Raw genomic sequence first — 115,343 nt, forward strand, 5'->3', positions numbered from 1 at the left:
TGTCGTCGGTCCTCGACGCTCCGCGTCGACTCCCTCCTCCGCCTTGCAGCTGCACGCACCACGCCCCGCTCGGGTCGGCCGAAAGGCGCAGTTCCGCTCAGCCGACCTGATCCAAACGACAGGCCCTAGGACCCGTTGCCTCACACCGGCAGCAGGCGGGCGATGATCGCGCCGAGCTGCCGGGCCGTACGGCACTCGTGCATCTCGGCGAGGCCGGCGTAGGCGGGCGCGGCCGAGTCGCCGGTGCCCCACTGGGAGCGCGGCTCGGGGTTCAGCCAGTGGACGCGGCGGGCCCGCGCGGCGATCCGGCCCAGGGCGGGGAGGTTCGGGTCGGCCATGTTCGTGCGGGCGTCGCCGAGCACGAACACCGTCGTGCGGGGGCCGACCGCGTCGCCGTGACGCTGCTCGAACTCGCCCAGTGCCATGCCGTAGTCGCTGCTGCCGTGCCACCCCGTGAGGGTCGCCTCGGCGCGGATGCGGGCGCCCAGGCCCTCCGGGTCGGCCGTGCCGTGGCCGAGGAGGCCGGTGACCTCGTCGACCCGGTTGACGAAGGCGAACACCCGCACCTTGCTGAACTCGTCGTGCAGGGCCTGCACCAGCAGCATCGTGAAGTCGGAGAAACCCGCCACCGAGCCCGAGACGTCGCACAGCAGGACCAGTTCGGGCCGCGCGGGACGGCGCCGGCGCAGCACCGGCCGCACGGGGACGCCGCCGGTGGACAGCGAGCCGCGCAGGGTGCGGCGCAGGTCCACGGTGCCGCGGGCGGCCCGGCGGCGGCGCGCGGCGAGCCGGGTGGCCAGCTTGCGCGCGAGCGGCTGGACGGTCCGGCGCAGTTCGGCGAGCTGGTCGCGGCCGGCGAAGAGGAAGTCCACCCGGTCCGCGGTCGGCGCGACGGCCCGCCGGGCGATCTCGTCCCGGCCGCGCCGCTCGGCGACCCGCCGCCGCGCCTCGGCCGCCACCATCCGGCGGAACTCCTCGATGCGGCGCCGGATCTCGTCGTCCAGCAGCCGGTCGGCGAACCCCGTGCCGCCGTCGCGTCCGCGCACGTCGGCCCGTACCCGGGCGAGCAGGGTCTGGGGCCGCAGCCGGTCGAGGGTCTGGTACGACGACCAGCCGTCCGAGCCCGGCGCGGCGCCGTAGCCGCCGAGGCTGCCGACCGCCTCCGCGGCCAGCGCGGCGAGCAGGGTGCGGTCACCGTCGGCCAGCGCGGCCGCGAGCCGCTCGCGCAGCTCCTCGCGGCCGGACGGCTCGCGGCCGGACGGCTCGCCGTCGGCGGGGTCCGGGACGGGTTGCTCCGTGCCCGCGCCGTCGGTGCGCCGCGGGAAGTACAGGTCGAAGACCGGGTCGAACACGGCCCGCTGGCCGCTGCCGTGCAGCAGGGTCGCGGCCAGCCCCTCGCGCAGCCGCTCCCGGTCCGCGAGCCCGAGGGCCTCTACGGCGAGGGCCGCGTCGACGCTCTCGCCGGTGCCGATGCGCACGCCGTGCGCGCGCAGCGCCCCGACCAGGCCGGTCAGCCGCTCGGTGACACCGGCCGGGGCGCTCACAGGGCGTCCAGGTCCAGCTTGGCGGCCGCCTTGAGGATGTCGTCCTGGTGCTTGAGGATCACGCCCAGGCTGTCCCGTACGACCCTCTCGTCCAGGGTGTCGGCGCCCAGCGCCAGCAGCGTGCGCGCCCAGTCGACGGTCTCCGCGACCGACGGCGCCTTGCGCAGGTCCATCGCGCGCAGCGCCCCGATCACCCGTACCACCGACTCGGCCAGGGCCGCGTCGAGGCCCGGCACCTTCAGCCGGACGATCCGCCGCTCCAGCTCCTCGTCCGGGAATCCGATGTGCAGGAACAGGCAGCGGCGGCGCAACGCCTCGGACAGCTCCCGGCCCGCGTTGGAGGTGAGGACGACGAAGGGGCGCCGGGTCGCGGTGACCGTGCCCAGCTCCGGCACCGTGACCTGGAAGTCGCTGAGCACCTCCAGCAGCAGCCCCTCCATCTCGACGTCGGCCTTGTCGGTCTCGTCGATCAGCAGCACCGTGGGCTCGTCGCCGCGGATGGCGGTGAGCAGGGGGCGGGGGAGCAGGAACTCCTCGCTGAAGATGTCGGTGCGGGTGTCGTCCCAGTTCTCGTTCCGGCCGGCGGTGATGCGCAGCAGCTGCTTGGCGTGGTTCCACTCGTACAGCGCGCGCGACTCGTCGACGCCCTCGTAGCACTGCAGCCGTACCAGCCGGGCGTCGGCGACCTGGGCGACGGCCTTGGCCAGTTCGGTCTTGCCCACTCCGGCCGGGCCCTCGACCAGCAGCGGTTTGCCGAGCCGGTCGGCCAGGAAGACGGTCGTGGCGACGGCGGGGGAGGCGAGGTAGCCGGTCGCGGCGAGGCGGGCGGAGACGTCGTCGACGGACGTGAACAACGGATGCCTCCGGGAAGGTCGGCGGTCGGCTCGGACGGCACCGCCCGGCAGCGCCTATCTAAGCGCTTGTTCATCAGCTCTGTCACGTGGGTGTCCGGTGACCGCCCGCGCGCGGGCCCGCCGTCACTCGGCGCTCAGCAGCGCGACCTCCAGCGTGCGCGGGCCGCCTCGACCGCCTCCAGCAGCCGGCGCGGCCGCTCGCCCAGGCCCAGGGCGCGCAGCCCGTGGCAGGTCGGATGGTAGGTGACCCGGTGCGGGTAGTACGCCCCGACGTCCGTCACGCCCAGGTGCTCCAGGCCGTGCACGCCGCCGGGGCGGTGGTCCCGGACGACCTCGCGATGCGGCTGTGCTGAACTGGGACGCGACCGTCCCTACGTCGCGGGAGACCCGTTGAGTCCCAGCTACCGCCAGCCCGGCGTCGTCCTCACCGACCACCACGTCACCGTGCCCCTGGACCACGCCGACCCCGGCGGCGAGAGCATCGAGCTGTACGCCCGGGAGGCCGTCGCGAGCGCCAGGGCCGGCCAGGACCTGCCGTGGCTGGTGTACCTCCAGGGCGGCCCCGGCTTCGGGGCGAACCGTTTCATCGGCCGTCAGGCCTGGCTCGACCGGGCGCTGGACGACTACCGCGTGCTGCTCCTCGACCAGCGCGGCACCGGCCGCTCCACCCCGGCCAACCGCCAGACGCTCCCGCTGCGCGGCGGCCCCGCCGAGCAGGCCGAATACCTCAGCCGCTTCCGCGCCGACTCCATCGTCCGCGACTGCGAGATCGTCCGCCGTCAGGTCGCCGGCGGCGCCCCCTGGACCGTCCTCGGCCAGAGCTTCGGCGGCTTCTGCGCGGTCACCTATCTGTCCCTCGCTCCGGAGGGCCTGAGCGCGGCCGTGATCACGGGCGGCCTGCCCTCCCTCGACGCCCACGCCGACGACGTGTACCGGGCCGCCTATCCGCGCGTCGAACGCAAGGTCGCCGCGCACTACGCCCGCTATCCGCAGGACGTGGAGCGGGCCCGCCGCATCGCCGACCACCTGCTCACCCACGACGTCGTCCTGCCCGGCGGCCACCGGCTGACGGTCGAGGCCTTCCAGTCCCTCGGCCTGATGCTCGGCTCCGGCGACGGCAGCCACCGCCTCCACCACCTGCTGGAGGACGCCTTCGTACCCACCCCGGCGGGCCCGAGCCTGTCCGACGCCTTCCAGGAGGAGGTGCGGGGCCTGCTGTCCTACGCCGCCCACCCGCTGTACGCCCTGGTGCACGAGTCGGTCTACGCCCAGGACGCCCGCCCCACCGACTGGTCCGCCGAACGCGTCCGCGCCGAGTTCCCGCAGTTCGACGCGGCGAAGGCGCTGGAGGGCGACGGTCCGGTGCTGTTCACCGGCGAGACGATCCACCCCTGGATGTTCGAGACCGACCCCGCCCTGCGCCCGCTGCGCGAGACCGCCGGCCTGCTCGCCGCGCGCACCGACTGGGGCCCGCTGTACGACCCCGCCCGCCTCGCCTCCAACGAGGTCCCGGTCGCCGCCGCCGTCTACCACGACGACATGTACGTCGACACCGCCCACTCCCTGCGCACCGCCCGCGCCGTCCGCGGTCTGCGCACCTGGGTCACCGACGAGTTCGAGCACGACGGCCTGCGCGCGGGGGCGCCCCGGGTCCTGGACCGGCTGCTGGCCCTGGTCCGCGACGAGGCCTGAACCGGGGCGGCACCGGGCGGGAGCGGCGAGCGGTACCGCCGCCGGACCCGGCGAGCGCCCAGCTAGGGTGCGGTCATGACCGAGTCGACGATCCCTCAGCTCCAGCCCCTGCCCGACGACTGGCAGCGCGCCCTGGCCGTCGTGGCGCACCCGGACGACCTGGAGTACGGGTGCGCGGCGGCCGTCGCCGCCTGGACGGACGCCGGCCGTGACGTCCGGTACGTGCTGGCGACCCGCGGCGAGGCGGGCATCGACACCCTCGACCCCGCCCGCTGCGGGCCGCTGCGCGAACAGGAGCAGCGCGCCGGGGCCGCCGCCGTGGGCGTCTCCTCGGTGGAGTTCCTGGACCACCGCGACGGCGTGATCGAGTACGGCCCCGCCCTGCGCCGCGACATCGCCGCCGCGATCCGCCGCCACCGCCCGGAACTGGTCATCACCCTCAACCACCGGGACACCTGGGGCGGCACCCACTGGAACACCCCCGACCACGTCGCCGTGGGCCGGGCCACCCTGGACGCCGCGTCGGACGCGGGCAACCGGTGGATCTTCCCCGAACTCGCCGAGCGGGGAGCCGAGCCCTGGAACGGCGTCCGCTGGGTGGCGGTGGCCGGCTCGAGCAGCCCCACCCACGCGGTCGACGCCCGGCCCGGCCTGGAACGGGCGGTGCGCTCCCTGCTCGCCCACCGCACCTACATCGAGGCGCTGACCGACGAGGACCCGCGGACGTACGCCCGCGACCTCCTCACGGCCGGCGCCACCGCCGCCGGTGAACGCTTCGGCGGGACACCGGCGGTGGCGTTCGAGCTGTTCCCCAGGTGACCGTCCGGCCGCCGGGGCGGTGAGAGGCGCGAACGGGGGCGGTGGGCAGGTCGGTAGGGTGGCCGCATGCCTGATCAGCCAACCGGCGGGAGCGAGTTGCGCGGCGACTGCGCCGCCTGCTTCGGACTCTGCTGCGTCGCCCTGCCCTTCGCCGCCTCGGCCGACTTCGCGCTCGACAAGCCGGCCGGCCGGCCCTGCCCCAACCTCCGCGGCGACCACCGCTGCGGCATCCACACCGCGCTGCGGGACAAGGGCTTCGGCGGCTGCACGGTCTACGACTGCTTCGGCGCCGGGCAGAAGGTCTCCCAGGTCACCTTCGGCGGCCGGGACTGGCGTACCGGTCCGGCGGAGCACGCCTGCCGGATGTTCGACGTCTTCCCCGTCGTCCGCCACCTCCACGAACTGCTGTGGTACGTCACCGCGGCGCTCGCCCTGCCCGCCGCCCGCCCCGTCCACGCCGAGCTGCGCGGGGCACGCGAGGAGACCGAGCGGCTGACCCGGCTGACCCCGGCGGAACTCCTCGCGCTGGACGTCGCCGCCCACCGCCGGGAGGTCGACGTGCTGCTGCTGCGCGCCAGCGAACTGGCCCGCGCGGCCCATGGCGGCAGCGGCAGGAAGAAGAACCGCCGGGGCGCCGACCTGGTCGGGGCCCGTCTGCGGGGAGCCGATCTGCGCGGTGCCACGCTGCGCGGCGCCTGTCTCATCGCCGCCGACCTCACCGGCGCCGACCTGCGCGGCGCGGACCTGATCGGCGCCGACCTGCGCGACGCCGACCTCGGCGACGCGGACCTCACGGGCGCGTTCTTCCTCACCCAGCCGCAGCTCGAGGCGGCCCGGGGCAGCGCGGGCACCCGGCTGCCGGGGTCACTCGCCCGCCCCGTGCACTGGGCAGCGCGCGGCTGAGGCGGTCCCCGGTGCCTCACCGGCCGTCCCGGCGACGGTGGCGCCCGGGGCGCGGGCGGCACCGGCCGGCGCGGGGCGCCGCTCCAGCCACAGCCGCAGCCCTTCCGGCATCACCGTCAGCCGCTCGGTCACCCGCAGCCGGTAGTCCGGGTCGGCCCGCAGGCCGTAGCGGCGCAGCAGCAGGCCGAGCACCAGGGCGGCCTCGTGCAGCGCGAACTGGCGGCCGATGCAGGCCCGGGCGCCGGTTCCCCACGGCTTGAAGGTGTGCGGGGGACGGGCCCGTACCGCCTTGGCGTCGAACCGGTCCGGGTCGAACCGCTCGGCGTCCGCGCCCCACACCGCGGGGTCGCGGTGCAGCATCGGCGTCAGCACCAGCGCCCACGCGCCCCGGCGCATCGGGTGCTCCCCGGCCAGCACCGTGTCCTGCCGGGCCTCGCGGGCGAAGGCCGGCGCGGTGGGCCACAGCCGCAGCGACTCGTCCAGCACCCGGCGCACGTACCGCAACTTGGCGACCTGCTCGTATCCGGGCACCGGCGTGTCACCCCAGACGCGGTCCACCTCCTCGCGGGCGCGGGCGGCGATCTCCGGGTGCCGGGAGAGGTAGTGCAGCGCGAAGGACAGGGCGCCGGAGGTGGTCTCGTGGCCCGCGACCAGGAAGGTGATCACCTGCCGGCGCACGTTCTGCGGGGACAGCCGCTCGCCGGTCTCCGGGTGCGCCGTCCGAAGCATCCGGTCCAGCAGGTCCCCGTTCCCCTCCCCGCTCCCTCGGCCGTCGCGGCGCCGTTCGGCGACCAGGGCGTCGACCGTGCGGTTGAGGTGGGCGATGTCCGCCGCGTTGCGCCGCGCGGCCTTGCGCAGCAGCAGCGGGGCCAGCGGTGACGGCACGCTGTTGAGCCGCTGCGCGTAGGTGAGGGTGCCGACCATCGCGGTGACGAAGGGGTGCGGCCGGGCGCGCTCGAAGGAACCGAAGTCGTGCCCGAAGCCGGTGCGGGCGATCGTCTCCAGGGTCAGCTTCGTCATGTCGCCGGGCACGTCCACGCTGCGGCCGGCGGCCAGCTGACGGTCCCAGTGGTCGGTCAGCCGCCCGGCCACCGCCACCATCATGGCGTGGTAGCCCTCCATGGCCTCGCGGCTGAAGCCGGGTGCCAGGACGTCGTGCGCCAGCTGCCAGTTGGGTTCGTGGTTGTAGGCGGTGAACAGGCCGTCCCCGGCGACCGGGCGGAGGTTGGCCACGCCGAGCCCCACGTGCTTGGCGAACCGGGACTCGTCCGCGAGGTCGGCGACCTCACGGGCGCCCCACACGAACACGAACTCGTTGCCGAACGCCCTGCGCCGGAAGATCGGGCCCAGCCGGGCCGCGATGCGCATCGAGTCCTGGACCGGGGTCGCGCGGTCGACGCCCAGGACGTCGCCGAGCAGGGGCAGCCGGTGCGGCGGGTGCGGGATGCGGTGCAGTTCGGGCCAGCCGTGCTCCGCGCCGCGGAACCCCTTCGGCGTCCCCTTCCCCGCCGCGCTCACGGCCGCCGGTCCCGTCGCGGCCTGCGCCGTCGCGGCTCCCGGTCCCGTCTGCGCCGTCCCCGTCGCCGTCGTCTCCGCCATGACGCGATCTCCCTTGATCCAGCGGACCGTTGAATCCGTGACGCGAGCGTGTTGTACGTGAGTTCAATAGCGGGTTCCAGTCTGATCCGGCGGGTGAAGGCACGTCAAGTACAGTGCGGGCATGTCCGCGAACGAGGGTGCGCGCACACGCCGCCGGCTCAGCACCGGGGAGCGTCGCGAGCAGCTGCTCGCGGTGGGGGCGCAGCTGTTCTCGGAGGGCGCCTACGACGACGTCTGGGTGGAGCGGGTGGCGGAGATCGCCGGGGTCTCCCGCGGGCTGCTGTACCACTACTTCCCGACCAAGCGGGACTTCTTCGCCGCGGTCGTGGAGCGGGAGAGCGAGCGGATGCTGCGGATGACCGCCGGTGTCCCCGGCGTCCCGGCGCGCGAACAGCTGCACGCCGGGCTGGACGCCTACCTCGGCTACGTCGAGACGCACGCCCACGGCTACCGCGCCTTCCACCGCGCGGACGCGGCCGGCGACCAGTCCGTGCGCCGGGTCTACCAGCGGGCCCTCGCCGCGCAGGAGCGGCAGATCCTCACGGCGCTCGCCGCCGACCCCGAGTTCGGGCCCCTCGCCGGGGAGCGACCCGATCTGAAGCTGGCGGTGCGCGGCTGGCTGGCCTTCACCACGGCCGTGTGCCTGGAGTGGCTGCGCGGCTCGGAGCTGACCCGCGAGCAGGTGCGCGACCTGTGCGCCCGCGCCTTCCTGGGCGTCCTCGCGCCCTGATCAGCCGCCGCTCTCGTGGTCGCCTCCGGCCTGGGCGCGGTTGGCGTGCGCGGCGATCTCCGATAGGTTAGGCAAGCCTTACCTAAGGAGGTCTTCGGATGGGTGAGAGGCAGGACCGGGACGTGGTGCCCGGCGCGGCGGAGCACGCCCGGTCGGTGCTCGCCACCGCGTGGTCGTGCACGGTGACCTCGGACGGCGGCCGGGAGGAGTTCGTGGGCGCGCACACCGTGGAGGACGACGGCCGGGTGCTGCTGCGCACGCCGGGCCACGGCGACGAGGGCGGCGCCCTGTCCACGGCGGCCCTCTGTGCGCCGCGCGGCGAACCCTGCGCGGTGCTGGAGTTCGCCGACGTCGCGCCGGTCCCGGTGCGCGACCGGGTCCGCGCCCGGCTCTGGCTGGCGGGCTGGTTCACACCGGTCGGCGGCCACCTCGCCTTCCGGGCCACCCGGGTCGTGCTGCGGCAGCCCTCCGGTGCCGTCGTCGTCGGCCTCGAGGAGTTCGCCGCCGCCCGGCCCGACCCGCTGGCCGCCGCCGAGGCCCGGCTGCTGACCCACCTCGCCGACGCCCACCCGGACGCGGTCGAACGGCTCACCCGCCTGGTCGCGCCGGAGAGCCTGCACGCCGCGACCCGGGTCCGGCCGCTCGCCGTGGACCGGCACGGACTCACCCTGCGCATCGAACGCACCCGCGCCCACGGTGACGTACGCCTGCCCTTCCATTCGCCCGCCGCCGACGTCGCGCAGCTCACCGAGCGCGTCCACGCGCTGCTGGCGCGGGCGAGCGCGGCCGGCTGCCCGCGGGCGCTACAGCGGCAGCGCGCAGACGGCGACCGGTGAGGCGAACGGCTCGCCCGCGAGCCGCAGTCCGCCGTCGGCGCCGACCCGGAAGACGCTGACCGTGCCGGAGCGCTGGTTGGCCGCGAACAGCAGCCGGCCGTCCGGGGAGAAGGCGATCTGCCGCGGGAAGTCCCCGGCCACCGGCACGGTGCCGAGCAGCCGCAGGCGCGCCCCGGACGCCTCGACGGCGTATCTCGCCAGGCTGTTGTGGCCGCGGTTGGCCAGATAGGCGTGACGGCCGTCCGCGCCGACCAGGAGCTGCGCCGGGTAGTTGGTGCCTCCGGTACTGCCGGTCGGCTGCGGCTCGCCGATCGTGAGGCGTCCGGAGGCGGGGTCGTAGGCGCAGACCGTCACCGTGTCGTCCACCTCGTTGGCCAGGTAGGCGTGGCGGCCGTCCGGGTGGAAGGTCAGGTGCCGGGGCCCCGCGCCCGGCCTGGTGCGGGCTCGCGCGACTTCCTCGAGCGTGCCCCTCGCCTCGTCGAGGCGGTAGCTGTAGACGGTGTCGGTCCCCAGGTCGACGGCGAGCACATGCCCGCCGTCCGGGGCGGTGACGACCTGGTGCGCGTGCGGACCCTGCTGGCCGGGGCCGGGCGGCGGATCGGTGTGCGTGACCAGGTCGGTGCGCTCCCCGAGGGCGCCCGAGGCGTCGACCGGATGCACGGCGACGCTGCCGGAGCCGTAGTTGGCGCTCAGCAGCCAGCGCCCGCCCGGGTGCACCGACAGATGGCAGGGCGCCGCGCCGCCGGTGGCCCGGGTGCCCAGCACCCGCCGGTCCCGCAGGCGGACGGCGGTCACCCCGCCGTCCGGGCGCTCGTCCACCGCGTACAGCGTGCGGCCGTCGGGATGGACCGCCAGGTACGACGGGTCGGGCACCCCGGTGAGCGTGCCGGAACCGGTGATCCGGCCCGTGGCCGGGTCGTACGCCGCGAGGCCGATGCCGGTGCCGCCGCCGTCGGCGGAGGTGTACGTGCCGAGGTACAGCGGCCGCCGACCGGCCGGCTTCCCGGACGGTACGGCGGCGGAGGGTGCGGGAGCGGTGCGCCCGCCGGTCGCGGGGCGGCTCGCGCCGGTGTCCGCCGGCGGGGGAGCCGCCGGTGCCGGACCGGCCACCACGGCCGCCGCGCCCGCCACCGCGCCGAGGAGGCGCCGCCTGCTCCAGCCGCCCTGCATCCCCCGCGCCTCCTCGCCCATGCCGCCCCTCACGTCGTCGCTCGCCCCGGTCGGAGACAGCCAGACAGCCACCTTCGCGCGGACCGGCCGCCCGGCGCAAGAAGGGCAACGCGTGTTGCGCATGCTGCAACGGGGGCGAGCGCTCCGGAGCGGTGTCCCATGCACGCGCCGGGCGCCGCCGGGTCGGCTACCGCCGTCCGCCCCGCGCCCGGTGGGCTGCCCACGCCCGGCGGGCTACCACTCGCCGTCCTCCACCGGCCGGCCCGGCGCGTCCTTCAGCGGCGTGACCTGCCCGGCGGACGGCGCCTGCCAGGGGTCCAGGTCGTCGCCGAGCCAGTCGCCGACCGGTTTCACCGCCTCCAGGGTGTCCGGGGGAGCCAGGACCGCACCGTCCTGGTCGTAGTAGTCGTACCAGGGCAGCCCCGCGCGGGTGTACGCCGCCCGGTCCACCGGCGACGGCGGAGGGGCCTCACCGGTGATGCGGCGCCACTCCGGAGGCGTCACCAGGTGCACGAAGACCCGCCCGGCGGGCCGCTCGGCCCAGTCGGCCGGGGCCCGGTCGTCGCGGTACACCTCCTGCCGCATGGAGCCGCCGACCCCGAGGCCCATGGCGGCCGGGGGCCGCCGGCCGGCCGGCCCCGCCGCTGCCGGGGCGGCCCCCAGCATCGCCGGCGGCGCGGCCGCGGGCGGCGGGGCCGCGCCGGGCGCGGCGGCCGCCATGGGCATCGGCGCGCCGTAACCGCCGGCCGGTCCGGCCGCCCGCGTCCGCTCCCGCACCAGCCGCTCCCGCTCCGCGCGCCGCCAGCCGGCGAGGACGTCGTCGCGCAGCGGGAACGACTGGAGCTGGACGCCGCCCCAGACCTCCTCGCCCGTGACCTGCCCCTCCACCGTCGCGCCCAGCCCGAGCGGTACGGCGACGAACTGGCGGACCGTCCCCGGACCCGCGTTGATTCCGTCCAGCCACGGCTGCCGCGGCAGGACCAGGTAATTCTGCGGATCACGGCCCAGCCGGTCGCTCCACGGCCTGCCGGACACCGCGCACACCTTGCCCACGCCCACCTGGAGCGCGGCCGGTTCCGTGGTGCCGGCGAAACTCAGCCACATGGCCTCGCGCAGATAGACCGGGAGCATCACGCCGCCGCGTCTGCGCCACTCCTCGGGGACGGTGTCGGCGTAGTCGGCCACCCGGCGCACCGGGAACTCGCCGAGCCCTGGCGGCAGCGGGTGCGTGCCCGTCTCGGGCAGCCGCAGCGTGCGCACGAAGCGCACCGCCACCCCGCCGGGCAGGCGCAGTGCGTTCCCGTCGATCCGAACGGCCGTGCCGGTCATCGGCGTGCTCCCTTCCGCCGCAGGACCGCGCCCCCGGCTTGCCTCACCTCTGCACCTGAGAACGCCCACGGGCCCCGTCGCGGTTCCGCCGCAGCCGGTCCGGAACGCCCACCCGCTCCCGCAGCCGGGACAGCCGCGGCAGCTTCGCCCGCTGCTCCTGCGACACGCGGTCCAGTTCCTCCAGCAGCCGCCGGGTGCGGTGCTCGGTGTCGAGTTCGTCGAGGATCCGGTCCAGCTCGGTCAGGACCGCGCCGAGCAGCTGCCAGTGCCGGGCGCCCCGGCGGACCTCCTCCTCCAGCAGCTCGGCGAGCTTGTCGCGGGTCCCGGCCGCGGCGTGCAGCTCCGCGGACAGGCGCGCCTCCGCCGACTCGGCGCTGGTGCTCAGATCGGTGGTGACCAGCACCGCGAAGCTGACCACCGCGTCGGCGATCTCGGACATCAGCTGCTCCACCGCCGCGCCGCTGTCCGCCTGGAACAGCGGCTCCGGTCCGCGGGCCTTCGCCAGGTCGGTGACGGAACGGGCCAGCACGCGCAGGACGACGGTGCAGATCTCCAGCGTGTCCAGGCCGGTGCGCAGCACCACCCGGTGCAGCAGGCCCTCGCGCACGCGGGGGTTGAGCCGCAGGCTGTCCTCGGCCTGCCGCAGGGCCGCGTCGACCTCGACGATGTCGTGGTCCAGCCGCCGCGCCTCGTGCAGCCGTTCGGCGGCCAGCTCCCAGGGGATGCGGCCGGACGCCTCCTCACCCATCCGCAGCATCAGCTGCCGCACCCGGCGCGCCAGCCCCTCGATCGACTCCCCGGCCTTGTCCACCCACACCGGGGGCGGGAGCAGCAGGTTGCAGGCCATGCCGACGACCGCGCCGATGAGCGTCTCCACCACCCGGGCCCAGGCCGTGTTGCCGACGGTGGTGACGCCGAGGACCAGCATGGCGCTGATCGCCACCTCGGGCACGTACTCGTCGACGCGCACCAGCCGGCCCACCACCAGCGCGGCCACGATGAGCAGCGCGAGACTCCACCAGGTCAGCCCCACGAGCAGGCTGAACGCGATGGCGACGAGCACGCCGGTGACCACCGCGTTGACCCGGCGGATGCCGTTGGTGAGCGTGGCGTACAGGGTGACCTGGACGACCAGCAGGGCGGTGAGGGGCGCCGTCAGGGGCGCGGGTTCGGGGCTCAGGCGCAGGGCGATCACATAGGCGACCGTCGCCGCGGCGGCCGACCGCAGTGTCTGTACGACCACCGGGTCCCTGCGGCGCCTGAGGAGTGCCTGGAGTTCCGTTGTCCACTTCCGTACGTCGTGCATCCCTTGGCCTGTTCCCCGTCCTCGCGCGCGCCGAACGTGCCCGGCCGAGGACAGCTGCCGCGCCGAACAGGCGAAACGGGCCGCGCACGCGCGGGAGGCGGTCCGGAGTGGCCGCGCGGGCCGTCGCGTGCGAGGCCGGAGACCGTCGCGTCCCCTGGTGGGAACCGATGAGAATCGGCCATCGCCCGGCGGCGGTGCCCGGTCCTGGCGGGCCGCTCAGGCGTGGAGCTTGTCCAGGAACGCGGTCAGGTTGCCCGTCATCCGGGTGATCTGCTCCTCCAGCGTCAGGCTCTCCTCGAACCTGCTCCCGGACTCGGGCGTCCTGCGGCCGCGCACGTACAGCGAGCAGGCGAGGTCGGTGCACATGTACAGGCCGACCGAGTTGCCCTCGCGGCCGGCCGGTCCCGCCTTGCGGGCCGTCATCAGGGACACGCCGCCCCCGCGGTGCGTGGTCAGGCAGAGCGAGCACATGCTGCGGTGCAGGAATCCGCGCTGGGCGGACGGGAAGCGCAGCGCGACGCCGACCGGCCGGCCCGCGCGCTCGGCGACGAGATAGCTGCGGTCGGGCGCCCCGGGGTCGCGCCAGCCCAGGAAGTCGAGGTCGTCCCAGGGGCGTTCGCCGAGGTCACGTGGGACGGCCAGCCGCTTGGCCTCGCCCTTGGAACAGTTGACGAACGAGTCGCGGATGTCCTGCTCGGTGAGTGACCTCATGACGTGGAGCCCTTCGGGTTCGGGTCGGGTGCGGCTTCGCAACCTAGGAGGCCTAGGTTGGGGCCTAGCGTAGATAGCCAGAATACGAGAGGCCACCGAGTTTCCGGGCCGGCGTTCCGGCGGGCCGGCGCGCCGGGGGTTCCGTAGGCTGTACGCGCAGTGCCCGGCCGGCGCCGGCGATCCGGCCGCCGGGCGGTGACGGGGAGGGGTGGGGGTGCGGGGTGCGGATGCGGTCGTCCCGGCGCGTTGTGCCGCAGCGGCGCGGATTCCGTTCCCTTGCTTAGCTCACAGCGTGAACTAAGGGTTGGGATAATGTCGCGCCCGCGCTGCCCGAAGGGGTATGTTGCAGGTCGGGGGCAGGGTTCGAAGGGAGCCACATGGCGGGGCGGAACGGGCGCACGGTACGCGACCTCAGGCGAGGCAACCGCACGGCCGTGCTGCAACGGCTGTACTTCGACGGCCCGCTCAGCCGGTTCGAACTGGGGCCGGCCACCGGTCTGAGTTCCGGTTCGGTGAGCAACGTGGTCGCGGACCTCATCGCCGACGGGCTGGTGGAGGAGGCGGGCAGCGTCGACTCCGACGGCGGCCGCCCGCGCACCCTGCTGCGGGTCGACCCGCACAGCGGGCACATGATCGGCGTCGACGTCGGCGAGACCCGCGTCCGGGTCGAGCTGTTCGACCTCACCCTCACCGAGCTGGCCCGCGCCGAGCGCCCGCTGGAACAGCAGCGCTACGACGTCGACGTCATCGTCGGGCACATCCGCGACGGCGTCGCCGAGGTCCTGGACGCCGCCCGCATCCCGCCCGAGCGGCTGATCGGTGTCGGTGTCGGCGTCCCCGGCATCGTCGAGTACACCGCCGAGCAGGGCGCCGTGGTGCACGGGCAGACCATCGGCTGGGAGGCCGTCCCGCTGGAGGCGCTGCTGCGCTCCACCTCCTGGCTGCCCGACACCGTCCCGTACTTCATCGACAACGGCGCCAAGACCCTCGGCCAGGCCGAGATGTGGTTCGGCGCGGGGCGCGGCGCCCGCAACGCGGTCGTGGTGCTGTTCGGCTCCGGTGTCGGCGCCTGCCTGGTCACGCCCGAGGTGGACCACGGCCGCGCCGTCGAGTGGGGCCATCTGACGGTACGGGTGCGCGGGCGGCGCTGCCGGTGCGGCGCCCTGGGCTGCCTGGAGGCCTACGCGGGAGCCGAGTCCCTGCTCGCCCGCTGGCAGGAGGAGGGCGGCCGGCCGCCGGAGGGCACCGACGAGGAGACCGCGCTCACCGCCATGCTCGCCGCCGCCTACCCGCCCGAGGGGACCGCCGCCGACCCGATCGCGCTCGCCGTGCTGGAGGAGACCGCCGAGTACCTGGGCGCCGGGCTGTCCGATCTGATCAACCTCTTCCAGCCCGAGCGCATCCTGATCGGCGGCTGGGCCGGACTCCAGCTCGGCTCCCGCTTCCTGCCCGCCGTGCGCCGCCACGCCACCACCTACGCGCTGCGCCATCCGGCCGAGAAGGTCACCATCGACCTGGGCCGGCTCGGCCCCGACGCGGTCACGGTCGGTGCGGCGATCCTGCCGCTCGCCGACTTCTTCACCCGCGGCGGCCGCCGGGCCGAACCGGCCGTCGAGGACCGGCTGCCGGCCTGGCGGGCCGCGCTGGAGGAGCGGGCACCGCGCTGACGCGGACCGGCCAGCCGGCGCGCGGCGGCCCGGTCCGCGTTTCGCCGGGCGGTCCGCGCGGTACTCGCGCCCCCGCACACATTCACGTGAGGGGAGAGACGCCGTGGCCGGACAGGACCAGCGACAGGGCGGACAGGCCGGACAGGACGAGGCCCCGATACCCCGGGACATGCCGGACCAGCAGGCCGGACCCGGTGAGGACCCCTGGGACGTCGTCCCGGGCCACCCCGTCGGCGAGAAGGCCGGAAAGCCGGCCGGTGAGGACGGCCGGGCGCCGGACGGGTCGGCGTCGGACGACGTGCCGGACACCGACGAGGCCGGGACGGGCCGGCGGGGCGCGGACGAGGAGACGGTCGACCCGGAACCGGCCCCGCAGGAGCCCACCGGCTGAGTGATCAGCGGCCGAGCGGTCCGCCCGCGCAGGCCGACGGCAGGCGCCCCGAGCGGTGCATACCCCCGCGGTCTCATGACCGGGGGCGTGCACCGCTCGGGGCGTTAGGGCGTCCGGGCGCCCTCGGTCAGCCGACCTTGCGCCCCCGCAGCGGCTCCGTGGCCGCCCCGCCGCCCTCCTTCAACCCCGTGAGGAACTCCTGCACCACCTCGGTGGCGGTGTACCGGGGCTGCCAGCCCAGCTCGGTGCGGGCCCGCGAGCTGTCCATCAGGGGCAGCCGCAGCACCGCGTCGAACAGGTGCGGGGAGGCCGGGAGCAGGTGCAGGCCCCAGGCGGCGGCGATCGCCGACCGGGCCGCCGTGCGCGGCAGCCGCACCGGGCGGGTGCCGAGCAGCTCGCCCAGCACCCGGGCGTCCAGCGGCGGATCGGCCGCCAGGTTGAAGGCGCCCCGCACGTCCGTCCGCAGCGCGAGCCGGTAGGCCTCGGCGGCGTCGTCCGTGTGCAGCGCCTGGAGCCGCAGCCCGGGGATGTCCGGCAGGAAGGGCAGCAGGTCCGGGCGGGCCAGCGGGCCCGGCAGGAACCGGCCGCCGAAGATGCGCCGCTGCTCGCTCGCCGACTCCCACTTGAACAGGAACGCCGGACGCATCCGCACCACCCGTACGTCCGGGTGGTCGCGCTCGAAGGTGTCCAGGGTGCGCTCCAGGTAGGCCTTTTCGCGGCAGTAGGCGGCGTCCGGCCAGCCGTGCGTCGGCCAGGACTCGTCCACCGGGCGGTCCTTCGGCCCGGGGGAGTACGCGCCCACCGACGAGGCGTGCACCAGCACCGGCACCCGGGCCGCGGCCACCGCCTCGAACACCCGGATGCTGCCCAGCACGTTGGTGCGCCAGGTCGTCACCGGATCGTGCGTCGGCTGGAACGCCCAGGCCAGGTGCACCACGGCGTCGGCGCCCTCGAACCGTTCCGCCAGGGGAGCGCGCTCGTCCGCGAGGTCGATCGCGGACCACTCCGTCTTCTCCGGTGACCACTCGGGCGTCCGGCGGGCCAGTCCGCGCACCGACTTGATCTCCGGGTCCTCGGACAGGAGACGCACCACGCTCGTACCGACGTTGCCGGTGGCGCCCGTCACGACGACCCTGCTGCCCGCTGTGCTGCTCACGTCCGGCTCCTCTCGGGGAGGGAGGTCTGGGCCGGGCGCCCGGGTACCCGCCGCGCCGCACGGGCACACACCCGCGCGGATCGCACCGGACAGGGGAAAGCCCCGGCCGCGACGGGGGAATCGCGGCCGGGGCGGCCTGAGCGTGGGTGTGCATGGCGGTCGCCTCGCGGCGGAACGCTCCACAGGGCTTCAGCCGAACGATCGTCCCTGTGGGCAGAAGGTGAGGCCCGGGGACACTGTCCCATCCACACCCACGGTTGGTTCAACGGGCAACCACCCTCCGGTGTTCCGGCGCGGAGCCCCGTCCGGCGTGACGTGCGTCACCCCGGGTGAGGCTCAGGCCAGCGGGCTCTCCGCGAGCGAGGCGTACAGGTCGGCGGGGTCGTCGTAGATCGCCTCGGCCCCGGCCTTCTCCAGGTCGGCGCGCGGGATGCCGCCGCACAGCAGCCCCACACAGCGCACCCCCGCCCTGCTGCCCGCGGTCATGTCCCACACGGTGTCGCCCACGAACACCGCCCGGGACGCGGGCACCCCGGCCAGCTCCAGCGCCTGCTGCACCGGCTCCGGGTGCGGCTTGCCCTGCTCCACGTCGTCGGCGCTGGCGGTGCCGGAGATGGCCTCGTCGGCGTCGATCGCGCGGCGCAGCGCGTCCAGCTCGCTGCCGCTCGCGGAGGTGGCCAGCACCACCGCCCAGCCGTCCTCGTGCAGCCGCCGCAGCAGCTCACCGGCCCGGGGCAGCGCGGGCAGCCGGTCGAAGTACTGGCCGTAGAGCGCCTTGTGGGCGTCGCTCAGCGCGGCGTCCTGGTCCGTGTCGCGGTCCTCGCCCAGCAGCCGGGCGATCAGGTCGGTGGAGCCGAGCCCCACGGCCCGGTGGACGGCGTGCATGGGCACCTGGTGCCCCGCCTGCCGGAAGGCCTCCCACCACGTCGTGACGTGCAGGTGATTGGTGTCGACGAGGGTTCCGTCGACGTCGAAGACGGCGGCGCGGTCCATCCGGGGGTCCTTTCTCTCGGCAGCGCTCGGGTACCACGTCAGGAGGCCGCCACGCGTGCCGGTGTCCGGCCCTGCCGGGTCCACGCCAGCAACTCGTCCGCCGACCACGTCGTCACCACCCGGTCGGCCGGCACCCCGCACTCCTGCGCCCGGGCGCAGCCGAGGATCTGCCAGTCGAGCTGGCCGGGCGCGTGGGCGTCGGTGTCGACGGCGAACAGCACCCCCGCCTCGACGGCCCGCCGCAGCAGCCGCCGCGGCGGGTCGAGCCGCTCGGGACGGCTGTTGATCTCGACGGCCGTACCCGACTCGGCGCAGGCCGCGAACACCTCGTCGGCGTCGAACTGCGACTCCGGCCGGCCCCGCCCGGTCACCAGCCGGCCCGTGCAGTGCCCCAGCACGTCGGCGTGCGGATCGCGGACGGCCGCCACCATCCGGCGGGTCATCGCACCGGCGTCCATCCGCAGCTTGGAGTGCACGGAGACGACCACGACGTCGAGCCGCTCCAGCAGCTCCGGCTCCTGGTCCAGCGAGCCGTCGTCGAGGATGTCGCACTCGATGCCGGTGAGCAGCCGGAACGGCGCCCACCGGGCGTTCAGCTCCGCCACCACCGCCAGCTGCTCGCGCAGCCGCTCGGGGGACAGCCCGCGGGCCACGGTCAGCCGGGGGGAGTGATCGGTCAGCACGGTCCACTCGTGGCCGAGCGCCGCGGCCGCGCGCCCCATCTCCTCGATCGGGCTGCCGCCGTCGGACCAGTCGGAGTGCGTGTGGCAGTCCCCGCGCAGCCGCGCCCGCAGCTCCTCGCCGCCCACGCCCAGCGGTGTCCCGGCCCCGTCCTCCAGCTTGGTGAGGTAGCCCGGCACCGTGCCCGCCAGGGCCTCGCGCACCACCTGGGCCGTCTTCGGCCCGACGCCCCTGAGCGACTCCAGCGTCCCGTCGGCCGCCCGCTCGGCCACCTCACCGGCCGGCAGCGCGGCCAGCACCCGGGCGGCGGTGCGGAAGGCCTTGACCCGGTAGGTGGGCGCGAGCGAGCGTTCCAGCAGGAAGGCGATCCGCTCCAGGGCCGCCACCGGGTCCATGGTCACCTCCGCCTGCGCCGCCGCCGTGTCCCCTCCAGGGTTCCCCAGGTCCGCCCCGCCCGCACGCGCCGCCCCCGCACCCCCGCCCGCCACCTGCCCGTGCGCGGCCCCGGCCGGTTTGCCCGCCCGGCCGCCGGGTACTGCGGTGTCCCGTCCACGTGCCCCGTCCGTGAGGAGGCCCCGCATGTCCGCTTCCGCCGAGCGCCCGAGGGTGGCCGTGATCACCGGAGCCGACTCCGGTATCGGCCGCGCCACCGCCGTCCGCCTGGCCCAGGAGGGCCTGGACATCGGGATCACCTGGCACACCGACCAGGAGGGCGCCGAGCGCACCGCCCAGGAGGTCCGCGCCGCCGGCCGCCGGGCCGCGCTCGCCCGGCTCGACCTCACCCGGCTGCCCGAGGCCGCGGACACCGTCGACGACCTGTGCGCCGAACTCGGCCGGATCGACGTCCTGGTCAACAACGCCGGCACGGGCACCAGCACGCCCTTCCTCGACCTCGGTCTGGAGGACGTGCGCCGCGTCCTGGACGTGGACCTCGTCGGCCCCTTCCTGTGCGGCCAGCGGGCGGCGCGGCGCATGATCAGCCAGGGCGACGGCGGCCGGATCGTCAACGTCACCTCCGTCCACGAGCACCAGCCCCGGGTCGGCGCGGCGCCGTACTGCGCGGCCAAGGGCGGACTGGGCCTGCTCACCCAGGTCATGGCGCTGGAACTCGCCGAGCACGGCATCACCGTCAACGCGGTCGCGCCCGGCGAGATCGCCACGCCCATGACCGGCCAGGAGGACACGGACGTGCACACCGAGCGGCGTCCCGGCGTCCCGCTCGGCCGGCCGGGGGACGCCCGCGAGGTCGCCGCCGTCATCGCCTTCCTGGCCGGACCCGACGCCTCCTACGTCACCGGCGCCTCCTGGAGCGTCGACGGCGGCATGCTCCGCATGGGTCCGATGGCGGGCTCCCACCTGACCGGCGACGACTGGCGCCGGCCGTGAGCCGTGCCGTCCGGCCGCGCACCAGCTCGTGCGACCGCCCCGGCCACCGGCGCATCCGCCGCGGCCGGGGCTTCCGGTACCTCGACGGGGCCGAGCAGGACAGGGCCAGGCACGAGCGGCACTTCCCGCCCGCCCGCCACGCAGGGAGCCGTCGAGACGGCCGTGCTCCGGCTCCTCGACGGCTCCCGCTGACGAGCCGGTGACCCGGCTCGCGTTCTACGCTTTAGGACATGACGGAAGTTTCAGCTCCCTACATCTCCCATCCGCGCATCCTGGTGCTCGGCGTGATGCGCGGGCGGCCCGGCGTGGCACCGTTCCGCATCGTGGAGATCGACGGTCAGGTGGTCGGTGAGGCCCGCGCCGTCACCGACGTGCTGGAGGCCGCCGCGGCCTACGGGATCACGGTCCACGACCTGGACGACCCGGACGTGGTCCGCTGGGTCGGCGGCGACAAGTTCACCTGGTCGCCGCACTAGCGATCCGCGGAGGGGGAAGGGCTAGCCGACCGTCCACTTCTGGTTGGCGCCGCCCGTGCAGGTCCAGATCTGCAGCCGGGTGCCGTTGGCCGAGTTGTTCCCGGTCACGTCGAGGCACTTGTTCGCCTGGGGATTGACGATGTCGTGCGCCGCGGAGACCGCCCACTTCTGGGCGGCCGCGCCCGTGCAGTCCCACAGCTGGACGGGCGTGCCGTCCGCCGTACCGCCGCCCGAGACGTCGAGGCACTTGCCGAGCGCCCGGATCGTGCCGTCCGAACCGACCGTCCACGACTGCGCCCCGGTGCCGTTGCAGTCGTAGAGCTGGACCGGGGTGCCGTTGGCCGGGTTGGCGCCGGCCACGTCCACGCACTTGCCCGCCAGGCCCCGGATCGGGACGCCGGCCGCGCTGTTGCTCGTGGTCACCGAGACCGAGTCCACCACCAGCTGCTGCGGGAAGGCCGTGGAGGCGTCCGGGTCGCCCGGCCAGTAGCCGCCGACCGCCAGGTTCAGGATGAGGAAGAACGGCTTGTTGAACACCCACGTCTTGCCGCCCAGGTCGGCGGGGGTGCGCCGCTCGTAGACGGTGCCGTCCACCGACCAGCTGATCGAGTCGGGCGCCCAGTCGACGGCGAAGGTGTGGAAGGCGTCGGCGAAGACCTGCCCGTTCGGCAGCGTGTAGCCGGCGCCTATGCCGGCCGAGCCGGAGTACCCGGGGCCGTGGATGGTGCCGTGCACGGCCGAGGGCTCGAAGCCGACGTTCTCCATGACGTCGATCTCACCGGAGTTGGGCCAGCCGACCTGCCCGATGTCGGTGCCGAGCATCCAGAACGCCGGCCACATGCCCTGTCCGCGCGGGATCTTCATCCGGGCCTCGACATGGCCGTACTGGGCGGCGAACTTCCCCGAGGTGTTCAGCCGGGCCGAGGTGTACTGGCAGGTTCCGTACCAGCACTGGTAGTTGGCCGGGTTCTCCTTGCGGGCCGTGATCACCAGGTGGCCCTGGCCGTCCAGGGCCGCGTTGCGGTTGCCCGCCGTGTAGTACTGCCGCTCGTGGTTGTTCACGTTGTCGCCGGTCTCCGTCTGCCACTTCGAGGAGTCGGGCGCCGAGCCGGCTGCCCCGTCGAAGGTGTCGGAGAAGGTGGCGGCGGCCGCCACCGCGGGAGCGGCGGCGGCCGCCGGAGCGGCCGTCTGCGCGTGGGCCTGGCCGACGGCGGCCGAGCCGACGAGCGCGGCGGACAGCGCCGCGAACAGACATCTGCGGAGCAGGCGTGGGGAGGCCATGACTCTCCGTTTCGCACCCGAGTGGGTGGTGGGGGGATCCGATGACCTTGATTTAAGAGTTGAGTTAAGGGCGCGTCAATACTTTGGTACGGACCTGTTGCGCGGAGATCACTCCGCGGGCGCGGTCCGCACCCGGCGGTGCACCCCCCGCCCGAGCCGCCGCCCCAGCAGCAGCCAACCCAGCAGTGCCCCAGTGGTGTTGAGGATGACGTCGTCGATGTCGAAGGCCCGCCCGGTGACCAGCGCGCCCTGTGCCAGCTCCACCATCAGCATCACGAGCGCGGTGAGCAGCAGCACCTGGAACACGCCCCGGGCGCGCGGCGCGAGCACGGGCACCAGCACGCCGAAGGGAACCCCCAGCAGCACGTTGCCGCCGATCTGCTTGACCGTCTCGCGGAACGTGCCGTGCTCGAAGTAGGCGTGCAGCGAACGCCCGGGGTGCAGGTTGCTGTGCGTCAGGGCCACCGACGCGGGGGAGGGCTGGAGCGTGAGCCGGGCCAGGACGACGGCGAACGCCACCATGAACACGAACGCCACCAGCATCGCCATGAGCCGGAGGGGGAGCGGCAGCGCGTGCCGCTCGGTCACCGGCCGGGCCTCCCGCACGGGCTCGCGCTCGCGGGGTGGATCGGCCGGCTCCTGCCTGCGCTGCGTACGCAGCGCGGCGGGAAGGCGCAGGGCGGTACGGGCCATCCGGTCCTCCAGTCTCCGACATGCCGGTGTCGTCAGCCGCTTACCCGCCAACCCGTCGGAGATGCCGACGCCGCTCGGCCCGTACGGGAGCCGTGCGGCGTCGGGGGCGGTGTCGCGTCAGGACCCGAAGGAGACGCGCACCGTCGTGAAGCCGAGGGAGTGCAGCAGACCCTCGAGCATCTCCCGGGTGTTGCTCTCGGCCCGGCCGGTCAGACCGCTGTCCTTGGCGGCGTCCCCGATGTGCCGGACGGCCAGCTTCTGCACCGCCTGCTCGCTGTTGGGGTTGCCGGAGAAGACGTCGCCGAGCCGGTCGAGCAGTCCGCGCTGCTTGGAGACGGCGTAGGAGTGGTCGGCGTCCAGGGCCGGGGTGCCGAGGCGGGCGTGCGGCAGCCGGAGCGTGGCGGACGTACGGTCGTCGTTGACCGTGACGTCCCGGTCGCCGACCCGGCCGAGGTCGACGTAGGCCTCGACGGTGCCCGCGCCGACGTACAGGGTGCGGGTGCCGCGGATGGCGTCGGGCAGGAATCTGGTGTCCTTCTCCAGGTCCACGACGACCTGGAAGTTGCCGGACGCGGCGTCGTATCGGCTCATGTCCTGGATGGACTTCAGCAGTGCCGGTCCGGTGCGGTCCTGGGTCTCGGTGCCGAACAGGTCCTTGATGCCCGGCAGTACGGCCAGCCGGATGCCGGCGAACAGCACGACGAGCACCAGGACCAGGGCGCTCACCGCCTTGGCCCATCCGGGCATCCGTCTCGGCGCGGGCTTCGGGGAAGTCGTCATCGTGGCGGTTCTCCTTCCTCCTGACCGGATGCCCGCCGAAGCCCCGGCCAGACCGGCGGGGCCGCGGGAAGGCGCCGGGGCGCCGTGCGCGGGAAGGAGGCGTGGGTCAGGTGGCCGTGCCGGAGGCGGTCTCGGGCTGCTCCAGGGCCGCGTCCAGCGTCGGGCGCGGCGGCAGCAGCCGGGACAGGCCGGTGACCCGCAGGACGCGCAGGGTCAGCGGGTGGACGCAGACCAGGTGCAGCTGTCCGGCGCGTTCCAGGACCCGGGAGCGGGCCCGGTACAGCAGGCGCAGCCCCGAGCAGTCGAAGAACTCGACCTGCCGCAGGTCGATGACCACGCGGGCCCCTGGCCGGCCGGTGACGCGGTCCAGGTAGGGGGCGATCTCCGTGGCGGCCGCGATGTCGATCTCGCCGCGTAACTCGAGCACGGTGTGTCCGCGGTCCCGGTGGACGCGCAGGTGCCGGCTGAGCGGCACGGGTTCCGCGGGGGACTCCCGCCGTGGTCCCTGGTGCACGACGGCCCCACCTCCCACCCGCGCCGGACTGCGCCCCCACACTGCAAGTTACCCTCGACGGAAGGAATTTGAGCATGTTCGATTGACATATGTCTGCGACTTCGGGGCGTGTCGTCCTGTGGCGTGCGCGACAGCCCGCCGCACCACCGGACAGGAGCACGGGCCGGTCGGCCCGGCCCGTGCTCGTCACCCGCGTCGGTGCTCGGCCCGCTCAGTCGGCCAGCAGCACCAGCTTTCCGGTGGTCCGCCCGGTGTCGCCCGCCTTGTGCGCCTCGGCGGCGTCGGCCAGCGGGAAGGTCCCCGCGATGGTGGCCCGCAGCCGGCCCGACCTGGCCAGTTCCGCCACCGACCGCATCCCGGCCCGGTCGGCGTCGACCAGCATCCGTACCGCCCGGACGCCCAGCCGCTCGGCCTCCTCGTAGAACTCGGCGGTGCCGACCGGCAGGATCGACACCACGATCCCGCCCGGGCGCAGCACGCGCAGCGAGGCGACGGAGGTGTCGCCGCCGAGGGTGTCGAGCACCACGTCGACGTCCCGGACCGTCTCGGTGACGTCGGTGGACCGGTAGTCGACCGCCTCGTCCACGCCGATCTCCCGCAGGAAGTCGTGCTTGCCCGCGCTGGCCGTACCGATCACGTACGCGCCGTGCGCCTTGGCGATCTGCACGGCCACGTGGCCGACGCCGCCGGCCGCGGCGTGGATCAGCACCCGCTGGCCGGCCCGCAGTCCGGCCGTCTCGATCAGCGCCTGCCAGGCGGTCAGCGACACCAGCGGCAGCGCGCCCGCCTGGGTGTGGTCGATCTCCGCGGGCTTGTGGACCAGGGCGCGGACCGGGGCGATCACGTACTCGGCGTGCGAGCCGTGGCCGAAGGGGTAGGGCAGCATGCCGAAGACCTCGTCTCCGGGCGCGAACGTGGCCACGCCGATCCCGGTCTCCTCCACCACGCCGGAGACGTCCCAGCCCAGGACGAAGGGCGGCTCGCCCAGGAAGCCGCCGCTGTCCCGGTGCTTCCAGTCGGTCGGGTTGACCCCGGCGGCCCGCACCCGGACCAGTACCTCGTTGGGGCGCGGCGCGGGCCGCTCCAGCTCCACTTCCTTCAGCACCTCGGGACCGCCGAGGACGTCCTGGCTGATGGCACGCATCGTTTTCACATCGCTCATGGTCACTCAGCCTGCCCGGGTCCGCGCGCCCGGGAAATGGCATGATTGCCAACATCCGATACGATCGTGCCATGCGTGGCACACAGAGAACCGAACGGGTCGCCGTCCTCGCCCTCGACGGCGCCTACCCCTTCGAGCTGGGCATCCCCAGCCGGATCCTCGGCGCCGCCGACGGTCATTACGAGGTGCTGACCTGCACGGTCGACGGCCGCCCGGTGCGCACCAGCGCGGACTTCACGGTCACCACCGACCACGGTCCCGAGATCCTGGAGACGGCCGACACCGTGGTGGTCACCTCCATGGCGACCGAGTACGTCCCCACCGAGCTGTCGGACGAGGTCGCCGCCGCGCTCGGCCGCATCCGTCCGGACGCCCGGATCGTCTCCATCTGCACCGCCGCGTTCGTCCTCGCCGCCGCCGGGCTCCTCGACGGCCGCCGGGCCACCACGCACTGGCAGGTCGCCGACGTCTTCCGGCGCCGCTACCCCCGGGTGGAGCTGGACCCGGACGTGCTCTTCGTCGCCGACGGCCGCATCCTCACCTCGGCCGGAGCCGCCTCCGGCGTCGACGTCTGCCTGCACATCGTGCGCACCGACCACGGCAGCGCCCTCGCCAACACGGTCGCCCGCCGCTGCGTCGTACCCCCCTTCCGGGACGGCGGGCAGGCCCAGTACATCGAGCAGCCGGTGCCGGTGGCCGGGGCCGCGGGCACGGCCGCCACCCGGCTGTGGGCGCTGGACCACCTCGACGAGCCGCTCACCCTCTCCGACCTGGCCGCACACGCCCGGATGAGCCTGCGCACCTTCGCCCGCCGCTTCCACGACGAGGTGGGCCTCAGCCCCGGCCGCTGGCTGATCCAGCAGCGCGTCGCCCGCGCCCGCCACCTGCTGGAGGCCAGCGACCTGCCCGTGGACCGGATCGCCGCCCAGGTCGGCTTCGCCACCGGCGCCTCGCTGCGCCAGCACCTGCACGCCGCGATCGGCGTCTCCCCGCAGGCCTACCGGCGCACCTTCCAGACGGCCCGCTGACGCATCCGGCCCGCCGGCCCACATGGCCCGCCGAACACCGAACGTTCCACGCGGTCCCCGCGTCCAAGGGACGTGAACGGCACCGGGGCACAGGGGGCAGGCATGCGCGCGGGACTCGCGGCGGTGGTGGTACTGGCGGCCATGACGGCGGTGGCCTGCGACGACGGCTCCGGGGTGCGGGTGGTGTCCGGCGGTACACCCCCGCCCACCACCTACCGCGGCCCGCTGTACGTGGCGACGGGGACGCCCGACGAGTCGGCCCCCGGGTCGCTGCGCCGCGCCGCGGGCGCCGCGGGCCGGGCGCTGGAGTGCGACGGCGAACTGTACGACGGCAGCGGCCCCGACGGATGGAGCCGGGCGGAGGCGGGGGACACCCCCGAGGAGGGCCTGGACCTCTACTTCGACGTGTTCCAGCCGGAACAGCCCGGCCACGGCTACCGCGTGGAGCGCGCCACGGCGAACCGGGTGCTGTACTCCTTCGACGTGGGCGGCCGCACCAAGGTCGCGGTCGTGGTCGCCAAGGACCAGCCGGACCGCCCCGGTTGGGGCCCGGAGACCAGCGCCTCCTGCGATCCGGCCGAACTCCCCGCGAGCTGGACCGCGTCACGGGGCTGGGAGATCTGGACGGACCGCGACGGCAGGCGGGTCCCGGTCTCGAAGCTCACCTCCTCTCCCGGCGCCGAGCACTGCGGCTGGCAGTCGGCGCACTTCCTCGACCTGGACGGCCGGCACTACGCCCGCGACCCCGAAGGCGTGCTCGACGACAGCCTGACGGCCCCGTACTACGGTGACGCCCGGCTGCCCGCCGACGCCCGCGACACCGGATTCCACTACCGCGACCGGCGGTTGTGGGTGACCGGTGACCCGGCGCGGGTGTACGTCCGCACGCCGGACGGGGTGGAGGCCTGGCCCCGCCTGCGGGACGGCGTCGGCTGCGCCTGAGCCCGGCGCCCGACCGGGCGTGTGGGCGTACGGGTGCGGCCTCAGGACGAAGTTCCATGCGAACAAAGGGATTTGTCGACCTGAAGGGTGACGGCGGAGCGTGACCCACCCCTCACCGCCGAGGGGTGGGCGAGGTTGATCCTCCCGGCCGCGAAACCGATAAGCTCCCCTCCGTCACCGCGAGTTGACGGGCCCCGAGGGTCCGTCCCGCGGTGCGTCCTTGCGAGGGCGGCCTGTGCACACCCCCCATTGTTCGTTGTGTTGCTTCGAAGGATGCAGATGGAACTCGCCACTCCGCCACCGGCGGCGCGGGCCCCTGTCGCCTGGTACAGCTGGTGGCTGATGCCGCTGGCCTTAGGAGGCGGGACGGTCGCCGCGACGTTCATGAGCGCGGACCGAATAGCCGTGGCCGTGGCCGGAACCGCGGCCACCGCGGCCGGCGGCGTCTGCGTACGCCTGCTGCTGCGCACCCGGAGCCGGCTGCACCGGGCCGAAGGCGCCTTCCGGACCACCCAGGCCGAGCACTCCCAGCAGTGGCAGCAGCACGTCGCCGCGCTGGAGCGCACGTTCTCCGCCGAGCGCGCCGCCCTGGAGACCCGGCTGGCCGAGCAGGGCGCCGCCTACGAGGCGCGGCTGGAGGAGCAGACGGCGGCCTACGACACCCAGCTCGCCGACCACGCCCGGACCTACGAGGAGCGCCTCGCCGGTCAGGCCGAGTCCTACGAGACCCAGCTCGCCGAGCGTGCCCGCGGGTGGCAGGAGCGGGCCGAGCGCGAGCGTGCGGCGGTCGCCCGCCTCGCCGGTGAACGCCTCCCCGAGGCACTGCGGCGGCTGCGCGCCGGTGACGCCGTCGACGACCTGCTGCCCACCGCCGAGCAGGACGCGGGGCTCGACCCCGCTCTCCGGGCCGACCTGCGGCGCATCCTGCGGACCTCGCTGATCGGCGTCGAGGAGGAGTTCAACCGCTCCACCTCCGCCGAACAGGCCGTCATCAGCATCGGCAACCGCATCCACGTGCTGACCAGCAAGCTGCGCGGCCGGCTGCACGAGATGCAGGGCGAACACGGACGCCTGCCGGCCGTGGCCCGCGGCCTGATGGAACTCGACCAGGAGATCGGCCCCGCCGACTGCCTCGCCGCCAGCATCGGCGTACTGGGCGGCTCGGACCGGCCCGGACGCCAGTGGCAGGAGCCGCAGCGCCTGCTGAGCGTGGTGCGCGGCGGCATCGGCCGCATCAAGGACTTCCACCGCGTCGAGGTGCGCCACCTGCCCGAACTCGGCGTCGACGGCGGCCTGGTGGACCACCTCACGCTGATCTTCGCCCACCTCCTCGACAACGCGGCCCGCTACTCGCCGCCGAGTGAACCGGTGCTCGTCTCCGGCAAGGAGGTGCCCAACGGCGTCGGCATCGAGATCCAGGACTCCGGCAAGGGGCTGAGCGAGGAGAAGAAGCGCGAGGCGGAGCAGTCCCTCGCCGGCACCGCGGCCGGACCCGGCCTCGGCGGCATCTCGGAGGACGCCAACCTCGGCCTCCGCGTCGTCGGCGCCCTCGCCCGCCGCTACGGCATCCGCGTCACCTTCGCGGACTCGCCCTGGCTCGGCACCTCGGTGGTGGTCGTGGTCCCGCACAAGTACTTCAGTCCGCTGCCCGCGGCCCCCGCCCCCGCCACGGCCCCCACCGCGGAGCCGGCGGCGCACCCCGCCGCCGAGGGCGCACCCGCGGCCGTCGCCGCCCCGGCCGGACAGCACGCCGCGGCCGGTGCCGAGGAGAGCGTGGACACCACCCCCGGCGGCCTGCCCCGGCGCCGCAGCAGGCACCGCGAGCCGGAGCGCGACGCGCACCCCGCCCGCACCCGGACCGCCGCCTTCGCCGCGGTCCCGCCGGAGGAGTCCTTCACCGGCCTCGCCGCCTTCGCGACGGCCGGCCGCGAGGAGCCGGCCGCCCCGCGGACGCCCTCCGCGGCCCCCGGGGCACCCGGCCCCGGCCCCACCGGTCGCGACGGCGCGACCCCCGCCGACGCCGGCCCCGCGACGGGACGCGGGCCGGCCGAGTACCGCACTGAAGAGAGCGACTGGTCCACATGACGCAACAGGGAACCGACGTGAGCTGGGCGCTCCGCGATCTGGTGGAGAGCATCCCGGAGATCCGCTTCGCCCTCGTGGCCTCCAGCGACGGCAAGGCCATCACCTCCTTCGGCGCCGAGGACCCCGACGACGTGGACCGCTTCGCGGCCGTGGTGGCCGGCCTCCAGGCCCTCGCCCAGCCGGTCGCCGAGCAGTTCCCCACGTACGCGGGACAGCTGCGGCTGGCGATGATCGAGGTCGACGGCGGCCATCTGTTCGTCGTCCGGGCGGGCGTCGAGACGTATCTCGGCGTCCTCGCCCGCGAGGGACTCGACCAGGGCCTGCTGGGCCATCAGATGCGGGACCTGTCCCGCCGGATGGGCGAACTTCTCGGCACCTCGCCGCGCCTGGAGGAGCACTCTGGATGAGTGCTCCCCGCCGGCCCGCGGACCCGTCCGGTCTGGAGCGCTACTACGTCCTCACGGGTGGCCGCAGCCGACCGGGCGGGTCCGCGTCGAGCCTCGACGTGGCGACCCTCGTCGTCTCCCGCGCCGCACCCGCACCGGGCATGCAGTACGAGCACGAGGAGATCGTCCGGCGCTGCCGCGAACCGCTGTCGGTGGCCGAACTCGGCGCCCACCTCGGACTGCCCTTCAACATTCTCGCGGTGCTGCTGGCGGATCTGCTGGACGCAGGCCGTATCGAAGCCCGTGACCCGATCCCGGCGCACGACGCCGGCCGCGGGCCCGACCTCGCGCTCCTTCAGGAGGTACTCAGTGGACTTGAAAGGCTTTGACCATCCCGGCCGGCCCGCCGAGGGGGGCATCCGCTCGGTCAAGGTGATGATCGCCGGGGGCTTCGGCACCGGCAAGACCACCATGGTCCGCTCCGTCAGCGACATCAAGCCGCTCACCACCGAGGAGACCCTGACCCAGGCGACGGCCGGCGTCGACCACCTCGTCGGGGTCGCCGACAAGGCCGAGACCACCGTCAGCCTGGACTTCGGCAAGATCGGCCTCAACGACACCCTGACGCTGTACCTGTTCGGCACCCCGGGCCAGGAGCGGTTCTGGTTCCTGTGGAACGGGCTGTTCAAGGGGGCGCTGGGGGCGGTCGTCCTGGTCGACACCCGGCGCCTGGCCTCCAGCTTCCGGGCGATCGAGGAGATGGAGCGGCAGAACGTGCCGTTCGTCATCGCCCTGAACGTCTTCCCCGACTCGCGGGAGCACCCCGTCGAGGAGATCCGGGACGCCCTCGACATCCCCGCCTCCATCCCGGTCGTCGCCTGTGACGCCCGCGACCGGGCCTCCAGCCGTGATGTCCTCGTCGCGCTCGTCCGCCACCTTCAGGAACGCTCCGCCGTCGCTCTGGAGTCCCGATGAACGCGCCCGGCCCCCAGGCTTCCGGCGGCTGCCCGGTGGCGCACGGCGCCGGGACCACCCGGCTGTACGGCCCGGAGGCCCGAACCGGGCCGCACGCCATCTACGCGCGGCTGCGCGGGGAGCACGGCGCCGTCGCCCCCGTCCTGCTGGAGGGTGACATCCCGGCCTGGCTGGTGCTCGGCTACCGGGAGAACCGGCGGGTGCTCGACAACCCGCTCCAGTTCAGCCGTGACTCGCGGATCTGGCGGGACTGGAAGGAGGGCCGGGTTCCCGACACCTCACCGCTGATCCAGATGCTGGGCTGGCGCCCCGACTGCGTCTCCCAGGACGGCGAACCGCACCGCAGACTGCGCGGCGCCGTCACCGACAACCTCCAGAAGGTGGCCGGCCGGGGCATCCGCCGCCATGTCACGCACTACGCCGGCAAGCTGATCGGCGCCTTCGCCGACACCGGCCGCGCCGACCTGGTGAGGGACTTCGCCGACCAACTGCCGATGCTGGCCCTCACCCGGGTGTTCGGCCTCACCGAGAGCGAGGGACGCACCCTCGCCGAGTCCAGCATCCAGCTGCTCAAGGGCGGCGCGGACGCCTACGCGCACAACGAGAAGATCGTCTCCGTCCTCGCCGGGCTCGCCGCCCGCAAGCGCGCCGAGCCGGGCTCCGACTTCGCCACCGGGCTCATCGAGCACCCCGCGGACCTGGACGAGGACGAACTGGTCCAGCACCTGCGCCTGGTGCTGATCGTCGCCCACACCATGACCAGCAACCTGCTGGCCCGGGCGCTCCAGCTGATCCTCACCGACGGCTCCCGGCGCTCCGGCCTGGTCAGCGGCCAGCTGAACATCTCCGCGGTGGCGGAGCAGGTCATGTGGGACACCCCGCCGCTCACCGTGCTGCCGGGCCGGTTCGCGACCTCCGACCTGGACCTGGCCGGCTGCCCGGTCAAGGAGGGCGATCTGCTGGTCCTCGGCCTCGCGGCCGGCAACACCGACCCGCAGATCCGCCCGGACACCGGGGCCTCGGTCGCCGGCAACCAGTCCCACCTGGCGTTCAGCGCGGGCCCGCACGAGTGCCCGGGGCAGAACCTCGGCCAGGCCATCATCGAGACGGCCGTCGACGTCCTGCTGCACCGGCTGCCCGGCCTGCGCCTGGCGGTGGACCCGGGTGACCTCACCTCCACCGCCTCCACGTGGGAGTCCCGGCTGGACAGCCTGCCGGTGGAGTTCGCCGTCTGAGACCGGCCGGCCCGCGGGGCCGGCCGTCCACCGGGGCGGCCGGCCCCGCGGCCGCCGCCCCGTCACACCGCGAGCAGGTCGTCCACCGATCCCCGCCCGGCCAGCTCGGCGGCGGCCGCCGGGCCCTCCTTGGCCGCCGCGTACCGGCCGGAGGTCAGCGCCCACTCGTAGTTGCCGTTGATCCAGTGCTGGACGGCCTCGACGCCCATCCGCACCCGCTCCCGCCCGTCCTCGTCCAGGCCCAGCTCGTCGCACATCCGCCCGACCCGGCCCTGAAGCTCCAGGTACTCCGTGAGGCGGGCGGTGGTCATCCGGTACGCCTCGTCGGCGGCGTCCTGCCAGGTCCCGCCCCGCTCCCGGTGGAGCACGGCTATCAGGTTGTGCCCGTCGCCCCGGCGCCGCTCGCGCTCGAAGGAGTGGATGTCGTTCATGAACCCGATGGTGTCGGCGGCCAGGTCCCGCATCCGCTCCATCAGCGGGTGCGCCTGCACCTGCGCGGGCACCTCGAAGCGGCGGCTGCGCTCACCGGCGTCGATGCTGTGGTGGATGCCGACGGTACGGCGGCGGAAGGCCGTGTACTCCGCGAGGCTCAGCGTTCCGGCCAGCCCTTGGGCCGCCAGATCGACCTCCTCGCAGTGCGCGACCAGGAATCGGCCCCAGGACGCCGCGAACCGTGTCTGCCAGGTCAGGGACATGCCATCCGAGAGGTGCTGCCAGACCTCCGTCCAGGCGAGCGTGATCGGGCACACCACCCGGGGACGGCTGCCGGCCGGACGCAGCGGCGTCACGATCAGCTCCCGCGCCACCTCCGCTATCCGGTCGGCGCGGTCGGGCCGGCCGGTGTCGAACTGGTCGTCGAAGAGGAAGGCGAGGGAGAACCAGTTCATCAGGACGGTCATGTCCTCGGGCGAGGCGTGCGGGTAGGTGCGCGCGGCCGCCTGCGGCAGGTCCCACGACCGGTACTCCTCGAACCCGGCCTCGCTGCGCACCAGGCCCATGTCCCAGATCCAGCGCAGGTGCCGGGAGCGCGCGTACTCCAGGTGCGGGCTGACGGGAGTGTCGAAGGGCAGGTCGAACCGGACGTCCTGAGGCATGTGCTTCCTTTCGGGAGACGGCACGCAGAGTCCCCCCGCCCTGCGGACGAGCGACCGTACGGGCCGCCCGGACACGCGAACTGCCCCTCGGCGCCGATCAGTTGAACCGAGAAGCGGTACGAGGCTGCCCAGAGCGTAAATGATCTACACCGTGACACCACCGTGACGTCTGTTACTGCCCGAGCCTCCTGAGTCGCGTACACTCCGGCGCCCTCCGCACGGCGGGGAGCCGGCGCGCGGGAGAGGCGGCGTACCGGGGAAGCGGGCGGTGGCCGACTGAATCCGGCGGTCGCGGATATCCGCAGGGGGAGGACCCACACCCAGGACCCACACCCCAGGACACGCAGGCATCCCCGGAGGCGACATGGCAGTGGTCAAGGCGGGCATCGTGGTGCTCGACTGCGCGGAACCCGAGAAACTCGCCGAGTTCTACAAGGAGTTCCTGGAAGGTGAACTGACGGCCGCCTCCGCCAACCTGGTGGAGGTCCGCGGCGCCGACGGCATCCGGCTCGGCTTCCGCCGGGACGTCAACGCCGTTCCGCCCAGCTGGCCCCGCCCGGAGAACTCCCTCCAGGCCCACCTGGACTTCCTGGTCGATGACCTGGACGCGGCGGAGCGCCGGGTGGTGGGGCTCGGCGGACGGGCGCTGGAGACGAAGGACGCGAGCGGCCAGTACGAGGAACGCGGGTACGCCGACCCCGCCGGCCACTCCTTCACCCTGCGCCTCGTCCCCTCCACGGCCCCGAAGCAGGGCTAGGGCCTGTCGTTCGGATCATGTCGGCGTCGCGCGAAAGGCGCAGTTCCGCTCAGCCGACCTGATCCGAACGACGGGCCCTGGGCAGACAGGGGAGCCCCTGCTCACACCTGCTGACAACGCCGTCCGGGCCGGCACGTTCGTGCCGGCCCGGACGGTGTCCCGCGCTCGCCCCGGTCAGTCGCGGCCGCCCTTGTCGGCGGCCGGCCAGACGCCCGTCGACCGTTCGATGGCCTTGGCGCCGGTGCGGTCCACGGCGCTGCGCACCACCGCGAAGATGGCGCCCTGGACCGCCGCGGCCAGCAGGACCTCTCCCCAGCCGCGGTCCGGGTCCAGCGCGTCGGGCGCGTCCTCCTCGTGGCGGATCGCCATCCACGCCTTGCGGAAGGCCATCCCGGCCAGCGCACCGCCCGCCCAGCTGAGCACGAAGCCGACCGGCTTGTAGGCCAGGGGGAGGGTCTTCTTCTTGTTCTTCGCCACGCGTCTCTCCTTCGTGATGGCGTCCTCGTCAGGACGCCGGGTCTGCCGGGGCCGGGACCGTCTCGCCCGCCGGCACCGGGCCGGGCGGGGTGCCCTCACCGAACGGCCGCCCGCCCAGCTCCGCCCGGTGGTGCGGGCTCAGCCAGCCGGCGAGGTCCGGGCCCAGCGGCACGATGCCGGTGGGGTTGATGCCGTTGTGGACCTGGTAGTAGTGCCGCTTGATGTGGTCGAAGTCGACGGTGTCGCCGAACCCCGGTGTCTGGAACAGGTCCCTGGCGTACGCCCACAGCACCCGGTTCTCGGCCAGTTTCCAGCGGTTGCACTTGAAGTGGCCGTGGTAGACGGCGTCGAACCGGACCAGGGTGGTGAACAGCCTGATGTCCGCCTCCGTGATCGTGTCCCCGACGAGGTACCGCTGCCCCGTCAGCCGCTCGGCAAGCAGCTCCAGCCGCCGGAAGACGGCCGTGCAGGCCTCCTCGTACTCCCGCTGGTGGGTGGCGAAGCCCGCCCGGTACACGCCGTTGTTGACGTCCTCGTAGACGCCCGCCATCACCTCGTCGATCTCGTCCCGCAGCGCCGCCGGATACAGGTCGGGCGCCCCCTCGCGGTGCAGCGCGCCCCACTCGGTGGCGAGGTCGAGCGTGAGGCGCTGGTAGTCGTTGGTGACCAGCCGCCCGCTCGGTACGTCGACGACGGCGGGCACGCTCACACCACCCGGGTAGCCGCTCTCCCGCTTGTCGTAGGCCTCGCTCAGGAAGCGGATGCCGAGCACCGGGTCGAGGCCGTCCGGGTCCAGTGTGAACCGCCAGCTGCGGTCGTCCTGGACCGGGTCGGTGACCGCCATCGGCAGGGCCTCCTCCAGGCCCAGCAGCCGGCGCGAGATCACCGCCCGGCTCGCCCAGGGGCAGGCGCGGCTGACCACCAGCCGGTAGCGCCCGGCGGCGACCGGCCAGCCGTCGCGGCCGTCGGCCGTGATCCGGTCCGCGAAGTGACTCGTGGACCGCTTGAACGGCTTGTGCCCGTATCCGCGGTTGCCGTCGCCGCTCATGTGTCCTCCTTGCCGGATGTGCCGGGGCAGTGCTCCCGGTGACCGCGTTCCCCGATTTCCGCCGTCGGCACTGCGTGATCCGTCCCCCGCCGGGCAGTCGGCGAAGCGTGGACGGAACCGTCCGCAGCGGAGTGCCGAGGGAGGGGCTGGGACGGTGGACACGAGTCGCACGCGAACGCGCGGGCACGACGCCGAGGACACGGAGCACACCGGGAACACCGGGGACGCCGGGAGCAACGGGAGCGCCGGGGACAGTGAGCGCACGGAGCACGCCGGGCAGACCGGGGACTCCGGGCAGACCGAGGGCTCCGGGCAGACCGAGGATGCCGGGGCGGCCGACGACGGCGGCGCCGGCGAGGACGACCGCAAGACGAAGGTCACCGTGCTGGTGGCGCTCGCCGCCAATCTGGTGATCGCCGTCGCCAAGGCCGTCGGCGGCGTCGTGGCGGGCTCGCCCGCCCTGCTGTCGGAGGCCGCGCACTCGGTCGCCGACAGCCTGAACGAGGTGTTCCTGCTGGCCGCGCTGCGCCGCAGCCGGCGCCCCGCCGACGCCCGGCACCCCTTCGGCTACGGCAAGGAGCGGTTCTTCTGGTCGCTGCTCGCGGCCGTCGGCATCTTCGTCATGGGCGGCTGCTTCTCCTTCTACCAGGGCTACGAGGCCCTGCGCAGCGGCGCGGAGGAGGAGATCAGCGGCTATGTCGTGGGCCTGGTCGTGCTCGGTGTCGCCCTGGTCGCCGAGGGTGCCTCCCTGTACCGGGCGGTGCACCAGGTACGCGCGCAGGGCGGCAGCCTGGGCGATCTGCGCGACCCGGCGCTGCGGACCGTCGTCGCGGAGGACGGCACGGCGGTTCTCGGCGTCACCCTGGCCATCATCGGCATGGCCCTGCACATGGTCACCGGCCAGGTCGTGTGGGAGGCCTCCGCCTCGCTGGCGATCGGCGCCCTGCTCGTGTACGTCGCCTACCGGCTGGGCAGTGACGCCCGTGACCAGCTCATCGGCGAGGCCGCCGACCCGGAGCTGAGCGGCCGCATCCGGTCGCTGCTGCGGGCGCAGCCGGAGATCGACAGCGTGGAGGCGCTGTTCACCATGAAGATGGGCCTGGACTCCACACTGGTGGCCGCCCGGATCGACTTGGTGCCGGGGCTCGACAGCGAGCGGGTGGAAGAGGTCTCCGTGCGCATCAAGCACTCGATCACCCGGACCGTTCCGGAGGCCGACCAGATCTTCCTCGACGTCACGGACCGCCCCGCGGGCGAGGCACGCAAGGACCCCGCCGCGACGGGGGAACGCGGCGGGGCCTGACGCACCGGTGCCCGGCCGGGAATCGGTTCATGCGTCCGTACCGCAGATTTATCTGAAACGGACCGCTTCCCGGCCGGAAATCAGCTCCCGTCCACCGGCTCCAGGACGAACACCGGGATCTCCCGGGACGTCTTCTCCTGGTATTCGGCGTACGGTGGGAAGGCGGCCACCGCCCGGTCCCACCACACGGTCTTCTCCTCGCCGGTGACCTCACGGGCCCTCATGTCCCGCTTGACCGGCCCGTCCTGCAGTTCGACGTGCGGATCGGCCTTCACATTGTGGTACCAGACCGGATGACTGGGCGCGCCGCCCAGGGAGGCGACGGCGGCGTAGGTGCCGTCGTGCTCCACCCGCATCAGCGGAGTCTTGCGGATCTTGCCGCTGCGGGCGCCCCGGGTGGTCAGCACGATCACCGGCAGCCCGGTGTCCTGGAGCGTCGTTCCCTCGGTCCCGCCCGAACTCTCGTACAACTCCACCTGGTCGCGCACCCACTGGGTGGGGCTGGGCTCGTACTCGCCCTCAAGAGGCATGGGCTTCGTCCTCCTCGCTCTCGCGGATCGTCCTGTCGGGTCGTGCAACGCGGGCGGTCGCCCGGATCATCCGTACCACCCCACGCACCTAGGCCAACTCGCGACCGTCACCGGTCTGGCCGAACTTCGTGTCGCCATATAGATGCCTGGGGCATCTAATGGGGATCGGCACGACGCACTTCTTCGTCTGCGAGGTCTCCCATGACGGCACCGACGGAACACCCGGCACGCACGGAACCCACCGCACCCACGGCACGCACGGAACGCACGGATCAGGAACCGACGGAAGCGGCGGAGCCGCCGGACGGCTCCGGCGCGGTGCGGCCGGCCGAACCCGTCCCGTTCCCCCAGGACCGCACCTGCCCCTACCACCCGGCTCCCGGCTACCAGCCGCTGCGCGACGGCCGGCCCCTGGCCCGCGTCACCCTGTTCGACGGCCGCCCCGTCTGGCTGGTCACCGGGCACGCCGCCGCCCGCGCCCTGCTCTGCGACCCCCGCCTCTCCAGCGACCGCGGCCGTCCGGGCTTCCCCGCCCTCACCCCCCGCTTCGCGGCCGCCCGCGGCCGCCGGCCCGCACTGGTCGGCGTCGACGACCCCGAGCACCGCGTCCAGCGGCGGATGCTGGTCCCCTCGTTCACCCTCCGGCGCGCCGCCGAACTGCGCCCCGCCGTCCAGCGGATCGTCGACGGCCTGCTGGACGCCATGATCGCGCAGGGGCCGCCCGCCGACCTGGTCACCGCCTTCGCGCTGCCCGTGCCCTCGATGGTGATCTGCGGCCTGCTCGGCGTGCCGTACAGCGACCACGAGTTCTTCGAGGCGCAGTCCCGCCGGCTGCTGCGCGGCCCGGCCGCCGCCGACAGCCTGGACGCCCGGGCGCGGCTGGAGGCCTATCTGGGTGACCTCGTCGACCGCAAGAGCGCGCGGCCGGAGCCCGGCGACGGCATCCTGGACCAGCTCGTCCACAGCCGGCTGCGCGAGGGCGCCCTTGACCGGGCCGAAGTCGTCTCGCTGGCCCTCATCCTGCTCGTCGCCGGACACGAGACCACCGCCAACATGATCTCGCTGGGCACCTACACCCTGCTCCAGCACCCCGCCCGCCTCGCCGAGCTGCGCGCCGACCCCGCGCTGCTGCCCGACGCGGCCGAGGAGCTGATGCGCACGCTGTCGATCGTCGACGGGCTGCTGCGGATCGCCCTGGAGGACATCGAGGTGGCCGGCGTCCTGATCCGGGCCGGTGACGGGGTGGCGTTCGCCACGTCGGTCATCAACCGCGACGCGTCCGTCTACACCGACCCCGACACGCTGGACTGGCACCGGCCCGCCCGGCACCACGTGGCGTTCGGCTTCGGCATCCACCAGTGCCTGGGCCAGAACCTGGCCCGCGCCGAACTGGAGATCGCCCTGGGCACCCTCCTGCGGCGGCTGCCCGGGCTGCGCCTGGCCGCGCCGGCGCGGGAGATCCCCTGGAAACCCGGCGACACGATCCAGGGGATGCTGGAACTCCCCGTGACCTGGTAAGAGGCTCCTGCCATGCGTATCGACATCGACAAGGACACCTGCATCGGCGCGGGCCAGTGCGCCCTGGCCGCCCCGGACGTCTTCACCCAGGACGACGACGGCTACAGCACGCTCCTGCCCGGCCCGGAGGACGGCGACCGGGGCCCCATGGTCCGGGAGGCGGCCCGCGCCTGCCCGGTGAGCGCCATCACCGTCACGGACACCGCCGGCTGACCCCGGCGCGCTCCCGGCTCGGGCGACCCCTCACCCGCCCGAGCCGGGTTTCCCCGAACGGCCCCGCCCCGCGCGCACGCCGCTGAGTAAGGTGCCCGGATGACCGAAGCCGCCGGGAAGCCCTTCCTCTACGTCGTCGTCTGCGCCGCCGGGATCGCCGCGGACGTCGGGACGCTGATCACCGCCGCGCAGCGGCGCGGCTGGGAGGTCGGGGTGATCGCCACGCCGGTCGCGACCGGCGGCTTCCTCGACACGGACGCCGTCCGGGCGCAGACCGGCCGCCCCGTGCGCACCGCCTGGCGCACCCCGGCCGACCCCCGCCCCTTCCCGCCGCCGGACGCCGTGGTGGTGGCCCCCGCCACCTTCAACACCGTGAACAAGTGGGCCGCCGGCATCGCCGACACCCTCGCCCTCGGCACCCTGTGCGAGGCCGCGGGCCTCGGCGTCCCGATCGCCGTCCTGCCCTGCGTCGCGGACGCGCTGGCCGCCCACCCCGCCTACCGGGAGAGCCTGGCCCGGCTCGGCGGCATGGGCGTCCGCTTCGGCGAGCCGTACTCGGGGGCGCCCGGCGCTGACGGCGGGCGCCCGGACTTCGGCTGGAGCCGCGCGCTGGACCTGCTCGGGCCCGGCCGGTCCGGCACCGGCACCGCGACCGCGCCGGGCACCGGGCACCGTACGGACCCGCCGCCGTCGTAGGCTCCCGGGTGGTAACCGACCCGAAGGGGGAGCAGCGACGATGCAGTACGTGAAGCTCGGTTCGACCGGCCTGGACGTCTCGCGGATCTGTCTGGGCTGCATGACCTACGGCCTGCCCGACCGCGGTGCCCACGAGTGGACCCTCGACGAGGAGACCTCACGCCCGCTGATCCGGCAGGCGCTGGAGGCGGGCATCAACTTCTTCGACACCGCCAACGTCTACTCCGACGGCACCAGCGAGGAGATCGTCGGCAGGGCGCTGCGGGACTTCGCCGACCGCGACGAGGTCGTGCTGGCCACCAAGGTGCACGGCCGGATGCGGCCCGGCCCCAACGGCGGCGGACTGTCCCGCAAGGCGATCATGACCGAGATCGACCACAGCCTGCGCCGCCTCGGCACCGACCATGTCGACCTCTACCAGATCCACCGCTACGACCACGCCACCCCCGTCGAGGAGACGATGGAGGCGCTGCACGACCTGGTCAAGGCGGGCAAGGTCCGCTACATCGGGGCCAGTTCGATGTACGCCTGGGAGTTCTCCAAGGCCCAGTACACGGCCGAGCTGCACGGCTGGACGAAGTTCGTCTCCATGCAGAACCACTACAACCTGCTCTACCGCGAGGAGGAACGGGAGATGCTGCCGCTCTGCGCGGACCAGGGCGTCGCCGTACTGCCGTGGAGCCCGCTGGCCCGCGGCCGCCTCACCCGCGACTGGGGCACCGTGACCGAACGCAGCGCCAACGACGGTTTCGGCGGCCGCCTCTACCTGGACAGCGACCGCTCGATCGTCGAGGCCGTCACCCGGATCGCGGACCGCCGGGGCGTCCCGCGCGCGCAGGTCGCCCTCGCCTGGCTGCTGCGGCAGGACACCGTGGCCGCCCCCATCGTGGGAGCCGCCAGGCCCGGGCACATCGAGGACGCCGTGGCCGCCGTGGAACTCCAGCTGTCCGACGAGGAGGCCGAGGAACTCCAGCAGCCGTACACCCCGCGTGCCGTCAGCGGTCACTGAGGTATTCCACAAGCCGCGGAAAGGAACGGCTTATCAGGCACGGCGTCGACAGGAAGCCGCCGCCGACAGCTCATTGACAACTCGTTGAACAAGCCGGGTGGCCAGGACTTACGCACATTCCCGCGTTCTCTTGTTCCGCCCTCCCGGCCTGTGCCAAGGTGTGCGCTGTCGGCGTGCGGACCATTCATTCCTCCGCGGTATGCGCCCGTCTTGGAGGAATGCAGTCGTGAATGACGCAGGCCTGTCGAATTCCCCGGTTCCCGGCCGGCCGTACGGCGTCACCGACGAGCAGCTGAGCGCCGAACTCAGAAAGTGGACGGGATCGGCGCCCGCGCTGCACACCGTCGGTGAACTCCTCGACCGGCACTGGGAAGCGGCCTTCGCCTACGCCCGGCTGTGCACCGACGGACCGCGCGCCGCCGGCATGCTGACCACCGCCGCCTTCACCCGCCTGTTCGGCGAGTCGCTGCGCCAGGCCGGGCCGACCGCGGCCTGGCGGCCCCATCTGCTGGTCACCGTACGGCGGATCGCCGCCGAGTGGGACGGCGACGGGCGCCGCGAACTGCTCCACCCAGACCTGCGCCCGGACACCGCCGGCCCGGCGGAGCGGGTGGCGGCCCGGCTGCTGCCGCCGGCCGGCCGGCGCACGCTCTCCCGGGCCTTCCAGCGGCTGCCGCAGTCGGCCCGGGCCGTGCTGTGGCACACCGAGGTGGAGGCCGAGCCCCTCGCGGTGCCCGCCGGACTGCTCGGCCTGGACGAGGAGGGCGCCCGGGTCGAACTGCGGCGCGCCCGGGAGCGGTTGCGCGAGGAGTGCCTCCAGGTCCACCGGGAACTCGCCACCGACGACGAGTGCCGGCGCTATCTGCGGCTGCTGGACGTCACCTACCGGCGCGGCGGCGTCGACATCGACCCCGACCTCGGCCGCCACCTCTCCGGCTGCCGGCACTGCCGCCCCACCGCCGACCAGCTCGCCCAGTTCGACGCCGGGCTCGGCCTCGCGCTCGCCGAGGCGGTGCTCGGCTGGGGCGCCGGCGCCTACCTGGAGTCCCGGGCCCTGCCGCGGACCGAGGAGCCCCCGGCGCCGGACGCGGTCCCGGCCCCCGCCACGGCCGGCGCACCCTCCGGCGGCGAATCCTTCACCGCCGCCGTCCCCACCGCCGCCGATCCGACCGCACCGGCCCGGGAGCGCGGCGCGCCCCGCCCGGCGGGCACCGGACCCGCCGGCCCGGCCGGCTCCCGCCGCGCCGCCCGCCGAGCGGTGCGCCGGGTCCGCCGCCGCAACCTGGTCCTCGGCGCGGCCGCCGTCAGCGGGCTGGTAGTGCTGCCGCTGATCCTGTGGTCCGTGCTCGGCTCCGGCGACGACACCGCCCCCACCGCCGGCAAGCATCCCGCCGGGTCCGCCACACCGACCCCGGCCCCCTCCTGGGCGGGCCGCGGCCGCACCTCCCAGGGCACCCTGCGCGGGCGCCTGCACAACCTCGCGTCCGGGCTCTGCCTGGGCGTCGCCGGCAAGAAGGCGGTCAAGGGCGCGGAGACGGAACTCGCCACCTGCTCCGCCGCGGCGAGCGCGCAGTGGGTCTACGAGACCGACGGACTGCTGCGCAACGCCTCCGCCCCCAGCCTGTGCCTGGACTCCCACCTCGGCTACTCGGTCCGCCTCGCCCCCTGCTCCGGCGCCGGCCGGGCGGCCGCGCGCTCCATCCGCTACGACTTCACCCTCCAGGGCGCCCTCGTACCCCGCTGGAACCAGGACCTGGCCCTCGTCCCGGCCGCCACCGACGGCTCCGGCGCCCTGGTGGTCAAGACCCGCGCCGACAGCCCGGCCCAGCGCTGGACCGTCGACACCGCCCAGCCCGACCTCGCCATGCAGCTGGTCGACTGGGCCGACAGCAGCACCCCGCCACCGACGGCCCCGTCGGCCCCGGCCGGCCCTGCTGCCACCAGGACCCCGGTCCCGGCAGCCACCCCGACGGCGACCGCCCCGGCCACCCCTGCGGCCCCGTCCACCACCGCGAGCCCCGACTTCTGCGACGCCTACCCCGCCTTCTGCGACGGGGACGGCGGGGTAGGCGGACACGGCTCCGGAGGCGGCGGAGGCTCCGGTGGCGGTCACCGGCGCGGGCGCTGAGGAGCGGCGCCGATCCCCGGGCGCGGCAGGTCAGTGGTGGTGCGGCGGGGGAGGGATGGTGCCGAGATCCGGGGCCGGTTCCGGCCACACCAGCAGCACCGGGCACGGTGCGTGGTCGACGACGAACCGCGCGGCCGGGCCCAGGCTGTGCGGGCCCAGCCGGCTGCGGTCGCCGTCCCGGGCCACCACCAGCAGCCCGGCCCCCTCGGCGGCCGCGACGACCTCGCGCTCCACGCGTCCGCCGCGCTCCTCCCGGACGCACGGCCGGCCCAGCCGCCCGGCCGCCGCGTCGAGCAGTTCGGCCGCCGAGGTGCCGCCGAGGTCGGCCAGCCGGTCACCGGGGTCCCGACCGCGCGGGCCGCGGCCCAGCAGCCCGGCGAACGCGCCGTGCGCCACCCCGGGCACGTCCGGCCCGCTCACGTGCAGCAGCACCACCTCGTCCGCGTGGGACGCGTGCGTGTCCACGGCGTCCACACAGGCGGGCCAGGTGCCCTCGACGAGCCAGGCGATCACCCGCATACCGGTCGGCCTCCTCCACGCTCACTCACAACCTGCCACACCGCTCGGCCCCGCACCCGCCACCTCGCACATCGGCCGGCACCGGGGCCGTCAGGTCACAGGACCCGCAACGACCCCCACAGCGCCACCACCGCCACGGCCAGCGCCGGAGGCACGGTCAGCAGCCCCAGCCGGCTGAACTCGCCGAGGTCCACGTCGTGCTCGTGCTGGTGCACGATCCGCCGCCACAGCAGGGTGGCCAGCGACCCGGCATAGGTGAGGTTCGGGCCGATGTTCACCCCCAGCAGCACCGCCAGCACCGCCCCCGGACCGGCGGGCGCGGCCAGCGGGAGCAGCACCAGCACCGCCGGCAGATTGTTGATCACGTTGGCCAGGACGGCGGCCAGCGCGGCGACGCCCAGCAGCGCGGCGAGCCCCTCGCCGCCGGGCAGCAGCCGGCCGAGCGCGCCGGCGAGACCGTTGTCGACGACCGCGCGCACCACGATGCCCAGCGCCAGGACGAAGGCCAGGAACGACGGTGCCGCCGCCCGCACCACGGTGCCCACGCCCGCCTGCCGCCGCACCAGCGCCCGCCCGGCCAGCACCAGCGCCCCCGCCGCAGCGGCCCACGCCGGATCGACGCCGAACGCCGACGCCACCACGAACCCCGCGAGCGTGCAGCCGACCGTCACCAGCGCGAACAGCGGCAGCCGCGGTGCCTCGCCGCCGTCCCCGGCCGACGGTGCCGCCGCCGCCAGGTCCCGCGCGAAGAAGCGCCGGAACACCACGTACTCGGCGCCGATCGCCACCAGCCAGGGCAGGGCCATCAGCGCGGCGAACCGGGTGAAGCTCAGCCCGCTCGCCGCGAACGCCAGCAGGTTGGTCAGATTGGACACCGGCAGCAGCAGCGACGCCGTGTTCGACAGATGGGTGCAGGCGTACACGTGCGGCTTGGGCCGGACGCCCGTGCGCGCGGCGGTCGCGAACACGACCGGCGTCAGCAGCACGACCGTCGCGTCCAGGCTGAGCACGGCGGTGATCGCCGAGGCCAGCACGAACACCGCCGTCAGCAGCCGCACCGGACGGCCCCGCGCCCAGCGGGCCGTCCAGGCCCCGCAGGCCTGGAACAGCCCCTCGACGTCGCAGAAGTGCGCGAGGACCAGCACCGCCGCCAGGAAGCCGACCACCGGCCCCAGCCGCTCCGCCTCGGCCCTGGCGTGGTCCAGCGAGATGGCGCCGGTGGCGATCACGATGCCCGCGGCGGGCACGGCCAGCACCGCCTCCGGCCATCCGTGGGGCCGTACGACGGCCCAGGCCAGCACGGCGGCGAGCAGCAGGACGGACAGGGTCTCGGCGAGCGGGGTGTTCAGGGCCGGTACCTCCGGAACAGACGATCATGTACGGCCCGCCCATGAAAACAGACGCCGCTGCGGGGCCGCCACACACGTCTGCCCCGCTTTCAGCCTCCGGTGCCGGCGGCGAAGACGGTCAGCGAGACGGTGGAGGAGTTGCCGGACACCGGCACCTTCCCGGCCTTCCACGTCACCTTCAGGTGGTCCCGCTCGTCCGGCGGGGTGATCAGCAGCGCGGCCGGGGTGGCCGTCGCGGCGCCGCTGACCTCCGGGTTGGAGAAGGTCAGCCCCGCCCAGGCGCTGCCGCCCGGGTGCAGCGTGACCGTCACCGGGCTGCCCGGGGAGCGCCGGGGGTCCGGGCCCAGCTGGGCACCGGAGGCGCTGACGAAGGCGGCACCCGGATAGCCGCGCAGGGTGCAGACCCGGCCGGAGCGGTTGGTGAGCACCAGCGGGAAGTTCTCCTGGCCGGCGCCCGGGTTGTTGCGGCCCACCGAGGCGGTCAGCTCCGAGGTGTGGCACCGGGTGGCGGCGGTGCGCGCGGTGGCCGCGCCCGAGGCGGTGGAACCGCTCGCCTCCGGGACGCGGGACGAGCGCGTCGCGGCCGGGCTCGAGGCGGTGCCCGGTCCGGTCGCGGTGACGGAGGCGGCCGTGCTGTCGGTGGCGGGGGCGGCCGTGCCGGACACCGCCTGGGGGGTGGTGGTGTCGCTGCCGTCGCCGCAGGCGGTCAGCAGGCCCACTACGGCGACCGTGCCCGCGAGCAGGGCGCCGCGCCGCAGGGACGGGGATGTGTGCGCCATGGTTCTCCACACTCCTGGATATCGGGCGCCCGGTCGGCGCCGTCGTCACACTGGGATGCGCGGACCGCCGGAAAAGTTCGCCGGACCGTGCGGACCGTTCACGTCGACTGCCGCTCAGGTGACCCGGAGTGACCGGAGTATGCCGTCCGTGGCGTCGCCGCTGCCGTGCTGGCGCACCTGCACGTACAGCTGGGGCTGCGCGGTGCCGTCCGCCGGGGTCAGCGCGGTCTCCGTGATCGTGCCGCCGGGGCAGCCGCGCCAGGTACGCACCCGACCCTGCCAGGCCGCGCCGGTGAACGGGCGGCTGCCGGCGTAACGGCACCCGGTGTGGGTGAGGGCGTTCACCCGGGCGGTGGTGTCCCCCTGCTCGCTCAGGCCGATGAACACGCCATTCACCGCGGCCGTCAGGTCCGGCCAGCGTGCCAGGTCGTCGGCGGCCTCGAGGCCCGGCTGCCGACCGCCCCGCAGCCCCAGGACGCGCGGGTCCCACCCCGAGGCGCGCACCCGGCGCCCCCAGCCGGCGGGCACCTCGGCGTTGATCCGCCCGCTGGAATCCGCCACCCGCACCGCGTGCCCGCCCGGCCCGGGACCCCGCTGCTGCGCCAGCGTCACGGCCGCCGCCGCGGCGCCGGCGGCCAGGACCGCGCCCAGGAGCACGCCGAGGCGACGGCCCCGCCGGCGCCCCGGCCCACGGGACCCGGCCGTCGTGGCCACCGTCTCCGCCGAGGAGGACGTCCCGGAGGCCCCGGACGGCGTGGGTGGCACGGGCGCCGCGGCCAGCCGTTCCAGTTCCGCCGCCAGGGCCTGCGCTCCCGGCCAGCGGTGCTCCCGGTCCGGGGCCAGCGCGCGCAGCACGGCCCGGGCCACCTCCTCGCCCACGTCGGGCCGCAGCCGTCCGGGCGGGACGATCCTCCCCGGCGGACCCGGCACCGTGCCGGTGAGCAGCTCGTAGCCGACCGCGCCCAGGCTGTACACGTCCGCGCGCACGTCGACGCCCGCACCCGGCACCGCCTGCTCCGGGGCCTGGTACCCGGCCGAGCCCGCGGCCACCGTGAGTCCCGAGGCCTGCGCCAGCGCCTTGGCGAGACCGAGGTCGGCCAGCAGCAGCCGGCGGGTGCCGTCGGGTGCGGTGCGCAGCAGGACGTTGCCCGGCTTGATGTCCCGGTGCACGATGCCCGCCTCGTGCAGCGCCGCCGCGCCCCGGGCGGCCAGCGCCGTCAGCCGCAGCGCCTCGGGCACCGGCAGCGGGCCGGCGGCCGACAGGTCGGCGAGGGTGCCGGCGTCGGCGTACTCCATCACGAAGTACGGCCTGCCGTCGGTGAGTTCACCGATGTCGTAGACCTGCACCACCCGGCTCGACCCGGCCCGGCGCAACAGCCGTGCCTCGGCCAGGAACCGCTCCCGCACATCGAGGCGGTGCGCCCAGTTCTCGGCGAGGATCTTCACCGCCACCGGGGCGTCGAGGTCGTCGTCACGGGCCAGCCACACCGTGCCGAAGGCGCCGCTGCCCAGGCGCCGTTGGAGGCGGTAGCGCCCGACCTGCTCCGGGGAGTGCATACGACTATCATGCCGGGTGCGGACCGACGCCGAAGGAGGCACCCGTGCCGGACGCGGCGCTCACCGAGGACCTCGCCCGGCGGGCCGCCGGCGGCGACCGGGCCGCGCTGGACCGGCTGCTCGCGGAGGTCCGGCCCGAGGTCGTCAGGCGCTGCGCACGCTTCCTGCCCTGCCGGGAGGACGCGGAGGAGGCCGCCCAGGACGTGCTGCTCCAACTCGCCCGCAAGATCACCACGTTCGAGGGCCGCAGCCGCTTCGGCACCTGGCTGTACACGGTCGTCGCCAACTGCGCGCGGCAGAAGTACCGGGAGCTGAAGCGCCGCGCCGCCGAACAGCCCGCCGCCCTCGGCTCGGCCGCGGAGACGGAGTACGCGCAGTACGCCGACCCGCGCACCACCAGTGTCATCGCCGGCTCCCGCGTCGACCTGCTGGAGGCGCTCGACCGGCTGGAGCGCGAACACCCGCACCTGGTCGCCCCGCTGGTCTACCGCGACATCTGCCAGCTGGAGTACGCGGAGGCCGCCGAGCGGGCCGGCATCCCGCTCGGCACCCTGAAGTCCCGGCTGCACGAGGCCCGCAGACAGGTCCGCCCCTGGCTCAGCGTTTCCTGAGCGCCGCGTTCACGCCCCGGCCCCGCCTGGCGGACCGCCGTTCACGTGTCGGTCTCGAAGAGCGCCATCTCCGCCCAGATCGTCTTGCCCGCCGCGGTGTGCCTGCTGCCCCAGCGCTGGGTGAGCTGGGCGACCAGCAGCAGCCCGCGGCCGCCCTCGTCCCACGTCTTGGCGCGGCGCAGGTGCGGGGCGGTGTGGCTGGTGTCGGAGACCTCGCAGATCAGCGTGGCCGCGTCGTGGATCAGCCGCAGCCGGATCGGGTGGGCGCCGTACCGGATGGCGTTGGTGACCAGCTCGCTCACCACCAGCTCCGCGGTGAACCCGGCCTCGCTCAGCGACCAGGTGTCCAGCTGGTCCACGACCTGCTTGCGGATCGGCGCGACCAGGGAGGGGTCGGCGGGGATGTCCCAGGTCGCCACCCGGGAGGCGGGCAGCCCCTGGGTGCGGGCGAGCAGCAGCGCCACGTCGTCGTCGGCGCCGCCCTCGGGGAACACGGTGCGCAGGACGCGGTCGCAGGTCTCGTCGAGGGAGCCGGTGTGCGCGCCGAGCGCCTCGGACAGCAGCCGCCGGCCGGCGTCGCCGCCTTGCTGCGGGGACTCCACGAGACCGTCGGTGTACAGCGCCAGCACGGTCCCCTCCGGCAGGGCGACCTCGGTGGACTCGAACGGCAGGCCGCCCACGCCCAGCGGGGGACCGGCGGGCAGGTCGAGCACCTGCGGCTCACCGCCGGGCGGCAGCAGCACCGGCGGCGGATGCCCGGCGCGGGCCAGGGTGCAGCGCCGCGACACCGGGTCGTAGACGGCGTACAGACAGGTCGCGCCCGTCTCCACGGGGCCGGCGTCGCCACCCGACTCCTCCGACAGGTGCACCACCAGGTCGTCGAGGTGGGTGAGCAGCTCGTCCGGGGCCAGGTCGATGTCGGCGAGGGTGCGTACGGCGGTGCGCAGCCGGCCCATGGTCGCGGAGGCCTGGACGCCCTGTCCGACGACGTCCCCGACGACCATCGCGACCCGCATCCCGGACAGCGGGATCACGTCGAACCAGTCCCCGCCCACCCCCGCCGCCGGCAGATGGCGGGAGGAGACCTCCAGGGCGGCCGTGCGCGGCAGCCGCCGGGGCAGCAGACTGCGCTGGAGGGCGAGGGCGGTCTCCCGTTCGCGTGTGTAGCGGCGGGCGTTGTCGAGGCAGACGGCGGCGCGGGCGGTGACCTCCTCGGCGAGCCGTACGTCGTCCGGGGTGAAGGGGGCGGGCCGCCGGTGCCGGACGAACAGCGCGACCCCGAGGGTCAGGCCGCGGGCCCGGACCGGCACCGCCAGCACGGAGTGGGCGCCGACCTGCCGCATCCGCGCGTCGTACCCGCCGTCCGGCTCCGGTCCCCGCCCGTCGTGCGTGCCGCCCCGCTCCGGCCGCTGCCGCGGACCGCCGGCCGGGACGGACGCGGTGACCGTGCGGCCCGTGAGCAGTGCCTCGGCCTGGGGGGCGGTGGCCGGACAGGTGTAGGCGCGGCCGGGCTCGGTCGCCGCCTCCGGTGTGCCGGCCAGCACCGACCGGTGCGCGGCGCGGCGCAGGACGACCGGTGCCGTGACCCGCTCCGGGGGATCACCGCCGGGCTCCCGCGCGTCCAGCAGGTCGACGCCGGCGAAGTCGGCCAGCGCGGCCACGCACACGTCGGCCAGTTCCTGCGCCGTCCGGGTGACGTCGAGGGTGCTGCCGATGCGCACGCTCGCCTCGTCGAGCAGCCGCCACCGTGCCCGGGCCCCGTCCACCGGGCCGCCGCCGCCAGCGGCGCCGTCCGGGGCCGGACCGACCCGACCGGTGGCTTCGCGACCGGTGGCTTCGCCGGCGGGGGCGTCGCCGGCGGGGGCGTCGGGCGCGGGGGTGTCGTCCGCGGTCACGCACACGCCGCGCACCCGGCCGGCGGCGTCGGTGACCGGCGCCAGCCGGACCGGCCGGGCGGGCGCCCGTTCCCCGCCGGCCCGCGGGAGCGCCTCGCTGTCCAGCGGCCGGCCCGAGGCCAGCACCCGCAGCATGTCCTGTTCCAGGTGCTCGCCGTGCGGGCGGCCGGCGATCTCCGCCATCCGCAGGCCCCGGGCGTGTTCCTCGGGCAGGCCGAGCACTTCGGCCATCGCGTCGTTCATCCGCCGCAGCCGCAGCCGCTCGTCGTACACGGCGACCGCGCACCGGGACTGGGCGAGTGCGGCGGCGACCAGCCAGTCGTCGGGGGAGGGCGGGCCGCCGCCCTCCAGGGGGCTCACCACGAGCCAGTCGCCGGGCCGGCCGTCACGCGGCGGCCGGCGGTGGGCGAGCAGCCACACCGGGACCGTACGGCCGTCCCGGTGGCGCAGTTCCACCGTGCCGTCCCAGCGCGTACCGGGCGGCGGCCGGTGGCCGTTCCCGGCCAGCAGCACTGCCGCCGGGCGGCCCACGACGGCGTCGGCCGGGTGGCCGAGCAGGCGCCGCGCGCCCTCGTTCCACTCGACCAGATTGCCCTCGTCGTCGATGACAGCCCGGGCCGTCGCCGCATCGTCGAACGGATAGACCCGGCTCATCGTCGCCACTCCCCGCGCACACACAGCGTGAACACGTGACATCACTTCCGTCCCAGCCTAGTGCGTCCCGGGCCTCCGCGAACGCCGGGCCCGCCGACGGGACCGGCCGGGACGGTCGTGGCGCCCGGTACCGGGGCCCGGAACGGCGGGGCCGATGCGGAGTGCGCGGCTCCGGGTGGGCCGGGCGGGCTTTTCCGGCTGATCCTGTCCGGACCGTTGACGAGATGTCACGGCTCCCACACCATGGCGGGCGTCCGCGTTTGGGAGCGCTCCCATCGCGCGTTCATCCCGCCCCGGCCTCTTCCCAGGAGCCTGACGTGAAACGACGTAGAACCGCCCTGCTCGCCGTGACGGCCCTGCTGACGGCGGCGTTCACCACGCTGCACGCCGGCCCGGCCGGCGCAGACGAGGCCGAGCAGGTGAAGAACGGCACCTTCGACAGCACCGCCGACCCGTGGTGGACCAGCAACGTCACCGCGGGCCTGTCCGGCGGGCAGCTGTGCTCCGACGTGCCGGGCGGCACCACCAACCGCTGGGACTCCGCCGTCGGGCAGAACGACATCGCCCTGGTCAAGGGCGAGTCGTACCGGTTCTCCTTCAAGGCCTCCGGCGACCCCGGCGACCACGTGGTGCGGGCCGTCGTCGGGCTCCAGGTGGCGCCGTACGACACCTGGTACGAGATCAGCCCGCAGCTGGGCGCCGACGGCGACAGCTACTCGTACACCTTCACCTCGCCCGTCGACACCACGCAGGCCCAGGTCGCCTTCCAGGCGGGCGGCAGCGCCGACGCCTGGCGCCTGTGCCTGGACGACGTGTCCCTGCTCGGCGGGGTCCCGCCGGAGGTGTACAAGCCCGACACCGGGCCCCGGGTCCGGGTCAACCAGGTCGGCTACCTGCCCGCCGGGCCGAAGAACGCCACGCTCGTCACCGACGCCACCACCCGGCTGCCCTGGCAGCTGCGCCGGGCCGACGGCAGCACCGCCGCGCACGGCTGGACCGTGCCGCGCGGCACCGACGTGTCCTCCGGGCAGAACGTCCACTCGATCGACTTCGGCGGCTACCGGGGCAAGGGCACCGGCTACACGCTCGTCGCCGACGGCGAGACCAGCCGGCCCTTCGACATCGGTGCCGGGGCGTACGAGCAACTGCGGCTGGACTCCCTGAAGTACTACTACACGCAGCGCAGCGGCATCCCGGTCCGCGACGATCTCCGCCCCGGCTACGGCAGGCCCGCCGGGCACGTGGGCGCCGCACCCAACCAGGGCGACACCGACGTGCCGTGCGTGCCGGGCGGCTGCGACTACACGCTGGACGTCTCCGGCGGCTGGTACGACGCCGGCGACCACGGCAAGTACGTCGTCAACGGCGGCATCTCCACCTGGGAACTGCTCAGCACCTACGAGCGCTCCCGGCTGGCCCGCACCGGCGAGCCCGCCCGGCTCGGCGACGGCACCCTCGCCCTCCCCGAGAGCGGCAACAAGGTGCCCGACGTGCTGGACGAGGCCCGCTGGGAACTGGAGTTCCTGCTGAAGATGCAGGTGCCGGACGGGCAGCCGCTCGCCGGGATGGCCCACGCCAAGGTGCACGACGCCCAGTGGACCGGGCTGCCGCTGCTGCCCAGCGACGACCCGCAGAAGCGCGAACTGCACGCCCCGACCACCCAGGCCACGCTGAACCTGGCCGCGACGGCTGCTCAGGCCGCCCGCCTGTACCGCCCCTACGACCGCGCGTTCGCGGCGAAGGCGCTCACCGCCGCCCGCAAGGCCTACGCGGCCGCCCTCGCGCACCCCGCGGTGTACCCCGACCCGGCCGACGGCACCGGCGGCGGCGCCTACCCGGACGACGACGCGACCGACGAGTTCTACTGGGCGGCGGCCGAGCTGTACCTGACCACCGGTGAGCAGCGCTTCGCCGACCAGGTGCTCGCCTCCCCGGTGCACACGGCCGACATCTTCGCCGCCACCGGCTTCGACTGGGGCCGCACCGCCGCCGCGGGCCGCCTCGACCTCGCCACCGTGCCCAGCCGCCTTCCCGGCGGGGACAAGGTCCGCCGCTCGGTGGTGCGGGCCGCCGACACCTACCTGGCGACCGCGACGGCACAGCCGTACGGCATGCCCTACGCCCCCGCCGGCAACTCCTACGACTGGGGCTCCAACGCCCAGATCCTCAACAACGCGCACGTCATGGCCACCGCCTACGACCTCACCGGCGCGGCCAAGTACCGCGACGGGGCGGTGCAGAGCATGGACTACGTCCTGGGCCGCAACGCGCTGAACGTCTCGTACGTCACCGGCTACGGCGAGGTCGCCTCCCACAACGAGCACAGCCGGTGGTACGCGCACGAACTCGACCCGGCGCTGCCCAACCCGCCGAAGGGCACCCTGGCCGGCGGCGCCAACTCCTCCATCCAGGACCCGTACGCGCAGAGCAAGCTCACCGGCTGCACCGGCCAGTTCTGCTACATCGACGACATCCAGTCCTGGTCGACCAACGAGACGGCCGTCAACTGGAACGCGGCGCTCGCCTGGATGGCGTCCTTCGTGGCGGACCAGGGCTGAGCGCCCCGCGTCCGCCCGCGCCGGGAGGGGAGGCGCGCGGGGCGCACGGCCGGGTACTCCCCGGCCGTGCGCCCCTCGGCGGGGCGGGCGGTGCCAGCCGAGCACCGGCGACAGCGCGCCCTCCTGGGTGAGCAGCGTTGCGGTCGTCACGGGGACGAGTCTGCCGTCCGGCGCCCCGCGTGACCGGCGGGAACCGGACATCGCGTCCCACCGGGGAGGTACCGTGGCATGTGCCGGTTGACCTGTGGGTATGTACGGTGAAGTACCCGCGCGCTACCGTAGGGGCATGCCTGCTCTCAACGTGGAGTTCAGCGATCGCGAGCTTGAGGACCTGCGGCAGATCGCCAAGGAGCGCGGTACGTCCATGAAGGCGCTCGTGCGCGAGGCGGCCGCCGCGGACATCGCCCGGCACCGGGCCCTGCAGGAGGGCGCGCGGGAGTTCCGCCGCTTCTTCGCCGCCCACGCCGAGGAGTTCGCCGCCGCCTTCCCCGAGGACGAGCCGCCCGCCAAGGGCCGGGCCGCCTGACCGATGCCGGACGTCATCCACATCGACGTGCCCTGGCTGCTCCAGCGCCACGAGGAGGTCCTGCCGGACCAGCCCGCGGTCGACGACTTCTCGGCGCTGGTCGCCGCCGTCGCCCGGCACCGCGTGGACCCGCCCCGGCTCGGGGTGGACTCCGATCCGGCGTGGCGGGCCGCCGCCCTGCTGCACACCCTCGCCCTGCTCCGGCCGCTGCCCTCGGCCAACGCCCGCTTCGCCTGCGCGACCGCGGTGGCGTACATGTTCGTCAGCGGAGCCGGCGTCGACCCGCCCTACGGCGCCCTCGTCGATCTCGCCCGGGACCTGATCGCCGGCCGGACGGACGTCTACGGCGCGGCCGACCGGCTCCGTTCCTGGCAGATCTGACTCCGTCCCGGCCGGGGGGAAGGCGCCTCGCGGGGGGCCGCCGGCCGAGGGCGGGAGGAACGGGGCCGGCGGCCGGTCGCGCGCGGGAGAGCCGCCGTCCCGCGCGGGGCCCGGGAACGGGCCGGTCCCCAGTGCACCGCTCGGGTGCCCGCACCGGGAGCGTGCGCGGCCGGCCGGTGCGTGCGCGGCGTTCACACGGGGCGCACGGCACGCGGACGGCCCTCGCCCGGGACGGCCGTCGCCCGGGACGGCCGGCGGGAGGTGTCTTCCGGCCGCCTTGTTGCGTGTGTGGAAGGTGTGCAAAGGTGAGCCACCCGTGCGGGGGCGACGAGCGGGTCCCGGCCGGGAGCCGGGGAACCGAAGGGCGGCCCGGCGCGCCGTCGGCCGACCGCCGCCGGCGTGTCACCGGACGCCACGCACCCCGCGCGCGTCACCAGCACACGCGCGTCACCAGCACCACACGCCGAAGGAATCCGCTCCGTGCCCACCCCCCACCCCCCTCGTACCCCCTACGCGCCACCCGGCGCCGGCCTCACCGAACCCGACGCGTCCCTCGCCGCACCGCTGCGGGCCGGCTCGGACGACGAAGCCTCCCGGTCCGCCGCGCAGTTGATGGCCCGCCACTGGCAGCCGGTGCACGACTACGCCGTCATCTGCCTGGCCGCGTCCGGCCCGGTGGCGCACATGGTCACCGCCGCCGCCTTCCACCAGGTCCTCGGCCGGCTCGCACTCGGTGAACCGGCCGAGGCGCTGCGGCCCCGGCTGCTGCTCGCCGTCCGGGACACGGTCCGGCTGTGGGCCGCCGACGACCGGATGACCGAGGCCCTGCCCGACCTCGCCAAGCCCGCCGGGGGCCGTGGCATGCGCGCGGCCAAGTCCCTGACGCCGGAGAGCCGCAGGCTCGCCGAGCGGTCGTTCCAGGGCCTGCCCCTGTTCGCCCAGTGCCTGCTGTGGCACACCGAGGTCGAGGGGGAGCCCCTCGACGTCCCGGCCGCACTGCTCGGCATGGACGCGGCCACCGCGGCGGCCGTGCTCGAACAGTCCCGGGAGAAGTTCCGCGAGGGCTGCCTGCACGCCCACCGCGACCTCGCGCCCACGCCCGACTGCCGCCACCACAACCGCCTGCTCGACGTGCCGATCCGGCGTGGCGGCGCGCTGCTGCCGGACGTCCGGCAGCACCTGGCGCACTGCGCGCACTGCCGGCACGCCGCCGAGCAGCTCGGCCACTTCGAAACCGGTCCCGGTGCCCTGATCGCCGAGGCCGTGCTCGGCTGGGGAGCCCGCCGCTATCTCGACTCGCGCCCCGGCCGCACCCGGCAGGGGGCCGCCCGCACCCGGAGCGCCGGCCGGCGCTCCGGCGGGCGGCGGCGCGGGGGAGGGCGGCCCGGGCTGCTGGCCCGCCTCCCGGGGGCGCTGCCCGCGCGGCGCGCCCCCGGAACCCCCCGGCCGTGGCCGGCGGTGTCCTCGCGGACGCTGCTCACCGGCGCGGGCCTCGCCTCGGCCGGACTGCTCGTGACCGTCCTCGCGGTGGGCGCCGGGCCGGACGGCGGCGACGGCTCCGGCCCGGCGCCCAGCGGCAGCGCCGTGCCCGGCACCGGCACCCAGTCCGCGCCCGGCACGGCGGGTCTGCCCGCCGCCACCCGGCCGACCCAGCTGCGCAACGCCGCCACCGGGCTGTGCCTGGACGTCGACGGCCGGCCGGCCGCCGGCGCGGGCACCGTGCTCGCGGTGTGCACCGTGACGGCGACCCAGCGCTGGACGTACGAGAGCGACGGGCTGCTGCGCAGCGCGGCGGACACCGCCCTGTGCCTGGACTCGCGGGCGGACGCCGGGGTGGTGATCCTCGGCGGCTGCGCGGACGCGCGGGCCCCGCGCGCCGACGACGTGCGCTACGACCTCACCGTTAGGGGCGAGTTGCTGCCCCGCTGGGACGCGACCCTCGCGCTCGCCGCGGCCGGTGCGGGTCCCGGCGCCGACCTCGTCGTCAAGGTACGCGACCGCTCCGCGGGCCAGCGCTGGCTCACCGACCCCACGCAGGCCGGTGCCGGTTCCCCGCCGGCCGCCGGCGGCGGCGCTCCCTCCGCCCGGTCGGCCCGGCTCTCCGGGCGCACGGCCGGCTGACGGACCGTCACCGGCGCCCGGAGAGCTGACGAATCGTCACCAGTCCGCTCCCGCTGGCTCCTCCGCCAGGTCCGCCGCCGTCACCGTGGCCGGTGTGCGGTGGCCGGACAGGGCGAGGGTGAGGTCGAACTCCGCGAGCAGGCAGCGGATGACGTGCTCGACGCCCGCGCGGCCGTCGAGCCCGAGACCGTAGACGTACGGGCGTCCCACCAGCACCGCCTGCGCGCCGAGGGCGAGGGCCTTGAAGACGTCGTCTCCGGTGCGCACCCCGCTGTCGAACAGCACGGCGAGGCGGTCGCCGACGGCCCGCGCTATCCCGGGCAGGGCGTCGGCGGCGGCGACCGAACCGGCCACCTGGCGGCCGCCGTGGTTGGAGACCACCACCCCGTCCATCCCGGCCTCGGCGGCGAGCCGGGCGTCGTCGGGGTGCAGGACGCCCTTGAGGACGATCGGCCCGTCCCAGTGCTCCCGCAGGAACGCCAGGTCCGGCCAGGTGTGCCCGGCGTCCCCGAACAGGCCGAGGAAGTGCAGCACGGCCGCGTTCGGGTCCTCGTGCACCGGCTTGGCCAGGCCCGCCCGGAAGGCCGGGTCGCTGAAGTAGTTGGCGGTTCCGACGCCGTGCAGGAACGGCAGGTAGGCCTGGTCGAGGTCGCGCGGCCGCCAGGCCAGCAGCGGGGTGTCCAGCGTGACGACCAGCACGGTGAAGCCGGCCTCCTTCGCCCGCGCCAGGAAGGAGCGGGTCACCTCCCGGTCCCTGCCCCAGTACAGCTGGAACCAGCGCTCGGCGTCCCCCATCACCTCCGCCACCTGCTCCATCGGCGTGCTGGAGGCGGAGGACAGGACGAACGGCACTCCGTGCGCGGCCGCGGCCAGGGCGGCGGCCGACTCCGCCTCCGGATGCATGATCGACAGCACACCCACCGGTGCCAGCGCCAGCGGCGCAGGCAGCGAGCGGCCCAGCACCTCCACCGACAGGTCGCGCTCCCGCACGTCCCGCAGCATGCGCGGGACGATCCGGCGCCGCCGGAGCGCGGCCCGGTTGGCGTCCGCCGTGCTGCCGTCACCGGCGCTGCCCGCCACGTAGCCCACCGGGCCGGGCCCGAGCCGGTGGGCGGCCAGCTCCTCCAGCCGCGTCAGATCGGTGGGCAGCCGGGGCACCGCGCCCGACATGCCGTTCAGGTAGATCTCGTACTGGAAGTCCGCCCAGTGCCTGGCCATCCGTCCCGCCTCTCGTCACGGCTCTCGAGCGTGCCGACCCTACGCGCGGGCGGCCGCGGACCGTCCACCGGGCGGCCGGACGGAGGGATCGGGGCGATCAAGGGGGGCCGTTTCATGAACACGAGCCGTCACGGAGGAGTCGCGCGGCGTCAGAACCTGAATGTTTCAGGACTATTAACAAAGCGGTGTGATTCAGCCATCTGGCCGCATCCGGTGAGGGAGAACCGCTCTGTTCCGGGGTTTGCACGGAGAAACTCCGTGACTTCACGCCACTGATTCAACACGCAATGTTACTCAAACCTGTGGGTTCGATGTGTATTTCGGCGGCGGACTCGGCAGAGTGGCGCTCGCCGCTCCCGGCACTACCGGGCCGGAGCCGGCAACCCGACCAATCGAGCGGAAGGATGCACACAATGCGGACCACCGCGCGCTGGGCAGCGACCATCGGCCTCACTGCCGCCGCCGTCTGCGGACCCCTGACCGGGGCCGCCGTCGCCACCCCCGGCGCCGCCCCGGCCTCGCTCTACGCCCCGTCGGCCCTGGTGCTCACCGTGGGCCACGGCGACAGTGCCGCCCTCGCCACCCCGGAGCGGGCCGTCACCCTGACCTGCGCCCCCACCGCCTCCGGCACCCACCCGGCCGCCCCCGAGGCGTGCGCCGAGCTGCGCGGCGCCGGCGGCGACCCCGGGGCCCTGAAGGCCCGGGACGACGTGATGTGCACCAAGCTGTACAGCCCGGTCGTGGTGACGATCGAGGGTGTCTGGCAGGGCCAGCGCCTCTCCTACGAGCGCACCTTCAGCAACAGCTGCGTCAAGGACGCCTACGGAAGCAGCCTCTTCTCCTTCTAGGCTCCGGCGCCCCATGGACCGGGATCGCGCGGTTTCCCGTGGCACGCCGGAAACAGGTCCGCAACTGGGGAGTGCGGCCCCTGGAGCGGGGAGCCAGCGATCTCGCACGGAGGCCGGCGGGCGGAGTGGGGCCGCCCGCCGGCCTTCGCAATCACGAAGCAATCAGCCACCGTCGTCCGTCGGCCTCGGCCCCCGGCGCCGGTGGCTGGTGTCGCACCACGGGAAGCGGCGGCTGCGCCGGCAGGTGCACAGCGCCACCCGGAAGCGGTCCGAGGACACCGTCGTACCGTCCTCCAGCTCCACCTCCACCGGGCCCTCCACCAGCGTCGGGCCGTCGCGCCGCACGCTGATCCTGGTCGGCCGCTCAGCAGGGTCGTTCGGCACGGATCACCACCAGCTCCTCCTTGTCCTCGGCCCCGGCCAGCAGGCCCCGCTCGCGCAGCCAGCCCTGCCGGGAGCGCAGCACCGGGCCGAACGCGATCCAGCGGCGCCGCACCACGGAGGCCTTCAGGCCCGCGCCGCGCAGCATCGTCAGCGTCAGCTCCGGGCCGCTCAGCGCGGAGTGCACGAGCAGCAGCACACCCCCGGGCCGCAGCAGCTCCGGCGCGTCCCGGCAGATCCGGTCCAGCACCAGCCGCCCGTCGTGGCCCGCGTCCCAGGCCCGGGCCCGGCCGCGCGGCCGGCGCCCCGCGTCGGGCGCCGGCACGTACGGCGGGTTGGCCAGGATGACGTCGTAGGCGCGTCCGCGCACCGGGCCGAAGAGGTTGCCGCGCCGGATGCGGACGGGCAGCCGGTTCAGCCGGGCGTTGAGCCGGGCCGTCCACACCGCGCGCCAGGACAGGTCCACCGCGGTCACCTCGGCACCGCGCCGGGCGGCCTCCAGGGCCAGGGCGCCGCTGCCGGTGCCCACGTCCAGAACCTGTGCGCCGGGCCGCAGCGGCTCGGCGGCGAGCACCTCGGCCAGCAGTGCGGTGTCGTCCTGTGGGGCGTACACGCCCGGAAGTACGAGTGCTGTCACAGCGCCCGAGTACCCAGCGTCTCAGGAGCTATGGATCATTTCCCTGGAAATCGGTGTACGCAGTGACGTGCGTCCCGCCCGCCACTCGGGCAGCAACCGCCGCGCGAGCCGCTCCTCCAGGTACTCGGTCGCGTCGATGCCGAAGGCGACGTCGGCCGACAGCTGCGGCTCCTCCTCCAGCAGCCCGGCGATGACCTCGTGGCGGACCACCTGCTCGTGCACGGCGTCCGCCTCGACGTGCTCGTCGTAGAAGAACTCCGCGGCCGGTCCGGCGCCCGTGCGCCGCATGGCCTCGGCCAGCCGGCGGGAGCCGGGGGAGGAGGTGATCTCGACCTCGGCGAAGTGACCGACCAGCGCGCCGCGCAGCTCGCGGTGCAGCCCGAACAGGGACATCAGGTTGACCGTGGCCAGGATCTCGGCGGGGGCCGCGTCCAGGTAGCGGCCGTACGTGGTGTCGAGACCGAGGTCCGTCATCAGGTCGGCGAACAGCCGGGCGTGCACCCGCTCGGCCCGGCCGCCGCCGAACTCGTCGAACTCCACCGCCGCCATCGCCGCCTTGGCGCGGCCCCACAGCCTCGGCAGCACCCAGGCGTGCGGGTCCGCCTCCTTCAGGTGGTACAGGGAGCGCATCGCCGCGTACTCCCGCAGCTGCCACAGCTCGCCCTCGTCCCGCAGGAAGTGCGAGACGCCGGTGCCCTCGACCGGCTCGACCAGGAGGGCGTCCAGGGCCTCCTCCAGGCTGTCGTGCCCGGGGGTGTCCGCCCGCAGCGCGGACAGGAAGCGCCGCTCCAGCGCGGCGCGGACCCGCAGCAGGTCGGGGTCCCACTCGGCCTCGGCCGGGACGCCCGCGAAGCCCCGGTAGTGCAGCTCGTAGCACAGGTACAGGGCGAGCTGGAGATCGTCGCCGTAGGGCTGCGCCTCCTCCGCCCGCGCCACGGGCGGGAGCGGGCCGGTGCCGCGCAGGTGGGCGAGGACGGCGGTGGACAGGGGGCCGCGGGCGGGCGGCAGCTCGGGGCCGGGGCTGTGGTCGTTCATGGGGCACGGGTACCCGGGAGAGGACCGGGTGATCCTCCCGCTCCGGGTGGCGTCCGCCGGCGGGGCGGCGGCGCACCGGGTCCGCCCAGCCCTGCGCCGCCGCGCCCCGCGGACCGTGCGGGCTCAGTCGCCCTGCGACTCCCGCTGCGCCCGGGCGTTCGGCGTGATGGCCTCCCCGGCCTCGCCCCGCTGCCGGTCCTGGTCCTCGTCGCGCGTCTCCGCCTGCTGGAATTCGTGCAGCACCTCGCCCACAGCCGTCCGCCGCTCCTCTTCCCGGTGCTCCTCGCCCGACATGGCTTCTCCCTTCCGTCCCCGGCGCCCGCGGCCACAGGGCGGACGCCGGCCGTGTCGATCCACTCCGGGTACCCGCGGACGGCGCCCCGAGTCCCCGGCCCGGGACACCCCGCCCGGGCCGCGGCCCTCAGGCCAGCTGGCGGCGGACCAGTTCGTGCAGCCGGCCGCCGGTGTCGGCGAGCAGCCGGGCGGGCGGTCCCTGCTGCACGACCTTGCCGCCCTCCATCACGAGGACGCGGTCGGCGTCCAGCACCGTCGACAGGCGGTGGGCGATGACGATGCGGGTGGCGTTCAGCTTGCGGGTGCTGTCGATCACCGTGCGCTGGGTGTCGTTGTCCAGGGCGCTGGTCGCCTCGTCGAGGAAGAGGATGCGCGGGCGGCGGATCAGCGCCTGCGCGATCATCAGCCGCTGCCGCTGTCCGCCGGAGACCGCCCCGCCGCCGGAGACGATGGTGTGCAGGCCCATCGGCATGCGCCGGATGTCCTCGGCCAGCCCGGCCAGCTCGGCCGCCGCCATCGCCTCCTCCGGCGTGTACGGCTCGGTGCCGCAGATGACGTCGAGGATGGAGCCGGTGAAGGGCTGCGCGTGCTGGAGCACCACCCCGCACTGGCGTCGCACCGCCGACCGGTCCAGGGCGGCCAGGTCCTGCCCGTCGTACAGCACGCTGCCGGAGGCCGGCCGGTCGAAGCCGATGAGCAGCCGCAGCAGGGTGGACTTGCCGCAGCCGCTGGGGCCGACGATCGCCACGAACTCACCCGGGCGCGCCTCGAAGGACACCTCGTCCAGCACCAGCGGACCGTCGTCGGCGTACCGGAACGACAGCCGGCGGGCCTCGACCGCCCCCGACAGCGGCCCCGGCCGGGTGCTCGCCGCGGGCACCTCCGGCGCCGCGTCCAGCACCGGCCGGATCTCCTCGAACAGCGGCAGCGCGGCCACCGCCGACACGAACGCGCCGGTCAGCTGGGTGACGGAGGTCAGCAGCATGGTCACCGCCGTGCTGAAGGTGAGGAAGTCCGCGGCCGGCATGGCGCCCTTGGCCGGGCCCGCCAGGAGCATGAACATCACCAGGGTGCACACCGGCAGGTAGACCGCGCCCAGCACCGACGTGAGGTTCTTGATCCGGCCGACCCGCTGCTGGAGTTCCCGGCTGCGGGCGAACTCTCCCGCCCAGGCCGCGTAGGCGTAGTTCTCCGCCGCCGCCACCCGCAGCTTGGGCAGCCCGCGCAGGGTCTGGAACGCCTGGTTGTTCAGCTTGTTGCCGAGCATCACCAGCCGCCGCTGCCAGCGCACCTGCCACAGCCCGAGCCCCAGGAAGACGGCCGCGACGACCACCAGCATGCCGAGCGCCGCGCACGCCATCGGCACGCTGTACCAGAACAGCAGGCCCAGGTTCACCGCGCCGACCGTCACCGACTGCGCGACCACCGGGCCCACGCCCGCCAGCAGCCGCCGGATCGCGCTGATGCCCATGGCGGCGCTCGCCAGCTCACCGGTGGAGCGCCGGGTGAAGAAGCCCGTCGGCAGGCGCAGCAGCCGGTCCCACACGGCCGCCTGGAGCGCCGCCTCGACGCGGCCCTCCAGGCGCAGCACGGTCAGGTTCTCCAGCAGGGTGAACGCGGCCGCGACCACCGCGCTGACCAGCAGCGCCACGCAGACCCGGACGATCAGGCCCTCCTGCGCCCGGGGCACGTACTCGCCGAGCACCTTGCCCGTCGCGACCGGCACCAGCGCGCCGATCGCCACCGTGACCAGTCCGGCCAGCAGCAGGTTCAGCAGGTCGCCGCGGGTGCCGCGCAGGCTGAACCGCAGCAGGCCGAGCGGGCTGAGCGGGCGGTCGGGCAGCGGCCGGTAGAACATCACCGCGCGCGGCTCGAACTCCTCGGCGTTGTCCTTCTCCACCGGCGTCTCGCGGCCGGTCGCGGGATGCACGGCGACATAGCCGCCGCGCCGCCACAGCAGGGCGACCGGCGCCCCCGACAGGGCACGGTGCCCGACCAGCGGGCCCACGTCCTCCCGCCACCAGCGGCCGTCCAGGCGCACGGCCCGCACCCGGACCCGGGAGGCGAGGGCCACCCGCTCCACCGGGTCGAGCCGGTCGCTGTCGCCGCCGGGTGCCGGTCCGGCGAGGGTGATCCCGGCGGCCCGGGCGACCAGTGCGCAGGCCGCGTAGGTGGCGTCCGCGTCGGCGGCCGTCGCGGGCCGGGCGGACGCCTTGCCGATGGAGGCCAGCAGGGTCCGGTCGGCCTGGGCGCGGACCGCCTCACCGGCCCTGATCCCGGCCGCCGTCCGCGACTCGTGGGTGCGTTCCAGCTCCTCGATCCACCGGTCGAGGGAGGTGAGCAGCCGGTACTGCCGGTCGACCATGCCCTGCCACACCGCCGGGTCCATCAGCAGGTCGGCTGCGGCCTCCGCGCCGTAGAGCGCGCCGTACTGGACGCTGCCCGGCGGCACCTGCATCCAGAACACGTCGTCGTCGGTGACCCCGGCCGGCTCCTCGCCCGCCGACGGGGCCTGGAGGAGGACGGACAGGCCGCGGCCGGCGCCGAGCGCGACGGCGTGCTCCAGGGGGCTGGAGGCGGGCGGCACGTACCGCGGGGTGCCGTACTCGTCGTACGACCAGGTCCGGGTGGCCGCCGGCTGGTACAGCTCCCGCAGGCCGATGCGCCGCACCGCGCAGTCCCGCAGCGGACGCGCCACGAGGGTGTGCCGGGGTCCGGCCACGGGGCCGAGCAGCAGCGAGCCGGCCTCCAGCCGGCCGAGGTGGTGCCAGTGGCCCTGCTCGGCGGCGTCCACCGCGAACAGTTCGAGCGCGCCCGCCGTGACCAGCCACAGCACCTGCGGGCCCGCCAGGTCCAGGCGGCTCAGGCCGCGGCAGTCGACGGGGGAGCCGAGCGCCCCGAGCGCGCCGACGACCAGGTCGCCCTCCGGTACGGAACTCATCTCACCGCTCCCGGACCAGGGCGGCGTAGGCGCCGCCGCGCGCCACCAGCTCGTCGTGGCGCCCGCGTTCGACGACCGTGCCGTGCTGGAGCACCACGATCTCGTCGCTGTCGCGCACGGTGCTCAGCCGGTGGGCGATCACCACGCAGGCGCAGCCGCGCCGGCGCAGGTTGTCCATCACGACCTGCTCGGTCTCCGCGTCCAGCGCGCTGGTCACCTCGTCCAGGACCAGGACACTGGGCCGCCGCACCAGCGCGCGGGCGATCTCCAGGCGCTGGCGCTGCCCGCCGGAGAAGTTCCGGCCGTCCTGTTCGACCCGGCTGTGGATGCCGCCGGGACGGCGCGTCACCACGTCGTACAGGGCCGCGTCGCGCAGCGCCTCCACCACGGCGTCGTCCGGGATCGAGGGGTCCCACAGCGCCACGTTGTCGCGCACGGAGCCCTCGAAGAGGAACACGTCCTGGTCGACGAAGGAGACGGAGGCGGCCAGCGCGCCGCGCGGGATGTCCGCCAGCCGCCGGCCGTCGATGCGGATGACGCCCTCCCACGGCGTGTACAGCCCCGAGATCAGCCGGGACACCGTCGACTTGCCGCTGCCCGAGCCGCCCACCAGCGCCACCTGCTGCCCGGGGCCGACGGTCAGGTCGAAGCCGGTGAGCAGCGGCGTGTCCAACGGGCTGTAGCCGAAGGTGACGTTCTCCAGCTCGACGTGGCCGTGCAGCCGCCGGGCCGAATCGCCGCCGCCGGCGCGGGAGTAGAGCGGGTCGGCCTGGAAGTTCTCCACGTCCTTCAGGCGGGCCACGTCGGCCGCGAAGTCCTGGATGCGGCCCGCCACGCCGGTGAGCCGGGTGAGCGGTGCGCTGAACCGGGTGACCAGGGCCTGGAAGGCGACCAGCAGACCGATCGAGAGGTGGCCCTCGACCGCCCGCAGCCCGCCGATCCACAGGATGAGCGCGCTGTTGACCGTGGCCAGGGCCGGGGCGACCACGCCCAGCCAGGCGCTCGGCACACCGAGCCGCTGCTGTTCCTCCAGCGTGGCGGCGTGCTGCCCGGCCCACTTGCGGAAGTAGCCGTCCTCGCCGCCGGTCGCCTTCATCGTCTCGATCAGCTGCAGTCCGGTGTAGGCGGTGTTGGTGAGCCGGGCGGTGTCCGCGCGCAGCTTCGCGGTACGGGTCGCGCGCAGCCGTACCACCAGCCGCATCGCGGCGATGTTGAGCAGCGCCACGCCGATGCCGACGACCGTCAGCTGCGGGTCGTAGGTGTAGAGGAGCACCGCGTACAGCACGACCACGATCGCGTCGACACCGGCCGCCGCGAGGTCGCGGGCCAGGGTCTCGGCGACCTGGTCGTTGGACTGCAGGCGCTGCACCAGGTCGGCCGGGCTGCGCTGGGCGAAGAACGTCACCGGCAGCCGCAGCAGATGGCGCAGGAAGCGGGCGCTGGAGAGGGTGGAGGAGATGATCCGGCCGTGCAGCAGATTGGCCTGCTGCAACCAGGTCAGCGCCAGGGTGAGCAGCACGCAGACGGCCATGGACGCGAACAGCACGCCCAGCAGGGAGGTCCGGCCGCCGATCAGGAAGGTGTCGATGTAGGTGCGGCTGAGCGCGGGCACGGCCGCGCCGACCGCCACCAGCAGCAGGCTGGCCAGTACGGCGGCGGGCAGCGTCCCGGCGGTGCCGCGCAGCCGGGCCGGCATCGCCCCGAGCACACCGGGCCTGCGGCCGCCCCGGGTGAAGCCGTCGCCCGGCTCCATCACCAGGACGACGCCGGTGAAGCTGCCGTCGAACTCCTCCATGGGCACGAAACGGCGGCCCTTGGCGGGGTCGTTGACGTAGACCCCGCGCCGGCCGAACCGGCGGCCCATGCCGTCGTAGACGACGTAGTGGTTGAACTCCCAGAACAGCACGGCCGGTGCCGCCACCCCGGCGAGCGCGGCCAGGTCCATCTGCATGCCCTTGGCCGTGAGGCCGTAACCGCGGGCGGCCTTCAGCAGGTTGCTGGCGCGCGAGCCGTCCCGCGAGACGCCGCAGGCGATGCGCAGCTCCTCCAGCGGGACGTGGCGGCCGTGGTGGCCGAGCACCATCGCGAGGGAGGCGGCGCCGCACTCGACGGCCTCCATCTGGAGCACGGTAGGCGTGCGGACGGTCCCGCCCGTCGCCCTGGGCACCGCGCGCCGGGCCGGGGCGGCGCGTCGGCGGCCGCGGGTCTGCTGGGCGGTGGCGGTCACGGGAGCAGCCAATCGAGGGGACGCTGGTCGGCCAGCCGGACCGAACCGGTGGCCAGGGTCATGGAGTCGAGCGCGAACGGCGGCCCGTCGGCGGACGACCAGCGGTAGCCGCTCGGGGTGGGGGCCCGGTCCAGGGCGACCAGGACGGCCACCGGGCGCCCCTTCGCGGTGAACTGCTCGCCGAGCTGGCTGTCCCCGAGGAAGGCGGAGACCGACCGGGCGGACTGGGCGGTGCGCTCCACCGCCTTCACCCGGCCGCGCAGCACGCCGTACCGCTGGGCCGGCACCGCGGACACGGTCAGGTCGACCGCGGCGTGCGCGGGAATGGCGGCGGCGCTCTCGGCGGGCACGTACACGGTCGCGTACAGCGGGTCGGAGGCGTGGGCGACCTTCTCCACGGCGGCGACGTCGGAGCCCGTGCGGACGATCTGCCCGATGCCGGCGGCGAGCGCGGTGATCCGGCCCGCGGCGACCGTGCGGACCACGCTCTCGCCCTCGCCGGTACGGACCTTCAGCACCGGTGACCCGGCGGGCAGCCGCCGGCCCTGCTCGGCGAGAACGGCGGTGACCTGGCCGGTGACCGGGCTCTGCAGGACGTAACTGCCCTGCCCGTGCGTCAGGACGGCCGGCGCGCCGACCGTGGAGGCGACCGAGCCGGTCACCGCCCACACGGAGGCCGCCGCCATGACGACGACGGCGACGCACAGCGCGAGCCAGCCCTGCGGGCGGGCCAGCCGCACCGGCAGGTCGAGGTCCTCCGGTGACTGGAGTCTGGCGAGGGCCTGTTGGCGGAACTGCACGGAACTTCCCTCACCTGGGGGGACTTCGGGTACGGCGGGGGCGGGGACGACCGGAAGTCCCGGAGCCCGGGAAGGGCTCCGGGACTCGCGGGACCGGGAGGTGCGGTCAGAGACCGGCGACCAGGTTGGTGACCGGGGCCACGTTCAGGCCGGTGACACCCTCGACGGTGCCGACGACCGTGTCGAGCACGCCGGAGACCGGGGCGATGCCGTTGACGGCACCGGTGACGGTGGTGAGGGCGTTCACGGACAGGCCGCCGGAGACGTTGTCCAGCTCGGCGTCCGAGATCTCGGCGGTCTGGACCTGGGGGGTGGAGTTCATGACGGAACTTCCCTTCATATGGAATGACACAAGGGGGGAGCGGCCCCCTTCTGGGGACAGACGAAGAGCCGCGGTGCGATGGATCAAAGCACGCGCGCAGCTCCGGCTTCCAATCAATCAGGCGCCCCACCTGCGCACTTGTGCCGCGACGCGAGTCATCCGTGCAGGCCTGCGCACGCCTTGTCGGCCACTCCTTCACACGACGTGCGGTATCGGCGCAGCCAACCCCTTGCCCGGCGTCCGGGGAGACCGGCACCGCGCCCCGAAGGCGCCCTCGGGACCGCGCCGATGTGCAGATCGGCCGGTGTTGGTGCGCTGCTTGAGAAGCGGATGTGCAGATTCCCTGAAGCGAGGATTCCGGTACGTGGCCGGAACGGACGGTGATCCACCCGTGACTGGCCGTGCTCTTCCGGTCGGTGGCCCGTCCGCCGCCGGGGACCACCGCGAACCGCCCGTCTTCACCACCGCAACCCGGGCGCCGGCAAACGGAATTGAACGCACCGGGTGGGCCGCCCGTACCTACAGCCATCCAGGCGCCCGATCCACCTTCCTTGCCCCAGCGGCACAGACCCCGGCCCAGGAGGTCGAGCAGTTTGAGTCACAAGCGAATTCCGAAGCGCAAGGCCGCGATAGCGGTGGGCGGTGTCGCGGCACTCGGCGCGGCCGCCCTCCTGCTGCCCAACGCCAACGCGTCCCAGGACGACGCCGCGGGCGGCGCCGCCACCCCCAGGACCCTGAAGGCCACGGACGCCTCGGATCTCGCCGGACGGCTCCAGAGCCTGCTGGGCGACGCCTTCGCCGGCTCCTACTACGACAGCGGCAGCCGGCAGCTCGTCGTCAACGTGGTCAGCGGCGACGGCAGTGTCGTCGTCCAGGCGAAGAAGGCCGGCGCGGTCGTCCACCAGGTGGACAACAGCACCGCCGAACTCGAGGCCGCGGCGAAGACCCTGAAGGCCCGGGCGACCATCCCGGGCACCTCCTGGGCCGTCGACCCGCGCACCGACAGGATCGTGGTCACCGCAGACAGCACGGTCACCGGCGCCCGTTGGCAGACGCTGCGCTCGACCGTGCGGGGCCTCGGCTCCGGCATGGCGACCGTCAAGAGGAGCGCCGGCACCTTCAAGACCTTCGCCTCCGGCGGCGACGCCATCTTCTCCCAGGTGCAGGGCGGCACGGTCCGCTGCTCCCTCGGCTTCAACGTCACCGCCGCCGACGGCACTCCGGCCTTCCTGACGGCCGGTCACTGCGGGGTCGCGGCGGCCAAGTGGTCGGACTCCGAGACCGGCGCGCCCATCGCCACGGTGGACCAGGCGAACTTCCCCGGCGCGGGCGACTTCTCGCTCGTGAAGTACGACGACGCCACCACCCAGGCACCCAGCGAGGTCGCCGTGGGCAACGGGCAGACCGTCCAGATCGACCGGGCCGCGGAGGCCACCGTCGGGGAGACGGTGTTCCGCATGGGCTCCACCACCGGTCTGCACGACGGCCGGGTCACCGGGCTCGACGCCACCGTCAACTTCCAGAGCGAGACCGATCCCAATGGCGTCGACACCGTCACCGGTCTCATCCAGACCGACGTCTGCGCCGAGCCCGGCGACAGCGGCGGCTCCCTGTTCACCCAGGACGGCGGTGCGGTCGGCCTCACCTCCGGCGGCAGCGGCGACTGCACCAACGGCGGTGAGACCTTCTTCCAGCCGGTGACCACGGCCCTCCAGGCGACCGGCGCGACCCTCGGCGCGGGCCAACAGGCCGGTGGTGACCAGGCGGGCGGTGACCAGGCCGGTGGTGCGGCCGATCCGTCGGCCGCCGCGACCGACCCGAGCGGCACGGGCGACGGCACGGGCGACCAGTCCGGCGCCGGTGACCAGGCGGGCGCCGGTGACCAGTCCGGGGCAGCGGATCAGTCGGGCGCTGACGACGGGTCCGGTGCCGCGGACCAGTCGGGTGCCGACGACGGGTCGGGTGCCGGTGACCAGTCCGGGGCGGGTGCGCACGACGGGTCGTCCTCCCTCACCGGGACCCGCTGACGCCCGCACCGCGCGAAACGGCCGCCGGACCGGCGCGCACCCCGCGGCCGCGCGGGGTGCGCCCGGCTCAGCCGCCGCCGACGGCCCGCAGCAGCAGGACGGCCACGTCGTCGCCCCGCTGCCGGGCCGCCGCGCTGTGCCGGACCAGCTCGTCCACCAGGGACTCCAGCGGCCGGTCACCCCGCTCGGCGAGCAGCTCGCCGAGGTCGGCCAGGGCGTCCTCGATGTCGACGCCCGGCGCCTCGACCAGGCCGTCGGTGTACAGGGCCAGGACCGAACCGGGCGCGAGCGCCACCTCGGTCGTCGGGTACACCGCCGACGCGTCGATACCCAGCAGCGGGCCCCCGGCCAGGTCGAGCACGCGCACCCGGCCGTCCGGCCGTCGCAGCAGCGGCGGTGGATGCCCCGCGCGTGACATCACCGCCCGGCCGTTCGCCGGGTCAAGGCGCAGGTAGAGGCAGCTGGCGAAGAGTTCGGTGCCGAGGTCGATGAGCAGCCGGTTGGTGCTGCGCATCACCTCCTGCGGCGGCTGCCCCACCGTGGTGAACGCCCGGACGCCGGTGCGCAGCTGCCCCATCAGCCCGGCCGCCGCCACGTTGTGCCCCTGGACGTCGCCGATCACCGCCGCCGGCAGCGGCCGGGTCGGCACCAGGTCGTAGAAGTCGCCGCCGATCTCCATCCCGTGGGTGGCCGGCAGATACCGGGCGGCGGCCTCGATGCCGGGCAGCCGGGCCAGCGAGGGCGGCAGCAGCGCCTCCTGGAGGCCGTGCGCCAGCCGGTTCTTGGCGTCGTACAGCAGCGCCCGCGCCAGGGCCTGCGCGATCAGCCCGCCGAGGCTCGTCAGAACGGCCCGCTCGTCGGCCGGGAAGGCGCGCGGTTCGCCGTAGGCGAGCACACACACGCCCACCGGCCGGCCCGAGGCGATCAGCGGCAGGTAGGCCCAGGCGGCGAACCCGTCCGGGGTGTCCTGCCGGCCGGGGTACAGCCGCTCCAGCTCCTGCCGGGAGTCGAAGAACGCCGGCACCCCGCTGCCCAGGGCCTGCGTGCCGGGGGTGCGCTCGCTCAGCGGCAGCCCGTCGAAGCGTTCGACGAGGTGCGGGTCGGCGTACCCGCGCTGGCCCAGCACGTGCAGCCGCCCGCCCTGGGAGCCGAGCAGCACCTGGGCCCGGCTGCCCACGGCCGGCGCGACCTCGTCGGCGACCAGCTGCATCACGTCCTCCACGCCGGCCGCCTCGGTCAGCGCCCCGGCCAGGCTCAGCACCTGGGAGATGGTCACCAGCCGCGCCGGGCCGTCCGTCTCCCCGGGCGGCGCGGTCCGCGCCGGCTCCGCGACCGCCCGCGCCCGGCTGATCCGCACGCTCAGCCCGGTGGTGCTCGGGTACAGCCGGAACGACAGCCACTCGCCGGGCGGGCGCAGCGCCACGAAGGACGTCACCCGCTGGCTGAGCAGGGCCGCCCGGTACCGGTCCTCGTACACCGGGTCCCTCAGCCAGGGCACCGACAGCCACGGCAGCGTGCCCACCAATTGGTCGGCCGGCCGGCCCAGCAGCTCGCCGGCCGCCGCGTTGGCGAACGCGATCCGCCCGTGCAGGTCCAGGGAGATCAGCCCGTACGGCAGCCGGGCCACCAGCCGCGCCGCCTCGACCGACCCCGGTGTGCTCGCCAGGCCGCCCGCCACCGGCGCGCCCAGCAGATCGTTCTCCTGGCTCGGCGGGCGGCTCTCCCGGCCGGCCCGCTCCAGCCGCAGCGCCAGCCCGTCGCAGGCCGCCGTCAGCCGCTCGCGGTCCCGGTCGGACAGCGCCGGCGGACGGGTACCGGGCCAGGTCACGAACACCGCGCCGTACGCCGCGCCGGGCGTCGCCACCGGCATCGCGGCCATGGCGAACGGGTACGGCAGGACCATCGCCACGCGCGGGAAGCTGCGGGCCATCTCCTCCTCGCCGCTCACCCACACCAGCCGCCGCTCGCGCACGGCTTCGGCGACCGGGATCGGCGCGGTCAGCCCCACGCGCTCCCAGGGCGCCGCGAACGCCCGGGGCAGCCCCGCCATCACCGCCATCTCCAGCACCGCTTCGTCCGGCCGCAGCAGGTAGACCGCGCCGGACTGGGCGTGGACCTCCTCCATCAGCGAGGTCAGGGCCAGGGACAGCAGCGGCCGGGCGACCCGCGCCCGGTCGGTCGCCGGCGCCTGCCCGGACGTCCGGTGGTCGGACACGGCGACCACCTCCTCGTACGGCCGCGCGCCACCTCGTGGCAACAAGGCTGCCCCGCGGGCGCGAGGGGCGCACGGCGAGCGGCCGGGCGCGCCCCGGTCCACACCGCTGACCTGCGCTTCACGCCCGGGCGCGGCCAGCACATGCGGGTACCCCGCCGATGCGTACTCATGCCCCCACAGTCGGTGCACGGGTGGCGTACGACCGCGCGGCAGTGCGCCCCCGTGCATCGGCGTGGCCGGACTTCGCCCGCGGACGCGGACGCGGAGGGCGTCGCGCAGGGGGGCGATCCGGCCATCGGCGGCCGGGCGGCCGGCCGGGCGGGCCGCCGCTCCGGGTCCCGCGCCGAGGCCCGTGGCCGTCGGCCCTGATCAGAGGCGGTGTGAGCGCCGCGGAAGGAGTTGCTGCCGGACAACCAGGTTTGCCGGCGGCAGGCCGGGGCACACGCGGTCCGACGATCCGGCCGGGCCGTCGAGTCAGGCAGGTACCCCACCGACGTCGCTCTGCGTTCAATCTCAGGGGGTTGCTATCGGGTGACTCACCGTGAAGACTATGGCCGGTTCGATGAAACGAAGGTGTTCTGGAGTGCGCACCGTGCAAATCTCGGAACAGTACGCGTCGGGACCGCGTACCGCGCCGGGACCGCGTACTCTCCCATCTCGTTCTGAGCGTCCGGGTCCGCGGACCCGTGCCGCTACACGTGCCGGGGAGGACCCGCGCAGCGGTTGCGCGGGACGTGTCGCTGGGGGGATTGCCATGTCGGGTCGGTCCAGGTGTCTTGTCTCACCTCGACGGCGGTCCGACGGCAGCTGACCACCCCGGCCCCGCACGGCGCAGCCCTGCGGCGCATCCCTGCACGCACCGACGCCGGGCGTGGGGTCCCGTCCGGCACACCTGCCGTGAGCGCGGGATCCGTGCCGCCCACCCGGCCGCCGGCGGCACGCCACCGCGCCGTGTCCCGCGTCACCCAGCACCACCCGCATGTCAGACCTGCTGTGCCCGCGCGCCGCTACCCGAGGAGACATGGTGACCAGCAATCAACTGAAGGGCGACCCCCTGTTGTTAGAGGCGTTGCCCGAGCGCTGGCGCGGATTACGTGAGGCCGGGCCGGTGCGCCACGACGAGAAACTGGGCGTGTGGCAGGTGGTGGACCACGCCTCCGTGTCCGCCGTACTGGCCGACCCGGCCACGTACTCCTCGGACCTCTCCTCCCTCGCCCCGACCCAGGCCGACTTCGAGACGTTCACCCAGGGCAACTTCGTCGGCATGGACCCGCCCGAGCACCGCAAGCTCCGCGCGCTGGTCAGCCAGGCGTTCACCCCGCGGGTCGTCCAGGGTCTGGAACCGCGCATCGCCGCGGTGACGGCCCGGCTGCTGGACCAGGTGGCCGACCGCGACCGCTTCGACCTCGTCGACGCGCTGGCCTACCCGCTGCCGATCATCGTGATCGCCGAACTCCTCGGCGTCCCGGCCGAGGAGCACCTGCTCTTCCAGGAGTGGGCGAGCGTCCTGTTCGGCGGCGACCAGCTCGGCGAGGCGCCCGACATGGCCGACCTCGAAAGAGCGCTGGAGGCCATCGCGCCCACGGTGCGCGAGATGAACGGCTACATGCTGGAGCACATCCGCAACCGCCGCGCCCACCCCGGTGAGGACCTCACCAGCAAGCTGATAGCCGCCGAGGTGGACGGCGAGCGCCTGACCGACCAGGAGATGGTCGGCTTCGTCGCGCTCCTGCTGGTCGCCGGACACATCACCACGACCGCGCTGCTGGGCAACGCCGTCGTCACCTTCGACCGCCACCCCGGCACCGACGCCGCGCTGCGCGCCGACCCCGCCCTGATCCCGCAGGCCGTCGAGGAGGTGCTGCGCTGGCTGCCCCCCTTCCCCGAACTGGGCCGCCGCGTCACCCGGCCCGTGGTCCTCGGCGGGCACGAACTGCCGGCCGACGCCATGGTCATGACCCACCTCGGCGCCGCCAACCGCGATCCGGCCCGCTTCGAGTCACCCGACGTCCTGGACGTGACGCGCCACCCCAATCCCCACCTGACCTTCGGCCACGGCATCCACTTCTGCTTCGGTGCGCCGCTGGCCCGGTTGGAGGCGCGGATCGCTCTGCGGATGCTGCATGAACGTTTCCCCGATCTTGTGGTCCCCTCCTACGACGAGGTGACCTTCCAGAACCCGGCCGTCCTCATCGGCGTACGCCATCTGCCGGTCGAGGTCAGCAGGCCGTAGGACGCGCCCGGCCCGCCGCTCACCCCAGGGCCGGAAACCTTCCCACCCGCACATGAGACCCATCCAACGGGAGTCCCCTTCTCATGCCCTACCCCAGCACCGCTCCGCTCACCGACCGCCGCCCGTCCCTCTTACGCGAGACCCCGGAGCTGCGCGAGACGCTCCAGGACCGCCTCACCACCCTCGCCCGCGCCCACCGGGTGCCCGGCGCCCAACTGGCCCTGCACACCGGCACAGGGACCGTCCACGTCCACACCGGCATCGCGGACGCCGCCACCGGCACGCCCTTCACGGCCGGTACCGCCGTCCCTCTCGGCTCCCTGACCAAGCCCTACACGGCCGCTCTGGTCATGCTGCTGGCCGACGACGGCGACCTCGACCTCGACGAGCCCGCCGCCGAACACCTCCCCGAACTGCGGCAGCTGCCCGAGGTGACGATCCGGCACCTGCTGAGCCACACCGGCGGCCTGCCCACCGGGCCCGACTCCGACACCGCCGCCACCACCACCGCGAGCCGCTACCTCGCGGCCGTGTGCACCGCCCGGGACGCGCTGTTCCCGCCCGGGACCGACTTCTCCTACTCCAACGCCGGTTACGTCGCGGCCGGCCGGCTGGTGGAGGAGGTCACCGGCATGCCGTGGCACGAGGCCGTCGGCGCGCTGCTCCTCGAACCCCTCGGCACGGTGCCCGCGTTCCTCGGCGACACCACCGCCCGCCGCCCGCTCGCCGCCGGTCACGCCCTCAACACCGCGACCGGCCGGGTGCTCCCCGCCGCCCAGAACCTCGCCGCCCTGGAAGCCCCGGCCGGTGCCCTGCTGGCGAGCGCCGCCGACCTGGCCGCCCTCGGCACCGCCCTCGTCGGCCGGCCCGGAGTGCTGCCGCCGGCCGTCGCCAAGGAGATGCGCCGGCCGGAACCCGCCGCCCGGCCCGGCGCCCTCGCGGACGGCTGGGGCCCGGGGCTGGCCCTGTACCGGCAGGACGACCAGCTGTGGTGCGGCCACGACGGCAACGCCCAGGGCACCTCCTGCCACCTGCGGGCCGAACCCGACAGCGGCCTGGTCGTCGCCTTCACGGGCAACTCCGGCGGCGCCACCGCGCTCTGGCGCGACCTCACCGACGACCTGACGCGGCTGACCGGTGTGCGGGTGCCCGCCGCGGCGTCCCCCGCCGCCTCCGAGCGGGCCGCCGCCCCCGTGGACCCGGCCGACTGCGTCGGTACCTACGCCAACGGCGGCATCGAGTACCGCATAGCGCTCGGGCCCGACGGCGTCCCGACCCTGTCCGTCGACGGTGACCTGCCGATACGGCTCATCTGCCGCCCCGACCTGTCCTGCGACCTGGTCGACCCCGCCACCGGCCGCCACGAGCCCGGCGGGCGCTTCCACCGGGACCCCGTCACCGGCACGGTCGACCGCGTGCAGATATCCGGGCGCACGGCACGCCGGACCGCCGCCGCCTGACCTCCGCGGCACCGCCGCGCGCCCTGGCCGGTGCCGGCACCGACCACTCCACCGCTCCGGCGGGTCCGAGGGCTGCCCACCCGCCCTCTCCCGGCCGCGCCGTCCCCTCCGCCGAAGGACTGCACCCATGACCGACCTGCACGACAAGCCCGTACCGGCGTCCGTCCAGCCGCAGGCCGGCACGGCCGCGCCGGAGGCGTACCCGACGCTCGGCGAGCTGTTCGCCGCGTGGGTCGCCCGTACCCCGCACGCGCCAGCGCTGACCGACGGCCGGCGGACCTGGAGCTACCGGGAACTGGCGGCACGGGCCGGCCGGCTCGCGGGCCACCTCGTGCGGCGCGGCGCCGGTCCGGAGCGCACGGTGGCGCTGGTGCTGCCGCGCTCGATGGAGCTGATCGCGGCCGAGCTGGCCGTCGCCCTGGCGGGTGCCGCCTTCTTACCGGTCGACCCCGCCTACCCGGCCGAGCGGCGGGCGCTGATGCTCACCGACGCCGCTCCCGCGGTGACCCTCGACGACCTCGCCCGGGTCCGCGAACTCCTGGCCGCGGAGACCGCGCAGGCCACGGACGCCGCGGACGCCGGTCCGGACGCCGAGGCGGGCGGCGACGGGGCGGCCGTCCCGCGTCCGGCCGTCGGCGCCGACCACGCCGCGTACGTCATCTACACCTCCGGTTCCACCGGGACACCGAAGGGCGTCACCGTCACCCATCGCGGCATCGGCGGCTTCACCGCGGCCGCCGTCGAGCGCTACGCCGTCCGCCCCGGCGACCGGGTGCTGCAGTTCTCCTCGCCCAGCTTCGACGCCTCCGTGCTGGAGCTGTTCATATCCGTCCTGGCCGGTGCCACCCTCGTCATACCCCCCGACGGTCCCTGGCTGGGTGACGAACTCGCCGCCGTGCTGGAGACCCACCGCATCACCCACACCCTCATCCCGCCGGCCGCCCTGGCCACGGTGCCCGGCCCGGACACCGGCGCCGGCCGCCACCTGCGCACCCTCATCGTCGGCGCCGAGGCCTGCCCGGCCGCGCTGGTCGACCGCTGGGCGCCCGGCCGCCGCATGATCAACTCCTACGGCCCGACCGAGGCGACCATCGTCGCCACCTGGACCGGCCCCCTCACCGCCGGCGGCGGCACCCCGACGATCGGCGCCGCCCTGCCGCACACCCGGGCGCACGTCCTCGACGCCGGCCTGCGGCCCGTCCCGCCCGGCACGGACGGCGAGCTGTACGTGGGCGGCGACGCGGTGGCCCGCGGCTACCTCGGCCGCCCCGGCCTGACCGCCGCCCGCTTCGTCGCCGACCCCTTCGGACCGCCCGGCGCCCGCATGTACAGAACCGGCGACCGGGTCCGCCGGACCGCGGACGGCGAACTCGAGTTCCTCGGCCGGGCCGACCGGCAGGTCAAGATCCGCGGCTTCCGCGTCGAACCGGGCGAGATCGAGGCGGCCCTGCTGCGCCACAGCGGCGTCGGCGAGGCCGTCGTCGTGGTGCGCGAGGACGAGCCGGGCAGACCGCGGCTCGTCGGCTACGTCACCCCCGCCGGGCCCGGCCCGGCCCTCGACCCCGCGGCGCTGCGCGCCTCCGTGGCCGCCGTGCTGCCCGCCCACATGGTGCCGGCCGCCGTCGTCGTCCTCGACACCCTGCCGCTCACCCCCCAGAACAAGATCGACCGCCGCGCCCTGCCGGCCCCCGCCCGCACCGCCACGGCCGCACACGTGCCCGCGCGCACCCCGCAGGAGCGGACGCTCGCCGCGATCTGGGCCGACGTGCTGGGCGTCGACGCGGTCGGCGCCACCGACGACTTCTTCGACCTGGGCGGCGACTCCATCCTCGCCGCCCAGGTCCTGGCCCGGGTCCGGGAGGACCTCGGCGTACGGCTGACCGTGCGGGACGTGTTCACCGCGCGCACGGTCGCCGCCCTCGCCCCGCTGCTCGGCGACCCGCACGCCGCCGCCCCCAGCGAGCCGATCCCGCCCGCCCCGCGCGACCGGCCGCTGCCGCTGTCCAGCGCCCAGCGCCGGCTGTGGTTCCTCGACGACCTCGCCGGCGGCGGCTGCGAGTACAACACCGGTGTCGCCCTGCGGCTGCGCGGCGAGACGGACCCCGCTGCGCTGCGCCGGGCCCTGCGCCGGCTCTGCGCCCGGCACGACGCCCTGCGCACCACCTTCACCACCGTCGACGGCCAGGGCGCCCAGCTCGTCAGCCAGGACGCCGACCTGCCGCTGCGCACGCACGACCTCGGCGACGTGGCGCCCGACCGGCGGCCGGCGGCCGTCGAGGAGCTGCTGACCGAGGAGCTGAACCGCCCCTACGACCTCACCGCGGGCCCGCTGACCCGCGCGCTGCTGGTGCGCCTCACCGACGAGGAGCACGTGCTGCTGCTGGGCCAGCACCACATCGTCACCGACGGCTGGTCGGTGGGCGTCCTGACCCGGGAACTGGCCGCGCTGTACCACGCGGAGGTCTCCGGCGAACCGGACGAGCTGCCCGACCCGGCCGTCCAGTACCCGGACTTCGCGGTGTGGGAGCACCGGCAGCGCGCGGCCGGCGACGCCGACGACCTGGCCTACTGGAAGCGCCACCTGACGGGCCTGCAGCAGCTGGAGCTGCCCACCGACCGGCCCCGGCCCGCGGTGCGCACCGCCCGCGGCGCCGCGCACCGCCACCACCTCCCGGCCGACCTGGTGGCCCGGCTGCGGCACCTGGCCACCGGACGCGGCACCACCCTGTTCACCCTGTTCGCCGGGGCGTCGGCGCTGCTGTTCTCGCGCTACTCGGGCCAGCGGGACGTGGCCTTCGGCACCGTCACCAACGGGCGCGGCCGCCGGGACCTGGAGCAGGTCGCGGGCTTCTTCGCCAACACCGTGGTGCTGCGCGGCGAGGTGGACGAGAGCGCCACCGTCGACCGGTACGTCGAGAGCACGGCCGCGACCGTGCTGGACGCCTTCGCCCACGACGCGGTCCCCTTCGACCGGGTGGTGGAGGAGCTGGCGCCGCCCCGGGACCCCAGCCGGACCCCGCTGGTGCAGGCGCTCGTCGTCCAGCAGGCCGCCGCCACCGCGCTGCCCGCCGCCGGCCGGCTGCGCTTCGAGGACCATCCGCTGCCCCGCCCGGCCGCCCGGTTCGACCTCGTGCTGGAGTTCGCGCCGGACGCCGACGGCAGCTGCGAACTGACCGCCGAGTTCAACACCGACCTGTTCGAGGCCCGCACCGCGGCCCGGCTCTGCCGTCATCTGCACCACCTGCTGGAGGGCATGGCGGACGGCCCGCGGCGCACGCTCGCCGAGCTGCCCATGCTCTCCGAGGACGAGCAGCGCACCCTCGTCGACTCCTGGAACCCGCCGGCCCGCGCGGCGCGGCGGACCGGGGACACCACGCTGCCCGAGCTGTGGCGCGCGCAGGTGGCCCGCACCCCCGACCGGACGGCCGTGACCTGCGGCCCGGTGCGGCTGGACTACGCCGGCACCGACCGCCGCGCCAACCGGCTGGCCCGGCTGCTGGTCTCCCGCGGCGCGGGCCCGGAGACCCTGGTCGCGCTCTGCCTGCCGCGCTCCGCCGAGCTGCCGTCGGTGCTGTGGGCGGTGCTGAAGTCGGGCGCCGCCTACCTCCCGGTGGACCCCGGCTACCCGGCCGAGCGCATCCGGCTGATCCTGGACGACGCCCGCCCCGCCCTCGTCGTCGCCACCCGGGAGACCGCGCGGTCCCTGCCCGAGGACTGCCGCCCGCTGATCCTGGAGGACTGCGCCGGCCCCGGCGAGGACGGCACCGCTCCCACCGGCACCGACCTCGCCGACGCCGGCCTCACCGACACCGGCCTCACCGACACCGACCTCACCGACGCCGACCGGCTGCGTCCGCTGTGCGCGGACCACCCGGCGTACGTCATCTACACCTCGGGCTCGACCGGCCGCCCCAAGGGGGTCGTGGTCACCCACCGCAGCGTCGTCGCGCTGGCCGGGTGGGTGCGCGAGCGGTTCGGCGACGGCCGGCTGGCGCACGTCGTGGCCGCCACCTCCCTCAACTTCGACGTCTCGGTCTTCGAGCTGCTCTGCCCGCTGCTGGCCGGCGGCAGCGTCGAGGTGGTCGCCGACCTGCCCGCGCTGGCCGACGAACCGGGCCCGCGCCGCGCCGGGCTGGTCAGCGGCGTGCCCTCGGTGGTCTCCCGGCTGGTCGCCGGCGGCGCCGCCCCCGTCGTCGCGGACACGGTCGTGCTGGCCGGCGAGGCGCTGCCCGCGCAGACCGTGGCCGACCTGCGCGCCGTCATGCCCGGCAGCGAGATAGCCAACATCTACGGCCCCACCGAGGCCACCGTCTACGCCACCGCCTGGTTCGCCGGTGACCGGCCCGCCCCCGAACAGGCGCCCCCCATCGGCAGACCCGTGGCCCTGAACCGGGCCTACGTCCTGGACCGCGCGCTGCGCCCGCAGCCGCCCGGGGTGACGGGTGAGCTGTACCTCGGGGGCGGCGGACTGGCGCGCGGCTACCTGCGGCGCCCCGGCCTGACCGCCGCACGCTTCGTCGCCGACCCCTACGGGGCACCGGGGGAGCGGATGTACCGCACCGGGGACCTGGTGCGGTGGACCGCCGACGGCGAGCTGGAGTACGTCGGCCGGACCGACCAGCAGGTGAAGGTCCGCGGCTTCCGCATCGAGCTGGGCGAGGTCGAGGAGGCGCTGCGCCGCTGCGAGGGGGTGGCGGAGGCGGCGGCCACCGCCACCGAGGACCGCGGCCACCGGCGCCTGGTCGGTTACGTGGTGCCCGTGCCCGGCGGCCGGGTCGAGCCGGAGGCCGTGCGCCGGGCGCTGGGCCGGACCCTGCCCGACTACATGGTCCCCGCCACCGTCCTGGTGCTGCCCGCCCTGCCGCTCAACTCCAACGGCAAGCTCGACCGCGGCCGGCTGCCCGACCCGGGCCCGGCGGTCACCGCCGTACGCCACGTCGCGCCCCGCACCGCCACCGAACGGGCCCTCGCCGCGATCTGGGCGGACGTGCTGCGCGTGGAACGGGTCGGCGCGGACGACAACTTCTTCGAACTGGGCGGCGACTCGATCCTGAGCATCCAGGTCGTGGCCCGGGCCCGGCAGGCCGGCCTGGTGGTGACCTCCCGTGACGTCTACCGGCACCAGACGGTCGCCGCCCTCGCCCGGTGCGCGGACGCCGCCGGCCGGCGCCGCACCGGCGCGCCCGCCCCGGTGGCCGCCACCGGCACCAGCCCGCTGACCCCCATCCAGCACTGGCTGTTCGACAGCGCGGGGGAGCGGGCCGGCCACTTCGCCCAGGCCCTCTCCGTCGAGCTGCCCGGCGACCTGGACGTCACCGCCCTCCAGGACGCGCTGAACGACCTGGTGGCCCACCACGACGCGCTGCGCTCACGGTTCGTCCCCGACACCCGGGCGCGCACCGATGCCGGCACCGACGCAGGCGGGAGCGGGGTGACGGGCGTGCGCTGGATCATCGACGACCGGCCGGTCCGCGTCCGGCTGGCCCACCACACCGGGCCCGACACGGACACCCCCCACTTCGGCCCCTTCGACCTCACCGGCGAACCGCTGCTGCGGGCCGTCCTGCACGACCGCGGGCCCGGCCGGCCCCCGGTGCTGCATTTGAGCGTGCACCACCTGGTGGTCGACGGGGTGTCCTGGCGGGTGCTGCTGGAGGACCTCGACCTCGCCTACCGCGCCCGCCGCGACGGCGGCGACCCGGCGGCGGCCCTGCCCGCGAAGTCCTCGCCGCTGCGGCAGTGGGCGCGGCAGCTGACCGCGCACGCCGCGGCCGGCGGCTTCGACGACGAGAAGGACTACTGGGCGCGGGCCCTCCCGGACACCGCGCCGCCCCTGCCCACCGACCTGCTCGGCGCCAACACCTACGCCTCGGCCCGCGCGGTGACCGTGCGGCTGAGCGCCGACGACACGGCCGTACTGCTGCGCACCCTGCCCGACACCTACCGCACCCAGGTCAACGACGTGCTGCTCGGCGCCCTCGGGCGGGTGCTGTGCGGGTGGAGCGGCCGGCGGCCGGTGCTGGTGGACGTCGAGGGCCACGGCCGTGAGGAACTCTTCGCCGACCTCGACATCAGCCGGACCGTCGGCTGGTTCACCACCCGCCACCCCGTCGCCCTCGACGTCCCCGCCGACGCCGGCTGGGACGGCGTGCTCAAGCAGGTCAAGGAGCAGCTGCGGGCGGTGCCCCGGCACGGCCTCGGTCACGACGCCCTGCACCACCTGACCGGGCACCGGGCCGCCCCCGGCACCCCGGCCGCCGACGTCAGCTTCAACTACCTGGGCCGCATGGCGGGCCCGGCCGCCCCGGACGGCCTGTGCCGCGGCACCTTCCGGCCGCTGGAGCTGGACGCCGACCCCTCGGCCGAGCGCCCGCACGCCCTGGAGGTCGTCGGGCTGCTCGACGGCGACGAGCTGGAGTTCACCTGGTTCTACTCCGACCAGCTGCACCACGAGGACACCGTCCAGCGGCTGGCCGCCGCCTTCGCCGACGCGCTGGCCGGCCTCGCCCGGTACGCCGCGCGGCCGGACGCCGCCGGGCGCACCCCGTCCGACTTCCCGCTGGTCCGGCTCGACCAGACGGCCGTGGACGCCCTCGCGGGCGGCGACCCCGGCGCCGTGGAGGACGTCCTGCCGCTGACGCCGACCCAGGCCGGCATGCTCTTCCACGGGCTGTCCGAGGACGACCGCGGCGTCTACTTCCAGCAGCTGACCTTCGTCCTGGACGGCGTGGCCGACCCGGCCGTGCTCGCCGCCGCCTGGCAGGAGGTCACGGACCGCACCGAGGTGCTGCGCGGCCGCGTCGCCTGGCAGGACATGCCCGAGCCGCTGCTGGTCGTGCAGCGCCGGGCCGACCTGCCCGTCACCCACCTGGACTGGCGCGGCCTCGGCGAGGACGAGCGCCGCGAGCGGCTGGGCGCCCTGCTCGACGAGGACCGCGCGGCCGGCCTCGACCTGACGCGGGCCCCGCTCCAGCGCCTGCTGCTCGCCCGGGTGGGCGACACGGCCGTCCAGGTGGTGTGGTCCTTCCACCACCTGGTCCTGGACGGCTGGAGCCTCTTCCAGGTCCTGTCCGACGTCTTCGCCCGGCACTCGGCGCTCAGCGGGCGCGGCGCCGGCGACGGCGTACCCGACCGCCGCCCCTACCGCGACTACGTGGCCTGGCTGCGCGAGCGGGACGGCGACGAGGCCGAGCGGCACTGGCGCGAGAGGCTCGCCGGGCTGGCCGAGCCCACGCCGCTGCCCTACGACCGCGAGCCGCGCGAGACGCACCGCGCCGAGTCCACCCGGGCGGTGCGGGTCACGCTGCCCGCCGCCGCGACCCGGGGCCTGGAGGAGCTGGCCCGCACGTCCGGGCTCACCCTCAACACCCTCGTGCAGGGCGCCTGGGCGCTGCTGCTGGCCCGGCAGGCGGGCCGCGACGACGTGGTGTTCGGCACCACCGTCTCCGGCCGGCCCGACGAGCTGCCGGGCGCCGACACCATGACGGGCCTGTTCATCACCACCCTGCCCACCCGGGTCACGGTGCCCGCCGACGGCACCCTCGTGGACTGGCTGCGCCGGCTCCAGCAGGACCAGAGCGAGGACCGCCGCCACGACTGGGTGCCGCTGACCCGGATGAAGGCGCTCACCGGGCTGCCCGAGCGGGTCGGCCTGTTCGACAGCATCGTCGTCTTCGAGAACTACCCCGTCGACGACCGGCTCGCCGCCTCCCACGGACTGCGGCTGACCGGCCTGGACGGCATCGAGACCACCAACTACCCGTTGAGCCTCGTCGCCTACCCGGGCCCGGAACTGGCCCTGCGGCTGGGCTACGACCCGCGGCTGTTCGACGAGGCCACCGTGCGGCGGGCCGCCGAGTACCTCACCGTGCTGCTGGAGGGCATGACCGCCGGCGCCGCACGGCCGCCCGCCCGGCTGCCGCTGCTCACCGCCGAGCGCCGCGCCCAGGTGCTGCGCGACTGGAACGACACGGCCACCGAGCTGCCCGAGGCCACGGTGGCGGAGCTGTTCACCGCACAGGTGCGGCGCACCCCGGACGCCGTCGCCCTGGAGGCCGGCGGCGAACGCCTCACCTACCGGCAGCTCGACGCCCGCGCCGCGGCCCTGGCCGCGCGGCTGACGGCGCTCGGCGTCCGGGCGGAACGCGCGGTCGGCGTGCTCATGGACCGCTCGGCGGGCCTGGTCGTCGCACAGCTCGCCCTGGTCCGCACCGGCGGCGTGTACGTGCCGCTGGACGGCAGGGCGCCGCGCGAGCGGCTGCGCCGGATGCTCACCGAGGCCGGGGCGGACCTGCTGCTCACCGACGCCGCCGGTCAGGACACGGCCCGCGACCTGCTGCCCGGCGACGGGGTGCTGCTCCTGGACGGCACCGGCGCCGCCCGGGCGACGCCCGGCGAAGCCCCCGGCGACGCCGGTGCCCAGGCCTCGGCGGTCCACCCGGACAACGTCCAGTACCTGATGTTCACCTCCGGCTCCACCGGCGTCCCCAAGGGCGTCGCGGTGCGCCAGCGGGACGTCGCCGCGCTCGCCCGGGACCGCGCCTTCACCGGCCACGACCGGGTGCTCGTGCACTCCCCGCACGCCTTCGACGCCGCCACCTACGAGGTGTGGGTGCCGCTGCTGCGCGGCGGCACCGCCGTCCTCGCCCCGCCGGCCGACGTGGACGCCGCCCTGGTGCGCCGCGCCGTCACCGAGCAGGGCGTGCGCTGCCTGTGGCTGACCGCCGGGCTGTTCCGGCTGCTCGCCCAGGAGGACCCGGCCTGCCTGCGCGGCGCCCGCGAGGTGTGGACCGGCGGCGAGGCCGTGCCCGGCGCGGTCGTGCGCCGCGTCCTGGAGGCCTGCCCGGGCCTGACCGTCGTCGACGGCTACGGACCCACGGAGACCACCACCTTCGCCACCCGGCGCGTCTTCCGCGCCGGCGACCCGCTGCCCGCCGTGCTGCCCATCGGGCGCCCGCTGGACAACACCCGCGTCTACGTCCTGGACGGCGCCCTGCGACCGCAGCCGCCCGGCATCCCGGGCGAGCTGTACGTCGCCGGCGCCGGAGTCGCCCGCGGCTACGCCGGCCGGCCCGGCGCCACCGCCGCCCGCTACCTCGCCGATCCCTTCGGCCCGCCCGGCGGCCGGATGTACCGCACCGGCGACATCGTGCGGTGGAGCGCCGACGGCGAGCTGCACTTCGTGGGCCGCGCCGACGACCAGATCAAGATCCGCGGCTTCCGCATCGAGCCCGCCGAGATCGAGGCCCGCCTCACCGCGCACCCGGACGTCGCCGAGGCGGTCGTCTCGCTGTACGAGGACGCGGGACGCAAGCGCCTGGCCGCCCACCTCGTACCGGCCCAGGGCGCCGCCGTGCCGTCCGCCACCGAGCTGCGCGCCCACCTGGCCGCGGGGCTGCCCGACTACATGCTGCCCGCCGCGTTCGTCGCCGTCCCCGAGCTGCCGCTGACGGCCAACGGCAAGGTCGACCGGCGCCGGCTGCCCGCCCCGGACTGGGCGGCGAGCGGGGACAGCGCCTACCGCGCCCCGCGCGGCGAGGCCGAACGCGTCCTCGCCGAGGTCTGGGCGGACCTGCTCGGCGTCGACCGGGTCGGCGTCGACGACAACTTCTTCATGCTGGGCGGCGACTCCATCCTCAGCATCCAGGTCGTCTCCCGGGCCCGCGCCGCGGGGCTCGCGCTCACCCCGCGCGACCTGTTCCGCCACCCCACCGTCGCCGCGCTCGCCGCGGCCACCGGCACCGCCGCCACCGTCGCCGGGACCGGGCCGGTCAGCGGGGAGACCGGGCTGCTGCCCGTGCAGCACTGGTTCCTCGACCCCGGTCCTGACCGGCCGGACTTCTTCGACCAGGCGCTCGTCGTGCGGGCCCCGGGCGCGGTCGACCCCGGCGCCCTGCGCACCGCCCTGGCCGCGCTGTGGGAGCACCACGACGCCCTGCGCTCCCGGTTCACCCGGGCCGGCGACGGAACCTGGCGCCAGGACTGCGCCCCGGCCGGCCTGCCCGTGCCCGATCTGCTGGAGGTCTGCGACCTGAGCGGCCTGGACGAGGCGGCGGCCGCCGAGCGGGAGGCCCGGATCACCGAGGCGGCGCACGCCGGGTTCCGGCTGGACACCGGCCCCCTGCTCACCGCCCGCCTGTTCACCGCCGGCGGCGACCGGCCCGCCCGGCTGCTGCTGGCCGTCCACCACCTGGTCGTCGACGGCGTCTCCTGGCGCGTGCTGCTGGAGGACCTGGAGACCGCCTACCGGCAGGCAGCCGCGGGCGAACCGGTCCGGCTGCCCGTGCGCACCACCTCGGTCCAGGAGTGGGCCCGCAGGCTGCGCGCCCACACCGACGGCGGCGGCTTCGCGGACCAGCGCGACCACTGGGAGTCCGCCGTCCGGCACTGCGCCGCCCCGCTCCCCGTGGACGTGGAGGCGGACCCGGAGCGGGCCGGCGGCAACACCATGGCCGACGTCCGCGCGGTCACCGTCCGCCTGGACCGCGCCCGCACCGACGAACTGCTGCGCAAGGTCCCCGGCGTCTACCGCACCCGGATCGACGACGTCCTGCTCACCGCCCTCGGCCGGGTGCTCGCCGAGTGGACCGGCCGCCGTACGGTCGCCGTCGGCCTGGAGGGGCACGGCCGGGCGGACGAGCTGTTCGAGGACGTCGACCTGTCCCGCACCGTCGGCTGGTTCACCACGCTCTTCCCCGTCGCCCTCGACGTCCCGGCCGGGGACTGGGGGAGCGCGCTGAAGTCCGTCAAGGAGCAGCTGCGGGCCGTACCGGACCGGGGCATCGGCTACGGCGCCCTGCGCCACCTCGCCCGGGACGAACGCCTCGCCGGCGCACCCGCCCCCGGCATCAGCTTCAACTACCTGGGCCGCTTCGACTGGTCGCCCGACGGCGCCGCCCTGGTCGGCGCCGTGCCCGGCGGACTCGGCGGCGCGGACGCACCCGGCAGCGAACGCCCGCACCTGCTGGACGTGGTGGCCCGCGTCGAGGACGACCGCCTGGAGATCATCTGGTACTACAGCGAGCACCGGCACCACGAGCGGACCGTCACCGGGCTCGCCGAGGGCATGCTGCGCGCCCTGGAGGACATCGTCGCCCACTGCGCCCGCCCCGGCGCCGGCGGCCGTACCCCCTCGGACTACCCGCTGGCCCGCCTGGACCAGGCGGCCGTCGACCGGATCGCCGGCGACGGCAGCGCGGTCGCGGACATCTACCCGCTGACCCCGATGCAGGCCGGCATGCTCTTCCACAGCCTGCTCGACCCCGACGGCCGCACCTACGTCAACCAGGTGCAGCTGGTGCTGTCCGGCGTCACCGACCCGCGGGCCCTGGCCGAGGCCTGGCAGCGCACCGTGGACGCCAACCCCATGCTGCGCACCCGGCTGGTGTGGCAGGAGACCGCGGAGCCCGTCCAGGTCGTCCCGCACCGGGCGGCCGTGCCCGTCACCCACCACGACTGGAGCGACCGGCCCGGGCCGTGGTGCGCGCGCGAACTGGACCGGCTGCTCGCCGAGGACCGGGACGCGGGCCTCGACCTGGGCACGGCGCCGCTGATGCGGCTGACGCTGATCCGGCTGTCGGCGACACGGGTGCGCCTGGTGTGGACCTTCCACCACGTACTGCTGGACGGCTGGAGCGCCGCCCAGGTCTTCGACGAGGTGTGCGAGCGCTACGCCGCCCTGACGACCGGACGCCGCCCCGAGGTGCCCGAGCGCCACCCGTTCGCCGACTACCTGCGCTGGCTGGCCGCCCAGGACACCGCCGCCGCCGAACGCCACTGGCGCCGCGCGCTGGCCGGCTTCACCGCGCCCACCGAACTGCCCCGCGACCGGCGGCCCGCCGAGGCCCACCGCGCCTCCTCCTCCCAGGCCGTGCGGGTGACCCTCGACCCGGCGCTGTCGGCCCGGCTGCGGGAGACCGCGCAGCAGGCGGGGCTGACGGTCAACACCGTTCTCCAGGGCGCCTGGGCGCTGCTGCTGTCCCGCTACGGCGGCGGCGACGACGTGGTGTTCGGCACGACCGTCTCCGGGCGGCCCGCCGACCTCACGGGCGTCACCTCCATGGTCGGCCTGTTCATCAACACCCTGCCCACCCGGGCGCGGATCGACGGACGGCGCCCGCTGCTCGACTGGCTGCGCGACCTCCAGACCGCCCAGTCGGAGGCCCGCCGCCACGAGTTCGTGTCGCTGGCGCAGCTCCAGACCTGGAGCGAGGTGCCGGGCGGCACCACCCTGTTCGACTCCATCGTGGTCTTCGAGAACTACCCCTTCGACGAGGGGGCGGTGGCCCGGCACGGCCTCGGCGTCGAACAGGAACGCGACCTTGAGCCCACCAACTACCCCCTCAGCGTCGTCGTCGCGCCCGGCGAGAGCCTCACCGTCAACCTCGACTACGACCCCGCGGCCTTCGACGCCGCCACGGTCGAGGGCCTCGGGGAGAGCCTGCGCACCCTGCTGGCCCAGATGGCCGCCGACCCCGGACGCCGCCTCGCCGACCTGGCGCTGACGGAGCCCGCCCGCGGCCGCGAGCTGCTCGAACGCTTCGGCGGACCGGTGAGCGAGGCACCCCGCGGCACGCTGCCCGAGGCGTTCCGCCGGCAGGCGGCGGCCACCCCCGGCGCCCCGGCCGTGCGGTGCGCGACCGGAGACCTGACCTACCGGGAACTGGACGAGCGCGCCGACCGGCTGGCCCGGCTGCTGATCGCCGCCGGCGCCGGACCCGAGCGGTTCGTCGCCCTGGCCCTGCCGCGCACCGCCGACCTGGTGGTGGCGCTGCTGGCGGTCCTCAAGAGCGGCGCCGCCTACCTGCCGGTCGACCCCGGACACCCGGCCGAGCGCATCGCGTTCCTCTTCGACGACGTGCGCCCCGAGGCCGTGATCACCAGCACCGAGACCTCCGGCCGGCTGCCGGACGGCCCGTACACCCGGATCGTGCTGGACGACCCCGGCTGCGCCGCGCGGCTGGCCGCCACCCCGGCCGGCCCGGTCGGCGACGGCGAACGGCACGGCACCCTGCTGCCCGGGCACCCCGCGTACGTCATCCACACCTCCGGCTCGACCGGCCGCCCCAAGGGCGTCGTCGTCGCCCACGCGTCGGTGCTGGCGCTGACCGACTGGGCCGCGGCGGAGTTCACCGGCCGCGGACTCGCCCACGTCGTGGCCTCCACCTCGCTCAACTTCGACGTGTCGGTGTTCGAGATCCTCTCGCCGCTGCTGGCCGGCGGCAGCGTGGAGATCGTCCGCGACCTGCTGGCCCTCGCCGAGCGCCCCGGACCGTGGCGCGCCGGGCTGCTCAGCGCGGTGCCCTCCGCCCTGGGCCGGCTCCTCGCGGAGGACGCCGTGCACGTCGCGGCCGACACGGTGGTCCTGGCGGGGGAGGGTCTGCCCGCCCGGACGGTCCGCCAGGTCCGCGCGGCGGTCCCCGGCTGCCGGGTCATGAACATCTACGGCCCCACCGAGGCCACCGTCTACGCCACCGCCGCCCTCTGCGACCCGGCCGACCCCGACCGCGACCCGCCGATCGGCCGCCCGGTCGGCGGCGCCCGGGCCTACGTCCTGGACGAGCGGATGCGCCCGGTGCCCGTCGGCGCGCCCGGTGAGCTGTTCCTGGCCGGCACCGGAGTGGCGCGCGGCTATCTGCGCCGCCCCGGCCTGACCGCCTCCCGCTTCCTGCCCGACCCGTTCGGCCCGCCCGGCGGCCGCATGTACCGCACCGGCGACCTGGTGCGCTGGACGGCCGACGGCGACCTCGTCTACCTCGGCCGCGGCGACGACCAGGTGAAGGTGCGCGGCTTCCGCATCGAACTGGGCGAGGTGGAGGCCGCCCTCGCCCGCCACCCGCACGTGACGGAGGCCGCCGCCCGGGTGGTGGAGCACGACGGCCACCGCCGCCTCGTGGGCTACGCGGTGCCCGGCGACGGCCCACTGCCCGAACCGGCCGAACTGCGCGCCTTCCTCGCCCGCAGCCTCCCCGACCACCTCGTGCCGGCCCTCGTGATGCCGCTTCAGCGGCTGCCGCTGGGCGCCACCGGCAAGCTGGACCGGCGGGCGCTGCCCGAGCCCGTGTGGGCCGCCCCGGCCACCGGCGGCGACCGGCCGCCGGCCACCGAGGCGGAGCGGACCCTCGCCGCGATCTGGTGCGAGGTGCTCGGCCTGCCCGCCGTGCAGACGGACGACAACTACTTCGCCCTCGGCGGCGACTCGATCCTCGGCATCCAGATCGTCTCGGCCGCCCGCCGCGCCGGACTCGCCCTCACCCCCCGCCACCTGTTCACCCACCAGAGCCTCGGCGAACTCGCCGCCGCCGCCGAGCGGGCCCCCGCCCCGGTGACCACCGCCCAGCAGGGCGCGGTGGTCGGCGAGGCGCCGCTCACCCCCGTCCAGCACTGGCTGTTCGACACCCTCCCCGGCGACCCGGCCGACTTCAGCCAGACGGTGTCCTACCGGCTGGCGGCGGACACCGACGAAGGGCTGCTGCGCGGCGCCCTGGCCGCCGTACTGGACCACCACGACGCGCTGCGCCTGCGGTTCGAACCGGCCGGCGCCGGGCAGTGGCGGCAGCACGGCAGCGCGCCCGGCGACGCGCCGAGCCTGGAGAGCCACCGCCTGCCCGACGACCCGGCGGCCCTCGGCGACGTGGCCGCCGCCCTCGCCTCCGGCTTCGACCTCGCGGCCGGGCCGCTCCTGCGGGCGGCCCTGTGCCGCCTAGGTGGCGACCCGCAGCCGGTGCTCGTACTGGCCGCGCACCACCTGGTCGTGGACGCGGTGTCGTGGCGGCTGATCCTGGAGGACCTCGACACCGCCTACCGCGCCCTGCGGGACGGCGAGCGGCCCGGCCTCGGCGCCAAGAGCACCTCGTTCCAGGCCTGGGCGCAGCGGCTCGCCGCGCACACCGCGGCCGGCGGCTTCGACGGCGAACTCGGCCACTGGCGCGGCCTCGGCCCGGACACCCCGCTGCCCACCGACGGCGCCGGGGCCAACACCGGCGCCGAGGAGGAGACCGTGACGGCCGGCCTGGACGCCGAGGACACCCGCCGGCTGCTCCAGGACGTCCCGGACGTCTACCGCACCCGCGTCAACGACGTCCTGCTGTACGCGCTGGGCCGGGTGCTGGGCCGCTGGACCGGGCGGGAGCGGATCACCGTGGCCCTGGAGGGACACGGCCGCGAGGACCTCTTCGACGACGTCGACCTGGCCCGCACCGTCGGCTGGTTCACCACCATGTACCCGGTCGCCCTGGACGTCCCCCCGGACGCGGACACCGGCGCCGCGCTGAAGCGGGTCAAGGAGAACCTGCGGGCCGTACCCCACGGCGGCATCGGCTACGGCGCGCTGCGCCACCTGCACCCGGCGGCGGGCCGCGACCTGCCCCCGCTGCCCCAGGTCGGCTTCAACTACCTGGGCCGGCGGGACCTCGACGCCGCCCCGGGCGGCCTGCTGCTCGCCCCGTACGGCACGCTCGCCGGCGGCATGGACCGCTCGGCCGAACGCCCGCACCTCCTCGACGTCCTCGGGCAGGTCACCGGCGGGCGGCTGGAGTTCACCTGGTCGTACTCCCGCGAGGTGCACCGGCGCGAGACCGTCGCCCGGCTGGCGGCCGAGCTGGCGGAGGAACTGCGGGCCGTCGTCCGGCACTGCGCCGGGCCCGGCGCCGGCGGCCGCACCCCGTCCGACTTCCCGCTGGCCCCGCTGGACCAGGCGGGCGTCGACCGGCTGGTCGGCACCGGACGCGACGTGGCCGACGTCTACCCGCTCACGCCCACCCAGACCGGCATGGTCGTGCACGGCATGGACGAGGCCGAACACGGCCTGTACGTCGAGCAGATCACGTTCGTGGCGGACGGCGCCCGCGATCCCGGGGTGCTGGCCGCGGCCTGGCAGCACGTCGTCGACCGCACCCCCGTCCTGCGCACCTCCGTCGCCCTGCACGGCGTCCCGGTGCCGTTGCAGGTCGTGCACCGCGACGTCACCCTCCCGGTCACCCGGCACGACTGGAGCGAGCTGCCCGAGGAGCGGCGCGCGAGCGAACTGGAGCGGCTGCTCGCCGAGGAACGCGCCCGCGGCCTGGCCCTGGACCGGGCCCCGCTGCTGCGGGTCGCCCTGGTCCGGCTCGGCCCCGACGCCGTGCGCGTGGTGTGGACCTTCCACCACGTCCTGCTGGACGGGTGGAGCGTCTTCCACGTGCTCTCGGACGTGCTCGCCGCGCACGCCGCGCTCGCCCGCGGCGAACGCCCGGCGCTGCCCGAACGCCGGCCGTTCGCGGACTACGCCGCCTGGCTCGCCGCCCGCGACACCGGCCGGGCGGCGGACCACTGGCGCGCCGTCCTCAAGGACCTCGCCGCGCCGACCCCGCTGCCCTACGACCGCAGGCCCGCCCAGGGCACCACGGCCCGCTCCGGCAGCTGGCTGTCGCAGCGGCTCACCGCGGGCGATACCGCCCGGCTCCAGGAGTTCGCCCGCCGCCACCGCCTCACCCTCAACACGCTGGTGCAGGGCGCCTGGGCGCTGTTGCTGTCCCGCTGGAGCGGCGAGCGCGAGGTGTGCTTCGGCACCACCGTCTCCGGCCGGCCGTCCGGCCTGCCCGGCGCCGACACCATCACCGGCCTGTTCATCACCACGCTGCCCGCCCGGATCGCCGTCGACGGCGCCGCCCCCTGCGACGCCTGGCTGCGCGCGGTGCAGGAGGCCCGCGCCGAGGACCGCCGCTTCGACCACGTCCCCCTGACCGAGCTGCACCAGCTGAGCCGGCTGCCCGCCGGGACGGCGATGTTCGACAGCCTGGTGGTCTTCGAGAACTACCCCGTCGGCGACGCCACGGCCGGCGCGCACGGCCTGCACCTGCGCGACCTCGACGCCCGGGAGGCCACCAACTACCCGCTCACCGTCGTCGTCTCGCCCGGGGACCGGCTCAGCGTGGAACTCGGCTACGACCCGCGCTGCTTCGACCCGGCCACCGCCGAGTCGCTGGCCGGCCAGCTGCTGCACACCCTGGCCGCGCTGGCCGCCTCGGACGGCACCGCCCGCCTCGACGACATCGACGTGCTGCCCGCCGAGGACCGGGCCAGGCTGCTGCGCGGACCGTCCCGCCCGGAAGCCCGGCCCGTCGCCCCGGCCACCCTGCCCGCCCTCGTCGAGGCCGCCGCCGACCGCTGGCCCACCGCCCCCGCGCTGAGCGCCCCCGGCCTGCTGCTGACCCACGCCGAGGCCGAGGCGCACGCCAACCGCCTCGCCCACCGGCTCATCGCCCTGGGCGCCGGCCCCGGACAACTGGTCGCGCTCCTGCTGCCGCGCTGCGCCGACATGGTGCTGGCCCAGCTCGCGGTGGCGAAGACGGGCGCCGCGTTCCTGCCGGTCGACCCCGCCTACCCGGACGAGCGGATCACCCTGATGCTGCGGGACGCGGCACCCGCCCTCACCCTCGACGCCAAGGAGGTCGCCGCGCTGCTGGCCGCACCGGCCGACGAGGTCCCCGGGCACCGGCCCACCGACGCCGACCGCACCCGTCCGCTCGACCTGGACGACCCGGCCTACGTCATCTACACCTCGGGCTCCACCGGCACCCCCAAGGGCGTCGTCGTCACCCACCGCGGCCTCGCCGCGTTCTCCGCCGCCGAGGCCGAGCACTACGGCGTCGCCCCCGGCGACCGGGTCCTGGCCTTCGCCACGCCCAGCTTCGACGCCTCCGTGCTGGAGCTGTGCATGTCCCTGGCGCACGGCGCCCGGCTCGTCGTACCCCCGCCCGGACCGCTGCTCGGCGCCCCGCTGGCCGGCGTCCTGCGCGAGGAGCGCGTCACCCACACCCTGCTGCCCCCGGCCGCCCTCGCCACCCTGCCGCCCGGCACGCCCGGCACCCTGCCCGACCTGAAGACGCTGATCGTCGGCGCCGACGCGTGCGGCGCCGACCTCGTCGCCCGCTGGGCCCCGCACCACCGCATGGTCAACTCCTACGGGCCCACCGAGGCGACCGTCGTCGCCACCTGGTCCGCCCCCCTGGAAGCGGACGGCGGCGCGCCGCCCATCGGCCGCCCGCTGCCCGCCACCGGCGCCTACGTCCTCGACGCCCGGCTGCGGCCGGTCCCGGACGGCGTGCCCGGCGAACTCTGGCTCAGCGGCCCCGCCCTGGCCCGCGGCTACCTGGGCCGCCCCGGGCTGACCGCGGCCCGCTTCACCGCCGACCCGTTCGGACCGCCCGGCACCCGCATGTACCGCACCGGCGACCTGGTACGCCGCGACGCCCGCGGGGAACTGCACTACCTCGGCCGCACCGACCACCAATTGAAGCTGCGCGGCCACCGCATCGAGGCCGGCGAGGTCGAGGCCACCCTGGTGCGCCACCCGGCCGTGCTGGACGCCGTGGTGAGCGTCCGCGAGGACGAGCCGGGCCTGCCCCGCCTGGTCGCCCACCTGCTCACCGCCCCCGGCGCCGAGCCCCCCGCCGCCGCCGAACTGCGGGCGCTGGCCGCCCGGTCGCTGCCCGGCCACATGGTGCCGACGGCGTTCGTGGCGCTGGAGAGCTTCCCGCTCACCGAGAACGGCAAGACCGACCGGGCCGCCCTGCCCGCGCCCGCACCGGACGCCGACCGGGACCGGGAACGCGCCGATCACGTCCCGCTGCGCACCCCCACCGAGGAAGCGGTGGCGGCCATCTGGGAGGAGACCCTCCAGACGGCCGTCGGCGCCGAGGACGACTACTTCCTGCTCGGCGGCGACTCCATGCGCGCCCTGCTCATCGCCTCCCGCGCCAACGACGCCTTCGGCGTCACGCTCACCCCCCGCGACGTCCTGGTCTCCCGCACCGTCGCCGCCCTGGCGGAACTGGTGGAGGACCAGATCCTGAGCGAACTCGAAGACGCCGCGCACGGCGGCCCCGACCACGACGAACGGTGAGGACCCGACGACCATGACGTCTTCGAAGCCTTCGAGGCGAGACCGCGCCGAGGCCCTGCCCGAGCAGATGCGCGAAGCCCTGCGCCGCCGGCTGGCCGGACGGGCCGCCGGCGCCGCGCCCGCGGCCGCGCGGGCCATCCCGCACGCCGACCGCGACCGCCCGCTGCCGCTGTCCTTCGCCCAGCAGCGCCTGTGGTTCCTGGACCGGCTCAGCCCCGGCGACGCCCGCTACAACAGCGCGGTCGCCGTACGGTTCACCGGCCCGCTGGAGGTGTCCGCGCTGGAGCGGGCCCTGACGGCCGTGGTGGCCCGGCACGAGGCGCTGCGCACCACCTTCGACGAGCACGACGGCCGGCCGGTGCAGACCGTGCACCCGGCGGGCCCGGTGCCGCTGCCGGTGCGCGAGCCTGCCGCCGGCGAGACGCTGGACGCCATCCTGCTGCGCGAGTACGCCCGCCCCTTCGACCTGCTGCGCGGCCCGCTGCTGCGCGCCCTGCTGCTGCGCGAGTCGGCGGCCTCGCACGTCCTGCTGCTGACCGCCCACCACATCGTCACCGACGGCTGGTCCATGGGCGTGGTCCTGGACGAGCTGTGCACCGCCCTCGACGCCCTGACCCGGGGCGCCGAACCCGGCCTGCCGCCGGTCGCGACCCAGTACCCCGACTTCGCGGTGTGGCAGCGCGGGCAGCTCTCCGGCCCCCGGCTGGACAGGCAGCTCGCCCACTGGCGGGAGCGGCTGTCCGGCGCGGCCGTGCCCGAGCTGCCGCTGGACCGGCCGCGGCGCGGCGAGGAGTCCGGCGCCGGCGCCGTGCACACCTTCACCGTCCCCGCGCACCTCACCGCCCGGCTGCGCGAGCTGGCCCGGGAGCGGCAGACCACGCTGCACACCTGCCTGGTCGCCGCCGTCCAGGCGCTGCTGGCCCGCTGGTCCGGCCAGGACGACGTCACCGTCGGCTCCCTGACCCCCGGCCGCTCCCGCACCGACCTCGAACGCGCCGTCGGCTTCTTCGTCAACACGGTCGTGCTGCGCACCCGCGTGGAGCGCTCCGCGACCTTCCGCGCCCTGCTGGAGGCGGCCGCCGAGACCGTCAACGACGCCTTCGCGCACGGCGACACGCCGTTCGAGCGGCTGGTGGAGGCGGTCGGCGCGACCCGGGAGGCGGGCCGCAACCCGCTGTTCGACGTCATGGTGCTGCTGCACCCCGACCCGCCCGCCGCGAGCGACCCGCACGGCCTGCGGGCCGAACCGGTCGCCGTGCCCCGGCAGGCGGCCACCTTCGACCTCAGCGTGGAGTTCGTACCGGACGGCGAGGCGCTGACCGGCCTGCTGGAGTACCGCACCGACCTCTTCGACGCGAGCACCGCCGAGCGCACCGCCGACCAGCTGCTCAGGCTCCTGGAGGGGGCCACCGCCGCACCGGACCGGCCGCTCGGCACCCTGCCGCTGCTCTCCGGACCGGAGCTGCGCCGGGTCACCCGGGACTGGAACGCCGCCACCCTCCCGGTCGACGACACCACCTACCCCGAACTCTTCGAGAGCCGCGCCGCGCGCACCCCCGGCGCGCTCGCCCTGGTCGCGGGCGGCGAGCGGCTGGACTACGGCACGCTCAACGCCCGGGCCAACCGGCTCGCCCACCACCTCATCGCCCGCGGCGCGGGACCCGAGCAGCTCGTCGCGCTGCAACTGCCGCGCACCGCCGACATGATCGTGGCGATCCTCGCCGTCTGGAAGGCCGGCGCGGGCTACCTGCCGCTGGACCCGGCGCTGCCCGGGGAACGCGTCCGGCTGCTGCTGGACGACGTCCGCCCGGCGCTCGTCCTGGACGAGGCCGCGCTGCGGGCGGTGCCCGCCACCGCTCCGGACACCGACCCCCGCGACGCCGACCGGGTGCGGCCCCTGCACCCGGCCAACACCGCCTACGTCATCCACACCTCCGGCTCCACCGGCCGTCCCAAGGGCGTCGCCGTGCCGCACCGGGCGGCCGTCCACCTGCTGGCCGCGCACCGGGCGGGCTTCGTCGCCGACGCCGGCGGCGGCCCGCTGCGGGTGGCGCTGACCGCCTCGTTCTCCTTCGACACCTCCCTGGAGGGCGTGCTGCTGATGGCCGACGGCCACCCGCTGCACCTGGTCGACGAGGAGACCCGTACCGACCCGGCCGCCCTGGTCGAGTACGTCGTCGAACACCGCGTCGACTTCCTCGACCTGACCCCGTCCTACCTGCGGCAGCTGCTGCCCGCCGGGCTGCTGAGCGACCCCAGGCACCACCCCCGCGTGCTGATGGTCGGCGGCGAGGCGCTCGGGCCGGCCCTCTGGCGCGAGCTGGCCGGGCACCCGGACGTGGCCGCCTACAACTTCTACGGCCCCACCGAGTGCACCGTCGACGCGCTGTCGTGCCGCATCGAGGGCGAGGACCGTCCGCTGGTGGGCCGCCCGCTGCCCAACGTCCGCGCCTACGTCCTCGACGACCGGCTGCGCCCGGTGCCGCCCGGCGTCGGCGGTGAGCTGTACCTCGCCGGCGAGCAGGTCGCCCGCGGCTACACCGGCCGCCCGGGCCTGACCGCGGCGCGCTTCCCGGCCGACCCGTTCGGGCCGCCCGGCACCCGCATGTACCGCACGGGCGACCTGGCCCGCTGGACCGCCGACGGCCGCCTCGACTACCTCGGGCGCGCCGACGACCAGGTCAAGGTGCGCGGCCACCGCATCGAACCGGGCGAGGTCGAGGCCGCCCTGCTCGACCTGGCGCAGGTCGGCGGCGCCGCCGTCGTCGCCGTGCCCGACGCGCGCGGCCACACCCGGCTGGCCGCCTACGTCGTCCCCGCGGCGGACGCGGACCCGCCCGGCCCCGCCGAGCTGCGGGCGGCCCTGCGGCGGGTGCTGCCCGACCACATGGTGCCGTCGTCGTTCACCGCGCTGGCCGCCCTGCCGCTGACCACCAGCGGCAAGCTGGACCGGCGCGCCCTGCCCGCCCCCGACCTCGAAGGCGGCGGGCGCGAACGGGAGTTCGTCGCCCCGCGCACCCCCGACGAGGAGACCCTGGCCGGCATCTGGGCCGACGTGCTCGGCGTCGGCCCGGTCGGCGTCACGGACAACTTCTTCGAGCTGGGCGGCGACTCGATCCTCAGCATCCAGGCCGTCTCCCGGGCCCGCGCGGCCGGGCTGCCGCTCAGCTCACGGGACGTCTTCCGCCACCAGACGGTCGCCGACCTCGTCGCGGCCGCGGCCGGCCGCAGCGCCGCCGTCCCCGCGCCCCGGCGGCCCCGGCAGGAGGGCCCGGCTCCGCTGACCCCGGTGCAGGAGTGGTTCCTCGACGTCCACGGCCCGCGGCGCCGCTTCACCATGTCGATGCTGCTCGACCTGCCCGGCGACCTCGACGAGCGGGCGCTGGAGCGGGCGCTGGAGGCGGTGGCGGCGCAGCACCCGGCCCTGCGCACCCGGTTCACCCGCGAGGGCGACACCTGGCGCCAGCACCCCGGCGCCGCCCCGGCCACCGGCCTGCTCACCCGCCACGACCCGCCCCACCCGGGCCGGCCCGCGGACGACGCCGCCGCGGCCGCCGACCACGACGCCTGGCGCGCCGAGACCGCCGACGCCGCGCGCGCGGCCCTCGACCCGGCCACCGGGAACCTGCTGCGCGCCGCCCTGCTGCGGCCGTCCGGCGGCGAGCGCCCCCAGCTGTTCCTGACGGCCCACCACCTGGCGGTCGACAGCGTCTCCTGGCGGGTGCTCCTCACCGACCTCGGGCAGGCCTACCGGCAGGCCGCCGCGGGTGAGCCGGTCGTGGTGGAGGCGGAGCAGACGCCGGTCGCCGACTGGGCCCGCCGCCTCGCCGACCTGGTCGGCGCCGGCGACCTCGACGACGACCTGCCGTACTGGACGGCCGAGACCGCCGCCGCGCCCGCCCCGCTCCCGGTGGACCTGCCCGGCACCCCGCTCGCCGGTTCCGTCCGCACCGTCCGCACTCGGGTGGACCGCGACACCACCGAGGCACTGCTGCGCCGGGTGCCGGGCGTCTACCGCACTCAGGTCAACGACGTGCTGCTGAGCGCGCTGGGCCGGGTGCTCGCCGACTGGGCGGGCACCGACCGGGTGAGCGTCGCCCTGGAGGGACACGGCCGCGAGGAGGACCTGGCGGGCGACGCCGACCTGGCCCGGACGGTCGGCTGGTTCACCGCCCAGTACCCCGTCACCCTCGCCCCGGCCGGCCCGCCCGGCGCGCCGGACTGGGCCGCCACCCTGAAGGCGACCAAGGAGCGGCTGCGGGCCGTGCCCCGGCGCGGCCTGAGCTACGAGGCGCTGGCCCGGCTCGGCTCGCCCCGGGCCGACGCCCGCGCGCTGCGGGAGATACCGCTGCCCCAGGTGTCCTTCAACTACCACGGCCAGTGGACGGCCCCCGGTTCGGGCGACTTCGCCCCCGCCGCCGGCGTACCCGGCCGCGACCTGGCCCCCGACGCGCCGCTGGACCACCTCCTCGACGTCACGGCGGTGGTGAGCGGCGGCGAGCTGGAGATCACCTGGCACTACAGCGACCAGGTGCACCGGGCGGACACCGTCCGGGCGCTGGCGGACGGCATGGTCCGCGCGCTCGGCGCCGTCGCCGAGCACTGCGCCCGCCCCGGCGCCGGCGGACGCACCCCGTCCGACTTCCCGCTGGCCCGCCTGGACCAGGCCGGCGTGGACCGCCTGGTGGGCGACGGCCGCACGGTGCAGGACCTCTTGCCGCTGACCCCGCTCCAGGAAGGCATGCTCTTCCACCGCCTGGTCGGCGGTGACGACGACGTGTACGTCGACCAGGCCGCGCTGCTCCTGGAGGGCGTGCACGACCCCGACGCCCTCGCCACCGCATGGCAGCGGGTCGCCGACCGCACGCCCGCGCTGCGCACCTCGGTGGTGTGGACGGACGTACCCGTGCCGCTCCAGGTCGTGCACCACGAGGCCCGGGTGCCCGTGACCCGGCTGGACTGGCGGGACGTGGACGAGCGCGAGCGCGAGGAGCGCCTGGAGCGGCTGCGCGCCGACGACCTCGCGCGCGGCCTGGACCTCGCCACCGCGCCGCTGATGCGGCTCACCCTGGTCCGGCTGCCGGACGCCCGGCTGCACCTGCTGTGGACCTCCCACCACCTCATCCTGGACGGCTGGAGCCTGGCCCAGGTGCTCACCGAGGTGTTCGCCGAGTACACCGCGCTCACCACCGGAGCCGAGAGCCGGCCGCCCGTGCGCCGGCCCTTCGGCGACTACGTGCGCTGGCTGGCCGGCCAGGACTCCGACGCCGCCCGGACGCACTGGAAGGGCGTCCTGGAGGGCTTCGCCACCCCGACTCCGCTGCCCGCCGACCGCGTCCGCCGCGAGGCCCACCGCGCCCGCTCCGCCGCCGTGCACACCGCGGGGCTGTCCGACGAGGTCTCCGAACGGCTGGCGCGCACCGCCCGGGCGGCCGGGCTGACGCTCGGCACCGTCGTGCAGGGCGCCTGGGCCCTGCTGCTGTCCCGCTACAGCGCCGAGCGCGACGTCCTGTTCGGGACCACGGTCTCCGGCCGCCCCGACGACCTGCCCGGCGTCGAGTCGATGGTGGGCATGTTCATCAACACCCTGCCCACCCGGGTACGGGTGGACCCCGACCGCACCGCCACCGCCTGGCTGCGGGAGCTCCAGGAGGCGCAGGCCGAGGACCGGCGCTTCGCCGCCGTCTCCCTCGCCGAGCTGACCGGCCTGAGCGAGGTCCCGTCCGGCACCGCCCTGTTCGACAGCATGGTCGCCTTCGAGAACTACCCCTTCGACGAGGCCGGGGCCGCCGCCTCCGGGGTGCGCCTGGCCGGCGTCTCCTCCCGCGACGCCACCAACTACCCGCTGGTGCTGCGGGCCTACCAGGGCGAACGCCTCGGCTTCGACCTCGCCTACGACCCGGAGAGCTTCGACGCCACCACCGTACGGGCGCTGGCCGGCCGGCTGTGCCTGCTGCTGACGGAACTGGCCGAGGACCCCGAGCGCCCGCTGCGCGCCCTGGCCTGGACGACCGCCGCGGAACGCCGGCGGATGCTCGTCGACTGGAACGGCACCGAGACCGGGCGGCCCGCCGAGACCCTGGTGGACCTCTTCGAGGCACAGGCCGCCCGCACCCCGGCCGCCGAGGCCGTCACCTGCGGCGACGACCACCTCGACTACGCCACGCTGGACGCCCGCGCGAACCGCCTCGCCCACCGGCTGGCCGGACTCGGCGCGGCCCCCGAGCGGTTCGTCGCCCTCGCCCTGCCCCGCGGCACCGACCTGGTCGTCGCCGTCCTCGCCGTGCTGAAGACGGGCGCCGCCTACCTGCCCATCGACCCCAAGCTGCCCGCCGAACGCGTCGCCCGGCTGCTCGCCGACGCCGCACCGGTCGCGCTGGTGACCACCACCGCGGGCTGCACCCCGGCCGACGGCGCCGCCGTGCCCGTACTCGCGCTGGACGACCCGGACGTGCGCGCCGACCTGGCCCGCCGCCCGGCCACCGGCCCCGCGGACCCGGCCCGCCGGCCGCTGCCCGAGAGCCCCGCCTACGCCATCTACACCTCCGGCTCCACCGGCCTGCCCAAGGGCGTGGTGATCCCGCACGCCAACGTGGTCCGGCTGTTCAGCCGCACCCGTGAGTGGTTCCGCTTCGACGAGCGGGACGTGTGGACGCTGTTCCACTCCTACGCCTTCGACTTCTCGGTGTGGGAGCTGTGGGGCCCGCTGCTGCACGGCGGCCGGCTCGTCGTGGTGCCCGAGGACACCGCCCGCTCGCCCGAGGACTTCCTGCGCCTGCTCGCCGACGAACAGGTCACCGTCCTCAACCAGACCCCATCCGCGTTCTACTCGCTGATGCGCGCCGACGCCGAGCACCCGGCCACCGGCGACCGGCTGGCGCTGCGCACCGTGATCTTCGGCGGCGAGGCGCTCGACGTCACCCGGCTCACCGGCTGGTACGCCCGCCACCCGCACACCGCACCACGCCTGGTGAACATGTACGGCATCACCGAGACGACCGTGCACGTCACCTACGCCCCCCTCGATCCGGACACCGCCCGCGCCGGCGGCCCCGGCCCCATCGGCACCGGCATCCCGGACCTGCGGGTGTACGTCCTCGACGCCGGCCTCTCCCCGGTGCCGCCCGGCGCCGTCGGCGAGCTGTACGTGGCCGGGGAGGGCCTGGCCCGCGGCTATCTGAAGCGGCCCGGGCTGACCGCGACCCGCTTCCCGGCCGACCCCTTCGGACCGCCCGGCAGCCGCATGTACCGCACCGGCGACCGCGCCCGGTGGCGGGCCGACGGCCGCCTGGAGTACCTGGGCCGCGCCGACCAGCAGGTCAAGATCCGCGGCTACCGCATCGAGCCCGGCGAGATCGAGGCCGCCCTGCACACCCACCCGGGCGTCGGCGCCGCGACCGCCGGCGTCTACGAGGACGCCGCCGGCACCCGGCGGCTGGTGGCGCACGTGGTCCCCGCCGCCGGAGCCGGCCGGCCGCCGTCCGCCGCCGACCTGCGCGCCCACCTCGAACGGCTGCTGCCCGCCCACATGGTGCCCGCCGCCTACGTCCCGCTGACGGCCCTGCCGCTCACCGTCAACGGCAAGCTCGACCGGCGCGCCCTGCCCGCCCCCGGCCCCGACGGCTTCGCGGCCGACGGCGACCGCGTCCCGCTGCGCACCCCGGCCGAGCGGCTGGTCGCCGCCGCGTGGACCGACGTCCTGGACACCGACGAGGTCGGCGCCGACGACGACTTCTTCGCCCTCGGCGGCGACTCCATCCTCGCCGTCCGCGTCACCTCCCGGCTGCGCGCCGCCTTCGGCACGGACGTCTCGCCGCGACTGCTGTTCACCCACCCCACGCTGTCCGAGCTGGCCGCCGAACTCGGCGCGCCGGCAGGCCCGGACACCGCGCCGGACGACACCGTCCGGGCCGCGGACCCGGCCGCCGCACCGCCGCTGTCGTACGCCCAGCAGCGGCTGTGGTTCCTGGACCGCTTCGAGCCGGGCAGCACCGAGTACACGACGCTGTCCGTGCTGCGGCTGCGCGGCCCGCTCGACGCGACGGCGCTGCGCCACGCCCTGGACGGCCTGGTCGCCCGGCACGAGGCGCTGCGCACCACGTTCGCCGAACAGGACGGCCACGCCCACCAGGTGGTCCGGCCGCCGCACCCCGTCGCACTGCCGCTCGACGACCTCACCGGGCAGCCGCCCGCCGCCCTCGACGCGCTCCTGGCCGGCGTGGCCGCCGTCCCGTTCGACCTGGCCACCGGGCCCCTGCTGCGCGCCCGGCTGGTCCGCCTGGCCGACGACGAGCACGTCCTCGCGCTGGCCGTGCACCACATCGCGACCGACGGCTGGTCCATGGGCGTCCTGGGCCGCGACCTCGGCGAGCTGTACGCCGCCGCCCTGGAGGACCGCCGCCCCGACCTGCCCGAACTCCCGGTGCGCTACACCGACTACGCCGCCTGGCAGCGCGCCCGCACCGACCGCGCCGACGCGGACCTCGCCCACTGGCGCCGGGTCCTGGACGGCGTGACCCCGCTGGAACTGCCCACCGACCGGCCGCGCCCGGCCGTGCGCACCCGCGACGGCGCCCTGGTGACCTTCCGGCTGCCCGCGGAGCTGACCGAGCGGCTGCGCGAGACCGGCCGCGCGTCCGACGCCACCCTGTACATGACCCTGCTCGCGGCCTGCCAGGTGCTGCTGGCCCGCTGGGCGGGGCAGCGGGACCTCACCGTCGGCACGGTCACCGCGGGCCGCGACCGCCCCGAACTCCACGACGTGGTCGGCATGTTCGTCAACACCCTGGTCCTGCGCGGCCGGGTCGCCCCAAACCTGTCGTTCCACGAGCTGCTGACCCAGGTCCGCGACACCGTGCTGGAGGCGTTCGCCCACCAGGAGGTGCCCTTCGAACGGCTGGTGGACGCCCTCCAGCCCGAGCGCGACACCAGCCGCACACCGCTGTTCCAGGTCATGGTGGCCCTGCACAACCTGGGCGCCGAGGCGCCCCGGCTGCCGGGCCTGGACGTCGAGCCGGTGGCGCCGCCGGTCCGCAACGCCACCTTCGACCTCGCCTTCGACTTCGTCGAACAGGACGGCGGCCTCACCGGCTACCTGGAGTACAACACCGGCCTGTTCGACGCCGACACCGCCGAGCGGCTGGCCGGCTGGCTGCGGACCCTGCTGCGGGCCGCGGCCGAGGACCCGGCCGCCCCCGTCGGCACGCTGGCGCTGATGAGCGCCGCCGACCGGCTGCGGGTGCTGGAGCAGGGCGACGGCGGCCCGCTGCCCCAGACCGGCACCACCTTCACCCGGCTGTTCGAGACGCAGGCCGCCCGTACCCCCGCCGCCACCGCCCTGGTCGCCCGGGACGCCACCCTGGACTTCGCCGCCCTCGACGAGCGGGCCAACCGGCTCGCCCACCACCTCATCGCCGGCGGCGCCGGACCCGAGCGCGTCGTCGCTCTCCGGCTGCCCCGCACCAGCGACTGGGCGGTCGCCCTGCTGGCCGTGCTCAAGGCGGGTGCCGCCCTGCTCTGCCTCGACCCCGGCCTGCCCGAGGAGCGGCTGCGCCTCCTCCTCGACGACGCCCGGCCGCACACCCTGCTGACCGAGCGGACCCTGCGCGAGGTGCCCTGGGAGCGGCTGCCCGCCCACGCCCCCACCGACGCCGACCGCATCCTGCCCCTGCGGCCGGAGAACACCGCCTACCTCGTCTACACCTCCGGCTCCACCGGCCGCCCCAAGGGCGTCGCCGTCGAACACCGCCAGCTGGTCGCCCTCTGCCTCGACCACCGGGCCGGACTGGTCGCCCCGCACACCGCCGACGGGCGCCGGCTGCGGGCCGCGCTCAGCGCCTCGTTCTCCTTCGACACCAGCTGGGAAGGACCGCTGCTGCTCGCCCTCGGCCAGGAGGTGCACCTCGTCGACGAGGACGTACGCCTGGACCCGGAGGCGTTCTGCGCCCAGGTCGCCGAGCACCGCCTCGACCTGGTCAACGTCACCCCGTCCTTCCTGCGCGAACTCCTCGGCGCCGGACTGCTCGCCCCCGGCCGTCACCACCCGCGCGTGCTGCTGGTCGGCGGCGAGGCCCTGTCCGCCGCCGCCTGGCGGGAGCTGGTCGCTGCCGGAGAGGACCTCGGGATCAGCGCGTACAACATGTACGGGCCCACCGAGTGCACCGTCGACGCCGTGTACGGCCGCTGCGCCGGCCGCACCGACCGCCCCGTCATCGGCCGCCCCGGCCGCGGCCTGCGGGCCTACGTGCTCGACGGACACCTGCGGCCCGTGCCGCCCGGCATGCCCGGCGAGCTGTACCTGGCCGGCGCCCAGGTCGCCCGCGGCTACCTGGACCGGCCCGGCCTGACCGCCGCCCGCTTCCTGCCCGACCCCTTCGGACCGCCCGGGGAGCGGATGTACCGCACCGGCGACCGGGCCCGCTGGGACGGGCAGGGGCTGCTGGAGTTCCTCGGCCGCGCCGACGAACAGGTCAAGATCCGCGGCTTCCGCATCGAACCCGGCGAGGTGGAGGCCGCCGTCCTGGACCACCCGGACGTCGCCGACGCCGCGGTCACCGCCCGCGAGCACGCCGGCCGGCTGATGCTCGTCGCCTACCTGGTGCCCGCCGGGGACCGGGTGCCGCCCGCCGACGAACTGCGGGTACGGCTGCGCCGGACCCTGCCCGACCACATGATCCCCGCCGCCTTCGTCCCGCTGGCCCGCATCCCGCGCACCACCAGCGGCAAGACCGACCGGCGCGCCCTGCCCGCCCCGCCCGACCAGCTCGACAGCACCACCCCGTACGTGGCGCCCAGGCCCGGCACCGAGGAGCGGCTCGCCGCGATCTGGGCCGAGGTCCTCGGCGTCGACCGGGTGGGCGCGCGGGACAACTTCTTCGCGCTCGGCGGCGACTCGATCCTCAGCATCCAGATCGTCTCCCGCGCCCGGCAGGCCGGCCTCGCCCTCACCACCAAGGACGTCTTCCGGCACCAGAGCGTCGCCGAACTCGCCCTGTGCGCGGGCGAGGCGGCCACCCGCCCGGCCGTGGCCGGCGACACCCCGCCCGCCGAGGCGCCGCTCACCCCCATCCAGCACTGGTACCTCGACGGCCGCCGTCCCGGCGACCCGCTGCGCTTCACCATGACCCAGCGCCTGGAACTGGCCCCCGGCACCGCGGCGGCCGACCTGCACCACGCCGCCGACGCCCTGACCGGCCGGCACGCCGCCCTGCGCACCCGCTTCCGCCGCACCGGCGCCGGCTGGCAGCAGGAGGTCCTCCCCGCCGCGCCTGAATCCGTGTTCACCCGTCACGACGTGAGCGCACTGGACGGCGCGGAGCTGGAGGCGGAGGTGCAGCGTGCCACCGACCGGGCCCAGGCCGCGCTCGACCCCACCACCGGACGGGTCGCCGGCGTCCTGTTCTTCGACCGGGGCCCCGACCGCCCCGGCCAGCTCGTCGTCACCGTCCACCACCTGGCCGTGGACGGCGTCTCCTGGCGCATCCTGCTCGCCGACCTCGAAGCCGCCCACCGGGCGGCCGCCGCCGGGCAGCCCGCCGCACCGCCCGCCGCGAGCACGTCCTACGGCCACTGGGCCGCCCGGCTGGAGCGGCACACCCGCTCCGGCGCCCTGGACGCCGACCTGCCGTACTGGACGCGCACCTGCGCGGCCCCGGCCGCCCTGCCCGCCGGACGCACCGGCCCCAACACCTACGGCACCGCCGCCACCGTCACCGTCACCCTCGACCCGGAGACCACCGACGCGCTGCTGCGCCAGGTCCCGGACGTGTACCGCACCCAGGTCAACGACGTCCTGCTCAGCGCCCTGGGCCGCACCCTGGCCCGCTGGTGCGGCCGCGACACCGTGCTGCTCGGGGTGGAGGGGCACGGACGCGAGGACCTCTTCGACGACGTCGACCTGTCCCGGACGGTCGGCTGGTTCACCGCCGAGTTCCCGCTGGCGCTGCGCGTCGACCCCGGCGACGGCTGGCACGACACGCTCCGCTCGGTCAAGGAGCAGCTGCGCGCGGTGCCCCTGCACGGCCTCAGCCACGGCGCCCTGCGCCACCTGCTGCCCGGCAGTCCGCTCGCCGGCGCCCCGGCGCCCCGGGTCGGCTTCAACTACCACGGGCAGTGGGACGCGGGCGGTGCCGCCGGCGGCCTGTACCGCGGGTCGCTGCCGCCGGCCGGCCGCGACACCGACCCCGACGAGCCCCGCCCGTACCTGCTGGACATCACCGGCGTGGTCCAGCAGGGCCGGCTGGAGCTGGGCTGGACCTACCCGGCGGCCGTCTACGACGAGGCGGACGTCCGGCGGCTGGCCGAGGAGACGTGCGCGGCGCTGCGGGAGATCGTGGCGCACTGCGCCCGCCCCGGCGCCGGCGGCCGCACCCCCTCCGACTTCCCGCTGGCCGGCCTCGCAGGTCCGGACCTGGACCGGCTCGTCGGCGACGGCCGCCACGTCACCGACGTCCTGCCGCTGACGCCCCTGCAGGCCGGGATGCTCTTCCACGGGCTCGTCGGCACCGAGGGCGCCTACTTCGACCGGATCGCGGTCCGGCTGTCCGGGGTGGCCGACCCGCGCGCCTTCGCCGCGGCCTGGCAGCAGGTCGCCGACCGCACCCCGGCGCTGCGCACCAGCGTGCACTGGCGGGGCCTGCCGCACCCGGTGCAGCTGGTCCACCACCGCGCCGAGCTGCCCGTCACCCACCTCGACTGGCGGCACCTGACGGACGATCAGCGGGCCGGGCGGACCGAGCGGCTGCTCGCCGAGGACCGCGCCGCAGGGCTGGACCTGACCAGCGCCCCGCTCACCCGCCTCACCCTGGCCGCGCTGCCCGGCGACGAGGTGCTGCTGCTGTGGTCCACCCACCACATCGTGCTGGACGGCTGGAGCACCGGGCAGCTGCTGACGGAGGTCTGCGAGCGCTACGCCGCCCTCACCGGCGGCCCCGAGGCGGCACCGCCGGCCAGGCGGCCGTTCGCCGACTTCCTGCGCTGGCTCGGCGAGCAGGACGAGGAGGCCGCCGAACGCCACTGGACCGACGCCCTGGCCGGTTTCACCGCGCGCACCCCGCTGCCGTACGACCGCACCCCCGCCGAGGCGCACCGCGCCCGCTCCGGCGCGGCCGTCCACCAGGAACTGGACGAGGACGTCTCCGGGCGGCTGCGGCGCACCGCCGCCCGCGCCGGACTGACCGTCAACACCCTGGTGGAGGGCGCCTGGGCGCTGCTGCTCGCCCGCTACAGCGGCCGCGACGACGTGGTGTTCGGCACCACCGTCTCCGGCCGCCCGGCCGAGCTGCCCGGCGTCGACACCATGATCGGCATGTTCATCAACACCGTGCCGACGCGGGTGCGGCTGTCCGCCGGCGGCGTCCTGCCCTGGCTGCGCGACCTCCAGGCACGGCAGAGCGAGGCCCGCCGCTTCGACTTCCTCGCGCTGCCCCGCATCCGGGCGCTGGGGCAGGTACCGGCCGACGAGGCCCTCTTCGACAGCATGGTGGTGTTCGAGAACTACCCCGTCGACGAGTCGGCCACCGCCCGCACCGGCGTCCGCGTCGAGGAGGTGCGGGCCGACGACGCCACCACCTTCCCCTGGTGCCTGCGCGCCCACCTGGCCGAACGGCTCGCCTTCGACCTGGCCTACGACGCCGCGCTGTTCGACCGCGCCACCGCGGAAGGCGCCGCTGGCCGGCTCGCGGCCCTCCTCACCGCCCTCGCCGACGGCCTGGACGGCGACCTGGACGCCCTGAACCCGCTGACCGGGGCCGACCGCGCCCTGCTGGACAGCTGGCTAGACACCGCCCGCCCGGCCGTCCCGGCCAGCCCGGTCGACCTCTTCGCCGAGCAGGCCCGCCGCACCCCGGACGCGGTCGCGGTGAGCGACGGCGACCGTGTGCTGACCTACCGGCAGCTCGCCGACTGGGCCGCCCGGCTGGCCGCCCGGCTGCTGGACGGCGGACTGGCGCCCGAGGACCGGGTGGCGCTGCTGATGGACCGCTCGGCCGAACTCGTCGTCGCCCAGCTCGCCGTCCTCCTCGCCGGCGGCGCATACGTGCCGGCCGACACCCGGGCCCCCGCGGAACGCCGCCGCGTCCTGCTCGCGCAGGCCGGAGCCACCGTCCGGCTCACCGCCGCGGAGGTCACCGCCGCCCGCACCGCCGCCGGCGCCACCGGCCGGCCGGTGCCGCCCGCCGACCCCGACCGGCTCGCCTACGTGATGTTCACCTCCGGCTCGACCGGCCTGCCCAAGGCGGTCGGGGTACGCCACCGCGACGTGGCCGCGCTGGCCACCGACAGCCGGTTCACCGGCGGCGTCTGCGACCGGGTGCTGCTGCACTCGCCGGTCGCCTTCGACGCCGCCACCTTCGAGGTCTGGGCGCCGCTGCTCAACGGCGGCCGGGTGGTCGTCGCCCCGGGCGACACCGTGGACGCCGCGCTGCTGCGGCGGCTGGCCGGCGAGGGCGGACTGACCGCGCTGTGGCTGACCGCCGGTCTGTTCCGGCTGCTGGCCCAGGACGCCCCGGACTGCTTCCGGGGGCTGCGCCAGCTGTGGACCGGCGGTGACGTGGTGCCCGCCGCCGCCGTGCGCCGGGTGCTGGCCGCCTGCCCCGGCCTGAGCGTCGTCGACGGCTACGGACCCACCGAGACCACCACGTTCGCCACCTCCTTCGCCCTCACCGACGCCGACCGCGTCCCCGACACCGTCCCCATCGGTCATCCCCTGGACGACCTGCGCGTCCATGTCCTCGACGGCCGGCTGCGGCCCGTCCCGCCGGGCTGCGCCGGCGAGCTGTTCATCGCCGGTGAGGGCGTGGCCCGCGGCTACCTGGGCCGCCCCGGCGCCACCGCGGCCCGCTTCCTCGCCGACCCCGCCGGCCCGCCCGGCGCTCGCATGTACCGCACCGGCGACCTGGTCCGGCGGCGCCCGGACGGCACCGTGGAGTTCCTCGGCCGCGCCGACGACCAGGTGAAGATCCGCGGCTTCCGGGTGGAGCCGGGCGAGGTGGAGGCCGTCCTCGCCACCCACCCGGACGTCGTGGACGTCGCCGTGCTGGCCCGGGAGGACCGCCCGGGCGCCAAGCGGCTCGTGGCCTACGTCGTCGGCCCGGCCGGCGACGACCCCGAGGAGCTGCGCGCCTTCGCCGGCCGCGCCCTGCCGGACTACCTGGTGCCCTCCGCGTTCGTCCCGCTCGCCGCCCTCCCGCTCAGCGGCAACGGCAAGGTCGACCGCGCCGCCCTGCCCGCCCCGGACGCCGGGCACGCACGCCCCGAGCCGGTCGCGCCGCGCACCGACGCCGAGCGCCGCACCGCCGAGGTCTTCGCCGAGGTGCTGGGCGTGGCACCGCCCGGCGTGGAGGACGACTTCTTCCAGCTGGGCGGCGACTCCATCCTCAGCATCCGGCTCGCCTCCCGCCTGGCCGAGGCCTTCGGCACCGACCTCACCCCCCGGGCGGTGTTCACCCACTCCACCCCGGCCGCGCTGGCCCGGCTGCTCGGCGAGCGGCGCGCCACCCCTGGCGACGCGGGTCCCGCCATCGTGCCGGTCTCCCGCGAAGGCTCCCCGGCCCCGATGTCGTACGCCCAGCAGCGCCTGTGGTTCCTGGAGGAGTTCGCGCCCGGCGGCGCCGAGTACGTCACCGCGCTCGCGCTGCGCCTGCGCGGCACCCTCGACACCGGCGCCCTCGGCGCGGCCCTGCGCGCCCTGGTCGCCCGGCACGCGTCGCTGCGCACCACCTTCGACAGCGTCGACGGGCACGGGGTGCAGCTCGTCCACCCGCCGCGGGACGTGCCGCTGCCGCTGCGCGACCTGTCCGGGCTGCCCGAGCGGGACCGCGCGGCGGCGCTGCGCAGGCTGCTCGCCGAGGAGCGCGGCCGCCCCTTCGACCTGCGCCAGGGGCCGCTGCTGCGGGCCGGCCTGGTCCGGCTGGCCGACGGCGACCACGTGCTGACCCTCACCCTGCACCACATCGTCACCGACGGCTGGTCGACCTCCGTCCTGCTCGGTGACCTCGCCCACCTCTACCGCGCCGAACTGGGCCACGCCGGTGCCCCGCTGCCGCCGCTGCCGGTGAGTTACGCCGACTACGCGCACTGGCAGCGCACGGCCGGCGGCGCCGCGGCGGACGAGCAGCTCGCCTACTGGAAGGAGCGGCTGACCGGCACCGAACCGCTTCAGCTGCCCACCGACCAGCCCCGGCCCGCGGTGCGCACCAGCAACGGAGCCACCACCCGCCTGGTGCTGCCGGCCCGGACGGCCCGCCGTCTCACCCGGCTCGGCCGGGAGCGGGGGACCACCCTGTTCACCACCCTGGTGGCGGCCGCCCAGGCCTACCTCGCCCGGCTCTCCGGCGGCACGGACATCGCCGTCGGCACCGTCACCTCCGGCCGCGACCGGCCCGAGACGCAGGGCCTGGTCGGGTTCTTCGTCAACACGCTGGTGCTGCGCTCGCACGTCGAGGCGGAGCGGCCGTTCACCGACTTCCTCTCCGGAGTGCGCACCACCGTGCTGGACGCCTTCGCCCACCAGGACGTGCCGTTCGAACGGGTGGTCGACGAGGTCCAGCCGGTGCGCGACACCAGCCGCAGCCCGCTGTTCCAGGTCATGGTCGTCCTGCAGAACACCCCGTCGGCCGCCCTCGACCTGCCCGGCCTGGAGGCCGGTGACGTCGAGACCGAGCTGGAGCAGTCCGCGTTCGACCTCACCCTGGAGTTCGCCGAGCAGGACTCCGGGGCGCTGCACGGCCTGCTCACCTACAACACCGACCTGTTCGACGCGGCCACCGCCGAGCGGATGGCGGGCCAGCTCGCGGCCCTGCTGACCGCCGTCGCCGAGGACCCTGCCCGCCCCGTCGGCGCGCTGCCGCTGACCGCCGACGACGAGCTGAAGACCCTGCTGGAACTGGGGCGCGGCACGTTCCGCGCGGTGCCCGAGGCGACCCTGCCGGAGCTGTTCGAACGGCAGGCCGCCCGCACCCCGGACGCGCCGGCCCTGCTGGACGGCGGCCGGGAGCTGACGTACGCGGAGGTGGACCGGGCGGCCAACCGGCTCGCGCACACGCTGATCCGGCGCGGCGTCGGACCGGAGAGCGTGGTGGCCCTGGCCCTGCCCCGCACCGCCGAGACGGTGGTGGCACAGCTCGCCGTCGCCAAGGCGGGCGGCGCCTACCTGCCGGTCGACCCGGCCTACCCGGCCGAGCGGCGGGAGTTCATGGTGGGCGACGCGGGCGCACGCCTGGTCCTCGACGACCCGGCCGCGGTGTGGTCCGCCGACGGACCGCCGACGGCGCCCACCGACGCCGACCGCGTCACCGCGCTCACCCCCGCCCACCCCGCCTACGTCATCTACACGTCCGGCTCGACCGGGACGCCCAAGGGCGTGGTGGTGACCCACCGGGGCCTGGCCTCCTTCGCCGCGGCCGCCGCCGAGCGGTACGCCGCGGGCCCCGGCGACCGGGTGCTGCAGTTCGCCTCGCCCAGCTTCGACGCCTCCGTGCTGGAGCTGTGCGTCTCCCTGCTCGGCGGCGCCGCGCTGGTGACGGGGGAGGAGGGCCCGCTGGTCGGCGAGCGGCTCGCCGAGGTGCTGGCCGACCGGGCCGTCACCCACACCCTGATCCCGCCGGCCGCCCTGGCCACCGTGGACCCGGCCACGGCCGGCGCCCTGCCGGCCCTGCGCACCCTGATCGTCGGCGCCGAGGCCTGCCCGGCCGACCTGGTCGCCACCTGGGCACCCGGCCGCCGCATGATCAATTCCTACGGGCCCACCGAGGCCACCGTCGTCGCCACCTGGACCGGCCCGCTCGCCCCCGGCGCGGGCGCGCCGCCGATCGGCCGCCCCTCCGGCGCCACCCGCGTCTACGTCCTCGACGCCGCCCTGCGGCCCGTCCCGCCCGGCGTCACCGGGGAGCTGTACGTGGCCGGGCCCGGCCTCGCCCGCGGCTACCTGGGCCGCCCGGGACTGACCGCCGCACGCTTCGTCGCCGACCCGTTCGGGGCGCCGGGGGAGCGGATGTACCGCACCGGCGACCTGGTGCGCTGGAGCGCCGACGGCGACCTGCGCTTCGCCGGGCGCGCCGACGACCAGGTCAAGCTGCGCGGCTTCCGGATCGAGCCGGGCGAGATCGAGAGCGCCCTGCGCCGCAGCCCCCTGGTGCGCGACGCCGCCGTCGTCGTACGCGCCGACGCGCCCGGCGCCGGGGCGGCCGCCGGCCCCGCCCGGCTCGTCGCCTACGTCGTGCCCGCCGGGGACCGGGGCCCGGCGGAGGGCGACGGCGCGGGCGAGGGTACGCCGCCGGTCGCGGAGCTGCGGCAGCACCTGGCCGGGCTGCTGCCGCCGCACATGGTGCCCTCGGTCTTCGTGCCGCTGCCGCGGCTGCCGCTCACCCCGAACGGCAAGACCGACCGGCGCGCCCTGCCCGCGCCCGGCCCCGCCCACACCGCCGCCGCGGGCCGCGTCGCGCCGCGTACCGACACCGAGCGCCGCGTCGCCCGGATCTGGGCCGACGTGCTGGGCATCGAGGAGATCGGCGCCGACGACAACTTCTTCGAACTCGGCGGCGACTCCATCCTGAGCATGCAGGTGGTGTCCCGGCTGCGGCGCGACGGCCTGCACCTGGCGACCCGGGACCTGTTCACCCACCAGACCGTCGCCGAGCTGGCCCGCGTGGTGCGCGACGCCCCGCAGCGCGCGGGGGACGGCCCGGTCACCGGGGACGTACCGCTCACGCCCATCCAGGAGTGGTTCCTGACCACCCCGCGCGCCGACCACCGGCACTTCAACCAGTCGGCCCTGCTGGAACTCGCCACCGCCCCCGACCCGGAGGCGCTGCGCACCGCCCTGGACGCGCTGCTGGAGCACCACGACGCGCTGCGGATGCGGTTCACCCGACACGCTGACGGGACCGACGGGACCGACGGGACCGCCGGCGGCGGCTGGCGCCAGTTCAACCCGCCGCCGGGCGGCACCGGGGACATCCTGGTCCGGCACGACCTGACGGGACTGTCCGAGGCGGAGGCCGACGCGGCGATGCGGGAGGCCGCCGACGCCCTGCACGCGGGGTTCGACCTGGCCCGCGGGCCACTGCTGCGGGCGGCCCTGTTCACCGGTGACCCCGGCCGGCCGGTCTTCCTGCTGCTGGTCGCCCACCACCTGGTCGTGGACGCGGTGTCCTGGCGCATCCTGCGCGACGACCTGGAGACGGCCTACCGGCAGGCAGCGGCGGGCGAGCCGGTCGGCCTGGGGGAGCGCGGCACCAGCTTCCGCGAGTGGGCCCACCGGCTCGCGGCGCACGTCGCCGAGGGCGGCCTGGACCACGAGCTGCCCTACTGGGAGGAGGCGGTGGCCGCCGAGCCCGCCCCGCCCGCGCCCGCCGCCGCGCCGGACACCGTGACGACCGCCACGGTCGGCGTCGAACTCGGCGAGGAGGACACCGCGGCCCTGCTGCGGGCCGCGCCGACCGCCTACCGCACCCGGGTCAACGACGTGCTGCTGGCCGCCCTCGCCCTGGCCCTGGCCCGCTGGACCGGGCGCGAGCGGGTCCGGCTGGACCTGGAGGGCCACGGCCGCGAGGACCTGCTCGACGGCGTCGACCTCACCCGTACCGTCGGCTGGTTCACCACCGTCCACCCGGTCGCCCTCGACATCCCCGAACCCGGCGACCTCGGCCCGGACCGGGACTGGCGCGGCCTGGTGAAGTCGGTGCGCCGCCAGCTGCGCGCGGTGCCCGGCAACGGACTGGGCTTCGGCGCCCTGCGCACCTTCGGCCCGCCCGAGGTCCGCGAACGCCTCGGGGCGAGCGCGCACGGCCAGGTGGTGTTCAACTACCTCGGCCAGTGGGACGCCCGCCCGGAGGCCTCCGACGCCGGCCTGGTCCGCGCCGAGCACGGCTCCTTCGGCCAGGACCACGACCCGCGCGACAGCGGCTCGCACCTGGTGGAGGTGGTGGGCGCGGTGCAGGACGGCCGGCTCGCCTTCACCTGGCACCACCGCCCCGGTGTCCACGACACGCCGGCCGTGCGCCGCGTCGCGGAGGACTTCGCCGAGGCGCTGCGCCACATCGCCCGGCATGCGCGGGGAGGCCGGTGATCCCGTCCCCGCCCCGGGTGGCGCCCCCGCCGCCGGCGGCCCGGCACCGCGCCGGGCCGCCCCCCGCCCCGGCCCGCGCACCGCCCCGGCCGTCACCGCGGTGACGGTCCCACCCACCTCACCGACGGCCACACGCAGCATCGACAGCCACCGACAGCCCATCGAGGACGAAGGAACACGACATGGACGAGAACACCCGCTACCAGGTCCTGCGCAACGACGAGGAGCAGTACTCGCTGTGGCCGGCCGACGTCGAGGTGCCCGCGGGCTGGCAGCCCGTCGGCAAGGAGGGCACCGAGGCCGAGTGCTCCGCCTACGTCGACGAGGTCTGGACCGACATGCGCCCGCGCAGCCTGCGCGAGCGCATGGAGAGCACGGGAGCCTGAACCACGCCGCGTGACGGGGGCGCCGGCCGCATCCGCCGCCCGGCGCCCCCGCGCCCGCCCCACCCCGGCCCCTCTCCCCCCACCAGCGTCCCGCGGGCCTCCCCCCTCACCACCGTCGCACCTCACCACCGCCCCGCCCCAGGAGTCCGCCATGACGCCCGCCCTGCGCACCGAGCACGTCGAGTTCCTGCCCTACCGGCCCGAGGACGAGGACCACTTCGTCGCCCTCCTGCGCGACGAGGAGGTGTGCCGCTGGATGGGCCAGGCCCTCGTGCCCGAGCCCGACCTGCGCACGATCTTCCGCGCCATCCTCACCGACGTGTACCCGCGGCGCCTGTTCGACGTGTGGGGCCTGTGGCTGGACGGCGCCTACGCCGGCCACGCGGAGGTGAAGAAGACCGGCAACGTCGACGGCCACGAACTGGTCACCGCGCTCGCCCCGCCGTACTGGGGCCGCGGCCTGGGCGGCGAGGTGGTCCGCGGCCTGCTCCGCCACGCCGCCGACAACCTGGGACTGAAGGAGGCGTACGGCATGGTGGGCGCCGAGAACACGGCCAGCCTGGCGATGTGCCGGCGGCTGGGCTTCCGGCACGTGCGCGACGTCGTCGACGACGACGGCTCGGTCACCCGCATGCTGGTGATCTCCACGACCGACCCCGGGTGACCCCCCGTACGGTCACAGGGGCTGCGCGGCCGTCCCATACGCGCTGTAATGGCCAAGTGGTCACTGAGGGCGCCGCGCTGCGCGGAACGAGGACGGAGCGTGCCGGAGAAGCCCTTGAAACGCTCACCTCCGGTACCCCGTCACCCGACCGGCTGCGCCGGGTGCTGGAACAGGCACTCGTCTTCGCCGGCGCGGGATTCGCCGGCGTGTACACGCCCCGCGAGGACGGCAGCATGCTGTGCCTGGCCGAGTCGGCGGGCCTGCCGCGCACCCTGTACGGGCTGCGGGACGTCTATCCGGTCGCCGGGCAGTCACCCGTCGCCGAGGCCCAGCGCAGCGGACGGTCGCGGTGGCTCGGCCCCGAGGAACTGGCCGGCTGCCCCGAGGCGCGCCGGACCGCGTCCCAGGACTTCTTCGTCGCCGCCCTGCCCCTGTCCGCGGACGGCGGGGGCTGCCTGCTCGCCGTCAGCGAGCACCCCGGGGGCTTCGGCGGCGACGACCGCGACTGCCTGGAGCTGATCGCCCGCGCGGTGGCCGTGCCCGCGGCGGCGCGGGCCGCACCGGCCGGCGAGCTGCCCGCCGACTCCTTCAGCCTCGCCATGGACACCGGCCGCGTCGAGGTCGGCGACCGCATCCTCCAGCTGTTCGGGATCCCCCGGGAGGAGTTCGACGGCCGGGTGGAGACCCTGCTCGGCCGCACCGTGCCCGAGGACCTGCCCGCGCTGATGTCCGTGGTCGAGGCCGACCACATGTCCATCGGCGACCGCGAGCTGGAGTTCCGCATCCTCCAGCCCTCCGGACCGCCCACCTGGCTGAGACTCCAGGGCCGGCTGCTGCCCGGCGACGAGGGCCGCACCGCCCGCCTGTCCGGCACCGTCGCGGACGCCTCCACGCTGCGCTCCGACGTCACCGACGTCACCCGCGTCCAGCGCCTGGCGGCCGCCCTGGCCACCGCGGGCACCGTCAAGGACGTCGGCCAGGCCGTGGTGGCCGCGCTGCGGGGCCCGCTCAAGGCCGACCGGATCGCCCTCGCCGAGCTGGAGCACGACCGCCTCGTCGTCACCGTCCTCGACCCGCCCGAACCCGAGTCCTGGCCCGAGCTGTGGCGCACCGAGTGGCGCACCGAATGGCCCGACGCGCCCGTACGGGCCATGCCCACGCTCGCCGCCGCGCTGCGCGAGGGCCGCGCCCACGTCTGGCCGGCCGGCACCCCCATGGAGCCCGCCCTCGCCGACGTCGGACCGGGTGGCCTCGCCGTGCTGCCGCTGCCCGCCGGCGGCCGGATGGCCGGGGCGTGCCTGATCGGCTGGGACCGCCCGCACGACTTCGGCACCGACGAACGCGCCCTGCTCACCGCCTCCGCCGGCCTCGCCGGGCAGGCCCTGGTGCGCGCCCACGCCTTCGACGCCGAACACGAACTCGTCGGCATGCTCCAGCGCACCCTGCTGCCCCGCCGCCTGCCCCGGCTGGCCGGCGCGGTCGCCGTCGCCCGCTACCTGCCGACCAGCGCGGGCCTGGAGGTCGGCGGCGACTGGTACGACGTCATCCCGCTGCCCGACAACCATGTCGCCCTGGTCATCGGCGACGTCCAGGGGCACAACGCGGGCGCCGCCACCCTGATGGGCCAGATGCGCACCGCGCTGCGAGCGTACGCGGCCGA

Annotated in this window: 71 protein-coding genes and 1 pseudogene (1 of these 72 running past the window's edge); 37 read left to right on the top strand and 35 right to left on the bottom strand. The window is 75.5% G+C overall.

The features are described from left to right. Window positions 1-140: 140 nt before the first annotated feature. From ACZ6CZ_RS04440 to ACZ6CZ_RS04450, 3 genes and pseudogenes are all read right to left on the bottom strand, one after another. Window positions 141-1,544, bottom strand: coding sequence for a VWA domain-containing protein (locus ACZ6CZ_RS04440; RefSeq protein WP_469014408.1), 1,404 nt, complete (start codon window positions 1,542-1,544; stop codon window positions 141-143). Beyond that, window positions 1,541-2,398 (bottom strand): AAA family ATPase, encoded by an 858-nt coding sequence (locus ACZ6CZ_RS04445; RefSeq protein WP_469014411.1) that lies wholly within the window; start codon window positions 2,396-2,398, stop codon window positions 1,541-1,543. The genes ACZ6CZ_RS04440 and ACZ6CZ_RS04445 overlap by 4 nt, the downstream gene beginning before the upstream one ends. Before the next feature lie 167 nt (window positions 2,399-2,565). Then, window positions 2,566-2,685, bottom strand: a pseudogene (locus ACZ6CZ_RS04450) ((Fe-S)-binding protein); the annotation flags it as partial. Between the two features lie 103 nt (window positions 2,686-2,788). Between ACZ6CZ_RS04450 and ACZ6CZ_RS04455 the strand changes: the two are divergent. The 3 genes from ACZ6CZ_RS04455 to ACZ6CZ_RS04465 all read left to right on the top strand — a co-directional run bounded on the left by ACZ6CZ_RS04455 (window position 2,789) and on the right by ACZ6CZ_RS04465 (window position 5,812). Continuing rightward, window positions 2,789-4,090 (top strand): alpha/beta fold hydrolase, encoded by a 1,302-nt coding sequence (locus ACZ6CZ_RS04455; protein WP_469014413.1) that lies wholly within the window; start codon window positions 2,789-2,791, stop codon window positions 4,088-4,090. Between the two features lie 75 nt (window positions 4,091-4,165). Then, a complete protein-coding gene (locus ACZ6CZ_RS04460; RefSeq protein ID WP_469014415.1) occupies window positions 4,166-4,909 on the top strand; it encodes a PIG-L deacetylase family protein in 744 nt (247 codons plus the stop codon). Between the two features lie 66 nt (window positions 4,910-4,975). Further along, window positions 4,976-5,812, top strand: coding sequence for a pentapeptide repeat-containing protein (locus ACZ6CZ_RS04465; RefSeq protein ID WP_469014418.1), 837 nt, complete (start codon window positions 4,976-4,978; stop codon window positions 5,810-5,812). Here the strand turns inward: ACZ6CZ_RS04465 and ACZ6CZ_RS04470 are convergent. Continuing rightward, window positions 5,774-7,411: a cytochrome P450 gene (locus ACZ6CZ_RS04470; RefSeq protein ID WP_469014421.1), complete on the bottom strand. Its 1,638-nt coding sequence runs from the start codon at window positions 7,409-7,411 to the stop codon at window positions 5,774-5,776. The genes ACZ6CZ_RS04465 and ACZ6CZ_RS04470 overlap by 39 nt on opposite strands. A gap of 121 nt (window positions 7,412-7,532) precedes the next feature. Here ACZ6CZ_RS04470 and ACZ6CZ_RS04475 point away from each other — a divergent pair, with 121 nt between their 5' ends. After that, window positions 7,533-8,141 carry a TetR/AcrR family transcriptional regulator gene (locus ACZ6CZ_RS04475; RefSeq protein WP_469014423.1) on the top strand — a complete coding sequence of 203 codons (609 nt, stop codon included), beginning with the start codon at window positions 7,533-7,535 and terminating at the stop codon, window positions 8,139-8,141. Between the two features lie 98 nt (window positions 8,142-8,239). Then, on the top strand, window positions 8,240-8,977 hold the full coding sequence (locus ACZ6CZ_RS04480; RefSeq protein ID WP_469014425.1) for a DUF2470 domain-containing protein: 738 nt from the start codon (window positions 8,240-8,242) through the stop codon (window positions 8,975-8,977). Here ACZ6CZ_RS04480 and ACZ6CZ_RS04485 read toward each other — a convergent pair. The 4 genes from ACZ6CZ_RS04485 to ACZ6CZ_RS04500 all read right to left on the bottom strand — a co-directional run bounded on the left by ACZ6CZ_RS04485 (window position 8,945) and on the right by ACZ6CZ_RS04500 (window position 13,493). Beyond that, the gene (locus tag ACZ6CZ_RS04485) at window positions 8,945-10,168 is read right to left on the bottom strand and encodes a lactonase family protein (protein ID WP_469014429.1); all 1,224 of its coding nucleotides are present in this window, start codon (window positions 10,166-10,168) and stop codon (window positions 8,945-8,947) included. The genes ACZ6CZ_RS04480 and ACZ6CZ_RS04485 overlap by 33 nt on opposite strands. A gap of 213 nt (window positions 10,169-10,381) precedes the next feature. Next, on the bottom strand, window positions 10,382-11,476 hold the full coding sequence (locus ACZ6CZ_RS04490) for a hypothetical protein (RefSeq protein ID WP_469014431.1): 1,095 nt from the start codon (window positions 11,474-11,476) through the stop codon (window positions 10,382-10,384). Between the two features lie 43 nt (window positions 11,477-11,519). Then, the gene (locus ACZ6CZ_RS04495; RefSeq protein ID WP_469014435.1) at window positions 11,520-12,782 is read right to left on the bottom strand and encodes an FUSC family protein; all 1,263 of its coding nucleotides are present in this window, start codon (window positions 12,780-12,782) and stop codon (window positions 11,520-11,522) included. Between the two features lie 216 nt (window positions 12,783-12,998). Then, window positions 12,999-13,493 (bottom strand): FBP domain-containing protein, encoded by a 495-nt coding sequence (locus ACZ6CZ_RS04500; RefSeq protein ID WP_469014439.1) that lies wholly within the window; start codon window positions 13,491-13,493, stop codon window positions 12,999-13,001. Between the two features lie 377 nt (window positions 13,494-13,870). Here ACZ6CZ_RS04500 and ACZ6CZ_RS04505 point away from each other — a divergent pair, with 377 nt between their 5' ends. Together ACZ6CZ_RS04505 and ACZ6CZ_RS04510 are read left to right on the top strand one after the other, a co-directional pair. Further along, the gene (locus tag ACZ6CZ_RS04505; protein WP_469014443.1) at window positions 13,871-15,160 is read left to right on the top strand and encodes an ROK family protein; all 1,290 of its coding nucleotides are present in this window, start codon (window positions 13,871-13,873) and stop codon (window positions 15,158-15,160) included. Window positions 15,161-15,263: 103 nt separating this feature from the next. Then, complete coding sequence (locus ACZ6CZ_RS04510) at window positions 15,264-15,551, top strand: hypothetical protein (RefSeq protein WP_469014446.1); 288 nt, start codon at window positions 15,264-15,266, stop codon at window positions 15,549-15,551. A 127-nt stretch (window positions 15,552-15,678) separates the two neighbouring features. Here ACZ6CZ_RS04510 and ACZ6CZ_RS04515 read toward each other — a convergent pair whose 3' ends face one another. From ACZ6CZ_RS04515 to ACZ6CZ_RS04525, 3 genes are all read right to left on the bottom strand, one after another. Beyond that, entirely contained in the window at window positions 15,679-16,707 is a 1,029-nt protein-coding gene (locus ACZ6CZ_RS04515; RefSeq protein ID WP_469014449.1) for an SDR family oxidoreductase, read from the bottom strand. A gap of 336 nt (window positions 16,708-17,043) precedes the next feature. Beyond that, the gene (locus tag ACZ6CZ_RS04520) at window positions 17,044-17,700 is read right to left on the bottom strand and encodes an HAD family hydrolase (RefSeq protein ID WP_469014453.1); all 657 of its coding nucleotides are present in this window, start codon (window positions 17,698-17,700) and stop codon (window positions 17,044-17,046) included. A gap of 38 nt (window positions 17,701-17,738) precedes the next feature. Further along, window positions 17,739-18,776, bottom strand: coding sequence for a PHP domain-containing protein (locus ACZ6CZ_RS04525; protein ID WP_469014456.1), 1,038 nt, complete (start codon window positions 18,774-18,776; stop codon window positions 17,739-17,741). 184 nt (window positions 18,777-18,960) lie between these two features. On the opposite strand from ACZ6CZ_RS04525, the gene ACZ6CZ_RS04530 reads away from it, so the two are divergent. Together ACZ6CZ_RS04530 and ACZ6CZ_RS04535 are read left to right on the top strand one after the other, a co-directional pair. Continuing rightward, window positions 18,961-19,767 (top strand): SDR family oxidoreductase, encoded by an 807-nt coding sequence (locus tag ACZ6CZ_RS04530; RefSeq protein ID WP_469014462.1) that lies wholly within the window; start codon window positions 18,961-18,963, stop codon window positions 19,765-19,767. Between the two features lie 230 nt (window positions 19,768-19,997). Then, complete coding sequence (locus tag ACZ6CZ_RS04535; protein WP_469014465.1) at window positions 19,998-20,243, top strand: hypothetical protein; 246 nt, start codon at window positions 19,998-20,000, stop codon at window positions 20,241-20,243. 21 nt (window positions 20,244-20,264) lie between these two features. Here the strand turns inward: ACZ6CZ_RS04535 and ACZ6CZ_RS04540 are convergent, their stop codons facing one another. From ACZ6CZ_RS04540 to ACZ6CZ_RS04560, 5 genes are all read right to left on the bottom strand, one after another. Further along, window positions 20,265-21,524 (bottom strand): ricin-type beta-trefoil lectin domain protein, encoded by a 1,260-nt coding sequence (locus tag ACZ6CZ_RS04540; RefSeq protein WP_469014468.1) that lies wholly within the window; start codon window positions 21,522-21,524, stop codon window positions 20,265-20,267. Window positions 21,525-21,632: 108 nt separating this feature from the next. Next, complete coding sequence (locus ACZ6CZ_RS04545; protein ID WP_469014471.1) at window positions 21,633-22,217, bottom strand: VanZ family protein; 585 nt, start codon at window positions 22,215-22,217, stop codon at window positions 21,633-21,635. Window positions 22,218-22,334: 117 nt separating this feature from the next. Beyond that, complete coding sequence (locus tag ACZ6CZ_RS04550; protein WP_469014474.1) at window positions 22,335-22,997, bottom strand: DUF4230 domain-containing protein; 663 nt, start codon at window positions 22,995-22,997, stop codon at window positions 22,335-22,337. A 106-nt stretch (window positions 22,998-23,103) separates the two neighbouring features. Further along, window positions 23,104-23,511, bottom strand: coding sequence for an anti-sigma factor antagonist (locus ACZ6CZ_RS04555; protein WP_469014476.1), 408 nt, complete (start codon window positions 23,509-23,511; stop codon window positions 23,104-23,106). A 211-nt stretch (window positions 23,512-23,722) separates the two neighbouring features. Further along, the gene (locus ACZ6CZ_RS04560; RefSeq protein WP_469014478.1) at window positions 23,723-24,673 is read right to left on the bottom strand and encodes an NADP-dependent oxidoreductase; all 951 of its coding nucleotides are present in this window, start codon (window positions 24,671-24,673) and stop codon (window positions 23,723-23,725) included. A gap of 71 nt (window positions 24,674-24,744) precedes the next feature. Between ACZ6CZ_RS04560 and ACZ6CZ_RS04565 the strand changes: the two genes are divergently transcribed. The 7 genes from ACZ6CZ_RS04565 (at window position 24,745) to ACZ6CZ_RS04595 (ending at window position 31,324) form a co-directional block, all read left to right on the top strand. Then, window positions 24,745-25,701 carry a GlxA family transcriptional regulator gene (locus ACZ6CZ_RS04565; RefSeq protein ID WP_469014481.1) on the top strand — a complete coding sequence of 319 codons (957 nt, stop codon included), beginning with the start codon at window positions 24,745-24,747 and terminating at the stop codon, window positions 25,699-25,701. A 102-nt stretch (window positions 25,702-25,803) separates the two neighbouring features. Next, complete coding sequence (locus ACZ6CZ_RS04570) at window positions 25,804-26,643, top strand: hypothetical protein (protein ID WP_469014483.1); 840 nt, start codon at window positions 25,804-25,806, stop codon at window positions 26,641-26,643. Window positions 26,644-26,922: 279 nt separating this feature from the next. Further along, complete coding sequence (locus tag ACZ6CZ_RS04575) at window positions 26,923-28,728, top strand: ATP-binding protein (RefSeq protein ID WP_469014485.1); 1,806 nt, start codon at window positions 26,923-26,925, stop codon at window positions 28,726-28,728. Beyond that, window positions 28,725-29,135, top strand: coding sequence for a roadblock/LC7 domain-containing protein (locus ACZ6CZ_RS04580; RefSeq protein WP_365703184.1), 411 nt, complete (start codon window positions 28,725-28,727; stop codon window positions 29,133-29,135). Before ACZ6CZ_RS04575 ends, ACZ6CZ_RS04580 begins: the two co-directional genes overlap by 4 nt. Further along, complete coding sequence (locus ACZ6CZ_RS04585; protein ID WP_469014488.1) at window positions 29,132-29,503, top strand: DUF742 domain-containing protein; 372 nt, start codon at window positions 29,132-29,134, stop codon at window positions 29,501-29,503. The genes ACZ6CZ_RS04580 and ACZ6CZ_RS04585 overlap by 4 nt, the downstream gene beginning before the upstream one ends. Beyond that, a complete protein-coding gene (locus ACZ6CZ_RS04590) occupies window positions 29,484-30,089 on the top strand; it encodes a GTP-binding protein (protein ID WP_469014490.1) in 606 nt (201 codons plus the stop codon). The genes ACZ6CZ_RS04585 and ACZ6CZ_RS04590 overlap by 20 nt, the downstream gene beginning before the upstream one ends. After that, window positions 30,086-31,324: a cytochrome P450 gene (locus ACZ6CZ_RS04595; protein WP_469014493.1), complete on the top strand. Its 1,239-nt coding sequence runs from the start codon at window positions 30,086-30,088 to the stop codon at window positions 31,322-31,324. Before ACZ6CZ_RS04590 ends, ACZ6CZ_RS04595 begins: the two co-directional genes overlap by 4 nt. Window positions 31,325-31,386: 62 nt before the next feature. On the opposite strand, the gene ACZ6CZ_RS04600 is transcribed toward ACZ6CZ_RS04595, so the two are convergent. Further along, window positions 31,387-32,418: a 7-epi-alpha-eudesmol synthase gene (locus ACZ6CZ_RS04600; RefSeq protein ID WP_469014495.1), complete on the bottom strand. Its 1,032-nt coding sequence runs from the start codon at window positions 32,416-32,418 to the stop codon at window positions 31,387-31,389. 364 nt (window positions 32,419-32,782) lie between these two features. Here ACZ6CZ_RS04600 and ACZ6CZ_RS04605 point away from each other — a divergent pair, with 364 nt between their 5' ends. Continuing rightward, window positions 32,783-33,175 carry a VOC family protein gene (locus ACZ6CZ_RS04605; protein WP_469014498.1) on the top strand — a complete coding sequence of 131 codons (393 nt, stop codon included), beginning with the start codon at window positions 32,783-32,785 and terminating at the stop codon, window positions 33,173-33,175. Between the two features lie 174 nt (window positions 33,176-33,349). Here the strand turns inward: ACZ6CZ_RS04605 and ACZ6CZ_RS04610 are convergent, their stop codons facing one another. Both ACZ6CZ_RS04610 and ACZ6CZ_RS04615 read right to left on the bottom strand, forming a co-directional pair. Further along, window positions 33,350-33,652 carry a DUF4235 domain-containing protein gene (locus ACZ6CZ_RS04610; RefSeq protein ID WP_469014501.1) on the bottom strand — a complete coding sequence of 101 codons (303 nt, stop codon included), beginning with the start codon at window positions 33,650-33,652 and terminating at the stop codon, window positions 33,350-33,352. A gap of 28 nt (window positions 33,653-33,680) precedes the next feature. Next, window positions 33,681-34,700, bottom strand: coding sequence for a glutathione S-transferase family protein (locus ACZ6CZ_RS04615; RefSeq protein ID WP_469014505.1), 1,020 nt, complete (start codon window positions 34,698-34,700; stop codon window positions 33,681-33,683). A 382-nt stretch (window positions 34,701-35,082) separates the two neighbouring features. Between ACZ6CZ_RS04615 and ACZ6CZ_RS04620 the strand changes: the two genes are divergently transcribed. Next, window positions 35,083-36,003, top strand: a complete 921-nt coding sequence (locus tag ACZ6CZ_RS04620; RefSeq protein WP_469016516.1) for a cation diffusion facilitator family transporter — start codon at window positions 35,083-35,085, stop codon at window positions 36,001-36,003. An 80-nt stretch (window positions 36,004-36,083) separates the two neighbouring features. Here ACZ6CZ_RS04620 and ACZ6CZ_RS04625 read toward each other — a convergent pair whose 3' ends face one another. Beyond that, window positions 36,084-36,533 carry a nitroreductase family deazaflavin-dependent oxidoreductase gene (locus ACZ6CZ_RS04625; protein WP_469014507.1) on the bottom strand — a complete coding sequence of 150 codons (450 nt, stop codon included), beginning with the start codon at window positions 36,531-36,533 and terminating at the stop codon, window positions 36,084-36,086. A 201-nt stretch (window positions 36,534-36,734) separates the two neighbouring features. Here ACZ6CZ_RS04625 and ACZ6CZ_RS04630 point away from each other — a divergent pair, with 201 nt between their 5' ends. The 5 genes from ACZ6CZ_RS04630 (at window position 36,735) to ACZ6CZ_RS04650 (ending at window position 42,097) form a co-directional block, all read left to right on the top strand. Beyond that, the gene (locus ACZ6CZ_RS04630) at window positions 36,735-38,051 is read left to right on the top strand and encodes a cytochrome P450 (protein WP_469014510.1); all 1,317 of its coding nucleotides are present in this window, start codon (window positions 36,735-36,737) and stop codon (window positions 38,049-38,051) included. 12 nt (window positions 38,052-38,063) lie between these two features. Beyond that, window positions 38,064-38,264 (top strand): ferredoxin, encoded by a 201-nt coding sequence (locus ACZ6CZ_RS04635; protein WP_469014512.1) that lies wholly within the window; start codon window positions 38,064-38,066, stop codon window positions 38,262-38,264. 99 nt (window positions 38,265-38,363) lie between these two features. Then, entirely contained in the window at window positions 38,364-38,960 is a 597-nt protein-coding gene (locus tag ACZ6CZ_RS04640) for a flavoprotein (protein ID WP_469014515.1), read from the top strand. A gap of 40 nt (window positions 38,961-39,000) precedes the next feature. Further along, a complete protein-coding gene (locus ACZ6CZ_RS04645) occupies window positions 39,001-39,969 on the top strand; it encodes an aldo/keto reductase (protein WP_469014519.1) in 969 nt (322 codons plus the stop codon). Between the two features lie 226 nt (window positions 39,970-40,195). Then, on the top strand, window positions 40,196-42,097 hold the full coding sequence (locus ACZ6CZ_RS04650) for a ricin-type beta-trefoil lectin domain protein (protein WP_469014524.1): 1,902 nt from the start codon (window positions 40,196-40,198) through the stop codon (window positions 42,095-42,097). 30 nt (window positions 42,098-42,127) lie between these two features. Here ACZ6CZ_RS04650 and ACZ6CZ_RS04655 read toward each other — a convergent pair whose 3' ends face one another. From ACZ6CZ_RS04655 to ACZ6CZ_RS04670, 4 genes are all read right to left on the bottom strand, one after another. Beyond that, complete coding sequence (locus ACZ6CZ_RS04655; protein ID WP_469014527.1) at window positions 42,128-42,616, bottom strand: universal stress protein; 489 nt, start codon at window positions 42,614-42,616, stop codon at window positions 42,128-42,130. A gap of 95 nt (window positions 42,617-42,711) precedes the next feature. Next, window positions 42,712-43,965 carry an arsenic transporter gene (locus ACZ6CZ_RS04660; RefSeq protein ID WP_469016518.1) on the bottom strand — a complete coding sequence of 418 codons (1,254 nt, stop codon included), beginning with the start codon at window positions 43,963-43,965 and terminating at the stop codon, window positions 42,712-42,714. An 89-nt stretch (window positions 43,966-44,054) separates the two neighbouring features. Next, window positions 44,055-44,744, bottom strand: a complete 690-nt coding sequence (locus ACZ6CZ_RS04665; protein ID WP_469014530.1) for a DUF4232 domain-containing protein — start codon at window positions 44,742-44,744, stop codon at window positions 44,055-44,057. Between the two features lie 114 nt (window positions 44,745-44,858). Beyond that, complete coding sequence (locus ACZ6CZ_RS04670; protein ID WP_469014534.1) at window positions 44,859-46,301, bottom strand: serine/threonine-protein kinase; 1,443 nt, start codon at window positions 46,299-46,301, stop codon at window positions 44,859-44,861. A 44-nt stretch (window positions 46,302-46,345) separates the two neighbouring features. Here ACZ6CZ_RS04670 and ACZ6CZ_RS04675 point away from each other — a divergent pair, with 44 nt between their 5' ends. After that, a complete protein-coding gene (locus tag ACZ6CZ_RS04675; protein ID WP_469014536.1) occupies window positions 46,346-46,912 on the top strand; it encodes an RNA polymerase sigma factor in 567 nt (188 codons plus the stop codon). A 41-nt stretch (window positions 46,913-46,953) separates the two neighbouring features. On the opposite strand, the gene ACZ6CZ_RS04680 is transcribed toward ACZ6CZ_RS04675, so the two are convergent. Continuing rightward, the gene (locus ACZ6CZ_RS04680) at window positions 46,954-49,461 is read right to left on the bottom strand and encodes an ATP-binding SpoIIE family protein phosphatase (RefSeq protein WP_469014539.1); all 2,508 of its coding nucleotides are present in this window, start codon (window positions 49,459-49,461) and stop codon (window positions 46,954-46,956) included. A gap of 317 nt (window positions 49,462-49,778) precedes the next feature. Between ACZ6CZ_RS04680 and ACZ6CZ_RS04685 the strand changes: the two genes are divergently transcribed. The 4 genes from ACZ6CZ_RS04685 (at window position 49,779) to ACZ6CZ_RS04700 (ending at window position 55,047) form a co-directional block, all read left to right on the top strand. After that, window positions 49,779-52,019: a glycoside hydrolase family 9 protein gene (locus tag ACZ6CZ_RS04685; RefSeq protein ID WP_469014545.1), complete on the top strand. Its 2,241-nt coding sequence runs from the start codon at window positions 49,779-49,781 to the stop codon at window positions 52,017-52,019. 286 nt (window positions 52,020-52,305) lie between these two features. Then, the gene (locus ACZ6CZ_RS04690; RefSeq protein WP_469014550.1) at window positions 52,306-52,545 is read left to right on the top strand and encodes a hypothetical protein; all 240 of its coding nucleotides are present in this window, start codon (window positions 52,306-52,308) and stop codon (window positions 52,543-52,545) included. A 3-nt stretch (window positions 52,546-52,548) separates the two neighbouring features. Beyond that, complete coding sequence (locus ACZ6CZ_RS04695) at window positions 52,549-52,926, top strand: toxin Doc (protein ID WP_469014555.1); 378 nt, start codon at window positions 52,549-52,551, stop codon at window positions 52,924-52,926. 480 nt (window positions 52,927-53,406) lie between these two features. Further along, window positions 53,407-55,047, top strand: coding sequence for an RICIN domain-containing protein (locus ACZ6CZ_RS04700; RefSeq protein ID WP_469014558.1), 1,641 nt, complete (start codon window positions 53,407-53,409; stop codon window positions 55,045-55,047). Between the two features lie 36 nt (window positions 55,048-55,083). Here ACZ6CZ_RS04700 and ACZ6CZ_RS04705 read toward each other — a convergent pair whose 3' ends face one another. Beyond that, a complete protein-coding gene (locus ACZ6CZ_RS04705) occupies window positions 55,084-56,265 on the bottom strand; it encodes a lactate 2-monooxygenase (RefSeq protein ID WP_469014563.1) in 1,182 nt (393 codons plus the stop codon). A gap of 413 nt (window positions 56,266-56,678) precedes the next feature. Here ACZ6CZ_RS04705 and ACZ6CZ_RS04710 point away from each other — a divergent pair, with 413 nt between their 5' ends. Next, entirely contained in the window at window positions 56,679-57,113 is a 435-nt protein-coding gene (locus ACZ6CZ_RS04710; protein WP_469014565.1) for a protease inhibitor, read from the top strand. Window positions 57,114-57,275: 162 nt separating this feature from the next. Here ACZ6CZ_RS04710 and ACZ6CZ_RS04715 read toward each other — a convergent pair whose 3' ends face one another. The 8 genes from ACZ6CZ_RS04715 to ACZ6CZ_RS04750 form a co-directional block, all read right to left on the bottom strand. Next, window positions 57,276-57,497 (bottom strand): CDGSH iron-sulfur domain-containing protein, encoded by a 222-nt coding sequence (locus tag ACZ6CZ_RS04715; protein WP_469014568.1) that lies wholly within the window; start codon window positions 57,495-57,497, stop codon window positions 57,276-57,278. Continuing rightward, window positions 57,478-58,107, bottom strand: a complete 630-nt coding sequence (locus tag ACZ6CZ_RS04720; protein ID WP_469014571.1) for a HemK2/MTQ2 family protein methyltransferase — start codon at window positions 58,105-58,107, stop codon at window positions 57,478-57,480. The genes ACZ6CZ_RS04715 and ACZ6CZ_RS04720 overlap by 20 nt, the downstream gene beginning before the upstream one ends. Window positions 58,108-58,152: 45 nt before the next feature. Continuing rightward, on the bottom strand, window positions 58,153-59,166 hold the full coding sequence (locus ACZ6CZ_RS04725) for an iron-containing redox enzyme family protein (protein ID WP_469014574.1): 1,014 nt from the start codon (window positions 59,164-59,166) through the stop codon (window positions 58,153-58,155). Window positions 59,167-59,289: 123 nt separating this feature from the next. Further along, window positions 59,290-59,460, bottom strand: coding sequence for a hypothetical protein (locus ACZ6CZ_RS04730; protein WP_469014577.1), 171 nt, complete (start codon window positions 59,458-59,460; stop codon window positions 59,290-59,292). Window positions 59,461-59,587: 127 nt separating this feature from the next. After that, complete coding sequence (locus tag ACZ6CZ_RS04735; RefSeq protein WP_469014579.1) at window positions 59,588-62,401, bottom strand: NHLP bacteriocin export ABC transporter permease/ATPase subunit; 2,814 nt, start codon at window positions 62,399-62,401, stop codon at window positions 59,588-59,590. Between the two features lies 1 nt (window position 62,402). Continuing rightward, window positions 62,403-64,520, bottom strand: a complete 2,118-nt coding sequence (locus ACZ6CZ_RS04740) for an NHLP family bacteriocin export ABC transporter peptidase/permease/ATPase subunit (RefSeq protein ID WP_469016520.1) — start codon at window positions 64,518-64,520, stop codon at window positions 62,403-62,405. Window positions 64,521-64,624: 104 nt separating this feature from the next. Continuing rightward, complete coding sequence (locus ACZ6CZ_RS04745; RefSeq protein ID WP_469014583.1) at window positions 64,625-65,428, bottom strand: hypothetical protein; 804 nt, start codon at window positions 65,426-65,428, stop codon at window positions 64,625-64,627. Between the two features lie 106 nt (window positions 65,429-65,534). Then, window positions 65,535-65,750: a type A2 lantipeptide gene (locus tag ACZ6CZ_RS04750; RefSeq protein ID WP_469014586.1), complete on the bottom strand. Its 216-nt coding sequence runs from the start codon at window positions 65,748-65,750 to the stop codon at window positions 65,535-65,537. Between the two features lie 593 nt (window positions 65,751-66,343). Here ACZ6CZ_RS04750 and ACZ6CZ_RS04755 point away from each other — a divergent pair. Further along, complete coding sequence (locus ACZ6CZ_RS04755; protein ID WP_469014588.1) at window positions 66,344-67,777, top strand: S1 family peptidase; 1,434 nt, start codon at window positions 66,344-66,346, stop codon at window positions 67,775-67,777. A 67-nt stretch (window positions 67,778-67,844) separates the two neighbouring features. Here the strand turns inward: ACZ6CZ_RS04755 and ACZ6CZ_RS04760 are convergent, their stop codons facing one another. After that, window positions 67,845-70,001, bottom strand: a complete 2,157-nt coding sequence (locus ACZ6CZ_RS04760) for a SpoIIE family protein phosphatase (RefSeq protein WP_469016523.1) — start codon at window positions 69,999-70,001, stop codon at window positions 67,845-67,847. Between the two features lie 1,012 nt (window positions 70,002-71,013). Between ACZ6CZ_RS04760 and ACZ6CZ_RS04765 the strand changes: the two genes are divergently transcribed. From ACZ6CZ_RS04765 to ACZ6CZ_RS04795, 7 genes are all read left to right on the top strand, one after another. Next, window positions 71,014-72,225, top strand: coding sequence for a cytochrome P450 (locus ACZ6CZ_RS04765; RefSeq protein WP_469014590.1), 1,212 nt, complete (start codon window positions 71,014-71,016; stop codon window positions 72,223-72,225). An 83-nt stretch (window positions 72,226-72,308) separates the two neighbouring features. After that, a complete protein-coding gene (locus tag ACZ6CZ_RS04770; protein ID WP_469014593.1) occupies window positions 72,309-73,685 on the top strand; it encodes a serine hydrolase domain-containing protein in 1,377 nt (458 codons plus the stop codon). Window positions 73,686-73,812: 127 nt separating this feature from the next. Next, complete coding sequence (locus ACZ6CZ_RS04775) at window positions 73,813-92,568, top strand: non-ribosomal peptide synthetase (protein WP_469014596.1); 18,756 nt, start codon at window positions 73,813-73,815, stop codon at window positions 92,566-92,568. A gap of 13 nt (window positions 92,569-92,581) precedes the next feature. Next, entirely contained in the window at window positions 92,582-112,633 is a 20,052-nt protein-coding gene (locus ACZ6CZ_RS04780) for a non-ribosomal peptide synthase/polyketide synthase (protein ID WP_469014599.1), read from the top strand. Window positions 112,634-112,815: 182 nt separating this feature from the next. Next, on the top strand, window positions 112,816-113,019 hold the full coding sequence (locus ACZ6CZ_RS04785) for an MbtH family protein (RefSeq protein WP_469014604.1): 204 nt from the start codon (window positions 112,816-112,818) through the stop codon (window positions 113,017-113,019). Between the two features lie 151 nt (window positions 113,020-113,170). Beyond that, window positions 113,171-113,683, top strand: coding sequence for a GNAT family N-acetyltransferase (locus tag ACZ6CZ_RS04790; protein WP_469014609.1), 513 nt, complete (start codon window positions 113,171-113,173; stop codon window positions 113,681-113,683). A 56-nt stretch (window positions 113,684-113,739) separates the two neighbouring features. Beyond that, a protein-coding gene (locus tag ACZ6CZ_RS04795; RefSeq protein WP_469014615.1) for a SpoIIE family protein phosphatase crosses the window boundary here: on the top strand, window positions 113,740-115,343 show its 5' portion. 841 nt of this gene lie beyond the right edge of the window; the window shows 1,604 of its 2,445 coding nt (coding positions 1-1,604); it begins with the start codon at window positions 113,740-113,742; the stop codon falls past the right edge of the window.

The sequence above is a fragment of the Streptomyces sp. NPDC041135 genome (genome assembly GCF_055592085.1).

Bases quoted from the DNA above. Each gene is read 5' to 3' on its own strand.
- ACZ6CZ_RS04460 (WP_469014415.1), top strand. From the start codon at position 4,166: ATGACCGAGTCGACGATCCCTCAGCTCCAGCCCCTGCCCGACGACTGG.
- ACZ6CZ_RS04465 (WP_469014418.1), top strand. From the start codon at position 4,976: ATGCCTGATCAGCCAACCGGCGGGAGCGAGTTGCGCGGCGACTGCGCC.
- ACZ6CZ_RS04470 (WP_469014421.1), bottom strand. From the start codon at position 7,411: ATGGCGGAGACGACGGCGACGGGGACGGCGCAGACGGGACCGGGAGCC.
- ACZ6CZ_RS04475 (WP_469014423.1), top strand. From the start codon at position 7,533: ATGTCCGCGAACGAGGGTGCGCGCACACGCCGCCGGCTCAGCACCGGG.
- ACZ6CZ_RS04480 (WP_469014425.1), top strand. From the start codon at position 8,240: ATGGGTGAGAGGCAGGACCGGGACGTGGTGCCCGGCGCGGCGGAGCAC.
- ACZ6CZ_RS04485 (WP_469014429.1), bottom strand. From the start codon at position 10,168: ATGGGCGAGGAGGCGCGGGGGATGCAGGGCGGCTGGAGCAGGCGGCGC.
- ACZ6CZ_RS04490 (WP_469014431.1), bottom strand. From the start codon at position 11,476: ATGACCGGCACGGCCGTTCGGATCGACGGGAACGCACTGCGCCTGCCC.
- ACZ6CZ_RS04495 (WP_469014435.1), bottom strand. From the start codon at position 12,782: ATGCACGACGTACGGAAGTGGACAACGGAACTCCAGGCACTCCTCAGG.
- ACZ6CZ_RS04500 (WP_469014439.1), bottom strand. From the start codon at position 13,493: ATGAGGTCACTCACCGAGCAGGACATCCGCGACTCGTTCGTCAACTGT.
- ACZ6CZ_RS04505 (WP_469014443.1), top strand. From the start codon at position 13,871: ATGGCGGGGCGGAACGGGCGCACGGTACGCGACCTCAGGCGAGGCAAC.
- ACZ6CZ_RS04520 (WP_469014453.1), bottom strand. From the start codon at position 17,700: ATGGACCGCGCCGCCGTCTTCGACGTCGACGGAACCCTCGTCGACACC.
- ACZ6CZ_RS04525 (WP_469014456.1), bottom strand. From the start codon at position 18,776: ATGGACCCGGTGGCGGCCCTGGAGCGGATCGCCTTCCTGCTGGAACGC.
- ACZ6CZ_RS04530 (WP_469014462.1), top strand. From the start codon at position 18,961: ATGTCCGCTTCCGCCGAGCGCCCGAGGGTGGCCGTGATCACCGGAGCC.
- ACZ6CZ_RS04535 (WP_469014465.1), top strand. From the start codon at position 19,998: ATGACGGAAGTTTCAGCTCCCTACATCTCCCATCCGCGCATCCTGGTG.
- ACZ6CZ_RS04540 (WP_469014468.1), bottom strand. From the start codon at position 21,524: ATGGCCTCCCCACGCCTGCTCCGCAGATGTCTGTTCGCGGCGCTGTCC.
- ACZ6CZ_RS04545 (WP_469014471.1), bottom strand. From the start codon at position 22,217: ATGGCCCGTACCGCCCTGCGCCTTCCCGCCGCGCTGCGTACGCAGCGC.
- ACZ6CZ_RS04550 (WP_469014474.1), bottom strand. From the start codon at position 22,997: ATGACGACTTCCCCGAAGCCCGCGCCGAGACGGATGCCCGGATGGGCC.
- ACZ6CZ_RS04560 (WP_469014478.1), bottom strand. From the start codon at position 24,673: ATGAGCGATGTGAAAACGATGCGTGCCATCAGCCAGGACGTCCTCGGC.
- ACZ6CZ_RS04565 (WP_469014481.1), top strand. From the start codon at position 24,745: ATGCGTGGCACACAGAGAACCGAACGGGTCGCCGTCCTCGCCCTCGAC.
- ACZ6CZ_RS04570 (WP_469014483.1), top strand. From the start codon at position 25,804: ATGCGCGCGGGACTCGCGGCGGTGGTGGTACTGGCGGCCATGACGGCG.
- ACZ6CZ_RS04575 (WP_469014485.1), top strand. From the start codon at position 26,923: ATGGAACTCGCCACTCCGCCACCGGCGGCGCGGGCCCCTGTCGCCTGG.
- ACZ6CZ_RS04580 (WP_365703184.1), top strand. From the start codon at position 28,725: ATGACGCAACAGGGAACCGACGTGAGCTGGGCGCTCCGCGATCTGGTG.
- ACZ6CZ_RS04585 (WP_469014488.1), top strand. From the start codon at position 29,132: ATGAGTGCTCCCCGCCGGCCCGCGGACCCGTCCGGTCTGGAGCGCTAC.
- ACZ6CZ_RS04595 (WP_469014493.1), top strand. From the start codon at position 30,086: ATGAACGCGCCCGGCCCCCAGGCTTCCGGCGGCTGCCCGGTGGCGCAC.
- ACZ6CZ_RS04600 (WP_469014495.1), bottom strand. From the start codon at position 32,418: ATGCCTCAGGACGTCCGGTTCGACCTGCCCTTCGACACTCCCGTCAGC.
- ACZ6CZ_RS04605 (WP_469014498.1), top strand. From the start codon at position 32,783: ATGGCAGTGGTCAAGGCGGGCATCGTGGTGCTCGACTGCGCGGAACCC.
- ACZ6CZ_RS04615 (WP_469014505.1), bottom strand. From the start codon at position 34,700: ATGAGCGGCGACGGCAACCGCGGATACGGGCACAAGCCGTTCAAGCGG.
- ACZ6CZ_RS04625 (WP_469014507.1), bottom strand. From the start codon at position 36,533: ATGCCTCTTGAGGGCGAGTACGAGCCCAGCCCCACCCAGTGGGTGCGC.
- ACZ6CZ_RS04630 (WP_469014510.1), top strand. From the start codon at position 36,735: ATGACGGCACCGACGGAACACCCGGCACGCACGGAACCCACCGCACCC.
- ACZ6CZ_RS04635 (WP_469014512.1), top strand. From the start codon at position 38,064: ATGCGTATCGACATCGACAAGGACACCTGCATCGGCGCGGGCCAGTGC.
- ACZ6CZ_RS04640 (WP_469014515.1), top strand. From the start codon at position 38,364: ATGACCGAAGCCGCCGGGAAGCCCTTCCTCTACGTCGTCGTCTGCGCC.
- ACZ6CZ_RS04645 (WP_469014519.1), top strand. From the start codon at position 39,001: ATGCAGTACGTGAAGCTCGGTTCGACCGGCCTGGACGTCTCGCGGATC.
- ACZ6CZ_RS04655 (WP_469014527.1), bottom strand. From the start codon at position 42,616: ATGCGGGTGATCGCCTGGCTCGTCGAGGGCACCTGGCCCGCCTGTGTG.
- ACZ6CZ_RS04665 (WP_469014530.1), bottom strand. From the start codon at position 44,744: ATGGCGCACACATCCCCGTCCCTGCGGCGCGGCGCCCTGCTCGCGGGC.
- ACZ6CZ_RS04670 (WP_469014534.1), bottom strand. From the start codon at position 46,301: ATGCACTCCCCGGAGCAGGTCGGGCGCTACCGCCTCCAACGGCGCCTG.
- ACZ6CZ_RS04680 (WP_469014539.1), bottom strand. From the start codon at position 49,461: ATGAGCCGGGTCTATCCGTTCGACGATGCGGCGACGGCCCGGGCTGTC.
- ACZ6CZ_RS04690 (WP_469014550.1), top strand. From the start codon at position 52,306: ATGCCTGCTCTCAACGTGGAGTTCAGCGATCGCGAGCTTGAGGACCTG.
- ACZ6CZ_RS04695 (WP_469014555.1), top strand. From the start codon at position 52,549: ATGCCGGACGTCATCCACATCGACGTGCCCTGGCTGCTCCAGCGCCAC.
- ACZ6CZ_RS04705 (WP_469014563.1), bottom strand. From the start codon at position 56,265: ATGGCCAGGCACTGGGCGGACTTCCAGTACGAGATCTACCTGAACGGC.
- ACZ6CZ_RS04710 (WP_469014565.1), top strand. From the start codon at position 56,679: ATGCGGACCACCGCGCGCTGGGCAGCGACCATCGGCCTCACTGCCGCC.
- ACZ6CZ_RS04725 (WP_469014574.1), bottom strand. From the start codon at position 59,166: ATGAACGACCACAGCCCCGGCCCCGAGCTGCCGCCCGCCCGCGGCCCC.
- ACZ6CZ_RS04730 (WP_469014577.1), bottom strand. From the start codon at position 59,460: ATGTCGGGCGAGGAGCACCGGGAAGAGGAGCGGCGGACGGCTGTGGGC.
- ACZ6CZ_RS04735 (WP_469014579.1), bottom strand. From the start codon at position 62,401: ATGAGTTCCGTACCGGAGGGCGACCTGGTCGTCGGCGCGCTCGGGGCG.
- ACZ6CZ_RS04740 (WP_469016520.1), bottom strand. From the start codon at position 64,520: ATGGAGGCCGTCGAGTGCGGCGCCGCCTCCCTCGCGATGGTGCTCGGC.
- ACZ6CZ_RS04750 (WP_469014586.1), bottom strand. From the start codon at position 65,750: ATGAACTCCACCCCCCAGGTCCAGACCGCCGAGATCTCGGACGCCGAG.
- ACZ6CZ_RS04765 (WP_469014590.1), top strand. From the start codon at position 71,014: ATGGTGACCAGCAATCAACTGAAGGGCGACCCCCTGTTGTTAGAGGCG.
- ACZ6CZ_RS04770 (WP_469014593.1), top strand. From the start codon at position 72,309: ATGCCCTACCCCAGCACCGCTCCGCTCACCGACCGCCGCCCGTCCCTC.
- ACZ6CZ_RS04775 (WP_469014596.1), top strand. From the start codon at position 73,813: ATGACCGACCTGCACGACAAGCCCGTACCGGCGTCCGTCCAGCCGCAG.
- ACZ6CZ_RS04780 (WP_469014599.1), top strand. From the start codon at position 92,582: ATGACGTCTTCGAAGCCTTCGAGGCGAGACCGCGCCGAGGCCCTGCCC.
- ACZ6CZ_RS04785 (WP_469014604.1), top strand. From the start codon at position 112,816: ATGGACGAGAACACCCGCTACCAGGTCCTGCGCAACGACGAGGAGCAG.
- ACZ6CZ_RS04790 (WP_469014609.1), top strand. From the start codon at position 113,171: ATGACGCCCGCCCTGCGCACCGAGCACGTCGAGTTCCTGCCCTACCGG.